The sequence below is a fragment of the Pseudonocardia adelaidensis genome, assembly GCF_039543345.1.
GTDB lineage: Bacteria > Actinomycetota > Actinomycetes > Mycobacteriales > Pseudonocardiaceae > Pseudonocardia > Pseudonocardia adelaidensis.
Map to the genome: position 1 here is coordinate 1 of NZ_BAABJO010000042.1, position 83,292 is coordinate 83,292.

An 83,292-nucleotide genomic window follows, 5' to 3' on the forward strand; every position below is an offset into this window, starting at 1 on the left:
CCACGCGGTGATCCACGATCACGGCTACCGGATCCGGCGGCTGGCCGGGCGCTGGGAGTTCCTGCGCCCGGACGGCTCACCGGTCCCGGCGGTGGCGGCGCCGCTGACCGGCAACGCCGAAAGCCTGGTCGAGATGCACACCCGGGCTCGGCTGCGGATCGATCACCGCACGCTGACCCCGGACTGGGACGGCGACCGCCTGGATCCCGAACCCATCCTCGACGTGCTGCTACCCCGCCGGATCAAGACCGCAGCCTGAACGCCCGGGGGCGCGTTCCGCGGAACGCGCCGGACGATCGAGGAGGCCCGGGAAAGGGACGGGACCACAGAATTCGGTGTGGTCCCAACCCAGCCACCCGCCCAGCGCACGTACGAGGTGCACCGGGGCGGCCGCGCCGGAACACCCGCCCGGTGTCGATCTCATCGGCGGCGAGGTGACCGGGCACGCCCACGAGAGGAAGATCGCGATCGGCGCTCGTCGTCAGGCCCTGTTCGACGGCTGGAGGAGCGGGATCATCACCTCGTCCGCGATCTCGTCGATGACCTGGTCCGGGATCGGGACCCCTCGGGTGATGAAGTGGTACCGCAGCAGGGCGTGCCCGGTCTCCAGCCTGCGTTCCGTCACGGCGGACGGGTCGACCTCGCCGCGGGCGACCGCGCGGCGCACGATCTCCCGCATCGACGCCTGGCTGTTGCCGCGCGCGTAGGAGCGCACCTGCCGCGCCTTGTCCTGGTCGCCGAGCGCGTCGCTCAGCACCCCACCCAGCGCCTGGCCCGCCGGTCCGGCCAGCTGCCCGGCGACCGCGCGCATCATGGCGACGAGGTCCCCGCGCAGGCTGCCGGTGTCCGGCGGTGAGGCGGAGTCGGGGAAGACGTGGTACACCGCGTCCATCACCAGCTCGACCTTGCTGGGCCAGCGCCGGTACAGCGACGCCTTGCTCGCACCGGCGCGCTCGGCCACCCGCTCCACCGAGAGCCGCGCGTAGCCCACCTCGGAGAGCTCGGCGAGCGTGGCCTCGAGGATCGCGGTCTCCAGGGCGGCCCCGCGCCTGCGGGGCCGCTTGCGGTGGTCGAGGTCCGCTTCCGCGGTGATCGGAGAGGTCACGGCACTAGTTTCCCGTGACCCGGCCGGTGTCGCCGTCGACCGTCACGACCTGGCCGTCGACGAGGAGGCTCGTGCCGGTGGCCGAGCCCATCACGGCCGGGATCCCGTACTCCCGCGCGACGATCGCGGCGTGCGACCCGCTGCCGCCGGTGTCCACGACGACGGCGGCCGCCCGCTGGAAGAGCGGCGTCCACGACGGGTTCGTGTACGGGCAGACGAGCACGTCGCCGCTGCGCAGCCGCCCGAACTCGGCTGCCTCGCGGATCACGCGGACCGGACCGGTGGCCCGCCCGCCGCTCGCCGGGGTGCCGGTGACCAGGGCGTCGCCCGCGGGCGTCCGGCCGGGGAAGAGGACCGAGGGCGCGATGAGCGGTACGCCCGCCAGCTCGGCGCGGCGCGCCGACCGGGCCCGCACCGCGTCCCGCACCCGCTCCGCGTCGGCCGGGGGGAGCGTGGCGGGCTCGCCGAGGCCCTCCAGCTCCTCGAGGCGCAGGTGCAGCACGTCGTCCGCATCCCGCAGCACGCCCGCAGCGGCCAGCCGGCGGCCCATCTCCAGCACGGCGTGGCGCAGCACCGGGAGCACGCGCGTGCCGTGGAAGTGGGTGTCCTCGCGGAAGGCGATCCCGGCGCGGGTCTCGGCGAGCAGCCTTCGCACGCGCCGTTCGGAGCGGGTCACGCGCACCAGCGGGTGCGCCAGCAGCCGGCGTTCGGCCTCCTCGGCACGGTCGGCCGCCGGTGCCGGTGGAGCGTCGTCCACCAGGACCTTCACCATGGCGAGCACGGAGGCGGGAGCGTCACCCCACGTCGGCGTGGACATCAGCAGCGGGCTCGCCGTCTCGCGGTGGCCGTACTCGGCGAGGAACGCCGCGAACGCCGCCCGGAAGCCGGCGAACGCCGGGTCTTGCCCGATCCGCTCCGCGAGGGCCTCCGGTTCGAGCCCGAACACGGCACGCAGCGCCCCGTCGGCGCGCACGCGCTCGGCGAGCCGCAGCAGCTCCCGGTTGGCGTCCTCGGTGCGGGTGCGCGTGCCGAGCGTCAGCCCGGAGAGGTCGCGCCGGCGCAGCAGAGCCTGCAGCACGCGCAACCGCACCAGGTCGAGCGCGACCCGGGGCAGGTAGTCCACCCGCAGGTCCGTGACGGCGTCCACGACGTCGAACGTGCGCTGGGGCAGCCTGCGCAGCTCGTCCCAGCCGAGCGCGCGCACGTCGACGGCGGCGAGCTCGCGGGCCTCCCGATCGAAGCGGACGAACCGGGGGTCGCGCGTCCAGCCCGCCGGGCGGTAGCGCCGGACCCGCGGCAGGTTGCGGGCCGGCGCGCTGAGCACCTTCCGGGTGGGCCGCGGCCGCGGTGGGACGTACCGGTCGACGACGCCGTCGGACTCGGGGAGCACGTCGGCGAAGTCGAGCTCCACGCCGGGGATCTCCGCGAGCATCCGGTGGACCATGCGCCCGATGCCCCGCTGGATCCAGCCGCTCGTGTCCATGGGGTACGGCCGCACCGGCAGGTACTCGACGATCTGCGGGCCGGTGACGCGCTGGATCCGGGACAGGCGGATCGGCGGTGGCGGCAGCGCGGTCATCGGGCGGGCCTGCACGAGCCACAGCCGTCCGGCCGCCCACGCCCACTCGATGTCCTGCGGCCGCCCGAAGTGCTCGGCCACCCGCCGGCCCAGCGTGGCGAGCTCGGCGAGCACCGCATCGGGCAGCTCCTCGCGCGCCTCGTCGCCGCGGTGCTCGACACCGCCGCCCTCGACGCCACGCACCACGACCTCGCGCAGGCCAGGGCGCCGCTCCCGCACGTGCCCCCGCGCGTCGATGACGTAGTGGTCGGGCGTGACCAGCCCGGACACCACGGCCTCCCCGAGCCCGCTGCTCGCGTCGACGACCACCTCGCCGCGGTCGCCGCTCACCGGGTTGGCCGTGAACAGCACGCCCGCGAATGCGGCGGGCACCATCCGCTGCACCACGACCGCGATCCGCACGTCTGCGGGGTCGACGTCGCGGCGTGCCCGGTAGGCGATCGCCCGCTCGGTCCACAGCGACCCCCAGCAGCGGCGGACCGCGTCGATCAGCGCGTCCGGGCCGACGACGTTGAGGTAGGTGTCCTGCTGGCCGGCGAACGCGGCGCCGGGCAGGTCCTCCGCGGTCGCGCTCGACCGGACGGCCACCGGCCCGTTGCCGAGCAGCGCGTAGGCGTCGAGGATCGCCGTGCGCAGCTCGTCGGGGACGTCGACGGCGGCGAAGGCGGCCCGCAGCGCGGCGCCCTCGTCCTCCGCCGCGGTGGTGAGGGCCGGGCCCAGGTCGGCGTGCGCCACGACCGCCGCATAGGCGTCGGTGGTGATCACGGCGCCGTCCGGTACCGGGAACCCGGCGCGGACCAGCTCGCCGAGGTTGGCACCCTTGCCGCCCGCCGCCGCGACGTCGGCGCGGCCGACAGCGGAGAGCGGGAGCACGAACCCCGTGTCGGGACGGGTGGGCGCGTAGGTCATCGAGCGCTCCTTTCCGAGGTGTTGCCGGTGGTGTCGGCGACGTGCGCGGTGTCGCGCAGCGGCCGGGAGGGCAGTGCGACGGCCAGCACGAAGGCCAGCCCGAGCAGCGGGGCGACGAACCCGAACACCGGCGGGACGGCCGCGCCGAAGGCGTCGCGCACCGCGTCCGGCAGGTGGGCGAGCCGTTCCGGGTCGAAGGTGGTGGCGAGGCGCGGGTCGGTGCCCGGGGGGAGCGCCGCCGCGAACCGCGACGTGATCAGGGCGCCGACCGCGGCGACGCCGGTGCTCGCGCCGATCTGGCGCAGGAACGTCACGGCGGAGGTGGCCGCGCCGAGGTCGCGGTGCTCGGCCCCGTTCTGCGCGACCAGCACCATCACCTGCATGACCATCCCGACGCCCAGCCCGACCAGCAGCAGCGCGGCGAGCACCAGCGGTAGCGGCGTCGCGCGCCCGACGGTGCCCAGCAGGGCGAGGCCGAGCGCGGCGGTGGCCGTCCCGGCGACGGGGAACGCCTTGTAGCGGCCGGTGTGCGTGATGACCCGGCCGGACACGGTGGTGGTGACGAGGACGCCCGCCATCAGCGCGGTGACCACGAGACCGGCCTGCGTGGCCGAGGCGCCGCCGGCCACCTGGAGGTACGCCGGCAGGTAGCTGATCGCGCCGAACAGGGCGAAGCCGATCAGCGCGCTCACGGCGGTCGGGATCGCGATCGATCGCGTGCGGAACAGGCGCAGCGGCAACACCGGGTCGGCGGCCCTGCGCGCGGTGACGAGCCAGCCCACCGCGGCCGGCACGGTGGCCGCGGCGAGGAACGGCGTGAGGCCGCCCGTGCCGCTGCTGAGCAGGACCACCCCCGTCACCGTGAGCGAGAGCAGCAGGGCGCCGAGCACGTCGAACGGCGGGCGCTCGGGCGGCGCGGGCAGGCGCAGCGTGCGGGCGACGACGACCAGTGCCACCAGGCCGAGCGGCGGGTAGAGCGCGAAGAGCCAGCGCCATGTGAGGTGGTCGACGGCGAGCCCGCCCAGCAACGGGCCCCCCACCGCCGCGACGACGTACACCGCGCCGAGCCGGCCGAGGTAGCGCCCGCGCTCCCGCGGGCTCACCACCTCGCCGAGCACGGCCTGGGCCCCGATCATGAGCCCGCCGCCGCCCGCGCCCTGCACGATCCGCCAGGCCACCAGCTCGGGCATCGAGGTCGCCGTGGCGCAGAGGAAGGCGCCGAGCACGAAGACGACGATCGCGGCGAGCAGCACGGGCTTGCGGCCGTAGCGGTCGCCGAGCTTGCCGTGCAGCGGCATCGAGACGGTGGCGGCCGCCAGGTACGCCGTGATCACGGCGGGCATGAGGTCGAACCGGCCGAGGTTCGCGGCCACGGCGGGCAGGGCGGGCGCCACCGCGGTCTGGTCGAGGGCGCCGAGCAGCATCACGAGCATGAGGCCCGGCAGCACACGGCGCGCCATCTCGACTCCCTCTAGAGAACGGATCGTTCTCTAGGAGAAGATACTGTCCATGTTTAAGAAACGCAACGTTCACTTGCGCGACACCCTGGGACGCGGTCCGTCCGGGACGTAAGCTCTCCCCGTGCCCCGCTACGACTTCCGCTGCCGCGAGTGCGGCTCGACCTTCGAGGTCAGCCGCCCCATGGCCGATGCCTCCGAGCCGGCGCGCTGCCCGGACGGGCATGGCGACACGGTGAAGCTGCTCAGCACGGTCGCCGTCGGTGGGCGCGGCTCTGCTCCCGCTCCCGGGCCCGCCGCTGGCGGGTGCTGCGGGGGCGGCTGCTGCGGCTGACGCGGCCAGGAGTGTGCTTCAGCGCACTCCGTGGTGAGCCGGGACGACCAGCACCGGGCGGCACTGGCGCTGGATCATCGCGTGCGAGATCGACGGGTCCATGAGGCGCCCCAGCGCGCGGCGCAGGCCCTCCCCGCGGGATCCGACGACGATCAGGAGCGCGTCGTGCTCCTCGGCCGCGGTGCACAGCACGCGCGCCGGGTCCCCGTGGAGCGCCTCGTAGCTCCAGTCCACGGGCGAGCAGGCGAGCAGGCCCTCGACGTGAGCCTGCTCGGCGGCCACCGCCTCCGCGCCCCGTTGCTCCCAGTCCGGGGCGTCCGTGTTGACCGGGTAGTCGTTCAGGTCGACCACGTGCACCACGTGCAGCCGTGCGCCGAGCCGGCGCCCCAGGTCGACCGCGGCGAGGAGGGCGCGGTCGCTGGAGGGGTCGCGGCCGTGGCCGACCAGCAGCGTCGGCCCGGCCGTCCCATCGGCGTCGAAGGGGTTGCTCACGGCGTCCTCCCGGGTGGTGCCGCCCAGTGTCCTGGTCGGACCGCCACATGACCATCCCGAGCGCTGCCTGCCGGACGACCGGGGCCACCGGCAACCGGCGTCAGGGCACGCGGAGCAGCAGCAGCGAGCGCGGCGGCAGGGTGATGGTGGCGCCACCGAGGAGCGGGCGCGAGGTGGTCGGGACGCCGTCCGCGCGGGTGCTGTCCAGCTCCGGCGCGTAGGGGCCGCCCGCGGGGAGCGTGGCGGCCACCGCCTCCGTCCCCGCGTGCAGGAGCAGCAGCCACTCGCCGCGCAGGAGCCCGAGGGTGTGCAGCTGGGTGTCGTGCCAGTCGGACCCGCCGAGCCTGCGTCCGGACGGATGCCACCAGAGCACCTCGCCGTCGCGGTAGAACCGGTCGCGGTGCAGCGCGGGGGAACTCCGCCTGATCTCCGCGACCCGAGCGGTGAACGCCGCGAGCGCACCGCCGGCCATCGACCAGTCCACCCAGGACGTCTCGTCGTCCAGGCAGTACGCGTTGTTGTTGCCGCGCTGCGTGCGCCAGAGCTCGTCGCCGCCCAGCAGCATGGGGGTACCGGTGGACAGCAGCAGCGTGCCCAGCATCGCCCGCGCCGTGGCGAGCCTGCGGGCGGCGCGCACGGGGGAGGTGGTCTCGCCCTCCTCGCCGAAGTTCTGCGAGCGGTTGTCGTCGGTGCCGTCGCGGTTGTCCTCGCCGTTGCGCTCGTTGTGCTTGCGCCCGTAGGAGACCAGGTCGCGCAGGGTGAAGCCGTCGTGCGCCGTGACGAAGTTGATCGACGCCCAGGGCCGCCTCCCGGAGATCCGGTACAGGTCGGAGCTCCCGCTGAGCCGGGACGCGACCTCGCCGATGCTCCCGTGACCACGCCAGAAGTCTCGAACGGCGTCGCGGTAGCGCCCGTTCCACTCCGACCAGGCCACGCCGAACCCGCCCACCTGGTAGCCCTCGCCGGTGGCGTCCCACGGCTCGGCGATGAGCTTGACGCCCGTCAGCACCGGGTCGACGGCGATCGCCGTGAGCAGCGGCGCGTGGGGGTCGAAGGGGCCGGAGCGGGGCCTGCCGAGCACGCTGGCGAGGTCGATCCGGAAGCCGTCGACGCCCATCACCGTGACCCAGTACCGCATCGCGTCGCAGACCAGCCGGATGACGGTGGGCGAGCCGGCGTCGAGGGTGTTGCCGGTGCCGGTGATGTCGGCGTCCTGGCCGTCGCTGCGCAGCGCGTAGTAGGCGGGTGCGTCCAGGCCGCGGTAGCACAGGGTGGTGCCGCCGACCCCGCCCTCGGCGGTGTGGTTCGGGACGAGGTCGAGGATCACCTCGATGCCCGCGGCGTGCAGCGCCGCCACCATCGTCCGGAACTCCTCGATCTCGGCGCCCGCCCGGCTCGCGTAGCCGGCGTGCGGGGCGAGGAAGCCCAGGGTGGCGTAGCCCCAGTAGTTCGCGCGTCCGCGCTCCAGCAGCGGCGGCTCGTCCGCGATCGCCGTCACCGGCATCAGCTCGACGGCCGTGACGCCGAGCCGGCACAGGTGCTCGATCACGGCGGGGTGGGCGAGGCCCAGGTACGTGCCGCGGTGCTCCGGCGGCACGTCCGGGTGCAGCTTGGTGTAGCCGCGCACGTGGAGCTCGGCGATCACCGTCTCCGACCACGGCACGTCGGGGCGCGGGCCCGGCGCCGCCTCGTCGGGTGCGGTGACGACCGACAGCGGCACACGGCCCAGCGAGTCGACCGCGCTGGGCGGGCCCGTCATCGGGTCGTCCACCCAGCCACGGGCGGCCCGCAGGTCGGTGACGTGGCCGGTGATCCGGCGGGCGTACGGGTCGACGAGGATCTTGGCGGGGTTGGCCCGGACACCGTCCCACGGCCGGTACGGACCGTGCACGCGATACCCGTACCGCTGCCCCGGCCCCACCCCTTCGACGTAGCCGTGCCACACCCCGAACGTGCGCTCCGTGAGCGCCACCCGCTTCTCGGACGGCGCGCCCTCGAGGCCGTCGACGAGGCACACCTCGACCGCATCCGCGCTGGTCGAGGCCACGGCGAAGCGCACGCCGCCCTCGTCGGCATGGGCACCCAATGGGAAGACCGGCACGATCGGCGAGGATATGCCCCGTGGCTGCGCCCGGATCAAGCTCTGACTCCCTGCCCGCCGCGGGCGATCTCGCCGACACGGTCGTCCGGATGTCCGGGGTCACCGTCCGCCGCGGGGCGAACACCCTGTTGCGCGACGTCGACTGGACCGTGGAGCTCGACGAACGCTGGGTGGTCCTCGGCCCGAACGGCGCCGGGAAGACCACGCTGCTGCGCATCGCCGCGGCCGAGCTGCACCCGACGGCCGGCACGGTGCACGTGCTCGGCGAGCAGCTCGGGCGCGTCAACGTGTTCGAGCTGCGCACCCGGATCGGCCTGACGTCCGCCGCGCTGGGGCTGCGCGTGCCGAACGACGAGACGGTGCGCGACGTCGTCGTCAGCGCCGGGTGGGGCGTGCTCGGCCGCTGGCGGGAACGCTACGACGCCACCGACACCGGCCGCGCCGACGAGCTGCTCGCCGCGATGGGCATGCGGGGGTTCGCCGCCCGCGAGTACGGCACGCTGTCGGAGGGGGAGCGCAAGCGCACCCTGATCGCGCGCGCCCTCATGACCGACCCGGAACTGATCCTCTTCGACGAGCCGGCCGCGGGCCTGGACCTGGGTGGGCGCGAGGACCTCGTCGGGCGCCTCGCCGCGCTCGCCGCCGACCCGGACGCCCCCGCGTCGGTGCTGGTCACCCACCACGTCGAGGAGATCCCGCGGGGGTACAGCCACGCCCTGCTGCTGCGCGAGGGCGCGGTGGTGGCCGCCGGACTCCTGGACGACGTGCTGACCGACGAGAACCTGAGCGCCACCTTCGGCCTCCCGCTGTCGGTCCAGAAGCGGAGGGGCCGCTACTCGGCCTGGCTGCGGTAGCCGGCTGACCTTGCCGACACCGGGGCCGGGCGGGGGAAGCGGCACACGAAGCGGCTCGCCTTCGCCTCGTCGCCCCGCACCTCCGCGTCGCCCGCCGCGATCGCCGTGGCGAGGTCCCGGCCGCCGAACGCCATCGACCGCAGGCCCGCCGCGGTGGTGCGGATCTCCGCGTCCGGGTGTTCGGCCTCCCCGCGCACGATCTCGAGCCGCCCCTCGGTGACCTCGGCGGCGAACCGGTCGTCGCCCAGCACCAGCGTGACCCGGACGTCCTCGGCCCCGTCCGGCTCGAACGTGGTGAGCAGCGCGAGGGCCAGCGCGTCCGCGGACAGGTCGGCGCGCGACGTCGTGGGGATCCGGCTGCCCCACCGGGCGAGCTCGATCACCACCGGGCGCAGCGCCTCCCCGCGCTCGGTCAGCTCGTAGACCTGCCCGCTCACCGGTGGCCCGAGCCGCCGCCGCTCGACGAGCCCGGCCGCCGCGCCATCGCGCAGCCGCTGCGACAGCACGTTCTGGCTGATCCCGGGCAGGCCCCGGACCAGGTCGGAGAAGCGCTTCGGCCCGAACAGCAACTCGCGGACGACGAGCAGCGTCCACCGCTCGCCCACCACGTCCAGCGCGCGGGCCACCCCGCACGGGTCGTCGTATTGCCGGGCTCCAGGCATGGACGAACTGTAGCAACCACTTGTGCTATCGGAGCAGCCACTCCTAAGTTAGGACCATGATGGTGACGACGGTCCCGCGGGGACACCCGGAGGTGCTGCTCCTGCGCGGTCGGGCCGAGGCCACCGAGGTCGACGGGGTCGTGCCCGAGTACGCGCTCGCGCACATCCGCTACGGCGGCACCGCCGGCGACTTCGCGCGACGGGGGCAGGGATGACCACGTTCGTGCTGGTCCCGGGCGCGGGCGGGCAGGCGTGGTACTGGCACCGGCTCGTTCCCGAGCTGGCGGCAAGGGGCCACGAGGCGATCGCGGTCGACCTCCCCGCCGCCGACGACCGCGCCGGGTTCGCGGAGTACGCCGACGTCGTGGTCGCGGCGATCGCCGACCGCAGCGCCGGCCTCGTCCTCGTCGGCCAGTCGCTGGGCGGGTTCACGGTGCCGCTGGTGGCCCGGCGCGTGCCGGTCGACGGGATCGTGCTGCTCAACGCGATGGTGCCGAAGCCGGGCGAGTCCGCGGGCGAGTGGTGGGAGGCCACCGGCCAGGCGGCGGCGCGCGCCGCGTACGCCGAGCGCGAGGGCCGCAGCGCGGAGGGTTTCGACCCGCTGGTCGACTTCTTCCACGACGTGCCGCAGGACGTCGCGGAGGTGGGGCTCGCCGGAGACGTGCCCCAGTCCGGCGCGCCCTTCGAGGAGCCGTGGCCGCTCCCGGCGTGGCCGGACGTGCCCACCCGGTTCCTGCAGGGCCGCGAGGACCGGTTCTTCCCCCTGGAGTTCCAGCGCCGGGTGGTGGCCGAGCGGCTGCCCGGCGTGGCGGTCGAGGAGCTGCCGGGCGGGCACCTGCTCGCACTCAGCCGGCCGGTCGAGCTCGCCACGGCACTAATGTCAGTGACGTGACCGAATTCGTGAGGCTCGACGTCGAGGGCGGTGTCGGCACGATCCGGCTGGACCGGCCGCCCATGAACGCCTTCAACCGGCAGGTGCAGGAGGAGCTCAAGGCCTGCGCGGAGGAGGCCACCCGGCGCGCGGACGTGCGCGCAGTGGTCGTCCACGGGGGCGAGAAGGTGTTCGCCGCAGGCGCCGACATCAAGGAGATGGCCGGGCTGGACTACGCGGACATGGCGCCCGTCGCCCGGCGGCTCTCGGCCTGCTTCGGGGCGCTGTCCGAGGTGCCCAAGCCCACGGTCGCGGCGATCACCGGCTACGCGCTCGGGGGCGGCATGGAGGTGGCGCTGGGCTGCGACCGGCGCGTCTGCGGCGAGAACGCCAAGCTCGGGCAGCCGGAGATCCTGCTCGGCATCATCCCCGGCGGTGGTGGCACGCAGCGGATGTCGCGCCTCATCGGCCCCTCGCGGGCCAAGGACCTGATCTACACGGGCCGGATGGTCGACGCGCGGGAGGCGCTGGAGATCGGGCTGGTGGACGAGGTCGTCCCGGCCGACGAGGTGTACGCCGCCGCGCGGCGGTGGGCCGAGCAGTTCGTGAACGGGCCGGCGGTGGCGCTCGCCGCGGCGAAGAAGGCGATCGACGGCGGGCTCGACACCGACCTGCGCACCGGCCTCGACCTGGAGGCGGAGCTCTTCGCCGCGCTGTTCGCCACCGACGACCGGCGGATCGGTATGGAGTCGTTCGTGGCCAACGGGCCGGGGAAGGCGGAGTTCACCGGCCGCTGAGGACGTCGCCGGTCAAGGCCAGAAGGCCCGGGCGCACGTGGTCCGGCCGGGGTGCTAGCCCGACGCGGGGAAGGTGACCGTCGGCAGCACGTCGACGATGCGGACCACGGCCCAGACGAGCAGCAGCAGGCATGCGGCGCCTGCCGCGGCGAACAGCGCCCGGGTCAGGGGCCGGGCCCGTGCCCAGAGCGTGCCCACGAGCGCGACCGGGACGACGAGCGCGCCGACGGCGAGCAGCAGCACGAGCAGGGTGACCAGGCCGCCGCCGGTGGCCGCGCTGCCCGCGACGAGGGCCGCGGAGAGCGCGATCGTGACCGCCACGACCACGCCGTGGCCCGGGGTCGGCACCAGCGGCTGATGGCCCCCGCCCCAGGCTCCGCGCGGAACGGCCCCGCGCGGGTGGGTGGGACCCGGGGCAAGGGGTGGTCGGTGCGGTTCGCTCATCACCACCGAGCTTAGCCCGGGCGGGTCGCGTGCCCGCGTGGCGAGAAGTCGGCGCAGCGTGTCCATCCCTCCACCCCGATGCCGCTCGCCGTCCCCCGAGATCAGCGACGTCGTCGTGCGCAGTGCCGGGACGTGGGGGCACCGATCGAGCACCTCGTGTCCGCGTGGACCTGCGTATACGACAACGAGTCGCCCTACCCCCGGTCGAAGTGGGCGTTGCGCGTTCTCGACCGACGCGGCCCCGCGTGCGGGATAGGGTGCCCACCCATGAGCACGCCCGATCCGGCCCCGAACCCGCACGCCACCGCCGAGCAGGTGGCGGTGGCGCGGCACGACCGGAAGCTCGCCAACGTGCTCTACCACGACTGGGAGGCCGGCACCTACGACGAGAAGTGGTCGATCTCCTACGACGAGCGCTGCATCACCTACGCCGCCGACCGCTTCCGGTCCGTCGCAGGCGAGTGGGACCGGCCGTACGAGCGGGCGCTGGAGCTGGGCAGCGGCACCGGCTTCTTCCTGCTCAACCTCATGCAGGCGGGGGTCGCGGCGCGCGGATCGGTCACCGACCTGTCGCCGGGCATGGTGCAGGCGGCCCTGCGCAACGCGGAGCACCTCGGCCTCGACGTGGACGGCCGGGTCGCCGACGCCGAGCGCATCCCGTACGACGACGCGACGTTCGACCTGGTCGTCGGGCACGCCGTGCTGCACCACATCCCGGACGTGGAGCTCGCCCTGCGCGAGGTGCTGCGCGTTCTGAAGCCGGGCGGGCGGTTCGTGTTCGCCGGGGAGCCGACGCGGATCGGCGACCGGTACGCCCGACGGCTCGGCTCGCTGACCTGGAAGGCCGTCACGACGATCACGAAGCTCCCCCCGCTGCAGGGGTGGCGGCGGCCGCAGGAGGAGCTCGACGAGTCCTCCCGGGCGGCGGCGCTGGAGGCGGTGGTGGACATCCACGTGTTCGACCCCGCCGAGCTGGAGGACACCGCGCGCCGGGCGGGAGCCCGGGACGTGCGGGTGGTCACCGAGGAGCTCACGGCGGCGATGCTCGGCTGGCCGGTCCGCACGTTCGAGGCCGCGGTCCCGCCGGGGAAGCTCGGGTGGGGTTGGGCGATGTTCGCCTACCGGTCCTGGCAGCGGCTCTCCTGGCTGGACGCGAACGTGCTCGCACGCGTGGTGCCGCGGGGCTGGTTCTACAACGCGCTCGTCACCGGCACTCGGTAGTCCTGCGGATGGCCCCGGCGAGCTGTCCCGGCATGCTGGCGCCGTGACCTTCCCCGGCGCCGACATCGAGCAGCCGCTCGAGCCGCTGTGGCGCGGGATGCTCGTCTACCGGGCCCTGACGCTGGCCAGCGCGGTGGCGGGCGTGCTCTTGTCCCTCGACGAGTACGCCTCCCGGGCCGGGGCGCTCGTGGTCGTCGTCGCGATGGGCGCGTGGACGGCCGGCTCCGGCTACGCCTACCTGCGGCGGCCCGCGGGCCGGGACCGCCGCGGCCTGCTGGCCGCCGCCGACGTCGTCGTGACGTTCGCGGTCATGGCCACCACGCCGCTCGTCCAGACACCGGCGCAGCTCGCGGCGGACGCGCCGGTGATGGGCTCGATCTGGACGTCCGGCCCGGTGCTGGCCTGCGGGATCGCGTTCGGGATCCCGGGCGGGGTCGCCGCCGCGGCCGCCGTCTCCGCCGCGCTGGTCGGTTTCCAGGCGCGGCTCGCGACCGAGCTGCCGGACATCCAGCTGCTCGCGCTCGCGGGGCTGACCATCGGATTCGCATCGATGGTGCTGCGCCGCTCCGCCGAGCGCGTGCGCCGCGCCGTCGCCTCCGAGGCGGCCGTGGCCGAACGGGAGCGGCTGGCCCGCGCCGTGCACGACGGGGTGCTGCAGGTCCTCGGCTACGTGCGGCGCCGCGGCAGGGAGCTCGGTGGCGCGGCGGGCGAGCTCGGCGCGCTGGCCGGGGAGCAGGAGGTCGCGCTGCGCACGCTGCTCACCTCCGGGTCGGCGCCCGTCGACGAGCGCGGCTACCGCGACCTCTCCGCCGCGCTGCGCGTGCTCGCGTCGTCGCGGGTCACGGTGTCGACGCCGGCGCACCCGGTCGAGCTGCCGGCGCACACCGTCGACGAGCTGGTGGCCGTGGTGGGCGCCGCGCTCGCCAACGTCGCGCTGCACGTCGGCCCGGATGCGCCGGTCTGGGTGCTGCTCGAGGACGTGGAGGCAGGCGTGGAGATCAGCGTCCGGGACGAGGGGTCGGGCATCCCCGAGGGCAGGCTCGCGGCGGCCGAGGCGGAGGGGCGGCTCGGGGTGGCCCGGTCGATGCGCGGCCGGGTGCACGACCTCGGTGGCACGATCACCTGCGACACGGGGCCGGGCCGGGGCACCGAGTGGGTCATCCAGGTGGCGCGGGAGGACGGGACGTGACGGACGGGATCACCGTGATGGTGGTGGACGACCACCCGATCTGGCGCGAGGGGGTGGCCCGCGACCTCACCGAACGCGGCCTCGACGTGGTGGCCACCGCGCCGGACGCGGACGCCGCCGTCCGGATCGCCCGTGCCGTGCGGCCGCGCGTCGTGCTGATGGACCTCAACCTCGGCGAGACCACGGGTCTGCAGGCCATCGAGGGGATCCTCACCGCGCTGCCCGAGACCCGCATCCTCGTGCTCTCGGCGAGCGGCGAGCACGCCGACGTCCTGGAGGCCGTGAAGGCGGGCGCGGCGGGCTACCTCGTGAAGTCCGCGAGCGCCGAGGAGCTGCTCGCCGCTGTGCGGCGCACGGCGGACGGCTTCCCGGTGTTCACCCCGGGCCTCGCGGGCCTGGTGCTGGGGGAGTACCGCAGGCTCGCGGGCAGCGACCGGTCCGGCCCTGCGGTCCCCGCGCTGACCGAGCGGGAGACCGACGTGTTGCGCCTGGTGGCGAAGGGTCTCACGGCCCGGCAGATCGGCGAACGGCTCGGCGTCTCGCACCGCACCGTCGAGACGCACGTGCAGAGCACGCTGCGCAAACTCCAGCTCCACAACCGCGTTCAGCTCGCCCGGTACGCGATCGAGCAGGGCATCGTCGAGGAGTGAGCACGGGCGGTGACCGCCTGCGCCGTACGGGTGATCACCTCCGAACCGGCTCCGCGGACCCTCCCTCTTTGGGAGGATCCGGACATGATCCTGCGGCGGTGGGCGGCGTCGGCCGGATGAACGCTCAGGCTTCCGCCGTGCTCGTCACCACCACGCGCGCCGTGCCGCACGTCGCGACGGCGCTGGCGTGCGGGGGTGTGGTCGTGGCCGGCAGCACCGACCCGGCGGGCGCGCTCCCGCTCGTGGAGGAACACCACCCGCACGTCGTCGTCGTCGAGCTCGACGGGGGTCCGGCGGCTCTCGACACGGTCGCCGAGCTCGCCGTCGCGGTGCCGCAGGTGCCGCTGCTCACGATCACCGCGGTGGCCGACCACGCCGTCGCGCTGGCCGCCGTGCGCGCGGGGGCCACCAGCCACCTCGCGGGCCCGGTGGCGCCCACCGAGCTGGCGGGCGCGGTCCGGCGCACCGCCGCCGGCGAGGTGGTGTTCAGCCCTGGCCTCGCCGACGTGCTGCTCGAGGAGTTCGGCCGTCCGGCCGCCGAGCGCGAGCGCCAGCTCACCGAGCGGGAGTCCGACGTCGTGCGGCTCGTCGTCGAGGGGCTCACCGCCCGCCAGATCGCCTCCCGCCTCGTGCTCTCCCCGCGCACCGTCGAGAACCACGTGCAGCACGTGCTGCGCAAGCTGCACCTGCACAGCCGGGCCGCGCTGGTGCGCTACGCGATCGAGCAGGGCCTCGCCTGACGAAGGTGCGGCCTCAGCCCAGGCGGCGCAGCCGCTCCAGGATCTCCGCCAGCACCTTGTCGGTGTCGGCGTCGAGGGCCACCTGCACGGGCGGGCCAGAGCCCTCGGGCATCCCCACGGTCGCGCCGCGGGCCGGGCCGAGGTCGCAGGCCACCGCGATCGGCTTCGCGGTCGTGCGCAGCGTCCCGGGGAGCACGGCCTCCAGCACGGCCACCGCGTCGTGCACGGCCACGGCGTCGATGCCGTAGCGCTCCCGGAACGCCGCCCGGTAGTGCGTGATCACCGCGGCCAGCGCGGCGCAGCGGGGGCCTGCGGCGGCGAGTGCGTCGATCCACTCCGGCCCGGCGGGGCAGCGCAGCGTCAGGTCCAGCGGCACCATCGTCACCGGCACGTCGGCCTGGGTGAGCACCCGGTGCGCCGCCTCGGGGTCGCAGTGGGCGTTGAACTCGGCCACCCCGCCACCGCGTGTCTGGTGGGTCGACGCCTCAGCGGAGCGAGGCGGCGGCCCACCAGTGAAACCATCGGTGTTGCCGGCGCCCAGCGACCCGCCCATCCAGACGATCCGCCCGATCCGGCCGGCCAGCTCCGGGTGCACCGCGAGCAGGAGCGCGATGTTCGTCAGCGGCCCGATCGGCACGAGGGTCACGGGCCGGTCCGACGCCCGCAGTACGTCCGCGAGCAGCTCGACCGCGGTGCGTCCGTCCGGGGCGGCGGGCGCCGGCAGCGCGGCCGCCCGCCCGCCGAGCCCGTCGGTGCCGTGCCACTCCGCCGCGAGCCCGCGCTGCGGGTGCACCAGCGGCCGGGCCGCGCCCGCTGCCAGCGGGACGTCGGCCCGCTCGCAGAGCGCGAGGAGGCGGCCGGCGTTCGACGTGGTGGCGTCCAGCGCGACGTTGCCGAAGACGGTGGTGACCGCCTTCACCTCCACCTCGGGCGACGCGATGGCCAGCATGATCGCCACCGCGTCGTCGACGCCCGGGTCCGTGTCGATCACGATCGGCGTGGTCACCCCGTTCACAGCACGGCCTCCAGCTCGGCGGCGGTCGGCAGCGACGGCTGCGCGCCCGCCTTCGTGACGGCCAGCGCCCCGGCGGCGCAGGCCCGGCGCAGCGCCTCGCCGTCGGACGCGCCGTCGAGGAGTGCGACGGCGAGCGCGGCGGTGAACGTGTCGCCCGCCGCGGTGCCGTCCACCACGGTGACGGGCGGCGGCTCCGCGCGGGCCACCTCGCGCCCGCCGCGGCGCAGCACCGCGCCCTTGCCGCCGTAGGTCACGGCGACGGCGCCCGCGGCGTCGAGCCCGTCGATCGCGGCGTACTCGGCCGAGTTGACCACCACGAGGTCGACGCGGCGGACCAGCTCGGGGTCCAGGGGGCGCGCGGGCGCGGCGTTGAGCACGACCATGCCCGTGGCCAGCCGCGCGGTGTCGCGGACGGCGGCGTCGGGGACCTCCAGGACGGTGAGCACGGCGTCGGCGTCGCGGACGTCGTCCGGTGTGACGGACAGGGTGGCGTTGGCACCGGCGATCACGACGATCGTGGTCTCGCCGGCGTCGTCCACGGTGATCAGCGCGTGGCCGGTGGGCTCGTCCGGCTCGCGCCGCAGGCGGTCGAGCCGCACCCCGTCGGCGGAGAGCAGGGCGAGCGCCTCGTCGGCGGCCGCGTCGGCGCCCACCGCGCCCACCATCGTGACGTCTGCGCCGAGCCGGCGCGCGGCCAGCGCCTGGTTCGCGCCCTTCCCACCGGGCACCCGCCGCAACCCGCTCGCGGCGAGCGTCTCGCCCGGCTCGGGCAGGCGCGGCACCCGGGCCACGAGGTCGAGGTTGACGCTGCCGATCACGGCGATCCGGGACACACAGCAGACGTTCGCCGATCACCGCCGCCCGTGCAAGCCGCCCGGCCCCACGTCATAGGGTCGCGCCCATGACGAGCATGTGGGGCGCGCCGGTGCGCCACAGGTGGGGTCGCGCGGGTCGGCGCGACCCGCGGCAGGCCCGCTTCCTCACGCTCGCCTCGTTGCGCTGGGTCCTGCGCCACCGCGCCTACACACCCTGGTACCTCGTGCGCTACTGGAGGCTGCTGCGGTTCCGGCTCGCCAACCCGCACGTGGTGCTGCGCGGCATGGTCTTCCTCGGCAGGCGGGTGGAGCTGCACGCGCGTCCCGGCTACGGGCGGCTGGAGATCGGCCGGTGGGTCCACATCGGCGACGGCAACGCGATCCGCTGCCACGAGGGATCGCTGCGCATCGGCGACAAGGTCGTGCTCGGCCGGGAGAACACGATCAACTGCTACCTGGACGTCGAGATCGGCGCCGCCACGATCGTCGCCGACTGGGTGTACGTCACCGACTTCGACCACCGCACCGAGGACGTGCACGTCCCGATCAAGGACCAGGGCATCGTCAAGACGCCGGTGCGGATCGGGCCCGACTGCTGGCTCGGCGTCAAGTCGACCGTGCTGCGCGGGTCCCGCATCGGCCGGGGCTGCGTCCTCGGCGCGCACGCCGTCGTGCGCGGTGACGTGCCGGAGTACTCGATCGCGGTGGGCGCGCCCGCCCGCGTGGTGCGGGACCGGAAGGCCGACTACGAGGCCGCGGCGCAGCGGCGGGCCGCCCTCGCCGACGTCGCCCGCAAGACCGCCGCCGCGGTGCAGGAGCGGCTCGCGCAGTCGGGCTCGCCAGGTCACTCCGCGGTGTGAGCCTCGGCATGCCGAGATCCTTCCGGGAACGAAGCGGGAGTCCACTCCGTTGGTCACGGTGGAATCACAACCCGTTCCGAGAGGATGCGTTCCGACCATGAAGGACGCCACCGTCCGCCGGCTGCAGGAGCTCGAGGAGGAGTACACCTTCGCGGTGAATGCGGCGGTCGGCGAGAACCGCGACGATCTCGTGGAGCAGCTCGCCAGCGAGTACCCCGACGCAGCACTCGAGGTGCTGCGCAGCAGCGCGGCCTGAGTGAGCTAGCCCCGCCCGAAGACGTTCCCCGTCGGGATCTTCGGGCGGCCCGGCTCGGCCGCGCTGCCGCGGGTGGCGCTCGCGTACACCGACGCGGTGCCGGCGGCGATGCGCCCCCACTCGAACGCGCTCCCCAGACGCTTCCGCGCGGCGCGGGCCCTCCGGGCAGCCGCCCCGGGATCGTCGAGCACGGCACCCGCGGCACCGGCAAGGCCGGCCACGTCCCCGGGCGCGAACGACAGGCCCGTCTCCCCGTCCACCACCACCTCTCCGAGACCGCCCGCCGTCGAGGCCACCAGTGGCGCACCCGCCGCGGCGGCCTCCAGCGCCACGATCCCGAACGGCTCGTAGCGGCTCGGCAGCACCACCGCGTCCACGGCGCGGAGCAGGGCCGAGAGGTCGGCGTCGGGCAGGTGGCCGGTGAAGGTCACGCTGCGCCGCACCCGGTGCCTCGCGGCCGCGGCCACGAGCTCGTCGTACGCGGTGCCGGTGCCGGTGACCACCACGCGCGTTCCCGGGTGGGCGCGGCGGATCCGGGGTAGCGCCGCGATCAGGTCCTGCACGCCCTTCTCGTACTCCAGGCGCCCGAAGTACATCAGCACGGGCGCGCCGCCCGGCGCGTACCGGTCGCGCACTGCTCGCACCCTGGCCGCGTTCGCGCGCCAGCGGCGCGGCGCGATGCCGTTGTGCAGCACCACGATCGGATCGGCGTCCACCTCGAACAGCTCGGCCACCTCGGCGCGCATGGCAGCGGAGCAGGTGATCAGCGTGTCGGCGCGGTGCGCGAGCCACCACTCGGCCGAGTGCACCTGGCGGGAGAGCGGCGACGAGAGCCAGCCGGCGTGGCGGCCGGCCTCGGTGGCGTGGACCGTCGCGACGAGCGGGACCTCGAGCACGTCGGCCAGCGCGATCGCCGGGTGCGCGACCAGCCAGTCGTGGGCGTGCACCACGTCCGGGCGCCATGACGGGAGCAGCCGGGTCAGCGCGGCGCGCAGCATCCCGTGGCCCATCGCGAGCGTCCACGCCACCAGGTCGCGCTCGAACTCCAGGTGCAGCGGGTCCTCGGCCACGCGCAGCACGCGCACGCCGTCCAACTGCTCGTCGGTGGTCGGGTGCGTCGAGGCGTCGCTGCCGGCGGGCTGGCGGGAGAGCACGACGACCTCGTGCCCGGCCGCGGCCAGCTCCGTGGCGAGGGCGTGCACGTGCCGGCCGAGCCCACCGACGATGACCGGCGGGTACTCCCAGGAGACCATCAGCACGCGCACGGGTGGAACCTACCGGTGGGTAGCCGAATGGCTCCGGGTGAGGCCGCGGGCGTCGAGATGGCCGAAGACGGCGTCGTCGCCGCCCCAGCCCGCGACGCGGCGTTCGGCCGCCCGCCAACGGCCTGCGCCCAGCAGGCCTGCGAGCTCCTCGACGCGCGCGGCGTGCCCCGCCGCCCGCTCGCGCGCGTAGCCCGCCGCCGAGTCCTTGCTGACCATGAACGCCCAGTCGCTCGACAGCGCGAGCAGGGCCTCGGTGGCCAGCGCGTCGCGGACCGGGTCGCGCGCGAGCCCCGGGACCGCGGCGGCGAGCAGCGCCTTCTGCACCCGCTCCTGCAGCGTCACCAGGTCGGCGACCTGCGGTCCCGCCCAGACCCGCCAGTCCTTGCCCGACCCCCACGACGACGCCGGCAGCGCCACCGGCGCGCCGACCAGACCGCCGTCCGCGGCGCCGCGCAGCGTCGTGACCCGGACGCCGGCCTCGGGCAGTGCGCGCAGCACCGTCTCCAGCCATGCCGGGCCCTCGTGCCACCAGTGCCCGAACAGCTCGGTGTCGAACGCCGCGACGGTCAGCGCAGGCCGGCCGAGGCGCTCGCGCAGCGCGACGAGCCGCTCGCGGACCACGCGCACGAAGTCGGCGGCGTCGCGCGCCACGGCCGCGACGGCGCGCGCCGGGTCGTAGGGCCGTTTCGCCTCCGGGGCCACCCGCCGCCCCGTCACCCGCGCCGGCTTGAGGCCCGACGGGTGGTCGTAGGTGTGGAAGTCGCGGTAGTCGCGCCCGCCGGGGTAGCCCGACCGTGGCGACCAGACCCGGTAGGTCACCTCGAGGTCGCGGCCGAACGCCAGCACGTCCGATGCGGCGACGGGCCGGGCGAGCGCGGTGTCCCCGCGCAGCGCCGGGCCGTCCACGAGGAAGCGCCGCACCCCCGCCGCCGCGTACCCCCGCTCCATGCCGGGGGCGTACCCGCACTCCGGCGCCCAGATCCCGGCCGGCCGGGACCCGAGCCGCACCGCCGCGTCGGTCAGCCCGCTCTCCAACGCGAACGCGCGGACGTCGGGCTGCAGCAGCGGGCCGAACGGGTGCGTCGCCGGGCCGCCGAGCAGCTCGAGCGCGTCGGCGCCCGCCAGCGCGCGCAGCAGCGGGGAGGCGCCGTGGCGCCAGTCGCGCTCGAACACCTCCAGCGCGCCGGTCGCCGCCCGGTGCTCCCGGGCGGCGAGCTCGGGCAGGCGGGCCGCGGCACCGTGGGCACGCAGCAGCCAGCCGCCGAGCCAGCCGTGCACCCCGCGCAGGCAGTGCGGGTCGTCGAGCTGGGCGGCCAGCACCGGCGTGACGCCGAGCGTGAGCAGCTCCCGCCTGCCCTCGGTCGCCAGCCTGCGCACGACGTCGAGCAGCGGCAGGTACGCGTGCGCCCACGACTGGTAGAGCCACTCCTCGCCGACGGGCCAGCGCCCGTGGTGCGCGAGCCACGGCAGGTGGCTGTGCAGCACCAGGCAGAACGTCCCGACGGGCTCGGTCACGCGAGGAACGCTACGGGCCAGGCGTCGCCGGACGTCAGCAAAGCCACTTTCATGACGTCCGGTGTCGGGAAAGTGGCTTTGCTGACATCGAGGGCCGGATCGCGAACGCCACCAGGTCCACGCTCGCGTCGGCCTCCGCGTCCTGCAGCACGAAGTCCGCGGCCGTCACGGACCCGACATCCGCCTTCAGCTCCACGGGCCACGCCCCGCCGCCGAGCGCCACGGCCACCTGGGCGTCGACGAGCGAGCCCCCGTGGCGGGCGTCGAGCTCGCGCAGCCGCGGTCCGTGGTGCAGGCCGTGGACCTCGACGCCGGCGAAGCCCGCGTCCCGTACGAGCCCGGCGAGCTCCGCGGCGGACAGCTCCCGGGTGTGGAACGGGTTGAGCGGGGTGTCGCGACCAGGGGAGAACGTGAGGCGGTTCGGCGTGGACAGCATCAGGGCGCCGCCCGGGCGCAGCACGCGGAGGCACTCGCGCAGGAACCGCCCCTGCTCCCACAGGTGTTCGATCACCTGGAGCGACACCACCGCGTCGCAGCACTCGTCGCCCACCGGGAGCGCGACGAGGTTCGCCCGCGCGACGGCCGTGCGGGGGTAGCGGCGGGCGACGTGCGCGGCGGTCAGCGGATCGAGGTCCAGCGCCAGTACCCCGGCGGCGACCTCGGCGAGCATCCCGGCGCCGTACCCCTCGCCGCAGCCCGCCTCCAGCACCAGCGCGTCCGCGCACCGGTCCCGCAGCGCGACGTACACGGCCTCGTGCCGGCGGAACCAGTAGTTCTCCTGCGGGATGCCCGGCACCGTGCGCTCGCCGGTGAGTGGGAGGGTCGGGTCGGGGGTCACGGGTGCACCGCCTCAGGCCGGCCGCGGGGCGTACATGATCACGGCGACGCCGACGAGGCAGATCGCCGCACCGGCGATGTCGTAGCGGTCCGGCCGGAACCCGTCGAGCACGACGCCCCAGAGCAGCGAGCCGGCCACGAAGACGCCCCCGTACGCGGCGAGGATCCGGCCGAAGTGCGCGTCCGGCTGCAGGGTCGCGACGAACCCGTAGGCGCCGAGAGCCAGCACCCCGGCGCCGGCCCAGAGCAGGCCGCGCTGCTCGCGCACGCCCTGCCAGACCAGCCAGGCCCCGCCGATCTCGGCGAGCGCGGCGAGGACGAACAGGGCGACGGAGCGGGCAACGGTCACGGCGCACACCCTAGTTGCCGGAACGGCAAGGTTCGTTGCCAGAGTGCGCCGCCTGCGGGCACCGTGTGGTCATGAATCGGGACACCACGACGACGGGCGCGACGACGGACGCCACGATGAGCGCAGAGGAGTTCTGGGAGGAGCGCTACGGGGACGAGGAGCGCGTCTGGAGCGGCCGGCCGAACCCGCTCCTCGTGCGCGAGGTCGCACCGCTGTCGCCGGGCTCCGCGCTCGACCTCGGGTGCGGGGAGGGCGGGGACGCGATCTGGCTGGCCGCCCGGGGCTGGCGGGTCACCGCCGTCGACGTCTCCGCCACGGCCCTGCGCCGCGGCGCGGACCACGCGCGGGAGGCCGGGGTCGCGGAAGCGATCCGGTGGGAGCGCCACGACCTGTCCCGGTCGTTCCCGGAGGGTGCGTTCGACCTCGTGTCGGCGCAGTTCCTCCACTCGCCGGTGGCCGCCGAGGGGGAGCGGGAGGCGATCCTCCGCCGGGCCGCGGCCGCGGTGGCCCCGGGCGGCGTCCTGCTCGTCGCCGGGCACGCCGGGTGGCCGTCGTGGCAGGAGGTCCCGCCCTTCGAGCACCACTTCCCGACCACGGGCGAGGTGCTCGGCGCGCTGGAGCTCGAGCCGCGGCGGTGGGTCGTCGAGCTCGAAGAGGTGGTCGAGCGCGAACTCCCCGACCCGGACGGCCGCCCCGGCCACCGGACAGACAACGTCCTGCGCGTCCGCCGCCTGGCGTAGGGCCCCGCTGCAGGTCCTCCGCTCGGGCACATCCCGGGCGGCTCAGCCGACCGGGGGAGGGCGGGGGGCGCCGCGGACGGACAGCACGCCGCCGACGTCGTGCATGAGCCATGCGAGGAGGACGCCGTCCTCGAGCGTGAGCGGCACCCGGGGGCCCTGCCAGCTCAGCAGCGCGGTGGGCCGGTCGCGCAACGCGTCCCGCAGCATGGCGGCGAGCTCGGGGGTGGCGCGCACGACGACGCCCTCGTAGCTGATCTCCTCACCGACGGGGACCCCGTCCGTGGCGTCGGCGCCGGTGCGCAGGACGTAACCGCAACCCTGCCGGTCGTCGTAACCGGTGACGATCATCGGCGCCGCGCAGGGCCGGTGCGGCGGGGCCGCAGGGGTGGGTGGTCGACCACGTCCACCACACTGCCACCGCCCACGGGCGGGCGGCGGTCTCGCCCGGGTCGGGCCGTTAGGGACATGCGCGGCTCCGCGGGTCGGGTGGCCGGACAGTACTCGCGTACGGGTCCGGGCGTGCGCCCTGCGGGGCAGGTTCGCCCGTCGGCGTTCCGGTCCGCCGCCGGACGGAGTCAGCGGCGGCGCAGGCGTGCGAGGAAGCTGCGGGCGCGCTCGCGGTTGCGCGGGTCGGAGGCCATGCGCCTGCCCTGGTCGGTGAGCCGCCTGCCCTGCGGGCTGGCGAGGAATGCGCGGATTCGGTCCATTAGCGGCATATGTCATGGTTACCCGCTGTCACGCCTGTGTACACGGGGCGGGTGAGGAGTCTCACCTGCGGGACGTTTGCCGCGCCGCTACCCGCTGGTAACAATTGCCCGAACCGGGCGTCCCGTAGCGCCGAACCCACTCGGTGATGGCATTGTCGGCGCGGGACGCCGAGCGTCCGACAGGCCCATCGCGGCACGTCCGCACCGGCAGGAGGTCGAAGAGGTCCGATGAACATCGTCGTGCTGGTCAAGCAGGTGCCCGATACGTACTCGGAGCGGAAACTCCGGTCCGACGGCACCTTGGACCGCGACGCCACCGACGCGGTGCTGGACGAGATCAACGAGCGGGCCGTCGAGGCGGCCCTGCAGCTCAAGGAGGCCCACGACGGGTCCGAGGTCACCGTGTTGACCATGGGTCCGGACCGGGCGACGGACGCGATCCGCAAGGCGCTGTCGATGGGTGCGGACAAGGCCGTGCACCTGTCGGACGAGGCCCTCGGGGGCTCGGACGCGGTGCAGACGGCGCGGGCGCTGGCGAAGGCCATCGGCACCGTCGAGGGCGTCGACCTGGTGGTGGCGGGCAACGAGGCCTCGGACGGGCGGTCCGCCGCGGTGCCGGCGATGGTGGCCGACGTGCTGGGCCTGCCCGCGCTGACCCACGCCCGTGAGGTCACGGTCGAGGGCTCGACGGTCACGGTGCGGCGGGAGACCGACGACGGGGTCACCACCCTGCGCGCCGAACTGCCTGCTGTGGTGAGCGTGAACGAGAAGATCAACGAGCCGCGGTACCCGTCGTTCAAGGGGATCATGGCGGCGAAGAAGAAGCCGGTGGCCACGTTGGGCCTCGCCGACGCGGGCATCGACGCCTCCGAGGTGGGCCTCGCGAACGCCCTGTCGAGCGTGACGTCGTCGCAGCCCAAGCCGCCGAAGAGCGCGGGCGAGAAGGTCGAGGACGAGGGCGACGGTGGCCAGAAGATCGCCGCGTTCCTGGTCGGCCAGAAGCTCATCTGAGAGAGGGAGACGGACGTCATGGCTGAGGTGCTGGTCCTCGTCGACCACCTCGACGGTGAGATCAAGAAGAGTACGTTCGAGCTGCTGACCGCGGCGCGCGCGCTGGGTGAGCCGTCGGCGGTGGTGGTCGGCCCTGCGGGCACGGCCGGCAAGCTGGCCGACGGGCTGAAGGAGTACGGCGCGGGGAAGATCTACGTCGCCGAGACCGACTCCGACGAGTTCCTCTCGCCCGAGGTGGCGGTGCTGTCCTCGCTGGTCGAGTCGAAGGACCCGGCGGCGGTGCTGATCGCGGTGTCGGCGGACGGCAAGGAGATCGCCGGCCGGGTGGCGGTGCGCACGGGTTCGTGCCTGCTCGGCGACGTCGTCGCCGTTTCCGCTGTGGACGGCGGGGTGGGCGCGACGCACTCGGTGTTCGGCGGCGCGTACACCGCGGAGGCGAAGGCGAACGGTGCGCACCCGGTGATCACGCTGCGGCCCGGTTCGGTGGAGGCGGAGCCGGCCCCGGGCGCGGGCGCGGAGGAGTCGGTGGAGGTCCCGGCGAGCCCGGGCCGGTCGGCCACGGTGGCGAGCCGGGAGCCGATCACCGGTGGCGACCGGCCGGAGCTGACCGAGGCTTCGATGGTGGTCTCCGGTGGCCGCGGCGTGGGGTCGGCGGAGGACTTCTCGGTGGTCGAGGCGCTGGCCGACTCCCTCGGTGCGGCCGTCGGCGCCTCCCGCGCTGCCGTGGACTCGGGCTACTACCCGCACCAGTTCCAGGTCGGGCAGACCGGCAAGACGGTGTCGCCGCAGCTGTACATCGCGCTCGGCATCTCCGGCGCGATCCAGCACCGGGCCGGGATGCAGACCTCGAAGACGATCATCGCGGTGAACAAGGACCCGGAGGCCCCGATCTTCGAGATCGCCGACTTCGGCGTGGTGGGCGACCTGTTCAAGGTCGCTCCCCAGCTGACGGAGGAGATCGCCAAGCGCAAGGGCTGAGCAGAGCGGTACCGACGTGCCCCGGGCGGTGATCCGCCCGGGGCACTCGTGTGTCCGGACCGGTTCGGCGCCGCTGACCGCGGCGATATCGAGGCCGATGGCAAGAAATGGGCGGGCAACGGCGAGTATTCGACGTTTCCGTATCCCGTGAGCTGCCGTGCGAGTTGAGGTGATCGACATGATGTCGTTCCGGTCGACTTGGATGAGAGGCCATTGTGTACGCATTGAGAGCCTGTGCACACGGAGCGGAGTCGAGGTGACTTCATTCGTGAGGATGACGATTGCCGGGCTGGCTGCGCTTGCGCTCGCGTCGACCCTGTCGATCGCGCTCGGCGCAGCGGCACCCGTTCACGCGGCCGAGCTCCGGGCACCGCAGGGGATCGCGGATGATCCGCCGGGAGGCGAGACGCCCGCGCCGTCGCTGCCCGATGACGGCGCCACGAGGACCGCTCCCCGGGGATCGGATGCGGATGAGCCGTCGACGACCGCCGGCAGTTGTCACGACATCAGCAACGGTGGGCACGAGTGCACCCGCATCTGGTGGCCGGGTGGATCGCCCGATCCCGGCGAGAGCAGCACCGACAGTGGAACCCTCACCCTGAGGGACTCCGGTGGGTGGACGATTTTCGCGGCATGCGACTTCAACGGCGACGGGGTTTCGATCGGAATTCAGATCGATCCGACCGACGGAACGTCGAACTACTACACCAGGCGCCCTGCGACCGAGTCGTGCTCGGGCGAAGTCGAATCCAGGACGATCAACAGGTTCCGGTTCGTCGCGGTTGACCGGACGGGAACCCCGGTGGGAACCCCCACCGACTGGGAGACGCCGCCGTGGGGGGCCGGGCCGCCCTGACCCGGCGCCCGAGCGGTCGGGTGGCGCCGCGCCCGGCCGGTCTCCATCGATCGGCTGTTCACCGGCTTGCCATCCGGCCGTTCATGCATGCGGGAACGGGTGTTGCCTACGGCCCGTACCAAGACCCGCGTGACCTCGACGCAGGTACTCGCCCGTACGCCGCAGTCGGATGCCTCCACCCGCTACTCCCTGCTGCTCTCGACGGAGCCGGACGAGGTGCGCGCAGCCCAGCGCCTGCGCCACCGCGTCTTCGCCGAGGAGCTCGGCGCCGCGCTGCACACCCCGGAACCCGGACTCGACGTCGACCGCTTCGACGCGTTCTGCGACCACTTGCTGGTGCGCGACGAGGGCAGCGGCGAGATCGTCGGGAACTACCGGATGCTGCCGCCCGCAGCGGCCGGTCGAGCGGGCGGCCTGTACTCCGAGGGTGAGTTCGACCTGGGCGAGCTCGCGCCGCTGCGCGCATCGCTGGTGGAGACCGGGCGCTCGTGCGTGCACCCGGACCACCGCAACGGGGCGGTCGTCGGCCTGGTCTGGGCGGGTATCGCGCGCTACATGCTGCTCACGGGCCACCGGTGGCTCGCGGGCTGTGCCAGCGTGCCGCTCGCCGACGGCGGGGCGGCCGCATCGGCCGTGTGGGACCGGGCCCTGGCCCGGCACCTCTCGCCCGAGCCCTACCGGGTGCGGCCGCTGCAGCCGTGGCAGCCGCCGGTGCTGCGCAGGCCCCGCCGCGTCGCGATCCCGCCGCTGCTGCAGGGGTACCTGCGGCTGGGCGCCTGGGTGTGCGGGCCACCCGCGCTGGACCCCGACTTCGCCTGCGCCGACTTCTTCGTCCTCCTCGGCCTCGACCACCTGGACGAGCGCTACGCCCGCTTCTTCCTCGGCGAGGGCTAGTGCCCCCCGCCGGAAGTCCGCCGAACAATTCGGCGGCCCAGCCCCACGCTGCGCGCACCGGCCGGCGTCCCGAGTACGCCCGGTACGAGGGCCGCCGCCCGGCACACGCAGCGAGAACCTGGATCCACCGACTTACCCAACGGACTTCCGGCGGGGGACAGTAGATGTCCGCGACGTCCGTGCTCCGCCACCCCGCGGCCCCGGCGTCCGGCTGGCTGCCGGTATCGCCCTGCGGGGCCGGTTGCCACCCGCCCGTGGACCGGACCGGCGTGCGGGTGCCGCTGGTGCTGGCCCGGCTCTGCGGCCTGGCGGCCGTGCTGGTGGGCGCGCTCGTCGGCGGCGCACTGCTGCGGGGCGGTACGCAGACCCGTTGGCTCCGCGCGTGCCACCGGGCCGTGCTGCGGTGCAGCGGCGTGCGGCTGCTCGTCGCGGGCGAGCTCGGCGACGGTGGCGAGCTGCTGGCGGTGAACCACGTGTCCTGGGTCGAGGTGCTCGCGGTCGGCGCGGTGCGCCCGGTGCGCATGGTGGCGAAGCGGGAGATGGGCGACTGGCCCCTGATCGGCGGGTTCGCGCGGCGCAGCGGGGCGCTGTTCGTCGACCGGGCGGGGCTGCGCGGCCTGCGCGCGACGGTGGCGGACACGGCCGACGCGTTGCGGGCGGGTGCCGACGTCGCCGTGTTCCCCGAGGGGACGACGTGGTGCGGCGCCGCGGCGGGACCGTTCCGGCGGGCGGTGTTCCAGTCCGCGATCGACGCGGGAGCGCCGGTGCGGCCGGTCGCCGTCGTCCTGCGGCTGCCCGGCGGGGAGCGGGCCACCGCCGCCGCGTTCATCGGCGACGAGACGCTGTGGGACTCGCTGCTGCGGGTCCTGCGGCTGCCCGGTCTCGACTGCGAGCTCACGGTCCTGCCCGCGCTCCCGCCGTCCGCCGACCGCCGGGAGCTGGCCCGGCGCGCGGGCGATGCGATCGCGGCGGTGACGGGCGTGCCCCACCCGGTCGGCGGCCGCCGGGAGCACGCACCGATGGCGGCGTAGCGGAGCTGCCGATCGTACGAACGGCGCGCCTGCGCCCTGGAGCGGGACGTACCGCTCGTCCAACGGGCGGGCGCCCCGCTGCCCGTGGGGCGGCCCGTCGCGGCGACTATCCTGGCTCCGGATCGATCGACCCGGGGAGGTGGCCGCCACGAGCGCGACCTACCTCGACCACGCCGCCACCACGCCGATGCTTCCCGAGGCCGTGGCGGCGATGGCGGAGGCACTCACCCGCACCGGCAACGCGTCCTCGTTGCACACGGCGGGCAGGCGCGCGCGCCGCGACGTCGAGGAGGCGCGCGAGCGCATCGCCGCCGCCGTGGGCGCCCGGCCGTCGGAGGTGGTGCTCACCACCGGCGGCACGGAGAGCGACAACCTCGCCGTCAAGGGCCTGTACTGGGCGCGCCGGGACGCCGACGCGCGCCGCACCCGCGTGCTCGTCTCCGCGATCGAGCACCACGCCGTGCTCGACGCCGCCCACTGGCTGGGCGCGCACGAGGGCGCCGAGGTCGAGCCGCTGGAGGTCGACGACGTCGGCCGCGTGCGCCCGGAGACGCTGCGCGCCGCACTCGCGAAGGATCCCGAGCGGGTCGCGCTGGTCTCGGTGATGTGGGCCAACAACGAGGTCGGCACGGTCAACCCGGTGCGCGAGCTCGCGGCCATCGCCCACGAGTTCGGCGTGCCGGTGCACACCGACGCGGTGCAGGCCGTCGGGGTGCTCCCGGTCGACTTCGCCGCGTCCGGCGTCGACGCGCTGTCGCTCACCGGCCACAAGCTGGGCGGCCCCATCGGGGCGGGCGCGCTGCTGCTGGGCCGCGAGGTGGTGCTCACCCCGCTGCTGCACGGCGGCGGGCAGGAGCGCGACGTGCGGTCCGGCACCCTCGACACCCCCGCCGTCGTGGGGCTGGCCACCGCCGTGGAGCTCGCCGTCGCCGACGCGCCGCGACGGGCCCCGGCGCTCGCCGCCCTGCGCGACGACCTGATCGCCCGGATCACCGCCGTGGCGCCGGACGCCACGGTGAACGGCGACCCGGGCACCGGCGTGATCGAGGGCGGGCCGTCGCGGCTGCCGGGCAACGCGCACCTGTCGTTCCCCGGGTGCGAGGGCGACAGCCTGCTGATGCTGCTCGACGCCCAGGGCATCGAGTGCTCCACGGGATCGGCGTGCACGGCAGGCGTGGCCCAGCCCAGCCACGTGCTGCTCGCGATGGGTGCCGACGAGGCCACCGCTCGCGGCTCGCTGCGGTTCTCCCTCGGCCACACGTCCACCGCCGCCGACGTCGACGCGGTCGCGGCCGTGATCGGGCAGGTCGTGGAGCGGGCCCGGCGCGCGGGCACGGCGGTGGCCCGATGAGGGTGCTCGCCGCGATGAGCGGTGGGGTCGACTCGGCGGTGGCCGCGGCGCGCGCCGTCGACGCCGGCCACGACGTGGTGGGCGTCCACCTCGCGCTCTCCGAGACGCCGGACGCCCTGCGCAGCGGCTCCCGGGGCTGCTGCTCCCGCGAGGACGCCGCCGACGCCCGCCGCGCCGCCGACGTGCTCGGCATCCCGTTCTACGTCTGGGACTTCGCCACGCGCTTCCGCGAGGACGTGGTGGACGACTTCGTCGCCGCCTACGCCGCGGGGCAGACCCCCAACCCGTGCCTGCGCTGCAACGAGAAGATCAAGTTCGCGGCGCTGCTCGACAAGGCGCTCGCGCTGGGCTTCGACGCGGTGTGCACCGGGCACTACGCCCGGCTCGTGGCAGGCGAGCTCCGGCGCGCCGTCGACGCGGGCAAGGACCAGTCGTACGTGCTCGCCGTGCTCACCCGGCACCAGCTGGCGCACGCGATGTTCCCGATCGGCGACACCCCGAAGCCGGGGGTGCGGGCCGAGGCGGCCGAACGCGGCCTGCGCGTGGCCGACAAGCCCGACAGCCACGACATCTGCTTCATCCCGTCCGGCGACACCCGCGCGTTCCTCGGCACCCGGCTCGGCGTGCGGCCGGGGGCGGTCGTCGACGCCGACACCGGCGCCGAGCTGGCCCGCCACGACGGCGTGCACGGCTTCACGGTGGGGCAGCGCAAGGGCCTCGGCATCGACGCCCCCGCCGCCGACGGCCGCCCGCGGTACGTGCTGGGCATCGAGCCCGCCACCGGCACGGTGACGGTCGGACCCGCCTCCGCGCTCGACGTCCGCACGATCGAGGCCGGGCGCCCGGTCTGGAGCGCGGGTGTCGCACCGGGGTCCCGGTTCGAGTGCATCGCGCAGGTCCGCGCCCACGGCGGCGTGGCCGCGGCCGTCGCCGAGCCGGCGCCCGACGGCCTGCGCGTCGAGCTCCAGGAGCCGCTGCGCGGTGTCGCCCCCGGTCAGGCCGTGGCGATCTACCGCCCGGACGCCCGAGGCGACGTGGTGCTGGGCAGCGCCACGATCACCGCCACCGCGTAGCGGCCGGGTCCCCGGAATGGCGGCCACCCGGCGGTGGTAGACACCGCCCGTGAGTACGGATCCGCTCGAGGAGGCCCTCGCCGCAGCCGGCCTGGCCGGCGCCAGGCCCGGGGAGACGGTGGGTGCCGGCCCGTTCGTCGTGCCCGACACCGGCGGGGACGATGAGGCCGCCGTCCCGCCGGCGCGCTGGGCCGACGGCGCCGCCACCGGCGTCGGCTCACTCCCCGGCACCGATCCCCGCGAGGCGGCCGCCACGGTGGTGGGCGAGCTGCCGCTGCTGCCGCACCTGCCCGAGCTGCCGGCGCGGGGCGTCGGGGCCGACATGATCGGCCGGACGGCCGGGCTGCTCGTCGACATCCCGGTCGAGGTCGTACCCACCGGCTACCGGGTCGCGGCCCGGCCCGGCCGGGACCACCGCCGGGCCGTCGACCTGCTCCGCGGCGACCTCGACGCGTTCGACGAGGCCTGCGAGCTCGCCCGGCCGGGGTGGGTGAAGGTGCAGGCCGCCGGGCCGTGGACGCTGGCCGCGGCGGTGGAGCTGCACAGCGGTCACCGCGTGCTGACCGACGCGGGCGCGGTCCGGGAGTTCACCGCGAGCCTCCTGGACGGGCTGCGCGCCCACGTGGCGGAGGTGGCCGCCCGCACCGGCGCCCACGTGCTCGTCCAGCTCGACGAGCCGACGCTGCCCGCCGTGCTGGCCGGGGCGCTGCCCACCGCGTCGGGGTACGGCACGGTGCCCGCCGTCGGGCGCGTGGAGGCCCAGGACGCCCTGCGGGACCTCGTCTCGGCGCTCGAGGTGCCGGTGGTCGTGCACTGCTGCGCCGACCGCCCGCCCGTCCGGTTGCTCGCCGGCACCGGCGCGGCGGGCGTCGGCATCGATGCCACCCGGCCGGTGTTCAGCGGGGAGACGGCGCTGCCTGCGGCGCTCGACGCGCTCGGCGAGGTGTGGGACGCGGGAACGCCGCTGCTGCTCGGGCTCGTGCCCACGCGCGAGCCCGCGGCCCGCCCGCAGCTGCGCGACCTCGCCCGTCCCGCGTTCGATCTCGCCGATCGGCTCGGGTTCGACCGGTCCCGCCTCGGCGTGCTCGCGCTCCCCACGCCCACCTGCGGGCTGGCCGGGGCCGCACCGGAGTGGGCGCGACGGGCGATGGCGCTGGTCCGCGATCTCGGTCAGGCGTTCGTCGACCCGCCCGAGGACTGGTAGCGCGCGGCTGGCACGGTGTGCGGGGTGAGCCCGCAGAGCAGGGGACGCAAGCGCAAGAAGCCGGGGCCGCGCGGCCGGAACGAGCCGCCGGGGCCCGACGCCGTGATCGCTCGGATGGCGCAGAGCTCCTTCCGCGAGCTCGAGTCCGGCGGCGACGCGCTGGACGCGGAGCTCTACGTGTCCGAGCTGTTCGGCGCGTGGTGGGGACAGTTCCCCGGCCTCGCCGACCCCGAGGTGCTGCTGGGCGAGGGACTCGTGGCGCACGCCGCGCGGCGCAAGCGCGCGGGCGCCGTCGGCCTGCTGCGGGTGATCGCGGCGCTCGGCACCGACGCGCAGCGGGAGCAGGCCGCGGTGGCCGCCGATGCACTGGTCGCGGGCGGGGTCGACGAGCCGGGGTGGGTCGCGGCGCTGGGCACCGCGCAGGTGGCCGGGGCGTGGGCCTACGGCGACGTGTTCGGGGACCAGACCAGCGTGCTGCTCGTCATCGAGCGCGCGGACCGCAGGCACGGCGTCGTCGTGCTGGTCGACCACGCCCTGGACGGCATGGCGAAGGACGCGTTCGTCACCGAGGACCCCGACGGGGTGCTCGCCGACATCCGCGGGCTCGACGCCGAGGCGTTGCACGCCGCCACCACCTCTGTGCGCGAGATCGCGCCGGACGAGGCCGCCGCGCTGCTGGTCCCGGCGTTCGCCGCGACCGACCGGGCGGCGCGGGCCGGGCTCGAGCCGCCCGTCGACGAGGAGTTCCCGCCGTCGCGCGCGCTCGCCGTCGCCCGGGTGCGGCTGCTCCCCGCCCCGCCACCCGCGCCTGCGCCCGTCCCGCTCACCCCGGCGCAGTGCCGGGCGGCGGTCGAGGAGTTCCTCGGTTCGGAGGCGGCCCGCGATCTCCCGGAGGCGGCGCGGGGCTGCGCCGAGCTGCTCGTCGAGTTCGGCAACACCGCCGACCCGGCGCAGCCCTTGCGCGTCGGGCCGGGCCTGGTCAACCGGTTCCTCGACGAGACGTTGAACGACGGTCCGGAGATGTCGGACGACGAGTTCGACGCGCTCCCGGCCACCGTGCGCGCGTGGGCGGAATGGGCGGGGCAGCGGGCGGGGCTCCCCGCCGCGGCGATGGCCGAGCTGCGGGACGCCGTGGACGACATGGTCTGCTCGATCGGGCGGCCCGGCGGTGCCGTGCCGTTCGCGTCCGACGTCGCCGACGCGTACCTCGCCGGGCTGGACCTGGACGACGCGCGCCCGGAGGACCTGCCCGACCTGCTCGAACGCCGGATGTTCGCGGTGCCCGCGGTCGGCACCCGCATCGGGGACGAGGAGTTCCCGTTCCTCGACCCGAGCGATCCGGACGACCGCGGCATGCTCATCGAGGGGGAGCACCCGCAGTACCACGACGCGCTCGCCGACCCGGACTCGGGCGTCGTCGACGGCGTGAACCCCCGCCTGCACATCGCGGTGCACGAGATCGTCGCCGACCAGCTGTGGGACGACGACCCGCCGCAGGTGTGGCAGGCCGCGAAGCGGCTCTCGGCGGCGGGCATGGAGCGCCACGACGTGCTGCACGCGATCGGCGACGTGGTGGCGCACCACCTGTACGGGGCGCTCACCGGCGACGGGCCGTCCGATCCCGCCCGGTACGTGGAGCAGGTCGACATGCTGGGCCGCGCGGAGGACGCCCGGGTCGTCCCGCTGCGCCGGAAGCGCTGAGCCGCGGCTCCCGCCGGATGTCGGTCCTCGTCGCTAACCTCTGCTCGTGAGCTCTGACACTGACGTGCGCGAACGGCATGCGCGGCTGGCCGCGGAGGTGGCCGACCACCAGTTCCGCTACTACGTGCTCGACGCGCCCGTTGTCTCCGACGGGCAGTTCGACGCGCTGTGGCGCGAGCTCGTCGAGCTGGAGAGCGCGCACCCGGAGCTGGTCACCCCGGATTCGCCCACCCAGAAGGTGGTCGGGAAGTTCGCCACCGACTTCGCGGCGTACGACCACCTCGAGCGGATGCTCAGCCTCGACAACACCTTCACCGAGGACGAGCTGCGCGCGTGGGCCGAGCGGATCACGCGCGACGTCGGGGAGGGCAAGCTCCACTACCTGTGCGAGCTGAAGATCGACGGGCTCGCCGTCAACCTGCTGTACGAGAACGGCGCGCTCACGCGGGCGCTCACCCGCGGCGACGGCCGCACCGGCGAGGACATCACGCTCAACATGCGCACCCTCGACGAGGTGCCCGACCGCCTCACCGGCACCGACGAGTTCCCGGTGCCCCGGGTCGTCGAGGTGCGCGGCGAGGTCTACTTCCGGCTCGAGGACTTCCAGGCGCTCAACGCCTCCCTCGTCGAGGCGGGCAAGCCGCCGTTCGCCAACCCGCGCAACACCGCGGCAGGCTCGCTGCGGCAGAAGGACCCCAAGGTCACCGCATCCCGCAAGCTGCGCCTCATCTGCCACGGCTTCGGAAAGCGCGATGGGTTCACGCTCGAGCGCCAGTCCCAGGGCTACGACGCGCTGCGCGCGTGGGGTCTGCCGGTCTCGGAGCGCAGCGTCGTGGTCACCGGGATCGACGAGGTGCTCGCCCACGTCGAGTACTGGGGCGAGCACCGCCACGACATCGAGCACGAGATCGACGGCGTTGTCGTCAAGGTCGACGAGGTGGCCTTGCAGCGGCGCCTCGGCTCCACCTCGCGGGCGCCGCGCTGGGCGATCGCCTTCAAGTACCCGCCGGAGGAGGCCACGACCACGCTGCTCGACATCCAGGTCAACGTCGGGCGCACCGGCCGGGTCACCCCGTTCGCGCAGATGGAGCCGGTCGTCGTCGCGGGATCCACGGTGGCGCTGGCCACCCTGCACAACGCGCAGGAGGTCAAGCGCAAGGGCGTGCTCATCGGCGACCGCGTGGTCATCCGCAAGGCGGGCGACGTCATCCCCGAGGTGCTGGGGCCGGTCGTCGACCTGCGCGACGGCACCGAGCGCGAGTTCGTGATGCCCACCCACTGCCCGGAGTGCGGCACCGAGCTGGCCCAGCAGAAGGCGGGCGACGTCGACCTGCGCTGCCCCAACGCCCGGTCCTGCCCGGCTCAGCTGCGGGAGCGGTTGTTCCACGTGGCGGGCCGCGGCGCGTTCGACATCGAGGGGCTCGGCTACGAGGCCGCCACGGCGCTGCTCACGTCCGGGGTGGTGCAGGACGAGGGCGACGTCTTCGGGCTCACGGAGGCCGACCTGCTGCGGGTCGAGCTGTTCCGCAAGAAGGACGGCGAGCTGTCGGCCAACGGCCACCGGCTCCTCGCCAACCTGCAGGCGGTGAAGGACCGGCCGCTCTGGCGGGTGCTCGTGGGCCTGTCCATCCGGCACGTCGGGCCCACTGCCGCGCAGGCGCTGGCCCGCGAGTTCCGGTCGATGGACGCCATCGAGGCCGCCGCCGAGGAGGCGGCGCGGGCCACCGCCGAGGCCGGGTACGCGATCACGTCCGACGGCAGCTCCGACGGCACCTCCGACGACATGGCGGACGAAGCGGACGCGGGCGGCGCGGCGCCGGCGGCCACCGGGGCCGAGGCCGTCGCCGCTGCCACCGAGGCGGAGGGCGAGTCCGGCCCGGAGGAGCGTGCCGCGGCCGAGGAGCGCGCGGCCCGCGACGCCGCGCGGGCGCAGGCCAAGGCGCTCGCTGCCGCGCTGGCCCCGATCGCGAGCGTCGAAGGCGTGGGCCCCACCATCGCGGCGGCCCTGCGCGACTGGTTCTCGGTCGACTGGCACCGCGACGTCGTCCGCAAGTGGCGCGAGGCCGGGGTCCGGATGGTCGACGAGGTCGACGCGTCGGTGCCGCGCACCCTCGAGGGGATGTCGATCGTGATCACCGGTTCGATGGACGGCTTCTCCCGCGACGAGGCCAAGGAGGCGATCACCGCCCGCGGTGGCCGGGCCGCGGGTTCGGTGTCGAAGAAGACCGCCTTCGTGGTGGCAGGCGAATCGCCGGGGTCGAAGTACGACAAGGCGATCGAGATCGGCGTCCCGGTCCTCGACGAGGCGGGCTTCCGCGTGCTGCTGGAGCGCGGCCCGGACGCCGCCCGGGAGGTCGCGAACGGTTAGGCCGTGTCCCGTGGATCCCGGGCGATGGGAATCGTGATCCAGATCGTTCCTGGCAAGGCGGAGGTCCGCCCGTCGTACTGGACGTACCCGGGCGCGGCCGACAACGCAGCCAGGGACGATCTGGGCGCGATTCTCGCGGTCGGGATCCACGGGACACGGCCTGTCGTGACCGGCATGATCATCCCCGGTGGTGGCACGTAGGATCCGGTCGTCCGGCGGCTACGATTCGGGGGATTGGGGGGTGCCAGGGTGCTGCAGGCCGTGCTGAACGGGTCGTGGCCCGCAGACGCACACCCGCTTCTCCCCGTCACCCCGCGGCACCTCGCCCGCGACGCCCGCGCAGTCTCCGAGCTCAAGGTCGGTTCGGTGCACGTGCACCCGCGCGATCCCTCGGGGCTGGAGACGCTCGACCCGGTGTTCGTCGGCGACACGGTGGCCGCGATCCGGGCGCAGGCGCCCTCCATGGAGATCGGGGTCACCACCGGCCGCTGGATCGAGCGTGATCCGCGGAAGCGGATCGAGGCCGTTCTCGCCTGGGGTCACCTCGGCGTCGGCAAGCCCGACGTGTGCTCGGTCAACGTCCACGAGATGGGCTGGGTCGACGTCTGCGCCGCGGCCCGCTCGGTGGGCATCGGCATCGAGCTCGGCGTGTGGACCAGCGGAGACGCCGTCACGCTGCGTACCAACGGCCTGCCGCCCGGCACCACGCGGGTGCTCGCGGAGTCCACCGTGACCGACCCCAGCACCGCGGTGGCCGAGGGCCTGCGCATTCTGCGCGCGCTCGGCTCGGTGCCGGTGCCGATCCTCCTGCACGGTGAGGACACCGGCGCGTGGCCGGTGCTGGAGCAGGCGATGCTGCTGGGCGTCGACACCCGGATCGGGTTCGAGGACGTGCTCGTCACCCGGAAGGGACTGCTCGCGGCGGGCAACAACCACCTCGTGTCCGAGGTGCTGAAGCTTCGCCAGGACCTCCAGCTGAGCGGCTACCGCATCTGATCCGCACGTTTGGGTTTCGCCACAGAACTGAGGCCCTGGCCGTGGCCGGAGCCGTGGCATCCTGTGCGATGCGCGCAATAGCGTCGCCTACATGGGAGTGCTCGGCGACATCGGCAGGCGAGCGCGGGGGGCTGCGTCGTTGTTCACCCAACCGCTGCTGCCCGACGACCTGCTCGGCACGCTGAACCCGCTGTGGTCCACCAGCGAGCCGCACGCGCGCGTGGTGGGACTGCGCCGCGAGACCGCCGACACGACCACGCTGCTGCTGCACACCGGCCGGACGCGCATCACGCACCGGGCCGGCCAGTTCGTCGGGATCGGGACCCGGCTCGATGGCGTGTGGCAGTGGCGCACCTACTCGGTCACCTCCTGCCCCGGCGACCCGCGGCTGGCCGTCACGGTCACCGCCGTGCCGGGCGGCACCGTGTCCGGAGCGCTGGCGCACCGCACGCCGGTGGGCGCGCTGCTGCGGATCGGTCCGCCCGCGGGCGAGTTCGTGCTGCCGGACCCGGTGCCGGAGAAGCTGCTGTTCGTCACGGCGGGCAGCGGGATCACCCCGGTCATGGGGATGCTGCGCGACCTCGCGGCCACCCGGCGCGCCGCACTGGGCGGTGTGGTCGCCGTGCACTGCGACCGGACCCCGGCCGACGTGGTGTTCGGCGGCGAGCTGCGCGCGCTCGCCGCGACCACCGGGCTGCACCTGATCGAGCGGCACACCGCCGTCGAGGGCCGGCTCACCCCGGACGCGCTCGCCGACACCGTGCCCGACTGGGCGGCCCGCCAGGCGTGGGCCTGCGGCCCCGCCGGGCTGCTGGACGCGCTGGCCGGGCACTGGTCGCGCTACGGCGACCCCGATGCGCTGCACGTCGAGCGCTTCGTCGCACCCGCCCCCGTCGCCGATCCCGGTACCGGCGGCCGCGTCACGTTCACGACCAGCCGGATCACCGCGGACGCCGGCCCCGGCGTCGCGCTGATGGCCGCGGGAGAGGCGGCGGGCGCGCTGCTGCCCAACGGCTGCCGCATGGGCATCTGCCACACCTGCGTCGGGAAGCTCCGCTCCGGCGGCGTGCGCGACCTGCGCACCGGCGAGGTGCACGAGACCCCAGGACAGAGCGTCCGCACGTGCGTCTCCGGCGCCGCGGGCGACGTCGAGATCGAGCTCTAGGAGCTTCCCATGACCCAGACCCCCAGTGCGGCTGCGCACCTGACCGACGAGCAGGTCGAAGCCATCGGCGCCGAGCTCGACGCGATCCGCGCCGAGGTCGTCGGCTCGCTCGGCGAGCGCGACGCGCGCTACATCCACAAGGTCATCGCGGTGCAGCGCGCCCTCGAGGTCGGCGGCCGGGCCACGCTGCTCTTCGCGCGGTTCCCCCCGGCCTGGATCGCGGGCACCGCGGCGCTGTCCGTGGCCAAGATCCTCGAGAACATGGAGCTCGGCCACAACATCCTGCACGGGCAGTGGGACTGGATGCGCGACCCCAAGATCCACTCCACGACATGGGAGTGGGACCACGCCTCGCCCGCCGAGTCGTGGAAGAAGTCGCACAACTACGAGCACCACACGTTCACCAACATCCGCGGCAAGGACCGCGACCTCGGCTACGCGATCATGCGCGTGACGCCCGAGCAGGAGTGGAAGCCGGTCTACCTGCTGCAGCCGCTCTACAACGTCGGGCTCTCGTTGATCTTCGAGTGGGGTATCGCGCTCTACGACCTGGAGATCGAGAAGGCGCAGGAGGGCACCAAGCCCTGGGCGCAGGTCCGCCGCGAGGCGAAGAACCTGTGGCGCAAGGCCCGCAAGCAGCTCGCCAAGGACTACGTGCTGTTCCCGCTGCTGTCCGGCCCCGGCTTCCTCGCGACGCTCACCGCGAACGCCACCGCCAGCGCCGTGCGCAACATGTGGTCGCACGCCGTGATCTTCTGCGGGCACTTCCCGGACGGCACCGAGACGTTCGAGGAGGAGCGGCTCGAGGGTGAGACCAAGGGCCAGTGGTACGTCCGGCAGATGCTCGGCTCGGCCAACCTCTCCGGCGGTCCGCTGTTCCACATCATGACCGGGAACCTGTCGCACCAGATCGAGCACCACCTGTTCCCGGACATCCCGAGCAACCGCTACGCCGAGATCGCCCCGCGCGTCCGGGAGATCTGCGAGCGCTACGGGCTGCCCTACACCACGGGATCGCTGCCGAAGCAGTACGGCACGGTCGTGCGCAAGCTCGCCCGCCTCGCGTTCCCCGGTGGTGCCCCGAAGGCGGAGGTCACCCCGCTCCCGACGCGCCCGAAGCCGCTCGGCAGCCCGGTCCGGCTCGCCGGCTGACGCTCGCGATCACGTGAGGCCGTGGTCCTCCGCATAGACCTTGCGGCAGCCCGGGGCGCAGAAGGCGTGGTCGACGCCGTCGTGGGCGAGGGTGTACCGGGCCGTGGCCCACTCGACGGCCATCCCGCATACCGGGTCGATGGTGCTGCCCTCCGGCGCCTCGGGCCGCTCGCCGGAGTCGCGGAATCGCCGCGTCATCAGCCGGGTGATCTCGGTGCCCGTGGTGGCGTGGCCGAGTGTGCCCACGCAGTGCTCGCGCAGGCCGACGATCTGCACGACGCAGTGCGGCTCGCGGCGCAGTCGGGTGGCGTCGGGCTCGGTGCCGGCGACGGCTTCGGTGATCATCGGCACGATGGCGTCGGCGAACTCCCGGTTGCTCCAGGACCCGGGCACCGTGACCCGCACCAGGTAGCGGGGCGCCGTGTCCGCTGCCGGCCCCCCGGTGACCCAGGTGCGCGGCTGCACGACCAGGACGTGGATGAACTCGCGCGCCGAGTCCAGCGTCGACTCCGGCGCTGACTCCCCGAACGTCAGCGCCCGCAGGATGCGGTCGGCGAGATCGCGCTCCGTGTCGACGGTCAGCGTGCGGCCGGTGACGAACACCTCGACGGTCATCATGCCCGGTGCTCCGTCCCGGCCGGGACGAGCGCGAGCAGTTCGTCCACCGACCACTGGTCGTCGATGTGGGCGCCGCGCTTGGCGGCGAGCACCCGCCCGTCGGGCGCGATCAGGAAGTCGGCGGGCAGGCCGAGCCGGCCGCCCTCCGGGGTGGTCGGCGGGGCGGGCCGCTCGCGGCGCCGGACGGCCCGCAGCTCCCGCGCGACGGCGCGGACGATGGTCGGCCAGCCGCGCGGGTCGAGCAGGGCGCGCGCCCCGTACTCCACGCCGAACTCCCGGTAGAGGACGCGATCGGGATCGGCGATCACGTCGAGCGGCAGGTCCGACGTGTAGGTGCGCAGGGCGTCGGCGCTCGAGTGGAAGACCACGACCTCGCGGACGCCGGCCGCCTCGACGTCCGCGAGCCGGTTGACGAACGAGCGCAGGTGCAGGTTGCACACGGGGCACCCGGCGAACCGGCGGAACTGCAGGTGGACCAGGTGATCGGGATGCGGTACCCGCACGCGCGAACCGGCGACGGTGTCGAGCGTGCGGGCGGCGACGTGGGTGGGCGCCATGCGATCCTCCTTAGGTGTACGAAGTACGCTTACGATCCAGTATGCGCGTACCTTGTACGCTGTCAAGCCGTGCCCCGGCCCCGCTCGCTCACCGACGACCAGCTGGTCGCCGCAGCACTCGCCGTCGTCGACCGGGAGGGGCTCGCGGCCCTCACGATGCGAGCGGTTGCGCGCGAGCTCGGCGTGGCCACGATGGGCCTGTACCGCTACGTCGCCGACCGGCAGGCGCTCGAGCTGCTGGTCGTCGACCACGTGTTCCGCTCGGTCGACACATCGCTGCCGGACGGCGGATGGCAGGAGCGAATCCGCGTGCTGCTGGACCGCATGCGGGTGGCGGTGGCCCGGCATCCGGCGGTCGTTCCGTTGGTGCTGCGGCACCGGCAGGCCGCGCCGGCTTCGCTGCGCCTGATCGAGGCCATGCTCTCGGTGCTCACCGAGGGCGGCCTCGACGGCGCCGACCGCGTGGTCGCCCAGCGCACGCTGGTCGGCCACCTCCTCGGGTTCCTGCAGAACGAGCACTTCGCCCCGCTGTCGGGGCCGGGCACGATCGTGATGTCGGAGCTGTCCGCCGCCGACTACCCGCTCCTCGCGCGCACGGCCGCCGACGCCCGTTCGGTGCCGCCCGACGAGGAGTTCCGGCGGGGCCTCGACATCGTCCTGCGTGGGCTCTCCGCGACCTGACCGCGCGGTCGCACACCGACCGTGGTGCCGGCACACCAACTGCAGTTCGTGTGTGAGCACCAGGGTTGGTGTGTGACCGGCCGGGGCCGCCCCGCGATCGTGAGACCCGCCGGTCTCAGGGGCACTCGCAGGTCGCGCCTGCCCGCAGGGCCACCGCCAGCTCGAGGCGGGCCGCCGGGTCGTCCAGCGCCCCGCCGAACGTCTCGCGGAGGGCGGCGAGGCGGTAGCGCACGGTCTGCGGGTGCACGTGCAGCGCGGCGGCGGTGGCGGTGACGTCGCCGTGGGCGTCCAGCCAGGCGCGCAGGGTCTCCTCGGCGCGGGCGGCCGCGCCGGCCGGCAGGGTGCGCAGCGGGGCCAGCGCCCGCCCGGTGAGCGCGGCGGCGAGCTCCGGGGCCGCGGCGAGCAGCAGGGGGAGGAGGTGCTCGTCGGCCCGGACGAGTGGCGCGTCGCCGTTCAGCCTGCCCGCGGCGTGCAGCGGCCACGCGGACTGGGCCAGCGCGGCCGAGCGGTGGGCCTGTGCGGGTTCGACCAGCGGTCCGAGCACGGCCCGCCGCTCACCGGCGGCGCCGCGGACCCGGTCCAGCCATGCCGCGTCCGCCTCCCCGCGGGCGGCCACGACGACCAGGCCCACGGGGTCCAGGTCGGCGCCGACCGCTCCGGGTAGGCGGGCGGCGACCGCCACCGCGTCGTCCACCACGAGCGCCGCGACCCGGGCCGGCACGGTCCAGCCCGCGGCCGCGGCGGCCCGCTCCAGCTCGGCGGGCGCCGGTGGGGTGGGCCGGGCGAGCAGCTCCACGAGCGCGTGCCTGCGCGCCTGCAGCGAGCCCGCCTGGCTGGCCTCCTCGTCCGCCCAGCCCGCCACGGAGGCCGCGGTGATCTGCTCGATGTAGCCGAAGAGCGCCTCCGCCAGGTTGAAGATCACGTCCGCGGGGAGCCGCCGCGCGGTGGTGCTGGCGGCGAGGCGCTGCCAGAGCGTCCGGGTCCCCACCTGGTAGGCCGTCTGCAGGGCCGCGAGCGTGCGGCCCTCGCGGTGCTCCAGCTGGCCGAGCGCGCGGTACACCGTGGCGTCACCGAGGGGGTCGTCGCGGCCCAGCAGGTCGAGGAACTGGCCCAGTGCCACCGAGACACCCTCGGTGATCCGGGCGCCGAAGCGGCCGGTGAGCGGGCGCGCGTACTCGGGCACCTCGGCCCGGACGGCGGCGATGATGCCGTCGATCGTGCCGGCGAGCTCGGGCTGCAGCGCGGGGCCGACCCAGCTCGGGACGCGGGACCATGGGCGGTCCATCGGCTAGTGCCCCCCACCGGGGGGCCGTTGCGCATATCGGCGGATCCAGGTTTTCGCCGGGTGTGCCGACGGGCCGGCCTCGTACCGGGCGTACTCGGTCGGTTCGCCGGGGCGGCCAGCGGGAAGCCGGGCCGGCGAGATGGGTGGCGGACCTCCGGTGGGGGGCACTTAGGGTCCGAGGACCGTGACGACGATGCCCGCGAGGTGGGTGAGGCGCGCCAGCTCCGACGGGCGGAACGCCGGCCCGCCGGGCCGCCCGACGACGAGCGCGCGGGGCTTCGGCCCGAACGGCGCCGCCGCGAGTTCCGTGTCGAGCGCGCTCCACGGCTCCGGCATCCAGTGCACCGAGGGGTCCAGCACCGTGGCCCTCTCGAGCGGCAGCCACGGCAGGTCGCCCGCGCGGGTCTCCGGGGCGGCTGCGCTCTCGGCGAGCCGGTAGGACGAACCGTTGTCCCGTACGGCGATGATCGCCCAGCCGGCGCGGAAGATCCGGGGCACGCCCTCGGCGAGCAGCTGCAGCCCGCTCTCGGGGTCGCCGGTGATCTGGTCGATCAGCTCCAGCTCGTGGTGGGTCTCGAGCTTGCCCGAGTGCGGCCGGACCGACTCGACCTCCACGCCGGGGACCGACTCGGCCGCCGTGATCAGGACGTCGGGTGGGCGGCCGGGCGGCAGCTCGACCGCGAGGTCGTCCACGGCATGCCCCTGGGCGCGCTCCACCACGTCGACTCCGAGGATGTCCGCCCCCGCGTTGCCCAGCGCGGTGGCCACGGACCCGAGACTTCCCGGCTTGTCCGGGAGAACGACCCGGAGCAGGAACGACACACCACACGTCCTCTCGCGTACGCGCCCCCCACCGCGGGACTCCTCCCGCGTCAGTCGGGGCGGTTCACGCGGCGGCACTGCTATGCGGATTGTGTCAGGAGTGCGCCGTTTCGGCACGACATCCGGTCCGGCCGACGGGCAGTACCGCCCCGGATACCAGGTGCGGGCCCGACTAGACTCGCGAGGTGTCGATGCCAGCGCCCGGCGCGGCACCCGATCGCCATCGTCCGCATTCGGTTGCGGGCTCCTGAGCACGTCAGCCCTGGAGGGACATGTCCGCCGAACCCGCGGCAGCGCACATCAGCCGGGAGGAGGTTGCGCACCTCGCCCGGCTGTCCCGGCTCGCCGTCACCGACGCCGAACTGGATGTCTTCGCCGGCCAGCTCGAGGTGATCCTCGGAGCGGTCGCCCGCGTGGGCGAGGTCGCCGCCGACGACATCCCGCCCACCTCGCACGCGGTGCCGCTGCAGAACGTGTTCCGCCCCGACGAGCTGCGCCCCGGCCTCACCCAGGAGCAGGCGCTGGCCTGTGCTCCCGCCGCGGAGGACGGCCGCTTCCGCGTGCCGCGGATCCTGGGGGAGGAAGCATGAGCGACGACCTCACCACGATGACGGCGGCCGACCTCGCCGCCAGCATCCACTCGCGCGAGGTGTCGGCCGTCGAGGTCGCGCAGGCCCACCTCGACCGCATCGCCGCCGTCGACGGAGAGGTGCACGCGTTCCTGCACGTCGCGGCGGATGCGGCGCTCGCGTCGGCGACCATGGTGGACGAGAGCCTCGCTGCGGGCACGGCGCCCGCGTCGCCGCTCGCCGGCGTCCCGCTGGCGCTCAAGGACGTGTTCACCACGATCGACATGCCCACCACGGCGGGCTCGAAGATCCTGGACGGCTGGCGTCCGCCCTACGACGCCACGGTCGCGGCCCGGCTGCGCTCCGCGGGCATCACGATCCTGGGCAAGACCAACATGGACGAGTTCGCGATGGGCTCGTCCACCGAGCACTCCGCGTTCGGGCCCACCCGCAACCCGTGGGACACCAGCCGCGTGCCCGGTGGCTCCGGTGGCGGCTCCGCGGCGGCGCTCGCCGCGTTCGAGGCGCCGCTCGCGATCGGCACCGACACCGGCGGCTCGATCCGCCAGCCGGCCGCGTTCACCGGCACGGTGGGCGCCAAGCCGACGTACGGCGGGGTGTCGCGGTACGGGCTGATCGCCTGTGCGTCCTCGCTCGACCAGGGCGGGCCGTGCGCGCGCACGGTGCTGGACGCCGCGCTGCTGCACGAGGTGATCGCCGGGTACGACCCGATGGACTCCACCTCGATCGACGAGCCGGTGCCCGCGGTCGTCGAGGCCGCGCGCCGCGGTGCCGGTGGCGACCTGTCCGGGCTGCGCGTCGGCGTGGTCCGCGAGATGTCCGGCGAGGGCTACCAGCCCGGCGTCCGCGCGTCCTTCGAGGACGCGTTGCGGCAGCTGGAGAAGCTCGGCGCGGAGCTGGTGGAGGTCTCCTGCCCGCACTTCGAGTACGGGCTGGCGGCGTACTACCTGATCCTGCCGAGCGAGGTGTCGTCCAACCTCGCCCGGTTCGACGCCATGCGCTACGGGCTGCGCGTCGAGAACGGTGCGTCGGCCGAGGAGGTCATGGCCGCCACCCGCGAGGCCGGGTTCGGCGCGGAGGTGAAGCGGCGCGTCATCCTGGGCACGTACGCGCTCTCGTCCGGCTACTGGGACGCCTACTACGGGCAGGCGCAGAAGGTGCGCACGCTCATCAGCCGCGACTTCGCCGCGGCGTTCGAGCAGGCCGACGTGCTGGTCTCACCCACGACACCCACCACGGCGTTCACCATCGGCGACAAGGTGGACGACCCCCTCGCCATGTACCTCAACGACCTCGCCACGATCCCCACCAACCTGGCGGGCACCGCCGCGATCTCGGTGCCGTCCGGGCTCGCCGACGGGCTGCCGGTCGGGCTGCAGGTGATGGCCCCCGCGCTCGGCGAGGCCCGCATGTACCGGGTGGCGGCGGCGTACGAGGCGGCGCGCAACGCCGAGGACGGCCCCCTGATCGATCGCGTCCCCTCGTTGGAGGTCTCGTCATGAGTGCGCCGACGCTGGTCGACTACGCGGAGGTGCTCGAGCGGTTCGACCCCGTGCTCGGGCTCGAGGTCCACGTCGAGCTGAACACGCAGACCAAGATGTTCTGCGGCTGCTCCACCACGTTCGGCGCGGAGCCGAACACCCAGGTGTGCCCGGTGTGCCTCGGCCTGCCCGGCGCGCTGCCGGTGGTCAACCGCTCCGGGGTGGAGTCGGCGATCCGGATCGGGCTGGCGCTGAACTGCACGATCGCGCCGTGGGGCCGGTTCGCGCGGAAGAACTACTTCTACCCCGACATGCCGAAGAACTTCCAGACGTCCCAGTACGACGAGCCGATCGCCGTGAACGGGTTCCTGGACGTCCCGCTCGACGACGGGTCGGTGTTCCGCGTCGAGATCGAGCGCGCGCACATGGAGGAGGACACCGGCAAGTCGCTGCACGTCGGCGGTGCCACCGGCCGGATCCACGGCGCGGAGTACTCGCTGCTCGACTACAACCGCGCAGGCGTGCCGCTGATCGAGATCGTGACGAAGCCGATCGTGGGCACGGGGGAGCGGGCGCCCGAGGTGGCGCGCGCGTACGTCACGGCGTTGCGCGACCTGCTGCGCGCCCTCGGCGTCTCGGACGTGCGGATGGACCAGGGCTCGCTGCGCTGCGACGCCAACGTCTCGCTGATGCCGAAGGGCGCCGGGGAGTTCGGCACCCGCACCGAGACCAAGAACGTCAACTCGCTGCGGTCGGTGGAGCGCGCCGTTCGCTACGAGATGACGCGGCAGGCGGGCGTGCTCCTCGCCGGCGAGCGCGTCGTCCAGGAGACGCGGCACTTCGACGAGTCCACCGGCTCCACGTCGGCGGGCCGGACGAAGGAGACGGCCGAGGACTACCGGTACTTCCCGGAGCCCGACCTCGTGCCGATCGCGCCGCCCGCGGAATGGGTCGAGGAGCTGCGCGCAACGCTCCCCGAGCTGCCGTGGGAGCGCCGCCGGCGGATCCAGCAGGAGTGGGGCCTCACGGACCCGGAGCTGCGCGACCTGGTCAACGCAGGCGCCCTCGAGCTGATCGAGGCCACCGTCGCCGCGGGCGCCCCGGCGGGCGAGGCCCGCTCGTGGTGGGTCTCGTACCTCACCCAGCAGGCCAACGCCCGCGGCGTCGAGCTGGCCGGGCTGCCGATCACCCCGGCCCAGGTGGCGCGGGTGATCGAGCTCGTGGCGTCGGGCGCGCTGTCCAACAAGCTGGCCCGCCAGGTCGTCGACGGCGTGCTCGCCGGTGAGGGCGAGCCCGACGATGTCGTCGCCGCGCGCGGCCTTGCCGTCGTCTCGGACGACACCGCGCTGCTCGCCGCCGTCGACGAGGCCCTCGCCGCCCAGCCGGACATCGCCGAGAAGATCCGCGGCGGCAAGGTGCAGGCCGCGGGCGCGATCGTCGGCGCTGTCATGAAGGCCACCAAGGGCCAGGCCGACGCCAAGCGCGTGCGGGAGCTGGTGATCGAGCGAGTCGCCCAGTAGCCCCGTGAGTGGATACGAGTGCTCCAGCACTCGTATCCACTCACGGCTGGGAGTTCCTACTGGCGGTTGTCGCCTCCCGCGGCGAGGGGCTGGATCCGGATCACGCGGTCGTCGGAGGACACCGGCTTGCCGCCCGACTTGTTGACGGTGCCCAGCCACAGCAGGCCGTCGGGCGCGAGGGTGGCCGCGGAGAGGCGGCCGTAGGTCTCCTGCAGGATCGTCTCGGGCGCCCCGACGAACAGGTTCTTCGCGTCGGACCGGATCACGAACAGCGACTGCGGGTGCACCTGGGCCACGGCCACGGCCCCGTCCTGCGCCGTGCAGCCGGCGACGCCCGGCCGGTCCGGCCAGCGCCACGCCGGCGCCGGGAGCGGGCCGGGGACGATCAGGTGCAGCACGTCCTCGCCCGCGCGCCGGTCGGTGACCCAGGCCGCGCCCCGGCGCGGGTCGACGCAGATCCCGCCGGGTGCCTGGAGCCCGGTGCTCAAGGTCGGCGATAGTGGGTCCGGGTTGCCCTTGGCCGGGCGGCCCTGCACGTCGATGCGCAGCAGCTTGCCGGCGAGGGAGTCGGGCGCGGGGGCGGCCTGCCCCGCGTTGCCGGTGGCCACGAGCAGCGAGCCGTCCTCGTCGACGGCGAGTGCGCCGCCGTTGTTCGACGAGCCACGGGGGATGCCGGTGAGCACGGGCTTGGGTGGTTCGCCCGTCGCGAGGCGCACCACGCGGTTGTCCTGGGGCGTGGTGACGTAGGCGTAGACGAGCTGGTCCTCGATGTACGACGGCGACAGCACCAGCCCGGTGAGACCACCACCGCCGGTGGCGTCCACCGGCAAGGTGGCCACCAGCTCCGGTTCGCTGCCCTGCTCGACGCGCAGCACGCGCCCGGTCTGCCGCTCCCCGACCAGCGCGGTGGCCGCATCGGGGAGCACCGCGATGGCGCCGACCGGATCCAGACAGGTGGCGATGACCTGGGGATCGGGGTCCTGGCAACCCGACGGCGGCTGCTGGGGCCCGTCCTGCCCCTCCGGGCCGGGCGGCTGCTGCGGCTGGGGCTGGGGCGTGGGTTCCGGCACGACCGGCGGGCCGCCGAGCTCGCCCGCGCCCTCCAGCTGCTCGTGCCACTCGCGGGGGCCCTGCTCGGGGAACGTGGCGCACCCACCGAGCGCCAGCACGAGCAGCGCCGCCGCGGCCGCGCGCCGCACCCGTCCTCCCACGGGGTCAAGGTTAAGCGGCGCCGGGTGAGCGGCCGGTGAATCGGGTGCCGTCCCGATCCGGCGGTGGATCGGCGCGTCTGAGCGGGTTCCCGACGCCGCGTGGCCGATCACGTCACACCGGGGCGACCCCACCCGCTGTACTAGCGTCGGTGCTCATGGGTGACATCACGGTGCTGGTGCCGGAGGACGAGGGGGAGGCGGCGCTCGTCGACGTCATGGGGGTCGAGGTCGTCCGGTACGACCCGGACGGCGACCTCCGGCGGCGGCGGACCGCGCGCAGGTCCTCGTCCCGCCGTTCCTCGCACCCACCACGGCGGTCTCCGTCGTGGAGCGGCTGCCGGAGCTGCGGATGGTGCAGCTGCTCACCGCGGGCGCCGAGGCGTGGGTGGGCAGGCTGCCCGAGGGCGTCGCCCTCTCGGACTGCCGCGGCGCGCACAGCGGCGCCACCGCGGAATGGATCGTCGGCGCGCTGATCGCCGTGTACCGGCACTTCCCGCAGTTCGTCCGGGCGCAGGACGCCGGGCGCTGGGACTACCACATCACCGACACGCTCGCCGGCAAGCGGGTGCTGATCGTCGGCGCCGGTGACGTCGCCGAGCAGACCGTGCGCCGGCTCGCCCCGTTCGACGTGACCACCACGCTCGTCGCGCGCCGCGCCCGGCCCGGCGTCCACGGGATCGACGAGGTGCACGACCTCCTGGGCGACCACGACGCGTGTGTCGTGATCGTCCCGCTGACCGACGCCACCCGCGGGCTGATCGACGCGACGTTCCTCGCGGCGATGCCCGACGGGGCGCTGCTGGTCAACGCTGCCCGCGGGCCGGTCGCCGACACCGAAGCGCTCACCGCGGAGCTGGTCAGCGGCCGGTTGCGGGCCGCCCTGGACGTCACGGAGCCCGAGCCGCTGCCCGCCGACCACCCGCTGTGGACCGCGCCCGGGCTCTTCCTGTGCCCCCACGTCGGCGGGAGCGTGCCCGGCAGGCTGGACCGGGCGTACCGGATCGCGGCCGAGCAGATCGCGGCCTTCGCACGCGGGGAGCGGCCCGCGAACCTCGTGGCGGACGGTTACTGACCGGATTTCCCCGGTACCGGCCGCGGAGACGGCTACGCTCGGGCGCCATGACCGACCAGCCCACGTCGATCCTGCCCGGCGCGGGCGGTTTCGGGTCCTCGGAGCCCACCCCGACGCGGCCGAACCGCAGGCCGCTGGCGTGGAACCCGGGCACGGACACGGGCCTGCTCCTCCTGCGTCTCGCCGTCGGCGGCACGTTCTTCGCCCACGGGATGCACATCGTCAGCGGACTGTGGGGCGGCCCGGGGGTCGCGGAGTTCGCCCGCACGCTGGAGGGGTTCGGCTACCAGCAGGCGCCGGTGCTGGCCTGGGTCGCGGGACTCACGGCGCTGGTCGGCGGCGCGCTGGTGGTGCTCGGCTTCCTCACGCCGATCGCGGCGGCGGGCCTGCTCGGCCTGATGATCAACTCGGTGGCGCTGAAGGTGGGCAACGGGTTCTTCGTCGCCTCGCCCGCGGGCGCGAACGCGGTGGAGCTGGATGTGGTGCTCGCCCTGGCGGCCGCCGCGCTCGCACTCACCGGGGCCGGCCGGATCGCCATCGACAAGGGGCGCACCTGGAACGTCCGCCCGGCACCGTGGGGCGTGCTGGCCCTGATCATCGGTGTGACCGCCGCCGTGCTGGTGTTCGTGCTCCTGCGGTGACGCCCCCTCCGCCGGATTCCGCGTGGCTGGCGGCGGTTTCCCGGTGGGCGGGAGCGCCGGTGGCGGTCACGGCGCGGACCCCCCTCGCGGGCGGCTACGTGGCGGCCGCGGTGGAGCGCATCGACCTGGACGCGGGGGGCCACCCCGTCGCGGTCGTCCTCAAGCGGGTGCAGCCGAGCGAGGTGGCCGCGATGCGCGCGCTCGCCGTGGTGCCGGGCGTGGACCGCCCCCGCCTGCTCGCCACCGGTCACGACGGCCACGGCGCGTGGCTGCTCCTGCCCTTCTACCCGGGCGCCGCGCTGGACGGCGGCGACGTGCCGGCCGCCGTGTGGGACGTGCTGGGCAAGGTGCACACCCACTGGCACCGGCGCCGCGCGCGCGGCATCCCGGTCGTCGACGCGCGCTGGTGGTGGGCGATGGTCGTCGGGCACACGCTGCCCGCGGTCCGCGGCGCGCACGGCCGCACGGGTGACCCGCGGCTCGCCGGGATCGCGGAACTGCTGGAGGCGTGGTCGACCGACGCCCGCCTGCGGGCCGCCCTCGCGCTGCTGCCGCGCACCCTGACCCACGGCGACGCGCACCGCGGCAACGTCCTGCTGGCTACGGACAGCGCGGTCCTGATCGACTGGGGCAACGCCCGCGTCGCCCCGGCCGGTCTGGACGTCGCGACGCTGGCCGCGCAGGGCGCACCCGCGCCGCCCGGATACGCCGCGCCCGCAATGTCCCCGGCGCTGCGGGAGGTGGAGCGGCTCTGGGCCCAGGTCCAGGTGCACGTCCAGTACCTGGGCTTCGCCGCCGACCACCTGGGCACCGAGCGCGTCGTCGAGATGGTCGACACCGCCGCTCGTGCTCTCGACGCGCTCGGCCCCGCGCTGGCCGCAGCGTCACGCGGGTGAGGCCGCGACCTCGGTGCTCAGGCTGAGGTGCTCCCAGTCGGTGAAGTTGCGCTGCAGCGCGTCGAGCTTGCCGCGGGCGATCTGCAGCGCGGCCGTGCCGAGGAGCAGGCGCAGCGGGGGTGCATCGGCCTCGAGCGCGGCGACGACGGCCTCGGCGGCGCGGGCCGGGTCGCCGGGCTGGCTGCCGTAGGTGGCCAGCGTCGCCTCGCGCCGCCTGCCCGCGGTCTCGGCGTAGTCGTCGATCCGGATCGCGGACTGCTTCATCGACGGCCCGGACCAGTTGGTGCGGAACGCACCGGGCTCCACGATCGTGACCCCGATGCCCAGCGGCGCGACCTCCGCGGCGAGGGACTCCGACAGCCCTTCCAGCGCGAACTTGGTGGCGTGGTAGTAGCCGGTGGCGCCGAACGCGGCGAGCCCGCCGAGCGAGGAGATGGCGACGATGTGGCCGGAGCGCCGGGCGCGCATGCCCGGGAGCACGGCTTTCGTCACCGCGACGGCGCCGAAGACGTTCGCCTCGAACAGCGCCCGCACCTCGGTGTCCTCGCCCTCCTCGACGGCGGCCAGGTAGCCGTACCCGGCGTTGTTGACCAGCACGTCGATCCGGCCGAAAGCCTCCTCGGCACGCGCGACCGCCGCCGAGACCTGGTCGGGGTCCGTCACGTCCAGCGGCAGCGCGATCGCCCGGTCGCCGTGGGCGTCGACGAGGTCGGCGACCGTCCGCGGGTCCCGGGCGGTGACGGCCGCCCGCCATCCGCGCTGGAGGACGTGGGTGGCCAGCGCCCGGCCGAGCCCGGTGGAGCAGCCGGTGATGAACCAGACGGGGGATGAGTCGAGTGGCATGCCTCCACCGTCGGCCGCGGCCGCACGGGCCGCCAGAGTCCCGTCTTCCTGGGACGGCCGGTACCAGGCAGGCGCCCCGGGTGGTATGCAGACTGGCGGGCATGGCGAACTCGGAGTTCGGGCGGGCCGTGCGCCGCTGGCGGGACCGGGTCCCGCCGGAGGCCGCGGGGCTGCCGGCCGGTGGGCACCGGCGGACGGCCGGGCTGCGCCGTGAGGAGCTGGCCATGCTCGCCGGCATCTCGGTGGACTACATCACCCGCCTCGAACAGGGCCGCGCGTCCCACCCGTCGGGCCAGGTGATCGAGGCACTGGCCAGGGCACTGCGGTTGACGGCGGCCGAACGCGACCACCTGTTCCACCTCGCGGGCCTCACGCCGCCCGGCCCGGACACCGTGCCCGCCCACATCACCCCGAGCGTCCAGCACCTGCTCGACCGGATGCCCGCCACCCCCGTCGCCGTCTTCGACGCCGCCTGGACGCAGCTGGTCGCCAACCCGCCGTACGCGGCGCTGATGGGCGACCCGGGCGGATGGCGCGGGCGCGAGCGCAACGCCGTGTGGCGCAACCTGGTCGGCCCCGGCACGCGGGTCCGGCAGACCCCGGAGTCCCGGCGGGAGCTCGAGGCCACCCTGGTCGCCGACCTGCGCGCCGCCGCCGGTCGCTATCCCGGCGACCAGCAGCTGCAGCGGTTGGTCGCCGACCTGCGCGCCTCCAGCGACCGGTTCACCGAGCTGTGGGACTCCGGGGCCGTCGGCCACCACGAGACCACCCGCAAGATCGTCGACCACCCGCACGTCGGCCCCGTGGAGCTGGACTGCGACATGCTCACGGTCGCCGGCAGCGACCTGCGCATCATGATCTACACCGCGGTGCCGGGCACCGAGGACGCCGAACGCCTCGCCCTGATCACCGTGCTCGGCACCCAGACCCTGACCGGGTAGCACGGCGTTGGGGTGAACGGCGCGCTCGCTCGCATCCAGCAACCCCACATCTAGCAACCCGCTCTGCGGTTCGCGCCGCCGGAGCGCAGCGCGGCGAGGTGCTCCCGGACCGGGCCGAAGGTCAGCATGCCGCTGCCCGCCCCGGCGATCTCCTCGGCGGCAGGAGCCAGGGCGTGCTCGGCCCGGGCCACCGTCCCCGAGTCCCCGACCGCGAGCGCCGCGCGCCCGGCCAGGCACCAGAGGACCTCGAGCATGTGGTCCGGCGGCGGTTCGGGCAGGGCGCGCACGGCGTCCGCGGCCTGGGCCGTCCGCCCGTCGGCGAGCAGGAGGTGGGGCCGGATCCACGGCTCGTAGGGCCCGGGATCGTGGACGGGTCCGGGGCGCTCGCCCCGCCGCAGCCGCAGGCACACGAGTGCGAGGTCGAGCAGGCCGTGCTCGACGCCGGGCATGTCGGCGCCTGCGAGGAGCCGGGCCGCCTCGCGGTAGCGGGCCTCGGCGTCCGCGGCACCGGTCTCGGCTGCCCGCATGGCGGCGAACCAGGTGACGAACACGGGCACCAGCGGGCTGTCGAAGCGTTCTCCCGCGTCGCCGAGCGCCTCGGCCGCGGCGGCCGCGCCGTCGAGGTCGCCGAGCGCGGCGCGGCACTGCATCTGCACGAGGTGGGCGAGGATCGTGTAGGTCGGGAGGTCGTGCTCGGCGGCGAGCGTGCCGATCTCCCGGGCGAGGTGTCCCCGCTGGGCTGCGAGCCCGGCGCGCTCGAACGTCTGCATGATGCGTGCCGAGAGCGCGAACGCCAGCAGGGCGGGGTCGCCCGCGCGCCGGGCCAGCCGCTCCGCCTCGCGGGCGGCCTCCGGTCCGCGGCTGTCGCGCAGCCCGCGCGTCTCGAGCGCGATCGCGGCGAGCACGCGGGCCCGATCCGCGGGCGCTTCGGTGGCGTGCAGTGCCCGCTCGGCCGCCGCGACGATCGCCGCCGACGACCGCGGATCGTCCGACCGGGCCCACACGCTGGGCACGTCGTAGCCGCCGATGACCCGCGCGGTGAGCCGGGGGTTGCCGAGCTGCTCGGCCACGGCGACGGTCGCCGCGTGCCGGGCCACGGCCGTGCCGGGGCCGCCGCCGTGCACCGCGAGGCTGCGCAGCAACGAGGTCGTCGACTCGAGCTTCGCGCGTGCCCCCAGCACGGGGTTGCGCTCCCACTCCGCGGCCGCGCTCGCCCACACCCGGTCCGGTCCGTCGGGGCGCAGCAGGAGACCGGGCGAGCGGCGCAGGACGTCGGTCTCCAGTGCGGCGAGCCGCGGACCCGGGTCGGTGCCGAGCTCCTCGGCGAGCCGGCCGCGGGCGCGGCGCAGGACGGCGAGCGCGTCGCCGGGCCGTTCGCAGCGGTAGAGCGCGAGCGCGAGCAGCCACCACCCGTCCTCGCGCCACGGGTGATCGGTGACGTGGGCGTCGAGGTCGGGCACGGCCAGCTCCGGGCGCCCGGCGGCCAGCCGGGCCCGCGCCAGCTGCTCGACCGCCTGCAGGCGCAGCTCGGTCAGCCGCCCGCGCTCCGCGCGAGCCCACGCCGCGTCGGGGAAGTCGGCGAAGGCCGGGCCCTGCCACCACCCCAGTGCCTCCTCCAGCGGGCCGACGGCATCCGCGTCGGGACCGGACCGGGCGACCACGGCCTCGAACCGCCAAGCGTCCACCGACTCCGCGGCGCCCCGGAACGCGTAGCCGGGCCCGGCGGTGGCGATCGGGTGCGCCCCGCCGAGCGCCGCGCGCAGCGCCGACACGAACGTCCGCACCGACCCGGCCGCGCGGCGCGGCGGATCACCCGGCCAGAGGTCCTCGATCAACGTGGGCAGGGGAACCACCCGGCCGCGCGCGACGATCAGCCGCGCGAGCACCTCCCGGTGCCGCGGGCCCCCGAGGTTCAGCCGCCCGCCCAGCGCGTCGAACGCCGCGACCGGGCCGAGCACCTGGAACGTGGTCATCGGCGCTGATCGGATGCTGATCGGCCGCCCGCAGACTCGGGGGCATGAACTCGATCCCCGGCTTCCGCACTCGACGGCTGCCCGGCGCCGGCGGGACGCGGATCAACGTGGCCGTCGCAGGTGAAGGCAGCCCCGTCGTGCTCCTGCACGGCTTTCCCCAGACCCACCTCATGTGGCGCCACGTAGCGCCCGACCTCGCCGCCGACCACCTCGTGATCTGCCCCGACCTGCGCGGCTACGGGGCCAGCGACAAGCCCGCCGACGACGGGACGACGTACTCCAAGCGCACGATGGCCGCCGACGTCGTGGCGGTCGTCCGTCATCTCGGCGCGGACCGGTTCGCGTTGGTCGGGCACGACCGGGGTGCGCTGGTCGCCATCAGGGCGGGCCTCGACCACCCGGACGCGGTCACCCACCTCGGGTCGCTGGACGTGCTGCCCACGCTGGACATGTGGGACATCCTGCACGGTGTCGACGCCTCCGTGGCGTTCCACCTCTACCTGATGGCGCAGCCGCCCGGCCTGCCCGAGGAGATGATCGCCCGCAGCGCCGACGCCTTCTTCGGGCACTTCCTCGACGTGTGGGCCCGCAACCCCGACGCGATCCCCGAGGAGGTGCGCGCCGAGTACCTGCGTGCCTCGCGCGAGGCGGTGCCCTCGATCGTCGCCGACTACCGCGCGTCGGCCGGGATCGACGTCGAGCACGACCGCGCCGACCGCGCCGCCGGGCGCCGGCTCACCATGCCCGTCGCGGTCGTGCAGCAGGACTGGGGCGCCGCACTCGGATTCGACGCCGCAGCCCTCTGGAAGGCGTGGACCGCGGACCTCGATCACCTGACCCTGGACGTCGGGCACTTCATGGCGGAGGAGGCCCCCGCCGACGTCGTCAGGGTCATCAGGAACCTGCTGGCCCGGTGATCACGGGACTCGGCCGGCACGGCATGCCGCACCTGCTCCGGCTGAGCGGCCCGGCCGGTGGGCGCTGGAACGCAGGCGACGGCCCGGAGCTGGAACTGGACGCGGTCGAGTTCTGCCGGGTGCCGTCCGGCCGTGGCCACGGTGAGGGGCTGCTCGGCGTGGAGGTGCCGTTCTAGGACTGTTCGGTCGTGGCGGTCGGATCGGGGAGGCGGCCGCCGCTCACCGCGGCGAGCCGGGGCAGGTCACGCAGGTGCACCGCGGGCAGGGCGACCTCGGAACCATCGTTCAGCACGGCGCTGACGCGGGCGGCACCCGGGTTGCGCGCCCGGCCCAGGTGCACCGACGCGATCTCGTCCCACGGCACGCGCCTGCCACCGACCACCCGGCGCACGGCGACCGCCTCGGAATCGGCCACGGTGCGCACGCGCAGCGTCCACGCAATGATCCCGATCGGGATCAGGTAGACCAGCCACAGGTACGGCGCGGCGAAGGCAACGGGGGTGGCGCAGACGGCGAACACCAGCGCCACGAGGACGACCAGCGGGGGGATGCGGAAGACCGCCCGAGGCGGCGGCTCGGGGAGAGCGCTCACGCCACCATGGTCGCACCAGGTGTGACGATGGGCCGCTCGCACACGAACCGTGGTGGTCGCACATGAACTGCAGTTGGTGTGTGGGCGCCGGAGTTGGTGCGTGAGTCGGCGGTGGCGAGGTGCGTCACCGCGGCGCGGGCCGCGTCCGGGTGGGGCGTGAGCGGGCCGCCGATCCGGACCGTCACCCGGGTTCGGCGCAACCGCCCGTGCTTGGGGAGCAGGTCCCCGGTGCCGACGATCCCGACCGGCACCACCGGCACACGCGCCGACGCGGCCAGGCGGAACGCGCCGGAGTGGAACCGCGCCGGCCCGGCGCCCCCGCGCGTCCCCTCCGGGAAGACGATCACCGCCCGGCCTGCACGCAGGAGTGCCGCGGCGCAGGCGATGTCGGCGCTCCCGCCGCCGGTGCGCCGCACCGGGAACGCCGCGGCCAGCACCCGGCAGACGGCCGAGCGCCAGCCGCGCCCGAACCAGTAGTCGGCCGCGGCCGCGACCCGCGGGGCGTGCGCGCTGTCGACCGCGGCGAGCAGTGCCGCGGTGTCCGCGTGCGAGCTGTGGTTGGCGACCACGACGCACCCGCCCCGGGGCAACGACCCCACGACGGTGAGCCCGCCGGTCAGCGCCAGCACCAGCCGCCACAGCCCGCGCCGCGCCGCGGCCGCCGCCCTGGCCCTCATGACAGCCCCGCCACCAGCACCGCGAGCGGCAGCGCCACCAGCAGCGAGTCGACCCGGTCGAGCAGGCCGCCGAAGCCGGGCAGCCAGGCCCCGGCGTCCTTGCGGCCGGCCTCGCGCTTGATCATCGACTCCAGCAGGTCGCCCAGCACGCCCCCGGCGACGACCGCGACCAGCAGCCCCGCCGACGGCTTGCCCAACGCCAGCAGCACGGCCGATGCACCTAGGGCGGCACCGGCGACACCGCCCCACGTCTTCGCGGGCGACAGTCGGGAGAGCCGTCGCGCGCCCGGCCCCCGGCTGCCCAGCAGCCTGCCGCCGCACCACGCGCCGACGTCCGCGACGGCGACGGCCAGGCAGACCGCCACGGCGACCTGCGGGTCGAGGACGGCGAGCCCCGCGAGCCCGCCACCGATCCACACCGTGCCGAACGCGCCGTAGGCCGCTCGTCCGGCCCCCGTCCCGACGTCCCCGGCGACGATCGCGGGGACCGCCGAGGCGACCGCGAGCACCGGCAGCAGCAGCCCGAGCAGGTCGGGGCGGAGCAGCGCCACGACGGGGACGGCCGCGACGCGCGCCGCCAGTGCGATCGCGTCCCACCGGGGGAGCGCGGCCAGCCCGGCGAACTCGGCGGCGGCGACGACGCCCAGCGCCGCCGCGAGCGCGGCCCCTCCCGGCCGCCCGGCCAGCAGCAGTGGGCCGAGCACGAGCGGCGCGGCGACCAGCCACGTGCGCCAGCGTGCGGTGAGCTCCGCGCGGCGTGCGCCGCCGACCGCGGCTCCGCCGATGCCGAGCGCGCCGAGGGTGAGGGTGACCGGATCCATGCGCCGAGCCTGCCGCCGATCGCGCCGCGTTCCCTCCGCGAGAGCACGCGCGGGTGGTGCGTAGTCCTACGCAGCCGTCGACCGGGCGGCGCGCAGCGACTCCCGCCGGCCGGGCGGTGGGTCGGTGTCCGCGCGGCAGTCCGGGGGCGACGGTCACTCCGGTCAGGACGGGGAGAGCCGCGCCATGAGCGTCCGCAGCCGGAGCGCTGCCGTGACGGCGGAGCCGGCGGCGAGCACGACGAGCACCGCCGTCGCGTACGCGGGCACCGCGGCGATCACGACGAGCAGGAGGCAGCGTTCGGTCTTGCCCACCGGCCCGCCGTTGATCCGCGCGGCCCCGGCGGCGGCGCCGGCGAGCGCCACCCACGACGGGGCGCTCGCGGCGAGCATCGCCAGCAGCACCGGCCACGCAGGTGCGAGGGAGAAGCAGCCTGCGAGCGCGGCCAGCTCGGCAGAGCGGTCGCCCAGCTCGTTGACGACGGCGCCCCAGCGGGTGCTCGTGCCGGTCTCGCGGGCGAGCGCGCCGTCGAGGTTCGCCGCGGCCAGCCGCAGCGCGAGCAGCGCGGCCACCAGCACCGCTGTGATCGGGCTGGCCACCGTCGCCAGTACGAGCCCGGCCAGCGCCCCGAAGCCGACGCCTGCTGCGGTGACGGTGCCCGGTGCCACCCCGTGGGTGGCCATGGCCCGCCGGATGCCGGCGAGGCGGTCGGCGTACCAGGGCTTGAGGGCGTACAGGCCGGAGCTCATCCGGGCAGGGTCACCCGTCACCGGAGCTCGCGCGTCCGCAGAACTACGCAAGAGCGCTCGCACCCGGGCGGGTGGGCGACCTGGCGGTGCAGCACCACCTGGTCGACGCGATCTCGGCCCCGGCGCCGCCCGCGCGGCTCCCCGCCGGGCTCACGCCCCGCGAGGCCGAGGCGCTTGATCACTCCCCTGTCCCACGATCTGGTACGCGCATCTCACGGAATTGACGCGCGGTGCGCGCGGCGGCTAGCGTCGCTGCCATGTCCGCCATCCGGGTGCTCGTACTTCTCAGGCGCGTCCACGCCTGAGCGAGCCCTCGGTCGTCGACGCGCCACCCTCGTTCCGTCAGCCCGACGGTCGGGGGTTTTTTTCTGTCCGGATTCCGAAACCCATGCGGAGCGATCAGCAGATGACCACCGCAACGCCCCGATCCGGCCCGGTCCCCGGGCCGCCGGCCCCGAAACCCGGGCCACCTCCCGGCCGCCAGGGTCAGGCCACACCCCCAGGCCAGCCGGTACGGCGAGTCGAGGAGGTGCCGATGACCGGTGCCCAGTCCCTCGTGCGCTCGCTCGAGGAGGTGGGCTGCGAAGTCGTCTTCGGAATTCCCGGCGGCACGATCCTCCCCGCGTACGACCCGCTGCTCGACTCCACCAAGGTGCGGCACGTCCTCGTGCGCCACGAGCAGGGTGCCGGCCACGCCGCCACCGGGTACGCGCAGGCCACCGGCAAGGTCGGCGTCTGCATGGCGACGTCCGGCCCGGGCGCCACCAACCTGGTCACGCCGCTCGCCGACGCCCACATGGACTCGATCCCGGTGGTCGCGATCACCGGACAGCAGTCCCGGCCCCTGATCGGTACCGACGCGTTCCAGGAGGCCGACATCACCGGCATCACCATGCCGGTGACCAAGCACAACATGCTCGTGACCGACCCGGCGGAGATCCCGCAGGCGATCATGGAGGCGTTCCACCTGGCGTCCACGGGCCGACCCGGCCCGGTGCTGGTGGACATCCCGAAGGACGTGCTGCAGGAGAAGACCACGTTCTCCTGGCCCCCGGAGATGAAGCTGCCCGGCTACCGGCCGACGACCCGGCCGCACGGCAAGCAGATCCGCGAGGCGGCCAAGCTCATGTGCTCGGCCAAGCAGCCCGTGCTCTACGTCGGTGGCGGCGTGCTCAAGGCCGAGGCCACGGCGGAGCTGCTCGAGCTGGCCGAGCTCACCGGCATCCCGGTCGTCACCACGCTGATGGCGCGCGGGGCGTTCCCGGACAGCCACCGCCAGCACGTCGGCATGCCGGGCATGCACGGCACGGTCACCGCGGTGGCCGCGATGCAGAAGGCCGACCTGCTGGTCGCGCTCGGCGCCCGGTTCGACGACCGCGTCACCGGCCAGTTGTCGACGTTCGCGCCGAACGCCGCCGTCGTGCACGCCGACATCGACCCGGCCGAGATCTCCAAGAACCGCCGCGCGGACGTCCCGATCGTGGGCGACTGCAAGGAGGTCATCACGGAGCTGGTCGACGCCGTCCGGACCGAGCGCGCGTCCGGCTCCGCCGACCTCGCGCCGTGGTGGGAGCAGTTGGACGAGCTCAGGACCACGTACCCGCTCGGGTACGACTGGCCCGCCGACGGCTCGCTGTCGCCGCAGTACGTGATCGAGCGGATCGGCGAGATCGCCGGGCCGGACGCCGTCTACACGGCGGGCGTCGGGCAGCACCAGATGTGGGCGGCGCAGTTCATCCGGTACGAGAAGCCGCGTTCGTGGCTGAACTCCGGCGGGCTCGGCACGATGGGCTTCGCCGTGCCCGCGGCGATGGGCGCCAAGATGGCGCTGCCGGACGCGGTCGTCTGGTGCATCGACGGCGACGGCTGCTTCCAGATGACCAACCAGGAGCTCGCCACCTGCGCCATCGAGAACATCCCGATCAAGGTCGCCATCATCAACAACGGCAACCTGGGCATGGTCCGGCAGTGGCAGAACCTGTTCTACTCGGAGCGCTACTCCAACACGGACCTCGGCACCCACAAGCACCGGATCCCGGACTTCAAGCTCCTGGCCGAGGCCATGGGCTGCGTGGGCCTGCGCGCGGAGTCCAAGGACGAGGTCGACAAGGTGATCCACCAGGCAATGGAGATCAACGACCGCCCGGTCGTGATCGACTTCGTGGTCGGCGCCGACGCCCAGGTCTGGCCCATGGTGGCGGCGGGCACCGGCAACGACCAGATCATGGCGGCCCGCGACATCCGGCCGCTGTTCGACGCCGACGAGCTCGTGGCCGACGACGCCACGGCCAGCACGCAGATGACGAGGCAAGCATGACCCAGAGGCACACCCTGTCCGTGCTGGTCGAGGACAAGCCCGGCGTGCTCGCCCGCGTGTCCGGCCTGTTCTCGCGCCGCGGGTTCAACATCACCTCGCTCGCGGTCGGGCCCACCGAGCACCCGGGCGTCTCGCGGATGACGATCGTGGTCGCCGTCGACGAGTTCCCGCTCGAGCAGGTCACGAAGCAGCTCAACAAGCTCGTGCACGTCATCAAGATCGTCGAGCTCGAGGCGACGGCCTCGGTCCAGCGCGAGCTCCTGCTGGTGAAGGTGCGGGCCGACCCCGGCGTCCGCAGCCAGGTGCTCGAGATCGTGGACCTGTTCCGCGCCAAGGCCGTCGACGTCACACCCGAGGCCCTCACGATCGAGGCCACCGGTACCGCTGACAAGCTCGGTGCGCTGCTGAAGAACCTCGAGCCCTTCGGGATCCGGGAGATGGTGCAGTCCGGGATGGTGGCCGTCGGCCGCGGTCCCCGCTCCATCACCGCTGCAGCTGTTCGTTGAGAGGGTGTTGGCATGCTCTGCGCAGCGGTGCCGGTAGCGGAACCTCGGACGCCTGCTAACCCGCGGCGGTGCCGGCTGCGTGCTACCGCAGCGGCTACGCCGCAAGAACGAAATACCGACCCTTCGGAAGGACGATCCCACCCGTCATGAGCGTGAACATCTATTACGACGACGACGCCGACCTGTCGATCATCCAGGGCCGCAAGGTCGCGGTGATCGGCTACGGCAGCCAGGGCCACGCGCACTCGCTGTCGCTGCGCGACTCCGGCGTCGACGTCCGCATCGGCCTGCCCGAGGGCTCGAAGTCACGGCAGAAGGCGCAGGACGAGGGGCTGCAGGTGGGCACGCCCGCCGAGGTCTCCGAGTGGGCCGACGTGATCATGATCCTGGCGCCCGACACGAAGCAGCGCTTCATCTACACGCAGGACATCGCGCCGAACCTCAAGGACGGCGACGCGATCTTCTTCGGCCACGGCTTCAACATTCGCTACGAGCTGATCAAGCCGCCGGCCACCGTGGACGTCGCGATGGTCGCGCCGAAGGGCCCCGGCCACCTGGTGCGCCGCCAGTTCGTCGACGGCAAGGGCGTGCCCTGCCTCATCGCCGTCGAACAGGACGCCAGCGGGAACGCGAAGGCGCTCGCCCTCTCCTACGCCGCGGCCATCGGCGGCGCCCGCGCGGGTGTCATCGAGACCACCTTCAAGGAGGAGACCGAGACCGACCTGTTCGGTGAGCAGGCGGTGCTCTGCGGCGGTGCGGCCGCGCTCGTGCAGACCGGGTTCGAGGTGCTCACCGAGGCCGGCTACGCCCCGGAGATCGCCTACTTCGAGTGCCTGCACGAGCTCAAGCTGATCGTCGACCTCATGTACGAGGGCGGCATCGCCAACGAGCGCTTCTCCATCTCCGACACCGCCGAGTACGGCGACCTCACCCGCGGCCCGCGCGTGATCACGCCCGCGGTGAAGGACGAGATGCGCAAGATCCTGGGCGAGATCCAGGACGGCACGTTCGCCCGCGAGTGGGTGGCCGAGGACGACAACGGCCGCCCGAACTTCACCAAGCTGCAGCAGGAGGGCCAGCAGCACCCGATCGAGCAGGTCGGGGAGAAGCTGCGCGGCCTGATGAGCTGGGTGGGGCAGAAGGCCACCTGAGCCGCCCGGGACGCAGCAAGGTGGCTTTGCTCCGGTTCGACCGGAGCAAAGCCACCTTGCTGGGGTTCCGGGGCCGCGGGAAGATGCGGCGGGCCCCGTCGGTTGACCTTCGTGTCCCTCACGAAAGGTCGCCGCCGTGTCCCTGCCGCTCCCACTGTCGATCCTCGACCTCGCCACCGTCGGCGAGGGCGAGACGGTCCGCGAAGGCCTCGAGGCGAGCCTCCGGCTCGCGCAGCGCGCGGAGGAGTGGGGTTTCCGGCGGATCTGGTACGCCGAGCACCACAACATGCGTGCGATCGCCTCGTCGGCCACGAGCGTGCTCATCGCGCACGTCGCGGCGAACACCGAGCGGATCACCCTCGGCTCCGGCGGCGTGATGCTCCCCAACCACTCCCCGCTGGTGATCGCCGAGCAGTTCGGCACCCTCGCCAGCCTGCACCCCGGGCGGATCGAGCTCGGGCTGGGCCGCGCGCCGGGCACCGACCAGACCACCGTCGGCGCGTTGCGCCGCGACCCGCGGGCCTCCGACCGGTTCCCGCAGGACGTCCAGGAGCTGCAGGCGTTCCTCTCCGACGAGAGCCTCGTGCCGGGTGTGCACGCCTACCCGGGCCGCGGCACCGCCGTACCGCTCACGATCCTGGGCTCGTCGCTGTACGGGGCCCAGGTGGCCGCGGCGCTCGGGCTGCCGTACGCCTTCGCGTCGCACTTCGCCCCCGACGCCCTCGAACAGGCCGTCGCGCTCTACCGCCAGGAGTTCCGGCCATCGGCGCAGCTCGCCGAGCCGCACGTGCTGGCCGCCGTCAACGTCGTCGCCGCCGACTCCGCCGACGAGGCCGCGCAGCGGCTGCACGCCGTGCAACGCGACCGCGTGAAGCGGTTCCTCTCGCGCGGGGGCCAGGAGCTCACCGACGACGAGGCGGAGATCCTGCTCGAGGCGCCGGCGGGCCAGCAGATCCGCTCGATGACGCGCTACACCGCGGCGGGTACGCCCGACGTCGTCGCGGAGTACCTGGAGGGCTTCGCACAGCGCGCGGACGCCGACGAGCTGATCGTGACGTTCCCGGTGGTGGATCGCGCGGCCTGGATGCGCTCCGTCGAGCTGCTCGCGGAGCAGGTGCGGCCCGCCGCGGTCTGACACCGGGGTTTCGTCCCTTTCACCTGTCGGCAGGCCCACGCCGCGGCTACCGCTTCCGAGCAGCGCATCTACCATCGGGGTCGTCGCACCAGACCCCGATCCAGGAGCCCTGCATCCGCCGTGAGCACCGTCCATACCCACGGACAGGCACCTGCCCGTCCTGTCGTCCTGCTCGCCGAGAAGCTCGCGCCGTCCGCGGTCGAGCTCCTCGGTGACGACGTCGAGATCCGCCACGTGGACGGTACCGACCGCCCTGCGCTGCTGGCCGCGATCGCCGACGCCGACGCCCTGCTCGTCCGCTCGGCCACGAAGGTCGACGCCGAGGCGCTCGCCGCCTCCACCCGGTTGAAGGTCGTGGCTCGCGCCGGTGTCGGCCTCGACAACGTCGACGTGCCGGCGGCCACCGCTCGCGGTGTGATGGTGGTCAACGCGCCCACCTCGAACATCGTCTCGGCCGCCGAGCACGCGGTCGCCCTGCTGCTCGCCACCGCCCGGCACATCGCCGCCGCCGACGCGAGCCTGCGGCAGGGGCAGTGGAAGCGCAGCTCCTTCACCGGGGTCGAGCTGTCCGGCAAGACCGTCGGGGTCGTCGGTCTGGGCAAGATCGGCCAGCTGGTGGCGCAGCGGCTCGCCGCGTTCGGAGTCGAGCTGATCGCGTACGACCCGTACGTCGCCCCGGCACGCGCCGCGCAGCTGGGCATCGAGCTGGTGTCGCTGGAGGACCTGCTGCGGCGGGCCGACGCGATCTCGATCCACCTGCCCAAGACCCCGGAGACCCTCGGGCTCATCGGAAAGGACCAGCTCGCCCTGACCAAGAAGGGCGTATTGATCGTCAACGCCGCCCGCGGCGGCCTCGTCGACGAGGACGCGCTGGCCGAGGCCGTGCGCAGCGGCCACGTCGGCGGCGCGGGCATCGACGTCTACGTCACCGAGCCCACCACCTCCAGCCCCCTGTTCGAGCTGCCGCAGGTGGTCGTCACCCCGCACCTGGGCGCGTCCACCGACGATGCGCAGGACCGCGCGGGCACCGACGTCGCGAAGTCCGTGCAGCTGGCGCTCGCGGGCGAGTTCGTGCCCGACGCGGTGAACGTGCAGGTCGGCGGCGTGGTCGGCGAGGAGGTGCGGCCCTGGCTGCCGCTGGTGCAGAAGCTCGGCGCCGTCCTCTACGCCGTCGCCGGGCGCCTGCCCAGCACCGTCACGGTCGACGTCGCCGGCGAGCTGGCCGCCGAGGACGTCTCGGTGCTGCAGCTCGCGGCGCTGCGCGGGGTGTTCACGAACGTCGTCGAGGACCAGGTCACGTTCGTCAACGCGCCTGCCCTGGCGGCCGAGCGCGGGGTCGACGTCGAGCTGACCACCGCGCCGGAGAGCGAGAACCACCGCAGCGTCGTGCAGCTGCGCGCCGCGATGCCGGACGGCGAGTCGATCACCGTGTCCGGCACGCTCACCGGCCGCGCCCAGGTGGAGAAGCTGGTCGAGGTCAACGGCAGGCACTTCGACCTGCGCGCCGAGGGCGAGGTGCTGCTGCTGGAGTACGGCGACCGCCCGGGCGTGATGGGCCGCGTCGGCACGCTGCTCGGCGAGGCCGCCGTCAACATCGAGGCCGCGCAGATCAGCCAGACCACCGACCACAAGGACGCGATCATGCTGCTCAGGGTGGACCGGCCGATCGACCCGGCGGTGCTGGAGCCGATCGGTGCGTCGGTGGGGGCGAAGACCACGCGCCTCATCTCCTTCGAGTAAGCGGCCGGCGTGTCGGGTCGGGAGCTGGTCGTGCTGGGCACGGCCAGCCAGGCCCCGACCCGCACCCGCAACCACAACGGCTACCTGCTGCGCTGGGACGGCGAGGGCTTCCTCTTCGACCCTGGCGAGGGAACGCAGCGGCAGATGCTGCTGGCCGGGGTGGCGAGCAGCGCCGTCACCCGGATCTGCATCACCCACTTCCACGGTGATCACTGCCTGGGCGTCCCCGGCGTCGTCCAGCGGCTCTCGCTGGACGGCGTCGTGCACCCGGTGGTCGCGCACTTCCCGGCGTCCGGCCGGGAGTACTTCGCGCGGCTGCGGCACGCCAGCTCCTTCCACGAGGTCGCGGACGTGCGCGAGGAGCCGGTCGAGCGCGACGGCGTGCTCGCGTCCGGCCCGGCCGGTGTGCTCGAGGCGCGCCGCCTGGAGCACCCGGTGGAGGCCTTCGGCTACCGCTTCACGGAGCCGGACGGGCGGCGCATGCTGCCCGGACGGCTCGCGCGGCACGGGATCGCCGGCCCCGACGTGGGCAGGCTGCAGCGCGAGGGGACGCTCGTGGTGGCCGGGCGCACGGTGCGGCTCGTGGACGTGAGCGTGCCGCGGCGCGGCCAGCGGTTCGCCTTCGTCATGGACACCCGGCTCTGCGACGCCGTGTACGCACTGGCGGACGGCGTCGACATGCTCGTGATCGAGTCCACGTTCCTCACCGAGGACGAGGCGCTCGCGCGCACGTACGGGCACCTGACCGCCCGGCAGGCCGGCTCGGTCGCCGCCGACTGCGGGGTGCGGCAGCTGGTGCTGACGCACTTCTCCCAGCGCTACGCCGACCCCGCGCGGTTCGCCGCCGAGGCCGCCGAGGTGTTCGGCGGCGAGATCGTGGTGGCCGCGGACCTCGCCCGCGTGCCGCTGCCCCGCAGGCGGGGATGAGCGGGCTTGCGAGCGAATCGATGGCACAGCGCCCACGCCCTGGGCGCGAGCTTGCGGCCGAGCGCCGGCGAGGCCGAGCGATGATGCGGCTCTTCGTGGCGGTGACGCCGCCGCCCCAGGCGCTGGACGAGCTGCGCTCGGACACGGCGGCGCAGCGTTCCGCACGGCCGGAGCTGCGGTGGGCCCGGCCCGACCAGTGGCATCTCACGCTGGCGTTCCTCGGCGATGTCGGCGACGCGGCACGCGCCGACCTGTCCACGCGGCTCGGCCGCACCGCCGCCCGGCATCCGCCGATGCGACTGGCGCTGCACGGCGCGGGCCGGTTCGGCGATCGCGTGCTCTGGACCCGGGTCACCGGCGACGTGGTGGCGCTGCGCGGCCTCGCCGCGTCCGTGCGGGCGGCGGCGCGGCGGGCCGGGGTGGACGTCGAGGACCGGCCCTACCGGCCCCACCTCACCCTGGCCCGCGCGCGCGACGGCGCCGACCTGCGGCCCGTCGTCGAGGCGCTCGCCGGCTTCGCCGGGCGGACGTGGACCGCGGGCGAGCTGCACCTCGTGCGCAGTCACCTCGGCGCCGGACCCGGGCGCACCGCCCGGTACGAGCCGCTCGCGTCGTGGCCGCTCACCGGAAGTTGATCACTCGCCGTTCCGGACGCCACCGGCTGCGCGCGTTCGGATGCCGACCTTCCGCCGTCCGGGTGCTGACCCAGTGCAGGGGTGCCGGACGCGGCGGTCGGGGGGAGGGGCAGAATGGCCCGCTCGGGGGCGTGTCCCGGGCCGAGGAGCGGCGCGGTGACCCGCTTTCGCACCAGATCCACGCGACCGGGTGACCGCGATCGGGTGGCCGACGGCGGAGCGGTGCCGTCGCGGCCGGTAACGTGCGCCCGGCTGCTTCGGGGCCAGACGGAGAGAGGACATCGGCAATGCGCCTTGCGGTCATCCCGGGGGACGGCATCGGGCCGGAGGTCATCGACGAGGCGCTCAAGGTCCTCAACGAGGTTTCCCCCGGCGCCGAGACCACCACCTACGACCTCGGCGCCGCGCGCTGGCACTCCACGGGTGAGCTGCTGCCGGAGTCGGTGCTCACCGAGCTCCAACAGCACGACGCGATCCTGCTCGGCGCCGTCGGCGACCCCTCGGTGCCCAGCGGCATCCTGGAGCGCGGCCTGCTGCTGCGCCTGCGGTTCGAGCTCGACCACCACGTCAACCTGCGCCCCGCGCGACTCTACCCGGGCGTCCGCGGCCCGCTCGCATCATCGGGCGAGGTCGACATGGTCGTCGTGCGGGAGGGCACCGAGGGCCCGTACGTCGGCACCGGCGGGATCCTCCGCAAGGACACCCCGCACGAGATCGCCACCGAGGTCAGCACCAACACCGCGTTCGGCGTGGAGCGGGTGGTGCGCGACGCGTTCAACCGCGCGTCCCGGCGCCCGCGCAAGCACCTCACGCTCGTGCACAAGACCAACGTGCTGAGCTACTCGGGCCGGCTGTGGTCGCGCATCGTCGAGGAGGTGTCGCTGGAGCACCCCGAGGTGTCCGTGGCCTACCAGCACGTCGACGCCACCACGATGCACATGGTCACCGACCCCGGGCGGTTCGACGTGATCGTCACCGACAACCTGTTCGGCGACATCCTCACCGACCTCGCCGCGGCCATCACCGGTGGCATCGGCCTCGCCGCCAGCGGCAACCTGGACGTCAGCCGGCGCAACCCGAGCATGTTCGAGCCCGTGCACGGCAGCGCCCCCGACATCGCGGGCCAGGGCATCGCCGACCCGACCGCCGCCGTCCTCTCGGTCGCGCTCCTGCTCGACCACCTGGGGAACCACGACGCCGCCCGCCGCATCCAGGCCGCGGTCGAATTCGACCTGGCCCAACGTGACCACAGCGCCACCGGCCACACCCAGTCGATCGGCGACCGACTGGCGGCGCTGGTCAGCGCCCGGGCCCGGGACACCTCGCCGGCCACGTAAGGCTTCGAGAGATTGCAGGAAAGCCACCTTCATGCAATGTCGTTGCGTGAAAGTGGCTGCGCTGTCCCCGGCGAGCCCTCGCCTTGCTTCGCCGCGGCGGTGGCTCCCCGGAAGCGCGTGTGGGCTGCAACGGCATGTAGGGGCGGGCGATGCAATCCCGGGGGAGCCTGCGACGACCCTCGCCCGCGCTTAGGCTCACCCGCGTGGACGACGACGTGAGGTCCGGGGCCGGAAGCCAGGTCGTCGACGACGGCTCCGGCAACGTCGTCGACCGCCGCAACCTGCGTACGGCGGCGTGGGGCGGGCTCATCGGCACCGCGCTGGAGCAGTACGACTTCGTCATCTACGGCACCGCGACGGCGATCATCTTCAACAAGATCTTCTTCACCCAGGCGGATCCGGCGATCGGGGTGCTGGCGGGCTTCGCGACGTACGCGGTGGGCTTCCTCGCCCGCCCGGTGGGCGGCTTGTTCTTCTCCCGCTACGGCGACCGGCTGGGGCGGAAGTTCGTGCTGGTGGCGACGCTGTTCCTGATGGGGATCTCGACGTTCCTGATCGGGGCGCTGCCGACGTACGAGCAGGTGGGCCTGTTCGCGCCCGCGTTGCTCGTGGTGCTGCGGCTGTTGCAGGGCGTCGGGGCCGGCGCGGAGCAGGCCGGTGGAGTGGTGCTGCTCACGGAGGCCGCGCCGCGTGAGCGTCGCGGGCGGTACGCGTCGCTGGTGTTCGTGGGCGCGTCGGCGGGCACGGCGCTCGGGGCCGTGATCTGGATCCTCGTCCAGCTGCTGCCGCCGGACCAGCTGCTCGCGTGGGGCTGGCGGGTGGTGTTCTTCTCCAGCGCCTTCGTGACGATCGCCGCGTACATCCTGCGCAGGCGGCTGCGTGACGCACCGGTGTTCGAGCAGGCGAAGCGCGAGCAGGCAAAGGAGCACCGGGTCGAGGAGTCGCCGATCAAGAGCGTGTTCACCGTGGGGCGCAGGCCGTTCTACCGGACGTTCGCGCTGAACATCGGGGGCAACACGCAGTCGTACGTGTTCCAGGTGTTCATGGGCAGCTACCTGATCCAGACGGTGGGCGTCGACGCTCGGCTGGTGCCGCAGGCGCTGCTGGTGGGGGCGCTGTTCGGCTGCCTGTCCGCGTACGTCACGGGCGCGCTCACCGACCGGTTCGGCCGCCGTCCGGTGATCATCGCGGTGGCCGCGTTCCTGGTCGTGTTCCCCGCACCGGCATTCCTGATGCTGGACACCGGTAATCCGGGGCTCGTCGTGCTGGTGATCGTGCTCGGCTTCGTCTTCGCCGCGTACGGCACGGTCGGTTCGCAGGGCGCCGCGTTCGCCGAGCTGGCCGGATCGCGCTACCGCTACGCCGGGGTGGCGCTCGGCCGGGAGTTCTCCGCGGTGCTCGGCGGTGGGATCGCGCCGCTGCTCTCGGGTGTGCTCGTGCAGCTCACGGCGGGGTGGGCCGGCGTGGCGATCTACATGAGCGCGATCATGCTCGTGAGCCTGATCACGGCGATCAGGATGCCCGAGACGCGGGGCCGGGACCTGCGGCTCGAGGCCGATGCGTGATCCGCGACCCCGAGCGCGGGGGCGGGTGTGACACCCCGGGACGGCGCGTGCCACACTGGTCCCGTGCAGCACCTCTGCGTGATCATTATTGACGAGCGCGTCGGCTAACCAGCACCACGGCCGACGCGCAGACCTCTCGCACCCGCGGGGGGTCTTTTTTGTTGCCCAGATCGCGCCATCGACAGCCAGGAGCCCCTCGAATGTCCCGAACCGAACCGGCCGGTACCCCGCTCGGCGACGCCTTCCACGTCTTCGACACCACGCTGCGGGACGGGGCCCAGCGCGAGGGCATCAGCTACTCGGTGGCCGACAAGCTCGCCGTCGCCGGCCACCTCGACGCGCTGGGCGTCGGGTTCATCGAGGGCGGCTGGCCGGGCGCGATGCCGAAGGACACCGAGTTCTTCGCCCGCGCCGCGGCGGGGGACCTCGAGCTGCGCCACGCGGTGCTCGTGGCGTTCGGTTCGACGCGCCGTGCGGGCCTCGCCGCGGCCGAGGACCCGCAGGTGCGCGCGCTGCTCGAGTCCCGGGCCCCGGTGGTGACGCTGGTGGCCAAGTCCGACCGCCGCCACATCGAGCGGGCCCTGCGCACCGACGTCGCCGAGAACTGCGCGATGGTCGCCGACACGGTGTCGTTCCTGCGCGGCGAGGGGCGGCGGGTGTTCCTCGACGCCGAGCACTTCTTCGACGGCTACAAGTTCGACCCCGACACGGCGCTGCGGGTGCTGGATGCGGCCGTGACCGCAGGCGCGGACGTCGCGGTGCTGTGCGACACGAACGGCGGCATGCTCCCGCTGGGCATCGCCGAGGTGGTGACCGAGGTGGCCGCGCGCACCGGCTTCCGCCTCGGCATCCACTGCCAGGACGACACGGGCTCCGCGGTGGCCAACTCGGTCACCGCGGTACAGGCGGGCGCGACGCACGTGCAGTGCACCGCCAACGGCTACGGCGAGCGGGCCGGCAACGCCGACCTGTTCGCCGTCGTCGGGAACCTGGTGACGAAGCTGGGCATGCCCGTCCTACCGGACGGCGCGCTCGGCGAGCTGACCCGCACCTCGCACGCGTTGGCGGAGATCGCCAACATCGCTCCCGACACCCACCAGGCCTATGTCGGGACGTCGGCGTTCGCTCACAAGGCGGGCCTGCACGCGAGTGCGATCAAGGTGGACCCGGAGCTCTACAACCACATGAACCCGGTGGACGTGGGCAACGGGCAGCGGGTGCTGGTCACCGAGATGGCCGGCCGGGCCAGCGTCGAGCTCAAGGGCTCTGAGCTCGGCCTGGACCTGGCCGGCCATCCCGACGCGGTGTCGGCCGTGGCGCGCACGGTGAAGGAGCGGGAGGCGGCGGGCTGGTCGTTCGAGGCCGCCGACGCCTCGCTGGAGCTGCTGATGCGGTCGGCGCTGGGGGACGCCGCCGCCGCCCCGTTCACGCTCGAGTCCTACCGTGTGATCATCGAGCACCGCGCTGACGGCGAGGTGGTCGCGGAGGCGACGGTGCGCGTGGTCGTCGACGGCGAGCGGTTGATCGCCACCTCGGAGGGGAACGGCCCGGTCAACGCCGTGGACGCGGCGCTGCGGGCCGCGCTCACCCCGCGCTTCCCCTGGCTGGCGAGGGTCGAGCTCTCGGACTACAAGGTCCGGATCCTCACCCACGGCACCGACGCCGTGACCCGGGTGCTCGTGGAGTCCACCGACCACGCCGAAGCAGCGCTTGCGGGTCCGAGTACCGGGCCTGCCTCGTGGACCACGGTCGGCGTGCACGGCAACGTCGTCGAGGCGTCCTGGCTGGCGCTCGTCGACGCCCTCGCCTACGCGGCACTGCGCGAACGGGTCGCCGTCAGCTCTTGAGCAGCCCCAGCAGCTCGGTGTTGAGCTGCTCCGCGTGCGTGACGAACAGCCCGTGCCCCGCCGTCGGGTACTCGACGTAGCGGCACCCGGGCACGAGGTCCGCCGTGCGCCTGCCGGTGAGCGCGACGGGAGCGGAGGTGTCCGCCGCGCCGTGCACGACCAGCGTGGGCACGGTGATCTCGCGGAGCCCGGCCCGGTGATCGGCGTGGAACGTGGAGCGGAACAGCTGCGTGGTCGCCCACGGTGAGGCGGACAGGCACTTGCCGATCGTCCAGTCGATCAGCGCGGGCGAGACGTCGTTGCCGAGGTGCGTGGCGTACCAGACCTGCGCCTGGCGGGCGAACCACTTCGGCCGGTCGGTCCGGAACTGCGCGATCGTGGCCTCGAGTGCGAGCTCCGGAAGCCCGTCGGGGTTGTCCTCGGTCTGCTTCAGGAACGGGACGACCGCGGCGACGAACGCGACCCGCGCCACGCGCTCCTCGCCGTGCCGGGCCAGGTAGCGGGCCACCTCGGCGCCGCCGAACGAGTGCCCAACCAGCGTGGCGCCGGACAGGTCGAGGTGCTCGAGCAGGGCGGCGACGTCGTCGGACGTGGTGTCGATGTCGTAACCGGCCGACGGGCGGTCGGAGCGGCCGTGCCCGCGCCGGTCGAGCGCGATGCAGCGGTACCCGCGTTCGGCGAAGTACGGGATCTGGTACTCCCACATGTCGGCGTCCAGCACCCAGCTGGAGATGAACACGATCGGCTCGCCCGTTCCGTAGTCCTCGTACGCGAGGCGGGTTCCGTCGTGCGTGGTGAAGTGCGGCATCGTGCTCTCCTCGTCGTCGTGTTGACGACGACCACGGTGACGCGCGCGGGGTAGCGGGGTCCATGACGTCGCGGGTAAGGCTCAGAAGGAAGCCTTCTCTGCGCCGAGACTGCTGTGCAATGCTAACGGTTGATCGCCGCGAAGGGGGCGTGATGACCGTTCACGAGGAACCGCAGGCGCCGAGTTCGTTCCGGGCCATCGGCGACGGCACGGGCTGGGTCCGCGAACCGCTGGACGACGCGGTGGGCGGCAGACGGCAGGTGATCGCCCCACCCGCCGCGGCCACCCTCGGCACCCCGGCCCACAGCGGCGCGAAGGCCGCGCAACGGGCCGAGATGGACAAGCCGAACACCGTGTTCATGATGGGCGACAACCCGGCCCTGCCGAAGATGCCCGAGCGCCCCACGCTCGAGGACTTCTACCGGCTGCGCTTCGACGACTTCGCCGTCTCGCACATGCTGCAGAGCGCGCGGCTGGCCCGGCAGAAGGGGCTCGACGAGAAGGTCGTGCTGGCCTGCCTGCTGCACGACATCGCCGTGCCCGGCCTGCTGCGCAGCGACCACGGGTACTGGGGTGCGCAGATGGTGGCGCCGTACGTGGACGAGGAGGTCGCCTGGGCGATCGAGAAGCACGAGGCGCTGCGCTACTTCGCGGACGAGTCCGTCGGCTACTCCTACCCGCAGGAGTACATCGCCTTCTTCGGCGAGGACTACGACCCGCCGGAGTACATCCACCGCGAGCACGAGGCGGCCCGCGCGCACCGCTGGTACATGACCTCGCGGCTGATCACGCTGAACGACATGTACTCGTTCGACCCGGACGCGCGCGTGGACTTCGAGGAGTTCACCGATGTCGTCGGGCGGCACTTCCGGCAGCCGGAGGAAGGGCTGGGGTTCGACGGGTCACCGGTCGCCCACATGTGGCGCACCATGATCTGGCCGAACAACTTCCTGTAGCCCGTCGCGCTCCCCGCCCGGCGGAGCGGCGCGCTCCGGGGAGCGACGCGCCCAGTCGGGGGCGTGCTCGGGCAGGGGACCGATCGCGATGAGCCGCCCCGGTACGCCCTGCAGCACCGGGAAGCGGCGGAGCAGGCGCAGGGGGCGCGGGAGCGCCTCCGTCGGGGCGGTCGGCACGGTGCCGCCGGTCGGGTCGGCCGTGTCCGGCACCGGGGTGCTCGCCGTGGCGGCTCGGCCGCTGAGCACGGCCCGGTGGGCGAGCCGCTGGCCACCTTGGATCAGCGCCGTCGGCCACCACCGCCGCCACTGCACCTTCCGAAGCAGCGAGCGTGGCACGATGCCGCCCGAGCGCAGCGCGGGCGCGAGCATCCTCGCCGCCGCCACGGCGTCGGCGACGGCCAGGTTGATGCCCACACCGCCCACGGGGGACATCGCGTGCGCGGCGTCCCCGATCAGCAGCAGGCCCTCGCGGTGCCAGCTGCGCAGCCGTTCCAGCCTGACGTCCAGCAGCTTCACCTCGTCGAGGGACGTCAACGCACCGAGCCGGTCGGCCATCCACGGCAGCAGGGCCGCGATGCGCTCGCGGAACCGCTCCAGGCCTGCCGCGCGCATCGCGGCATCGCTGCCCTTGGCGATGAGGAACGCGCACTGCCAGTAGTCGCCGCGGTCGATGAGGACGGCGAACTGCCCTCCGGAGATCCGGCCGACCCCACCCGCCGGGTCCGTCTCGCGCCGCGGCAGCCGGAACCACCAGACGTCGATCGGCACCCCGAAGGAGCGGGGGACGAGGCCGGCGGCCGCGCGCATCGCGGAGCCGCGGCCGTCGCATGCGACCGTGAGGCCGGCCCGGATCTCGTGCTCCGAGCCGTCGGTGCGGTCGCGGTAACGCACCCCCACCACGCGCTTGCCGTCGTGCAGCAGCCCGATCGCCTCCGCGTTGCGCCGCAGGGTGAACGTCGGCTCCTCCTCGGCGGCGTCGGCCATGAGGTCGAGGAAGTCCCACTGCGGCACGAGCGCGATGTGCTGGTGCGCGCCTGGCAACCGACTCAGGTCGCCGACCTGCACGCGCCCGGCGTCGAGCTGCACCTGGACCCGATCGAGCTCCCGGTGGGGCAGCGCGGCGAAACGCTCGCCGAGCCCGAGCTCGTCGAGCAGGGTGAGGGTGGAGGCGTGCACGGTGTCGCCGCGGAAGTCACGCAGGAAGTCGGCGTGCTTCTCCAGGACGGTGGTCTCCACGCCGGCGCGGGCCATGAGCAGGCCGAGGACCATGCCCGCCGGGCCCCCGCCGACGACGAGGCAGGTCGTGCGCTCGTTGCTCGACATCCGTAGGTTTCTACGCCGCTCAGAACGGCCTGGCCAGGCCTCGATAGGCTGGCGACCATCATGAACGCTCGCAACGACGTCCGGGTGCGCTTCTGTCCGTCGCCGACGGGCACCCCGCACGTCGGACTGATCCGCACCGCCCTGTTCAACTGGGCGCACGCCCGCCACAACGGCGGCACCTTCGTGTTCCGCATCGAGGACACCGACGCCCGGCGCGACTCCGTCGAGTCCTACGAGGCCCTGCTCGACGCGCTGCGCTGGCTCGGGCTCGACTGGGACGAGGGGCCGGAGGTCGGAGGCCCGTACGGGCCCTACCGCCAAAGCGAGCGCCGCGACTCCTACCGCAACGCCCTGGGCCTGCTCGTCCGGGCCGGCGAGGTCTACGAGTCGTACTCGACGCCGGAGGAGATCGAGGCGCGGCACCGGGCCGCGGGCCGCGACCCCAAGCTCGGCTACGACAACGCCGACCGCGACACCACCGACGAGCAGAAGGCGGCGTTCCGCGCCGACGGCCGGCTGCCGGTGTTCCGGCTGCGGATGCCCGACCGCGACATCACGTTCGACGACCTCGTCCGCGGCCCCGTCACGTTCAAGGCCGGCACGGTGCCCGACTTCGTGCTCGCCCGCGGTGACGGCACCCCGCTCTACCCGCTCACCAACCCGCTCGACGACGCCCTCATGGGCATCACCGACGTGCTGCGCGGCGAGGACCTGCTCCCGTCCACCCCGCGCCAGATCGCGCTGCTGGAGGCGCTGCAGCGGGTGGGGATCGGGAACGGGCCGTTCCGCTACGGGCACCTCCCGCTCGTCACCGGCGAGGGCAACCGCAAGCTGTCCAAGCGCGACCCGCAGTCCAACCTCTTCCTCTACCGCGAGCGCGGATTCGTGCCCGAAGGGCTGCTGAACTACCTCGCATTGCTCGGCTGGTCGATCGCCGAGGACCGCGATGTGTTCACGATGGCCGAGATGGTCGATGCGTTCGACATCACACGGGTGTCGAGCAATGCCGCGCGCTTCGATCTCAAGAAGGCCGAGGCGATCAATGCGGCACACCTGCGGGCACTGCCGGTCGAGGAGTTCGCACGACGCGTCGAGCCCTACCTCGAGGCCGAGGGTGTGATCACCGGCACGCCGACGGAAGAGCAGCGCGCACTGCTGGCCGCCGCGGCGCCGCTGGTGCAGGAGCGCAGCGTGGTGCTGTCCGACGCCGCGCGCATGCTGCGCTTCCTCTTCGTGCCGGAGGAGGGCTTCGCCCCAGAGGACGACGCGGCGGAGAAGAACCTCGGCGCCGACGCCGCACCGGTCCTCGAAGCGGCCCTGACCGGCCTCGATGCCGTTCCCGAGTGGTCCCACGAGCACATCGAGGGTGCCCTCAAGGCGGCACTCGTGGACGGGCTCGGCCTCAAGCCGCGCAAGGCGTTCGCGCCCGTGCGGGTGGCCGTGAGCGGGCGCACCGTGTCGCCCCCGCTCTACGAGTCCATGGAACTGCTGGGTCGCGAGCGCTCCCTCGCCCGCCTGAGGGCCGGTTTGGAGCGGGCTGCGAGCCTCGGCTAGAGTGGTCGCCACAGGGCACGGTCACCCTCCGGGTGAAGGTGAACCTTGGGGTATGGTGTAATTGGCAGCACGACTGATTCTGGTTCAGTTAGTCTAGGTTCGAGTCCTGGTACCCCAGCGGAAACGCTCAGAAGCGGTCTGATAAACTCAAAACAGAGCGATTCCCAGCGGCCCCGTCGTCTAGCGGCCTAGGACGCCGCCCTCTCAAGGCGGTAGCGCGGGTTCAAATCCCGTCGGGGCTACGCGAGGGGCGAGGTGTGTTCGCGGAAGGCGCGAACCACCTCGCTCCGCTTTTATTTCTGGGGGCGCAGCCCCCAGACCCCGCCCGGAGGGGCTTCGCCCCCCGGACCCCCCTCCTGTGGTTGCGTTGGCATCGTCCGCGCGGCCTCAAACCCGCGCGGCCTCAAACCCGCGCGGCCTCAAACCCGCGCGGCCTCAAACCCGCGCGGCCTCAAACCCGCGCGACGGCACCTGCCCTCGACATCACCTGCCGGTGACGTCACCTGGCGCGCGACCTCACCTACCTCGCGGCACACCCTCATGACGTCTGGATCTGCGGCCCGCCGCAGACGCGGACCTGCAACCGTCACCAACTGGTCCATGTGAGGGTCGCCTGATCCCCTGACAAGGACGCCTCCGCGGAGGCCCGCAGTGATCAACAACCGATGATCCAGCTGAGTCTCGGCCAGACGCCCTGGAGCACAAGCTCGACCCCTCCCAGGCCGAGGCCCTGGCGGATCGCGAGCAGGATCCATCCGAGCGGGCCCGACCGTGAGGCAGTGGGCCGGGGACGCGGCGTGATCGATCCGAGCAGTACCGCACTGCCGCCGCATCCGCGCTGACATGCCGCTCGCGGCGATCAACCGCTCGTGATCGGCCCGAGCAGCACACCACTGCTGTCGCAGCGACCATGAGGTACTCCTCGATGCGCCCGGGTCGGTGACCAAGGGCAAATGGTTCCTCGTGAAGATCGAACGACGACCATCCGCCCTTGATCAGCGACAGGCCGGGCGGCAACCCCGCCGCATTCGAGCAGCGCGCTCCACGATGCACCTGCTTTCGTGCCGAAGTGCCGAGTCATGTCCGTCACGACCGCCTCCGGGGGCGCCGCGCGCCCAGCGTGCAGACCCCGCCTGCCCCCAAGGACAGCCCCGCACACTGCGCGGCGCCACCGGAGGCACTCCGGAGCCGTACCCCTACGCCGGGGCTGGGGCGACCTCGGCGGTCTGGCTCGCCCCGCCACCCTCGTTCGGGTCGGTGGGTGTGGGCTGCTCCGTCGGCGTCGGCTTGGTCGTCGGCTCCGTCGTGTCCGGCGGGGGCGTGGTCGTCACCGAGGGCTCGGTGGTCGTCACCGGCGGCTGCTCCGTGGTGGGGCGCGTCTGCGGTGGTGGCGGCGGGAGTGGGCGCGTGGCGGGCGGCTGCTCCGTCGGTGCGGGACGTTCCGTCGTCCGCGGGGCGGGCTGGGTGGCCTCCTGCGTGGGGACGGGGCGGGGGGTGCTTGCGGCTGCGGGCTCGGAGTCCGGCTGCGGCCACAGGAACACCGCGGCGATCACGGCGATCGCGGCGGCCACGGCGCCGGCCGTCACCAGGAACGACGGGCTCTTGCCGCGGGGCTCGGGCGCGTAGTCGTACCGGGGCTCGTAGGGCTCGTCGTCGAACTCCGGGGCGTAGCTGGGGGTGGCCGGGCGGGGCGGGGGAGCCACCGGGGGGCGCGGGGGCGCGGGCCGGTACGGCGGGAGGCTCGAGCTCGCGGCACCGCCCATCGGGCCGGGACCGTACGCACCCGGGGGACCGGCGGGCGGGCCGTACGGGCCCTGGGGCCCGCCGCCACCGCCCAGCGGCGGCGCACCCGCGGCGGCAGCCGCGATCGGGAACCGCGCCGAGCCGCCGGCGCGCGGAGCCGGGACGCGCGGCCGTGGCCCGCTGCCGGTGGGCGGCGCGGGCTGCAGCGACAGGACGGCACCCATCGAGATGGCGTTCTTCGGGTCGACGTCGACGGTGACGGGGCGGCCGAGCAGCTCGGAGACGAGCTGCCCCACGAGCGGGATGCGCGACGAACCGCCGACCAGCAGCACCGCGGACAGCTGCTGCGGCGCCAGCCCGGCCGAGGCCACCGCGCGCTGCAGGGCGTCGACGGTGTCCTCGACCTGCGGGCGGATGGCCGCCTCGAACTCGCTGCGGTGCATCCGCACCGATCCCTGCGCCTTGGGCGTCAGCACCGGGATCGACACCTCGGTGTCGCTGCTGAGCGCCTCCTTCGCCTCCACGCACTCGCGCCGGATCGCGGCGATCGCGGACAGGACGGCGGGATCGTTCTCGTCGAGCCCCTCGAACGCGTCCGGCATGCCGCTCATGACGTGCTCGAAGACGATCTCGTCGAAGTCGATGCCGCCGAGGCGGTCGACCCCCTCCGGCCTGCCGAGCAGCTTGAAGGTGTTGCCGTCCTTGTGCACGACGGCCGCGTCGAAGGTGCCGCCGCCGAAGTCGTAGACGGCGATCGTCGAACCGGGTTCCACCCGCTCGGCCGACGCGTAGTGCAGTGCAGCGGCCTGCGGCTCGGCGAGGTAGGAGACCTGCAGGCCCTGCGCGGCGAGCGCGCCACCGAGCCGCTCGGTCTTGTGCGGGCCCCACGAGGCGGGCAGCGTGACGGCGATCCGGGCGGCGGGTCCCGCCTCGCGCTGCGCGACGCGGTCGACGACCCAGCGCACGAGCCGGGCGGAAAGGTCCTCCGGCGCCCACGGACGGCCGCCGACGATCAGCGGGGTCGGGTCGCCGATGCGGCGCTTGAACTCGCGGACGACGTGGTCGGGGGAGCTCACCGCGCGGCGCTCGGCCGCCTCGCCGACGACGACGCTGCCGTCGTCGCCGAGGTAGAGCACCGACGGGACGGCGCTGGCGCGGTCGCCGAGGTTGACGATCTCGGTCTCGCCGGGGCGCGCGTCGAGCCTGCCGATCGCGGCAGCCGTCCGCGTGGTGCCCAGATCGATGCCGAGCAGGTAACTCATCGTCCCCCGTCTTCAGTCGCTTGGCGGCTCGAGTGGTGACTTGCCGTGGTGATCGAGCCGATCTGAGGTCACGTTAGCGGCCCGGCTGGATGATGGCCGGACAGGTCGCGCGATCGGTACTAGCGGGAGGTGACGGAGCCGCTCACCGCGGTGAGCGGTAGCTCCGCCACCGACGCAGCCGCTCGAGGATCGTTCGTTCGTGGCTCTGCGCTCGCTCTCGTGCAGGGCGGTGGCACGAGACGTGGGGTGCGCGGACAGGCTCCTATCCCTACAGGCGGTGCTGCAGCGCCTCGGCCGCGGCGAGCAGGTCGGCGGCCCACCGGACGCCGGGACGCCTGCCGATGCGGTCGACCGGGCCGGACACGGAGACGGCGGCGACGACCTGGCCGGTGCCGTCGCGCACGGGTGCCGAGACGCTCGCGACGCCGGACTCGCGCTCCGCCACGCTCTGCGCCCATCCGCGCCTGCGGACGTCGACCAGCACGCGGTCGCCGAAGGTGGCTTCGGCGAGCACAGCGCGCTGGATGGCCGGTTCGGCCCACGCGGCCAGCACCTTGGCGCCGGAGCCCGCCGTCATCGGCAGTCGTGTGCCCACCGGCACGGTGTCGCGCAGGCCGCTGGTGGGCTCCGCGGCGGCGATGCAGATCCGGTGGATGCCGTCGCGGCGGTAGAGCTGCACGCTCTCGCCGGTGATGTCGCGCAGCCGCGGCAGCACGGCGCCCGCGGCCTCCAGGAGCGGGTCGACGCCACCGGCCGCGAGCTCCGCGAGTGCCGGGCCGGGCCGCCACCGGCCGTCGGCGCCGCGGTGCAGCAGCCCGTGCACCTCCAGGCCGACGGCGAGCCGGTGCGCGGTGGCCCGGGGCAGCCCGGTGCGCTCGCACAGTTCGGCGAGGCCGCAGGGCTCGGCCGCGGTGGCCCGCAGCACCCCCACGGCCTTGTCGAGCACGCCGATGCCGCTATGCTGTCTCACGAGCCGATACTAACTTCCCGAAATGTGAGACGTCCAGCGAGGAGGCTGCCGCCGTGGGACGAACGCTGGCCGAGAAGGTCTGGGACCAGCACCTGGTCCGCAAGGGGGAGGGGCAGGAGCCCGACCTCCTCTACATCGACCTGCACCTGGTGCACGAGGTCACCAGCCCGCAGGCGTTCGACGGGCTCCGGCTCGCCGGTCGCCGCGTGCGCAGGCCCGACCTCACCGTCGCCACCGAGGACCACAACGTCCCCACCACCGACGTCGAGCTGCCGATCGCCGACCCGGTGTCGCGCACGCAGGTGGAGACGCTGCGCAAGAACTGCGCCGAGTTCGGCGTGCCGCTCTACCCGATGAACCACGCCGAGCAGGGCATCGTGCACGTCGTCGGCCCGCAGCTGGGGCTCACCCAGCCGGGCCTCACCGTCGTCTGCGGCGACAGCCACACGTCCACCCACGGCGCGTTCGGCGCCATGGCGTTCGGCATCGGCACGTCCGAGGTGGAGCACGTGCTGGCCACGCAGACGCTGCCGCTCAAGCGGTTCAAGACGATGGCGATCAACGTCAACTCGAAGGACGGCACGCTCCGTCCGGGCGTCACGAGCAAGGACGTCGTGCTGGCGATCATCGCGCAGATCGGCACCGGCGGCGGCCAGGGCTACGTGCTGGAGTACCGCGGCAACGTCATCGAGAACCTCTCGATGGAGGCCCGGATGACGATCTGCAACATGTCGATCGAGGCGGGCGCCCGGGCCGGGATGATCGCGCCCGACGAGACGACGTTCGAGTACCTGAAGGGCCGCGACCGCGCGCCCAAGGGCGACCAGTGGGACGAGGCCGTGGCCGCGTGGCGCGAGCTGCGCACCGACGACGACGCCGTGTTCGACGCCGAGGTCGACATCGACGCCGACGCGCTCACCCCGTTCGTCACGTGGGGTACGAACCCGGGGCAGGGCCTGCCGCTCGGGGAGCGGGTGCCGGACCCGGCGAAGATCGTCGACGAGAACGAGCGCGTGGCTGCCGAGAAGGCGCTCACCTACATGGGCCTGGAGGCCGGCACCCCGCTGCGGGACATCCGGATCGACACGGTGTTCGTCGGTTCCTGCACGAACGGCCGGATGGAGGACCTGCGCGCCGCCGCCGACGTCATCAAGGGCCGCAAGGTGGCCGACGGCGTCCGCATGCTGGTGGTGCCGGGCTCGATGCGGGTGCGGTTCCAGGCCGAGGCCGAGGGCCTCGATGAGGTGTTCCGGGCCGCGGGCGCCGAGTGGCGCTCGGCGGGCTGCTCGATGTGCCTCGGCATGAACCCCGACCAGCTCGCGCCCGGTGAGCGCAGCGCGTCCACGTCCAACCGCAACTTCGAGGGCCGCCAGGGCAAGGGCGGCCGCACGCACCTGGTGTCGCCGCTGGTGGCCGCCGCGACCGCGGTCCGCGGCACCCTGTCGAGCCCGGAGGACCTGAGCTGATGGAACCCTTCAAGACCCACACCGGGATCGGCGTGCCGCTGCGCCGGTCCAACGTCGACACCGACCAGATCATCCCGGCCGTCTACCTCAAGCGGGTCACGCGCACCGGGTTCCAGGACGGCCTGTTCGCCGCCTGGCGGGGCAACGAGGACTTCATCCTCAACCAGGAGCCGTTCTCGCGCGGATCCGTGCTGGTGGCCGGCCCCGACTTCGGCACGGGCTCGTCGCGCGAGCACGCGGTCTGGGCGCTCATGGACTACGGGTTCCGCGTGGTGATCTCCGCCCGGTTCGGCGACATCTTCCGCGGCAACTCGGCCAAGCAGGGTCTGGTCGCGGCGCAGGTCGCGCAGCCGGACGTCGAGCTGCTGTGGAAGCTGCTGGAGAACGAGCCGGGTGTCGAGGTCACCGTCGACCTCGAGGAGAAGACCGTGCACGCCCGCGACCTCACGGTCCCGTTCCAGATCGACGACTACACCCGGTGGCGGCTGCTGGAGGGTCTCGACGACATCGGCCTCACGATGCGTCACGTCGACGAGATCACGGCGTTCGAGGCCGCCCGCCCCGGCAGGCTGCCCACCACCGCGCAGGTCTGACCGGGTGCTGCCGCCCGGGGCGGCGGCCGGGCCTTCTACCGTTCCGGTATGAACAAGACTCAACTCGTGGACGCGCTCGCCGAGCGCCTCGGGGACCGGCGCACCGCCGCCGCAGCCGTCGACGGGCTGCTCCAGACCATCGTCGACCGGGTCCGGTCCGGTGAGGCGGTGACGCTCACCGGGTTCGGCGTCTTCGAGGGCCGCGCCCGGGCCGCCCGTACCGCGCGCAATCCGCGGACCGGCGCCGCCATCGCCGTGCCGGCCACCACCGTGCCGGCCTTCCGGCCCGGCGCCGGGTTCCGCGCGGCGGTCGGCGGAGCGGCGCCGGGAGCGGCAGAACCGAGCGCTTCCACCCCGGCCCCGGCCGCGGCCGGGCCCGCCGTCGAGGCGCCCGCCAAGCGGGGCAAGAACGGCGGCAGGGCCACGAACGGCAGGGCCACGAACGGCAAGGCGGTCAAGGCGGCGGTCAAGGCCAAGGACACCAAGGCCGAGAAGGACCGCGGCAAGGCCAAGGACGGCAAGCCGAAGAAGGCCAAGTCGAAGAAGTAGGCGGCTCCCTCGGCATCCCGCCTCCTTCCCGCATGCACGGACAGTGGCGGCACCATAGCGGGTGAGGATCGGAGGATCAACATCTTGTCGGATCGTTGAACGATCCTTAGTGTGATGGATGCGGTACCGCGCACCCCACCGAGGATCGGAGCAGCCTGATGCCGACCGAGACACTCGCCCCCGCCGATTTCGACCTGGACCTCGACGTCCAGGTCGTCGTGGAGTCGGAGATGTCCGCGCAGAAGACCGGTGTGACCGACATCTGCACCACGATCTACTGGCCCTGCCGGAAGTGATGATGTCCGTCCGGCCGGTCCGGTGCGACGGGGAACGGGCATGACACCCCCTGTGTCAACCCCAAGATCGAGATTAGGCCGCTGCGGGTGTGGTGAGGCGTTGGAGCGCGCCGTGTTTGGTGGGGTTGTAGGGCACGCCGTCGAGCCAGCAGCGCCAGATCACGCGGATCCAGGCGCGGGCCA

At 74.1% G+C, this 83,292-nt stretch carries 83 protein-coding genes and 2 tRNA genes; 55 read left to right on the plus strand and 30 right to left on the minus strand.

Annotation, left to right across the window (positions count from 1 at the left end):
* Positions 1 to 259: hypothetical protein (locus tag ABEA81_RS36820; protein ID WP_345611786.1), on the plus strand; the 259-nt coding region annotated here is incomplete at its 5' end.
* A 222-nt stretch (positions 260 to 481) separates the two neighbouring features.
* Here ABEA81_RS36820 and ABEA81_RS36825 read toward each other — a convergent pair.
* The 3 genes from ABEA81_RS36825 to ABEA81_RS36835 are packed head-to-tail and all read right to left on the minus strand — an operon-like array spanning position 482 to position 5,053.
* Complete coding sequence (locus tag ABEA81_RS36825; protein WP_345611788.1) at positions 482 to 1,105, minus strand: TetR/AcrR family transcriptional regulator; 624 nt, start codon at positions 1,103 to 1,105, stop codon at positions 482 to 484.
* Positions 1,106 to 1,109: 4 nt separating this feature from the next.
* Entirely contained in the window at positions 1,110 to 3,593 is a 2,484-nt protein-coding gene (locus ABEA81_RS36830) for a PEP/pyruvate-binding domain-containing protein (RefSeq protein WP_345611790.1), read from the minus strand.
* Positions 3,590 to 5,053 carry an MFS transporter gene (locus ABEA81_RS36835; RefSeq protein ID WP_345611792.1) on the minus strand — a complete coding sequence of 488 codons (1,464 nt, stop codon included), beginning with the start codon at positions 5,051 to 5,053 and terminating at the stop codon, positions 3,590 to 3,592. The genes ABEA81_RS36830 and ABEA81_RS36835 overlap by 4 nt, the downstream gene beginning before the upstream one ends.
* 121 nt (positions 5,054 to 5,174) lie before the next feature.
* Between ABEA81_RS36835 and ABEA81_RS36840 the strand changes: the two genes are divergently transcribed.
* Positions 5,175 to 5,384, plus strand: coding sequence for an FmdB family zinc ribbon protein (locus tag ABEA81_RS36840; protein WP_345611794.1), 210 nt, complete (start codon positions 5,175 to 5,177; stop codon positions 5,382 to 5,384).
* A gap of 18 nt (positions 5,385 to 5,402) precedes the next feature.
* Here ABEA81_RS36840 and ABEA81_RS36845 read toward each other — a convergent pair whose 3' ends face one another.
* Positions 5,403 to 5,876 carry a universal stress protein gene (locus tag ABEA81_RS36845; RefSeq protein WP_345611795.1) on the minus strand — a complete coding sequence of 158 codons (474 nt, stop codon included), beginning with the start codon at positions 5,874 to 5,876 and terminating at the stop codon, positions 5,403 to 5,405.
* 100 nt (positions 5,877 to 5,976) lie between these two features.
* Positions 5,977 to 7,977: a glycogen debranching protein GlgX gene (gene glgX / locus ABEA81_RS36850; RefSeq protein WP_345611797.1), complete on the minus strand. Its 2,001-nt coding sequence runs from the start codon at positions 7,975 to 7,977 to the stop codon at positions 5,977 to 5,979.
* 89 nt (positions 7,978 to 8,066) lie between these two features.
* Between glgX and ABEA81_RS36855 the strand changes: the two genes are divergently transcribed.
* Entirely contained in the window at positions 8,067 to 8,831 is a 765-nt protein-coding gene (locus ABEA81_RS36855; RefSeq protein WP_345611799.1) for an ABC transporter ATP-binding protein, read from the plus strand.
* On the opposite strand, the gene ABEA81_RS36860 is transcribed toward ABEA81_RS36855, so the two are convergent.
* Positions 8,810 to 9,493 (minus strand): winged helix-turn-helix transcriptional regulator, encoded by a 684-nt coding sequence (locus tag ABEA81_RS36860; RefSeq protein ID WP_345611801.1) that lies wholly within the window; start codon positions 9,491 to 9,493, stop codon positions 8,810 to 8,812. The genes ABEA81_RS36855 and ABEA81_RS36860 overlap by 22 nt on opposite strands.
* Before the next feature lie 56 nt (positions 9,494 to 9,549).
* On the opposite strand from ABEA81_RS36860, the gene ABEA81_RS36865 reads away from it, so the two are divergent.
* From ABEA81_RS36865 to ABEA81_RS36875, 3 genes are read left to right on the plus strand one after another with little or no spacing between them, the layout of a single operon-like run.
* Positions 9,550 to 9,708 carry a hypothetical protein gene (locus tag ABEA81_RS36865; RefSeq protein WP_345611803.1) on the plus strand — a complete coding sequence of 53 codons (159 nt, stop codon included), beginning with the start codon at positions 9,550 to 9,552 and terminating at the stop codon, positions 9,706 to 9,708.
* Positions 9,705 to 10,385: an alpha/beta fold hydrolase gene (locus tag ABEA81_RS36870; RefSeq protein ID WP_345611805.1), complete on the plus strand. Its 681-nt coding sequence runs from the start codon at positions 9,705 to 9,707 to the stop codon at positions 10,383 to 10,385. Before ABEA81_RS36865 ends, ABEA81_RS36870 begins: the two co-directional genes overlap by 4 nt.
* A complete protein-coding gene (locus ABEA81_RS36875; RefSeq protein WP_345611807.1) occupies positions 10,382 to 11,161 on the plus strand; it encodes an enoyl-CoA hydratase/isomerase family protein in 780 nt (259 codons plus the stop codon). The genes ABEA81_RS36870 and ABEA81_RS36875 overlap by 4 nt, the downstream gene beginning before the upstream one ends.
* A gap of 54 nt (positions 11,162 to 11,215) precedes the next feature.
* Here the strand turns inward: ABEA81_RS36875 and ABEA81_RS36880 are convergent, their stop codons facing one another.
* On the minus strand, positions 11,216 to 11,509 hold the full coding sequence (locus tag ABEA81_RS36880) for a hypothetical protein (RefSeq protein ID WP_345611809.1): 294 nt from the start codon (positions 11,507 to 11,509) through the stop codon (positions 11,216 to 11,218).
* Positions 11,510 to 11,872: 363 nt separating this feature from the next.
* Between ABEA81_RS36880 and ABEA81_RS36885 the strand changes: the two genes are divergently transcribed.
* The 4 genes from ABEA81_RS36885 to ABEA81_RS36900 all read left to right on the plus strand — a co-directional run bounded on the left by ABEA81_RS36885 (position 11,873) and on the right by ABEA81_RS36900 (position 15,405).
* The gene (locus ABEA81_RS36885) at positions 11,873 to 12,826 is read left to right on the plus strand and encodes a class I SAM-dependent methyltransferase (protein WP_345611811.1); all 954 of its coding nucleotides are present in this window, start codon (positions 11,873 to 11,875) and stop codon (positions 12,824 to 12,826) included.
* A gap of 43 nt (positions 12,827 to 12,869) precedes the next feature.
* Entirely contained in the window at positions 12,870 to 14,015 is a 1,146-nt protein-coding gene (gene macS / locus ABEA81_RS36890; RefSeq protein ID WP_345611813.1) for a MacS family sensor histidine kinase, read from the plus strand.
* Positions 14,016 to 14,032: 17 nt separating this feature from the next.
* Entirely contained in the window at positions 14,033 to 14,665 is a 633-nt protein-coding gene (locus ABEA81_RS36895) for a response regulator (protein ID WP_425570818.1), read from the plus strand.
* Positions 14,666 to 14,781: 116 nt separating this feature from the next.
* Entirely contained in the window at positions 14,782 to 15,405 is a 624-nt protein-coding gene (locus ABEA81_RS36900) for a response regulator transcription factor (protein WP_345611816.1), read from the plus strand.
* 13 nt (positions 15,406 to 15,418) lie between these two features.
* On the opposite strand, the gene ABEA81_RS36905 is transcribed toward ABEA81_RS36900, so the two are convergent.
* Both ABEA81_RS36905 and ABEA81_RS36910 read right to left on the minus strand, forming a co-directional pair.
* The gene (locus tag ABEA81_RS36905; RefSeq protein ID WP_345611817.1) at positions 15,419 to 16,411 is read right to left on the minus strand and encodes a nucleoside hydrolase; all 993 of its coding nucleotides are present in this window, start codon (positions 16,409 to 16,411) and stop codon (positions 15,419 to 15,421) included.
* A gap of 5 nt (positions 16,412 to 16,416) precedes the next feature.
* The gene (locus ABEA81_RS36910; protein WP_345611818.1) at positions 16,417 to 17,253 is read right to left on the minus strand and encodes a ribokinase; all 837 of its coding nucleotides are present in this window, start codon (positions 17,251 to 17,253) and stop codon (positions 16,417 to 16,419) included.
* Between the two features lie 68 nt (positions 17,254 to 17,321).
* Between ABEA81_RS36910 and ABEA81_RS36915 the strand changes: the two genes are divergently transcribed.
* Positions 17,322 to 18,095: an acyltransferase gene (locus tag ABEA81_RS36915; protein WP_345611820.1), complete on the plus strand. Its 774-nt coding sequence runs from the start codon at positions 17,322 to 17,324 to the stop codon at positions 18,093 to 18,095.
* A gap of 97 nt (positions 18,096 to 18,192) precedes the next feature.
* Positions 18,193 to 18,351 (plus strand): hypothetical protein, encoded by a 159-nt coding sequence (locus ABEA81_RS36920; RefSeq protein WP_345611822.1) that lies wholly within the window; start codon positions 18,193 to 18,195, stop codon positions 18,349 to 18,351.
* A gap of 5 nt (positions 18,352 to 18,356) precedes the next feature.
* Here the strand turns inward: ABEA81_RS36920 and ABEA81_RS36925 are convergent, their stop codons facing one another.
* From ABEA81_RS36925 to ABEA81_RS36940, 4 genes are read right to left on the minus strand one after another with little or no spacing between them, the layout of a single operon-like run.
* Complete coding sequence (locus tag ABEA81_RS36925) at positions 18,357 to 19,616, minus strand: glycosyltransferase family 4 protein (protein WP_345611824.1); 1,260 nt, start codon at positions 19,614 to 19,616, stop codon at positions 18,357 to 18,359.
* Positions 19,617 to 19,625: 9 nt separating this feature from the next.
* Entirely contained in the window at positions 19,626 to 21,131 is a 1,506-nt protein-coding gene (locus tag ABEA81_RS36930; protein WP_345611826.1) for a glycoside hydrolase family 57 protein, read from the minus strand.
* 49 nt (positions 21,132 to 21,180) lie between these two features.
* Positions 21,181 to 21,969 carry a class I SAM-dependent methyltransferase gene (locus tag ABEA81_RS36935; protein ID WP_345611828.1) on the minus strand — a complete coding sequence of 263 codons (789 nt, stop codon included), beginning with the start codon at positions 21,967 to 21,969 and terminating at the stop codon, positions 21,181 to 21,183.
* 12 nt (positions 21,970 to 21,981) lie between these two features.
* Positions 21,982 to 22,317: a YnfA family protein gene (locus ABEA81_RS36940; RefSeq protein ID WP_345611830.1), complete on the minus strand. Its 336-nt coding sequence runs from the start codon at positions 22,315 to 22,317 to the stop codon at positions 21,982 to 21,984.
* 116 nt (positions 22,318 to 22,433) lie between these two features.
* Between ABEA81_RS36940 and ABEA81_RS36945 the strand changes: the two genes are divergently transcribed.
* On the plus strand, positions 22,434 to 23,057 hold the full coding sequence (locus tag ABEA81_RS36945) for a class I SAM-dependent methyltransferase (RefSeq protein WP_425570819.1): 624 nt from the start codon (positions 22,434 to 22,436) through the stop codon (positions 23,055 to 23,057).
* A 42-nt stretch (positions 23,058 to 23,099) separates the two neighbouring features.
* Here ABEA81_RS36945 and ABEA81_RS36950 read toward each other — a convergent pair whose 3' ends face one another.
* Both ABEA81_RS36950 and ABEA81_RS36955 read right to left on the minus strand, forming a co-directional pair.
* The gene (locus ABEA81_RS36950) at positions 23,100 to 23,405 is read right to left on the minus strand and encodes a hypothetical protein (protein WP_345611833.1); all 306 of its coding nucleotides are present in this window, start codon (positions 23,403 to 23,405) and stop codon (positions 23,100 to 23,102) included.
* A 227-nt stretch (positions 23,406 to 23,632) separates the two neighbouring features.
* Positions 23,633 to 23,764 (minus strand): hypothetical protein, encoded by a 132-nt coding sequence (locus tag ABEA81_RS36955; protein WP_345611835.1) that lies wholly within the window; start codon positions 23,762 to 23,764, stop codon positions 23,633 to 23,635.
* 228 nt (positions 23,765 to 23,992) lie between these two features.
* On the opposite strand from ABEA81_RS36955, the gene ABEA81_RS36960 reads away from it, so the two are divergent.
* The 14 genes from ABEA81_RS36960 to ABEA81_RS37025 all read left to right on the plus strand — a co-directional run bounded on the left by ABEA81_RS36960 (position 23,993) and on the right by ABEA81_RS37025 (position 39,544).
* On the plus strand, positions 23,993 to 24,775 hold the full coding sequence (locus tag ABEA81_RS36960; protein WP_345611836.1) for an electron transfer flavoprotein subunit beta/FixA family protein: 783 nt from the start codon (positions 23,993 to 23,995) through the stop codon (positions 24,773 to 24,775).
* 18 nt (positions 24,776 to 24,793) lie between these two features.
* Positions 24,794 to 25,753 carry an electron transfer flavoprotein subunit alpha/FixB family protein gene (locus ABEA81_RS36965; RefSeq protein ID WP_345611838.1) on the plus strand — a complete coding sequence of 320 codons (960 nt, stop codon included), beginning with the start codon at positions 24,794 to 24,796 and terminating at the stop codon, positions 25,751 to 25,753.
* Between the two features lie 256 nt (positions 25,754 to 26,009).
* Positions 26,010 to 26,609 carry a hypothetical protein gene (locus ABEA81_RS36970; protein WP_345611839.1) on the plus strand — a complete coding sequence of 200 codons (600 nt, stop codon included), beginning with the start codon at positions 26,010 to 26,012 and terminating at the stop codon, positions 26,607 to 26,609.
* A gap of 129 nt (positions 26,610 to 26,738) precedes the next feature.
* Positions 26,739 to 27,503, plus strand: coding sequence for a GNAT family N-acetyltransferase (locus ABEA81_RS36975; protein WP_345611841.1), 765 nt, complete (start codon positions 26,739 to 26,741; stop codon positions 27,501 to 27,503).
* A gap of 164 nt (positions 27,504 to 27,667) precedes the next feature.
* Positions 27,668 to 28,534: a lysophospholipid acyltransferase family protein gene (locus tag ABEA81_RS36980; protein WP_345611843.1), complete on the plus strand. Its 867-nt coding sequence runs from the start codon at positions 27,668 to 27,670 to the stop codon at positions 28,532 to 28,534.
* A gap of 187 nt (positions 28,535 to 28,721) precedes the next feature.
* On the plus strand, positions 28,722 to 29,885 hold the full coding sequence (locus ABEA81_RS36985) for a cysteine desulfurase family protein (RefSeq protein ID WP_425570821.1): 1,164 nt from the start codon (positions 28,722 to 28,724) through the stop codon (positions 29,883 to 29,885).
* Complete coding sequence (mnmA, locus tag ABEA81_RS36990) at positions 29,882 to 30,958, plus strand: tRNA 2-thiouridine(34) synthase MnmA (protein WP_345611847.1); 1,077 nt, start codon at positions 29,882 to 29,884, stop codon at positions 30,956 to 30,958. The genes ABEA81_RS36985 and mnmA overlap by 4 nt, the downstream gene beginning before the upstream one ends.
* Before the next feature lie 139 nt (positions 30,959 to 31,097).
* A complete protein-coding gene (locus tag ABEA81_RS36995) occupies positions 31,098 to 32,162 on the plus strand; it encodes a uroporphyrinogen decarboxylase/cobalamine-independent methonine synthase family protein (RefSeq protein ID WP_345611933.1) in 1,065 nt (354 codons plus the stop codon).
* A 24-nt stretch (positions 32,163 to 32,186) separates the two neighbouring features.
* Positions 32,187 to 33,863, plus strand: a complete 1,677-nt coding sequence (locus ABEA81_RS37000; protein WP_345611849.1) for a DUF1841 family protein — start codon at positions 32,187 to 32,189, stop codon at positions 33,861 to 33,863.
* A gap of 46 nt (positions 33,864 to 33,909) precedes the next feature.
* Complete coding sequence (gene ligA / locus ABEA81_RS37005) at positions 33,910 to 36,231, plus strand: NAD-dependent DNA ligase LigA (RefSeq protein WP_345611851.1); 2,322 nt, start codon at positions 33,910 to 33,912, stop codon at positions 36,229 to 36,231.
* Positions 36,232 to 36,255: 24 nt separating this feature from the next.
* Positions 36,256 to 36,432 (plus strand): hypothetical protein, encoded by a 177-nt coding sequence (locus ABEA81_RS37010; protein WP_345611852.1) that lies wholly within the window; start codon positions 36,256 to 36,258, stop codon positions 36,430 to 36,432.
* Between the two features lie 33 nt (positions 36,433 to 36,465).
* Positions 36,466 to 37,227, plus strand: coding sequence for a 3-keto-5-aminohexanoate cleavage protein (locus ABEA81_RS37015; RefSeq protein WP_345611854.1), 762 nt, complete (start codon positions 36,466 to 36,468; stop codon positions 37,225 to 37,227).
* Positions 37,228 to 37,318: 91 nt separating this feature from the next.
* Entirely contained in the window at positions 37,319 to 38,392 is a 1,074-nt protein-coding gene (locus ABEA81_RS37020; RefSeq protein ID WP_345611856.1) for a ferredoxin reductase, read from the plus strand.
* A 9-nt stretch (positions 38,393 to 38,401) separates the two neighbouring features.
* Positions 38,402 to 39,544 (plus strand): fatty acid desaturase family protein, encoded by a 1,143-nt coding sequence (locus tag ABEA81_RS37025; RefSeq protein WP_345611858.1) that lies wholly within the window; start codon positions 38,402 to 38,404, stop codon positions 39,542 to 39,544.
* 9 nt (positions 39,545 to 39,553) lie between these two features.
* Here ABEA81_RS37025 and ABEA81_RS37030 read toward each other — a convergent pair whose 3' ends face one another.
* Together ABEA81_RS37030 and ABEA81_RS37035 are read right to left on the minus strand one after the other, a co-directional pair.
* The gene (locus tag ABEA81_RS37030) at positions 39,554 to 40,162 is read right to left on the minus strand and encodes a hypothetical protein (RefSeq protein WP_345611860.1); all 609 of its coding nucleotides are present in this window, start codon (positions 40,160 to 40,162) and stop codon (positions 39,554 to 39,556) included.
* Positions 40,159 to 40,719: a peroxiredoxin-like family protein gene (locus tag ABEA81_RS37035; protein WP_345611862.1), complete on the minus strand. Its 561-nt coding sequence runs from the start codon at positions 40,717 to 40,719 to the stop codon at positions 40,159 to 40,161. The genes ABEA81_RS37030 and ABEA81_RS37035 overlap by 4 nt, the downstream gene beginning before the upstream one ends.
* 69 nt (positions 40,720 to 40,788) lie before the next feature.
* On the opposite strand from ABEA81_RS37035, the gene ABEA81_RS37040 reads away from it, so the two are divergent.
* On the plus strand, positions 40,789 to 41,400 hold the full coding sequence (locus ABEA81_RS37040) for a TetR/AcrR family transcriptional regulator (RefSeq protein ID WP_345611864.1): 612 nt from the start codon (positions 40,789 to 40,791) through the stop codon (positions 41,398 to 41,400).
* A gap of 115 nt (positions 41,401 to 41,515) precedes the next feature.
* Here ABEA81_RS37040 and ABEA81_RS37045 read toward each other — a convergent pair whose 3' ends face one another.
* Positions 41,516 to 42,685, minus strand: coding sequence for a helix-turn-helix domain-containing protein (locus tag ABEA81_RS37045; protein ID WP_345611866.1), 1,170 nt, complete (start codon positions 42,683 to 42,685; stop codon positions 41,516 to 41,518).
* A gap of 168 nt (positions 42,686 to 42,853) precedes the next feature.
* Positions 42,854 to 43,507, minus strand: coding sequence for an ACT domain-containing protein (locus ABEA81_RS37050; RefSeq protein ID WP_345611868.1), 654 nt, complete (start codon positions 43,505 to 43,507; stop codon positions 42,854 to 42,856).
* A 272-nt stretch (positions 43,508 to 43,779) separates the two neighbouring features.
* On the opposite strand from ABEA81_RS37050, the gene gatC reads away from it, so the two are divergent.
* From gatC to gatB, 3 genes are read left to right on the plus strand one after another with little or no spacing between them, the layout of a single operon-like run.
* Positions 43,780 to 44,097: an Asp-tRNA(Asn)/Glu-tRNA(Gln) amidotransferase subunit GatC gene (gene gatC / locus ABEA81_RS37055; protein WP_345611871.1), complete on the plus strand. Its 318-nt coding sequence runs from the start codon at positions 43,780 to 43,782 to the stop codon at positions 44,095 to 44,097.
* The gene (gatA, locus tag ABEA81_RS37060; protein ID WP_345611872.1) at positions 44,094 to 45,599 is read left to right on the plus strand and encodes an Asp-tRNA(Asn)/Glu-tRNA(Gln) amidotransferase subunit GatA; all 1,506 of its coding nucleotides are present in this window, start codon (positions 44,094 to 44,096) and stop codon (positions 45,597 to 45,599) included. Before gatC ends, gatA begins: the two co-directional genes overlap by 4 nt.
* Positions 45,596 to 47,098 (plus strand): Asp-tRNA(Asn)/Glu-tRNA(Gln) amidotransferase subunit GatB, encoded by a 1,503-nt coding sequence (gene gatB, locus ABEA81_RS37065; protein ID WP_345611874.1) that lies wholly within the window; start codon positions 45,596 to 45,598, stop codon positions 47,096 to 47,098. The genes gatA and gatB overlap by 4 nt, the downstream gene beginning before the upstream one ends.
* A 56-nt stretch (positions 47,099 to 47,154) precedes the next feature.
* Here gatB and ABEA81_RS37070 read toward each other — a convergent pair whose 3' ends face one another.
* The gene (locus tag ABEA81_RS37070) at positions 47,155 to 48,309 is read right to left on the minus strand and encodes a PQQ-dependent sugar dehydrogenase (protein ID WP_345611876.1); all 1,155 of its coding nucleotides are present in this window, start codon (positions 48,307 to 48,309) and stop codon (positions 47,155 to 47,157) included.
* Between the two features lie 325 nt (positions 48,310 to 48,634).
* On the opposite strand from ABEA81_RS37070, the gene ABEA81_RS37075 reads away from it, so the two are divergent.
* The 3 genes from ABEA81_RS37075 to ABEA81_RS37085 are packed head-to-tail and all read left to right on the plus strand — an operon-like array spanning position 48,635 to position 50,918.
* Positions 48,635 to 49,381 carry a 2-hydroxyacid dehydrogenase gene (locus ABEA81_RS37075; protein ID WP_345611878.1) on the plus strand — a complete coding sequence of 249 codons (747 nt, stop codon included), beginning with the start codon at positions 48,635 to 48,637 and terminating at the stop codon, positions 49,379 to 49,381.
* Positions 49,382 to 49,428: 47 nt separating this feature from the next.
* On the plus strand, positions 49,429 to 50,022 hold the full coding sequence (locus tag ABEA81_RS37080; RefSeq protein WP_345611880.1) for a DoxX family protein: 594 nt from the start codon (positions 49,429 to 49,431) through the stop codon (positions 50,020 to 50,022).
* A gap of 59 nt (positions 50,023 to 50,081) precedes the next feature.
* Positions 50,082 to 50,918, plus strand: a complete 837-nt coding sequence (locus tag ABEA81_RS37085; RefSeq protein WP_345611882.1) for an aminoglycoside phosphotransferase family protein — start codon at positions 50,082 to 50,084, stop codon at positions 50,916 to 50,918.
* Here ABEA81_RS37085 and ABEA81_RS37090 read toward each other — a convergent pair.
* On the minus strand, positions 50,907 to 51,761 hold the full coding sequence (locus ABEA81_RS37090) for an oxidoreductase (protein ID WP_345611883.1): 855 nt from the start codon (positions 51,759 to 51,761) through the stop codon (positions 50,907 to 50,909). The two genes, ABEA81_RS37085 and ABEA81_RS37090, sit on opposite strands and share 12 nt — an antisense overlap.
* A gap of 101 nt (positions 51,762 to 51,862) precedes the next feature.
* Here ABEA81_RS37090 and ABEA81_RS37095 point away from each other — a divergent pair, with 101 nt between their 5' ends.
* A complete protein-coding gene (locus ABEA81_RS37095) occupies positions 51,863 to 52,702 on the plus strand; it encodes a helix-turn-helix transcriptional regulator (RefSeq protein ID WP_345611885.1) in 840 nt (279 codons plus the stop codon).
* A 50-nt stretch (positions 52,703 to 52,752) separates the two neighbouring features.
* Here the strand turns inward: ABEA81_RS37095 and ABEA81_RS37100 are convergent, their stop codons facing one another.
* The gene (locus ABEA81_RS37100) at positions 52,753 to 54,675 is read right to left on the minus strand and encodes an AfsR/SARP family transcriptional regulator (protein ID WP_345611887.1); all 1,923 of its coding nucleotides are present in this window, start codon (positions 54,673 to 54,675) and stop codon (positions 52,753 to 52,755) included.
* 44 nt (positions 54,676 to 54,719) lie between these two features.
* On the opposite strand from ABEA81_RS37100, the gene ABEA81_RS37105 reads away from it, so the two are divergent.
* Both ABEA81_RS37105 and ABEA81_RS37110 read left to right on the plus strand, forming a co-directional pair.
* Entirely contained in the window at positions 54,720 to 55,592 is an 873-nt protein-coding gene (locus ABEA81_RS37105) for an alpha/beta fold hydrolase (RefSeq protein WP_345611889.1), read from the plus strand.
* Positions 55,589 to 55,768, plus strand: coding sequence for a hypothetical protein (locus ABEA81_RS37110; protein ID WP_345611891.1), 180 nt, complete (start codon positions 55,589 to 55,591; stop codon positions 55,766 to 55,768). The genes ABEA81_RS37105 and ABEA81_RS37110 overlap by 4 nt, the downstream gene beginning before the upstream one ends.
* Here the strand turns inward: ABEA81_RS37110 and ABEA81_RS37115 are convergent.
* From ABEA81_RS37115 to ABEA81_RS37130, 4 genes are all read right to left on the minus strand, one after another.
* On the minus strand, positions 55,765 to 56,184 hold the full coding sequence (locus ABEA81_RS37115; protein ID WP_345611892.1) for a PH domain-containing protein: 420 nt from the start codon (positions 56,182 to 56,184) through the stop codon (positions 55,765 to 55,767). The two genes, ABEA81_RS37110 and ABEA81_RS37115, sit on opposite strands and share 4 nt — an antisense overlap.
* Entirely contained in the window at positions 56,181 to 56,861 is a 681-nt protein-coding gene (locus ABEA81_RS37120; protein WP_345611894.1) for a lysophospholipid acyltransferase family protein, read from the minus strand. The genes ABEA81_RS37115 and ABEA81_RS37120 overlap by 4 nt, the downstream gene beginning before the upstream one ends.
* The gene (locus ABEA81_RS37125; RefSeq protein WP_345611896.1) at positions 56,858 to 57,682 is read right to left on the minus strand and encodes a phosphatidate cytidylyltransferase; all 825 of its coding nucleotides are present in this window, start codon (positions 57,680 to 57,682) and stop codon (positions 56,858 to 56,860) included. The genes ABEA81_RS37120 and ABEA81_RS37125 overlap by 4 nt, the downstream gene beginning before the upstream one ends.
* 162 nt (positions 57,683 to 57,844) lie before the next feature.
* Positions 57,845 to 58,429 (minus strand): CDP-alcohol phosphatidyltransferase family protein, encoded by a 585-nt coding sequence (locus tag ABEA81_RS37130; protein ID WP_345611898.1) that lies wholly within the window; start codon positions 58,427 to 58,429, stop codon positions 57,845 to 57,847.
* 388 nt (positions 58,430 to 58,817) lie between these two features.
* Here ABEA81_RS37130 and ABEA81_RS37135 point away from each other — a divergent pair, with 388 nt between their 5' ends.
* From ABEA81_RS37135 to cimA, 10 genes are all read left to right on the plus strand, one after another.
* Positions 58,818 to 60,746: an acetolactate synthase large subunit gene (locus tag ABEA81_RS37135; protein WP_425570814.1), complete on the plus strand. Its 1,929-nt coding sequence runs from the start codon at positions 58,818 to 58,820 to the stop codon at positions 60,744 to 60,746.
* Positions 60,743 to 61,252, plus strand: coding sequence for an acetolactate synthase small subunit (gene ilvN, locus ABEA81_RS37140; protein ID WP_345611900.1), 510 nt, complete (start codon positions 60,743 to 60,745; stop codon positions 61,250 to 61,252). The genes ABEA81_RS37135 and ilvN overlap by 4 nt, the downstream gene beginning before the upstream one ends.
* Positions 61,253 to 61,398: 146 nt before the next feature.
* Positions 61,399 to 62,403, plus strand: a complete 1,005-nt coding sequence (gene ilvC, locus ABEA81_RS37145) for a ketol-acid reductoisomerase (protein ID WP_345611902.1) — start codon at positions 61,399 to 61,401, stop codon at positions 62,401 to 62,403.
* A gap of 142 nt (positions 62,404 to 62,545) precedes the next feature.
* Positions 62,546 to 63,538 carry an LLM class flavin-dependent oxidoreductase gene (locus ABEA81_RS37150; protein ID WP_345611934.1) on the plus strand — a complete coding sequence of 331 codons (993 nt, stop codon included), beginning with the start codon at positions 62,546 to 62,548 and terminating at the stop codon, positions 63,536 to 63,538.
* A gap of 120 nt (positions 63,539 to 63,658) precedes the next feature.
* Positions 63,659 to 65,278, plus strand: coding sequence for a phosphoglycerate dehydrogenase (gene serA, locus ABEA81_RS37155; RefSeq protein WP_345611904.1), 1,620 nt, complete (start codon positions 63,659 to 63,661; stop codon positions 65,276 to 65,278).
* A gap of 9 nt (positions 65,279 to 65,287) precedes the next feature.
* Complete coding sequence (locus ABEA81_RS37160) at positions 65,288 to 66,205, plus strand: ribonuclease Z (protein ID WP_345611905.1); 918 nt, start codon at positions 65,288 to 65,290, stop codon at positions 66,203 to 66,205.
* Positions 66,206 to 66,285: 80 nt separating this feature from the next.
* On the plus strand, positions 66,286 to 66,840 hold the full coding sequence (gene thpR, locus ABEA81_RS37165; RefSeq protein WP_345611907.1) for an RNA 2',3'-cyclic phosphodiesterase: 555 nt from the start codon (positions 66,286 to 66,288) through the stop codon (positions 66,838 to 66,840).
* A 287-nt stretch (positions 66,841 to 67,127) separates the two neighbouring features.
* Complete coding sequence (locus ABEA81_RS37170) at positions 67,128 to 68,177, plus strand: 3-isopropylmalate dehydrogenase (protein ID WP_345611909.1); 1,050 nt, start codon at positions 67,128 to 67,130, stop codon at positions 68,175 to 68,177.
* Between the two features lie 203 nt (positions 68,178 to 68,380).
* On the plus strand, positions 68,381 to 69,742 hold the full coding sequence (locus ABEA81_RS37175) for an MFS transporter (protein ID WP_345611912.1): 1,362 nt from the start codon (positions 68,381 to 68,383) through the stop codon (positions 69,740 to 69,742).
* Positions 69,743 to 69,942: 200 nt separating this feature from the next.
* The gene (cimA, locus tag ABEA81_RS37180) at positions 69,943 to 71,589 is read left to right on the plus strand and encodes a citramalate synthase (RefSeq protein ID WP_345611914.1); all 1,647 of its coding nucleotides are present in this window, start codon (positions 69,943 to 69,945) and stop codon (positions 71,587 to 71,589) included.
* On the opposite strand, the gene ABEA81_RS37185 is transcribed toward cimA, so the two are convergent.
* Entirely contained in the window at positions 71,579 to 72,397 is an 819-nt protein-coding gene (locus ABEA81_RS37185) for an alpha/beta fold hydrolase (RefSeq protein WP_345611916.1), read from the minus strand. The two genes, cimA and ABEA81_RS37185, sit on opposite strands and share 11 nt — an antisense overlap.
* 152 nt (positions 72,398 to 72,549) lie before the next feature.
* Here ABEA81_RS37185 and ABEA81_RS37190 point away from each other — a divergent pair, with 152 nt between their 5' ends.
* A complete protein-coding gene (locus tag ABEA81_RS37190; protein WP_345611918.1) occupies positions 72,550 to 73,353 on the plus strand; it encodes an HD domain-containing protein in 804 nt (267 codons plus the stop codon).
* On the opposite strand, the gene ABEA81_RS37195 is transcribed toward ABEA81_RS37190, so the two are convergent.
* The gene (locus ABEA81_RS37195; protein WP_345611920.1) at positions 73,300 to 74,676 is read right to left on the minus strand and encodes an FAD-dependent oxidoreductase; all 1,377 of its coding nucleotides are present in this window, start codon (positions 74,674 to 74,676) and stop codon (positions 73,300 to 73,302) included. The two genes, ABEA81_RS37190 and ABEA81_RS37195, sit on opposite strands and share 54 nt — an antisense overlap.
* A 60-nt stretch (positions 74,677 to 74,736) precedes the next feature.
* Between ABEA81_RS37195 and gltX the strand changes: the two genes are divergently transcribed.
* The 3 genes from gltX to ABEA81_RS37210 all read left to right on the plus strand — a co-directional run bounded on the left by gltX (position 74,737) and on the right by ABEA81_RS37210 (position 76,472).
* Positions 74,737 to 76,230 (plus strand): glutamate--tRNA ligase, encoded by a 1,494-nt coding sequence (gene gltX / locus ABEA81_RS37200; RefSeq protein WP_345611922.1) that lies wholly within the window; start codon positions 74,737 to 74,739, stop codon positions 76,228 to 76,230.
* 46 nt (positions 76,231 to 76,276) lie between these two features.
* A tRNA-Gln gene (locus tag ABEA81_RS37205) sits at positions 76,277 to 76,348 on the plus strand.
* 51 nt (positions 76,349 to 76,399) lie between these two features.
* Positions 76,400 to 76,472: transfer RNA gene (locus ABEA81_RS37210), tRNA-Glu, on the plus strand.
* A 954-nt stretch (positions 76,473 to 77,426) separates the two neighbouring features.
* Here the strand turns inward: ABEA81_RS37210 and ABEA81_RS37215 are convergent.
* On the minus strand, positions 77,427 to 79,235 hold the full coding sequence (locus tag ABEA81_RS37215) for an Hsp70 family protein (protein ID WP_345611923.1): 1,809 nt from the start codon (positions 79,233 to 79,235) through the stop codon (positions 77,427 to 77,429).
* Between the two features lie 268 nt (positions 79,236 to 79,503).
* Entirely contained in the window at positions 79,504 to 80,205 is a 702-nt protein-coding gene (locus tag ABEA81_RS37220) for an IclR family transcriptional regulator (RefSeq protein ID WP_345611925.1), read from the minus strand.
* 53 nt (positions 80,206 to 80,258) lie between these two features.
* On the opposite strand from ABEA81_RS37220, the gene leuC reads away from it, so the two are divergent.
* From leuC to ABEA81_RS37240, 4 genes are all read left to right on the plus strand, one after another.
* Positions 80,259 to 81,671 (plus strand): 3-isopropylmalate dehydratase large subunit, encoded by a 1,413-nt coding sequence (leuC, locus tag ABEA81_RS37225; RefSeq protein WP_345611926.1) that lies wholly within the window; start codon positions 80,259 to 80,261, stop codon positions 81,669 to 81,671.
* The gene (gene leuD / locus ABEA81_RS37230) at positions 81,671 to 82,264 is read left to right on the plus strand and encodes a 3-isopropylmalate dehydratase small subunit (RefSeq protein ID WP_345611928.1); all 594 of its coding nucleotides are present in this window, start codon (positions 81,671 to 81,673) and stop codon (positions 82,262 to 82,264) included. Before leuC ends, leuD begins: the two co-directional genes overlap by 1 nt.
* Before the next feature lie 48 nt (positions 82,265 to 82,312).
* Positions 82,313 to 82,813 (plus strand): HU family DNA-binding protein, encoded by a 501-nt coding sequence (locus tag ABEA81_RS37235; RefSeq protein ID WP_345611930.1) that lies wholly within the window; start codon positions 82,313 to 82,315, stop codon positions 82,811 to 82,813.
* 158 nt (positions 82,814 to 82,971) lie between these two features.
* Entirely contained in the window at positions 82,972 to 83,109 is a 138-nt protein-coding gene (locus ABEA81_RS37240) for a hypothetical protein (RefSeq protein WP_345611931.1), read from the plus strand.
* Positions 83,110 to 83,292 lie beyond the last annotated feature (183 nt).

Coding starts and splice junctions, on each gene's coding strand:
- ABEA81_RS36830 (WP_345611790.1), bottom strand. CDS start 3,593: ATGACCTACGCGCCCACCCGTCCCGACACGGGGTTCGTGCTCCCGCTC.
- ABEA81_RS36835 (WP_345611792.1), bottom strand. CDS start 5,053: ATGGCGCGCCGTGTGCTGCCGGGCCTCATGCTCGTGATGCTGCTCGGC.
- ABEA81_RS36855 (WP_345611799.1), top strand. CDS start 8,067: ATGTCCGGGGTCACCGTCCGCCGCGGGGCGAACACCCTGTTGCGCGAC.
- ABEA81_RS36860 (WP_345611801.1), bottom strand. CDS start 9,493: ATGCCTGGAGCCCGGCAATACGACGACCCGTGCGGGGTGGCCCGCGCG.
- ABEA81_RS36865 (WP_345611803.1), top strand. CDS start 9,550: ATGATGGTGACGACGGTCCCGCGGGGACACCCGGAGGTGCTGCTCCTG.
- ABEA81_RS36870 (WP_345611805.1), top strand. CDS start 9,705: ATGACCACGTTCGTGCTGGTCCCGGGCGCGGGCGGGCAGGCGTGGTAC.
- ABEA81_RS36885 (WP_345611811.1), top strand. CDS start 11,873: ATGAGCACGCCCGATCCGGCCCCGAACCCGCACGCCACCGCCGAGCAG.
- ABEA81_RS36895 (WP_425570818.1), top strand. CDS start 14,033: ATGGTGGTGGACGACCACCCGATCTGGCGCGAGGGGGTGGCCCGCGAC.
- ABEA81_RS36900 (WP_345611816.1), top strand. CDS start 14,782: ATGAACGCTCAGGCTTCCGCCGTGCTCGTCACCACCACGCGCGCCGTG.
- ABEA81_RS36915 (WP_345611820.1), top strand. CDS start 17,322: ATGACGAGCATGTGGGGCGCGCCGGTGCGCCACAGGTGGGGTCGCGCG.
- ABEA81_RS36920 (WP_345611822.1), top strand. CDS start 18,193: ATGAAGGACGCCACCGTCCGCCGGCTGCAGGAGCTCGAGGAGGAGTAC.
- ABEA81_RS36945 (WP_425570819.1), top strand. CDS start 22,434: ATGAGCGCAGAGGAGTTCTGGGAGGAGCGCTACGGGGACGAGGAGCGC.
- ABEA81_RS36950 (WP_345611833.1), bottom strand. CDS start 23,405: ATGATCGTCACCGGTTACGACGACCGGCAGGGTTGCGGTTACGTCCTG.
- ABEA81_RS36955 (WP_345611835.1), bottom strand. CDS start 23,764: ATGGACCGAATCCGCGCATTCCTCGCCAGCCCGCAGGGCAGGCGGCTC.
- ABEA81_RS36960 (WP_345611836.1), top strand. CDS start 23,993: ATGAACATCGTCGTGCTGGTCAAGCAGGTGCCCGATACGTACTCGGAG.
- ABEA81_RS36965 (WP_345611838.1), top strand. CDS start 24,794: ATGGCTGAGGTGCTGGTCCTCGTCGACCACCTCGACGGTGAGATCAAG.
- ABEA81_RS36980 (WP_345611843.1), top strand. CDS start 27,668: ATGTCCGCGACGTCCGTGCTCCGCCACCCCGCGGCCCCGGCGTCCGGC.
- ABEA81_RS36985 (WP_425570821.1), top strand. CDS start 28,722: ATGCTTCCCGAGGCCGTGGCGGCGATGGCGGAGGCACTCACCCGCACC.
- mnmA (WP_345611847.1), top strand. CDS start 29,882: ATGAGGGTGCTCGCCGCGATGAGCGGTGGGGTCGACTCGGCGGTGGCC.
- ABEA81_RS37010 (WP_345611852.1), top strand. CDS start 36,256: ATGGGAATCGTGATCCAGATCGTTCCTGGCAAGGCGGAGGTCCGCCCG.
- ABEA81_RS37020 (WP_345611856.1), top strand. CDS start 37,319: ATGGGAGTGCTCGGCGACATCGGCAGGCGAGCGCGGGGGGCTGCGTCG.
- ABEA81_RS37025 (WP_345611858.1), top strand. CDS start 38,402: ATGACCCAGACCCCCAGTGCGGCTGCGCACCTGACCGACGAGCAGGTC.
- ABEA81_RS37030 (WP_345611860.1), bottom strand. CDS start 40,162: ATGATGACCGTCGAGGTGTTCGTCACCGGCCGCACGCTGACCGTCGAC.
- ABEA81_RS37035 (WP_345611862.1), bottom strand. CDS start 40,719: ATGGCGCCCACCCACGTCGCCGCCCGCACGCTCGACACCGTCGCCGGT.
- ABEA81_RS37045 (WP_345611866.1), bottom strand. CDS start 42,685: ATGGACCGCCCATGGTCCCGCGTCCCGAGCTGGGTCGGCCCCGCGCTG.
- gatC (WP_345611871.1), top strand. CDS start 43,780: ATGTCCGCCGAACCCGCGGCAGCGCACATCAGCCGGGAGGAGGTTGCG.
- gatA (WP_345611872.1), top strand. CDS start 44,094: ATGAGCGACGACCTCACCACGATGACGGCGGCCGACCTCGCCGCCAGC.
- gatB (WP_345611874.1), top strand. CDS start 45,596: ATGAGTGCGCCGACGCTGGTCGACTACGCGGAGGTGCTCGAGCGGTTC.
- ABEA81_RS37080 (WP_345611880.1), top strand. CDS start 49,429: ATGACCGACCAGCCCACGTCGATCCTGCCCGGCGCGGGCGGTTTCGGG.
- ABEA81_RS37090 (WP_345611883.1), bottom strand. CDS start 51,761: ATGCCACTCGACTCATCCCCCGTCTGGTTCATCACCGGCTGCTCCACC.
- ABEA81_RS37095 (WP_345611885.1), top strand. CDS start 51,863: ATGGCGAACTCGGAGTTCGGGCGGGCCGTGCGCCGCTGGCGGGACCGG.
- ABEA81_RS37100 (WP_345611887.1), bottom strand. CDS start 54,675: ATGACCACGTTCCAGGTGCTCGGCCCGGTCGCGGCGTTCGACGCGCTG.
- ABEA81_RS37105 (WP_345611889.1), top strand. CDS start 54,720: ATGAACTCGATCCCCGGCTTCCGCACTCGACGGCTGCCCGGCGCCGGC.
- ABEA81_RS37120 (WP_345611894.1), bottom strand. CDS start 56,861: ATGAGGGCCAGGGCGGCGGCCGCGGCGCGGCGCGGGCTGTGGCGGCTG.
- ABEA81_RS37125 (WP_345611896.1), bottom strand. CDS start 57,682: ATGGATCCGGTCACCCTCACCCTCGGCGCGCTCGGCATCGGCGGAGCC.
- ABEA81_RS37130 (WP_345611898.1), bottom strand. CDS start 58,429: ATGAGCTCCGGCCTGTACGCCCTCAAGCCCTGGTACGCCGACCGCCTC.
- ABEA81_RS37135 (WP_425570814.1), top strand. CDS start 58,818: ATGCGGAGCGATCAGCAGATGACCACCGCAACGCCCCGATCCGGCCCG.
- ilvN (WP_345611900.1), top strand. CDS start 60,743: ATGACCCAGAGGCACACCCTGTCCGTGCTGGTCGAGGACAAGCCCGGC.
- ilvC (WP_345611902.1), top strand. CDS start 61,399: ATGAGCGTGAACATCTATTACGACGACGACGCCGACCTGTCGATCATC.
- thpR (WP_345611907.1), top strand. CDS start 66,286: ATGATGCGGCTCTTCGTGGCGGTGACGCCGCCGCCCCAGGCGCTGGAC.
- ABEA81_RS37170 (WP_345611909.1), top strand. CDS start 67,128: ATGCGCCTTGCGGTCATCCCGGGGGACGGCATCGGGCCGGAGGTCATC.
- cimA (WP_345611914.1), top strand. CDS start 69,943: ATGTCCCGAACCGAACCGGCCGGTACCCCGCTCGGCGACGCCTTCCAC.
- ABEA81_RS37185 (WP_345611916.1), bottom strand. CDS start 72,397: ATGCCGCACTTCACCACGCACGACGGAACCCGCCTCGCGTACGAGGAC.
- ABEA81_RS37190 (WP_345611918.1), top strand. CDS start 72,550: ATGACCGTTCACGAGGAACCGCAGGCGCCGAGTTCGTTCCGGGCCATC.
- ABEA81_RS37195 (WP_345611920.1), bottom strand. CDS start 74,676: ATGTCGAGCAACGAGCGCACGACCTGCCTCGTCGTCGGCGGGGGCCCG.
- gltX (WP_345611922.1), top strand. CDS start 74,737: ATGAACGCTCGCAACGACGTCCGGGTGCGCTTCTGTCCGTCGCCGACG.
- ABEA81_RS37215 (WP_345611923.1), bottom strand. CDS start 79,235: ATGAGTTACCTGCTCGGCATCGATCTGGGCACCACGCGGACGGCTGCC.
- leuD (WP_345611928.1), top strand. CDS start 81,671: ATGGAACCCTTCAAGACCCACACCGGGATCGGCGTGCCGCTGCGCCGG.
- ABEA81_RS37235 (WP_345611930.1), top strand. CDS start 82,313: ATGAACAAGACTCAACTCGTGGACGCGCTCGCCGAGCGCCTCGGGGAC.
- ABEA81_RS37240 (WP_345611931.1), top strand. CDS start 82,972: ATGCCGACCGAGACACTCGCCCCCGCCGATTTCGACCTGGACCTCGAC.